This window comes from Thiothrix litoralis, assembly GCF_017901135.1.
GTDB classification, from domain to species: Bacteria; Pseudomonadota; Gammaproteobacteria; order Thiotrichales; family Thiotrichaceae; genus Thiothrix; species Thiothrix litoralis.
The window spans coordinates 1,552,299-1,666,287 of sequence record NZ_CP072801.1 but is presented as its reverse complement, the minus strand read 5'-3'; the positions used below and the strand labels follow the sequence as shown (position 1 = coordinate 1,666,287).

The following is a 113,989-nucleotide window of genomic DNA, read 5'->3' as shown; positions in this document are numbered from 1 at the left end:
CTGGATGAAGCGGCGGTAGGAATCGTAGCCAAAGCGTTCGTTGCGGGTATGGGCGATTAGCCCCAGCAGGGTTTGCGAATTCAGCCCGAGGTTGAGGATGGTATCCATCATGCCGGGCATGGACATTGCCGAGCCGGAACGCACGGATACCAGCAGCGGGTCGGTAGCGCTGCCGAAGCGTTTGCCGGTGGCGCTTTCCAGCGTCGCCATCTGCTCGCGGGTTTGTGCCATGACGCCTTCGGGCAACTGGTGTTCAGGTTGGGCGAGGTAGCTCAGGCAGGCGTCGGTGCTAATGACAAAGCCGGGCGGAACATTGAGGCCGATCTGCGTAATTTCGCACAGGTTTGCGCCCTTGCCGCCCAGTAGTTGTTTGTTTTTGCCGTCACCTTCGTGGTAGGAATATACCCATTTATTTTTCATATGATGTCACCCTGTAATCGTTATCAAGTGGTAGTAAAAATGTTGTGATCAACTCGATTACCCTAACAACTTTGACAGGTGCTTACCTTGCTGTAAGGCAAGAAAACCGTAGTCTGTGCTTTATCAGTTCAACGGGGCTTGTACCATGCCGGTTCCTACGTCGTCTTCTGCGCTACCCGGCACTAATGGGGTGTAAGTGCCGCTGGCAACCAGTTGTGCCATCAGGCTGGCGTTTTCTACCCGCCCGTGCATTTCCAGTTGGCGTTGCGCCCAGAGTGCGGCGATGCCTGCGACATGCGGGGTCGCCATGCTGGTTCCATCCATCATGATCAGGTTACTGGTGCCTGCTTCGGCGGAAAGGATATTCATGCCGGGGGCAGCAATGTCCACCTGGCTGTTGGAGAATTTGGCGACCGTGCAGCCCTGATCAGATTCGCCGACTGCCCCGACAGCGATAATGCCTTCGCCCGCCGCCGGGGGCGCTACGGCAATTTCATACGCAGGTCGTCTGCTTTCGTTACCGGAGGCGGCAACAATGATGGCACCTTGCCCTATCGCGCTGTAAGCCTGCACCAGCCGTGCCAGTTCGGTAAACAGGTTGATATTGGCGCGGTATTCTTCCAGCGCCATCGAGGTGGCGGGGTTGATGTTCATGCGTTTTTGTTTGACCAGCGAGTCTACATAGCCGGGGAAATCAATGCCGAGCGACATCGAGATGACATGCGCCCCTTCCTGTAGCGCCCATTGGATGGCTTTGGCCAGCGTGGCAGATGTGCCAGCACTTTTGCCCAGCACTTTGCCTATCAGGGCGCGGTCGAGGTTGCGGGCAATGCCGATGCGGGTTCCGTTGACATCTCCGCCGAAAATGGTGCCTGCACAGTGTGTGCCGTGCCCTTCGATGTCATTCGGGTCTTCATCGGTGAAATTTTGCTGTACCAGCTTGATGCCCGCGAATGCCGGGTGATTGGGGTCAATGCCGCTATCCAGTAGCGCGACGGTAATGCCAGAGCCGTCAAACCGCGACTCGGGCGCACGGACTGCCTTGATACCCCAAGTTTCCGGGGTGGAGGGTGTCGTTGCATCGGCAGCCATGCGCCGGATAGGGGCAATCAGTTTGAGCGGCATAGGCTGGGCAACGGCGCGGGTACGGGGGTCGCGCCGCAGGTCATGGCTTTCCCGTTTGGTCAAGTCGGCCTCTTCCAGACGTATGTCAGAGCCGGGTTGTGCGAATGTGGTCACGCCAGCACCGCTGCGTGTCAGGTTTGCGCCGCGAGTGGCTGATACCGCCTCCCGGCTTTGCAGTACAATGTATTTTTCGGTATTCAAGTCAGTTTCCCCAATGCTGTATAGCGTCTACTATAACCACGTGAGCGGTGTTGTGCAGGGAATTTTTAAGCATGTTCGGCAACTTCAGACGCAACTTCAACCGCGCTGTGGCAAAATACCCACTATGCAAACCGACTTGCCCCCATTCGACCCCAAAGATTTCCTGAAGACCGTCCCGCACAAGCCGGGCGTGTACCGTATGCTGAGTAAAGACGGCAAAATTCTCTATGTCGGCAAGGCTAAAGACCTGAAAAACCGGCTATCGAGCTATTTTCGGGGGACACCGACCCATTCGCGTATCTTTGCGATGGTCAAGCAAATCTGCAATGTCGAAATCGCTATCACCAACACCGAAGCTGAAGCTTTGTTGCTGGAAAGCAACTTGATCAAGCAGCATTCACCACGCTACAACATTTTGCTGAAAGACGGCAAAGGCTACCCCTACATCCATGTCACAGCCGGGGAATTTCCGCGTATCGAATTTTACCGAGGGTCACGCAAGCAGCCGGGGCAGTATTTCGGCCCTTACCCCAGCGTGGGGGCGGTGCGCCAGACCATGCATTTGATGAAAAAGCTGTTCAAGGCGCGGCAATGCGAAGACAGTTATTTCGCCAACCGTTCGCGCCCTTGTCTGGAATACCAGATCAAGCGTTGCAGCGGCCCTTGCGTAGGGTTGATTGAGAAACAGGATTATGACCAAAGCATCCGTCATGCCGTGCAATTTTTGCAAGGTCGTACCCAAGAGGCGATTGATGAGCTGGTGCAAAAAATGGGTAATGCTGCCGACACCCTGAACTTCGAGAAGGCGGCGGAATACCGCGACCTGATTGAGAGTTTGCGGCATATTTCTCAGCAACAATACGTCAGTGGCAGTAACGGCAATGTCGATGTGGTGGCGATTTGCGTCGGTTCCGGGCTGGCCTGCGTGCAGGTGTTTACGGTGCGCAATGGCAATAATCTCGGTAACCGGAACTTCTTTCCCAAGCTGCCAGACGAAGAAGTGAGCACCCCGGACATTCTTGGCTCATTTTTGGCGCAATATTATTTGAACCATGATGTGCCGGGGGAGATTCTGGTATCGGAAACACCCGATGAGCCAGAAGTGTTGGCAGACATGCTTACCCTGAAACAGGGGCGTAAGGTGGTGATCCGTCAGCCGCAGCGTGGTGAGCGCAGTAAATGGGTGGAGCTCGCCCAGCGTAATGCCGAGCAAGCCTTGCAAATGCAGGTACTGTCCCGCGCTGGGGTGCAGCAACGCATGTTTGCCTTGCAGGAAGCGCTGTCGCTGGATGGTTTACCCGCCCGGATGGAGTGTTTCGACATCAGTCATACAATGGGTGAGGCAACAGTGGCTTCCTGTGTAGTATTTGATCTGAATGGCCCGGTAAAAGCCGAATACCGGCGGTATAATATCGAGGGTATCCAGCCCGGTGACGATTACGCCGCGATGCATCAAGCCCTGACGCGGCGATTTCGTCGTGCCGTCGAACAAGATGGCAAACTCCCTGATATTCTATTTATCGACGGCGGCAAAGGGCAAGTAACGCAAGCGCTGGATGTATTGCGTGAGTTGCAGGTAGTCGGCGTCAACGTCATCGGTGTAGCGAAAGGTGAAGGGCGCAAGCCGGGTCTGGAAACGTTGATCATCGAACAGGGCACTGGGCGTTTGGCTTTGCCGGAACATTCCGCCGCCTTGCATTTGATCCAGCAAATCCGTGATGAGGCGCATCGTTTCGCGATTACCGGGCATCGCGCCCGCCGCCAGAAAGCACGTACCCAATCGCCCCTGGAACAGATTGAGGGTTTGGGTGCGAAGCGGCGGCAGGTATTACTGCAACAGTTTGGTGGCTTGAAAGCGATTGAACGCGCGAGTGTGGAAGAGTTGGCGAAAGTGCCTAGTGTGAGCCAGGCTTTGGCTCGCAAGATTTATGATTTCTTTAATGGAGATGAGAGTTGATATGATTTTCAACCTGCCAGTGTTGCTGACATGGCTGCGGATTGCGTTTATTCCGCTGTTGGTGTTTCTGTTTTATCTGGATCGCCCTTGGGCTCCACTGGCGGCTGCAACCTTGTTTGGGATCGCAGGGATAACCGATTGGGCGGATGGTTATTTGGCGCGGTTATGGCAGCAGGAATCGCGTTTCGGCGCATTCCTTGACCCGGTGGCGGACAAGCTGATCGTAGCAGTGGCATTGATTTTGCTGGTAGAACGCGAAGCCAATATCTGGATTACTTCGGCGACGATCATCATCATTGGGCGTGAAATTGTGATTTCAGCGTTGCGTGAATGGATGGCGGAATCTGGTAGCCGTTCCAAAGTGGCGGTGGCGTTTATTGGTAAGCTAAAAACCACCGCGCAAATTATCGCGTTGATCTTCCTGCTCTATAACCAGACCTTGTTGGGTATGTTCCCGTTGCGGGAATGGGGCATGGTGGCGTTGGCGATTGCGACGGTACTGACCCTCTGGTCGATGGTGCAGTACCTGCGCAGTGCTTTTAAAGCCTAGGCGTTTAGGAGACTGTCTTGGTAAGCCTTGAGTTGTTCCCACTCTTCATAGGCTGCCAGAGCAGCTTGTCTCGGCCAGCTTGAGGTGTCGTGCTTACTGAATTGTTCGTCTTCCACAATCAGCAATGCCTGAAGTTTCTGCGGGGAGGTTTCCGCCAGTTGCTTGTAGGTGTAGATGCCTGCCCGGTGCAATACCGAAGCAAACGTGGGGCCAATGCCGACCAGTTTTTGCAGGTCATCTTGCTTGCTCGACAGATTGCTGGCGAGCTTTTCGGTAAGTTCCTTGGCACTGGCGGCGAGTGCTGCTAGGGTGGAGCTGCCCTTGCTCAGGGCTTCGGATGAGCCGATGGTGCTGCCTTTAGCGGCGATACCATTGCCGATTTCCTTGGCCTTGTTGAGCCATTCGTTAGCTGCTGGTGTGGCTTTTTCAGTGAGGTGTTCCACGCTGTCTTTGGCTTTGTGCAGCCAGTCATTGGTGGCTGGCGTGGCTTTTTCAGTGAGGTGTTCCACGCTGTCTTTGGCTTTGTGCAGCCAGTCATTGAACAGGTTGCCGCTTGTGCCCGGGCTTGGGTGGGATTCCATGTCGGGTGGGTCGATAATGGGTTTGTGCGGGTCGATTGCTGTTAGCAGTGGGTCAATAGTGAGCAGTTCGATACGGTTACTTGATGGCGCACTATGCTGCGGCTCTACCTGTGGTGATTCCATTTCAATATCCTTGTCAGGCGGGTCGATGATGGGTTTGCGTAACTCAATGTCCGGGAGGCTAACGGTGGTCTCAGCGGCTGGAATATCAGTCAGTCTGTATTGGACTTTGACCTTGGGTATGTATGCCTCTGATTTAGCAAGTGTGGGCGTTGGCTGGGGCAAGTTCATATTGAGGTTGTGCAACTTGCTTGTTGTCGTTTTTTTGTGGGTGCAGCACAATCCCATTTGGCGTAGCAACCAGCACAGTAGCATACCCAAGAAAAACGTCAGCAGTAGCAGGATAATAATTTCCCCTGTTGCCATGCCGAAAGTGTACGGGGTATTGGCAGTATCCATGATTGTCATTCCTTATGCATATAGTGACGGCTGCTAGCGTCCTGCTAGCAAAAAAACCGGCAATATCTGCCGGTTTTTAGGGGAATAAGCGTTAAATACTTCCGCCGATCAACAGGCTCTGGTATTCCTTGAGGCGTTCCCACTCACCCTTGTTGGCTAATTCTGCTTGGTAGGGCCAGCTTTTAGGGTCGTGCATCTTGAATTGATTACCCGCTTCTTCCAGCACAGGTTTGATCTCGTCAGGTGCCATGCTGGCCAGTTGCGCAAAATTATAGATACCTGCTGCATTGAGTACCTGCTCAATTTTAGGACCAATGCCTTCCAGCTTTTTCAGGTCATCCTTGTGACCTATTGTCCCACCCATGCCAGCTCTCGAAGTTACCGACGCTGTTACTGCTGCGGTTGTGATGCCAGCGGCTGAGGTGTCTGGCGTGCGGGATGCTGGTGGGGTTACGGGGTCACGGGTACGCAACAGACTGTTGATGTCTGCCGTGTAACCGCCACCCTTGAGTTCTTCCCCTGGAAATTTGCGTGGGGTACGTCCACCTTCTTGTGTGGTGGATGGCGTGCTTAGCGAGGCGCGTCTGTACTCTGGTTCTGTTTTTCGCACTGCACAGCAAATTCCCAGTTTGCGTAACAGCCAGCACAGCAACATGCCGAGTAAAAAGGAACCCAGCAATAGCAGGACGATTTCCAAACTGGCAATACCAAAGGTGTAGTCAGCACTTGTCTGCTTCATTGCTTACTCCCCGTCGTTTGAGCGGTTGCGGAAATAACAGAACAGGAACCCTAGCAGAAAGGCACCGGCGAGCAGAATGGTGACATCCAGACTGGCGCTGGTCATGTCAGGGTGACGGCTTGTAATGTCTGTAAACATGGTGACAACTCCAATTCAGTTTATTTTGCAGGGGTAATAACAACGCGACGGTTCTTTTTGCGGCCTTCCTCGGTATTGTTGTCCGCAATCGGCTGGTCAGCGCCTTGGGAAGAGGCTGTCACACGGTCTTTGGGTGCACCAAGATCAACCAGTGTTTTCTGGAGCATTTCAGCACGTTTCAAACCCAGCGCCTTGTTTCTGGCAGGATTACCCTGACTGTCGGTGTGCCCGACAATCGTGACAGTGGCACTGCTGTTGTCTTTCAGGAATTGGGCAACTTTTTCAAAGTAGGCTTGGGTTGAATCAGCCAGTTTTGGGTTGGCAGATCCGGTAGGGAATGTCAGTGTGGCTGGGCCAATATCACTGCCTTGCGTGGTACTGTCGGTTTCCATGGTAACTTTATCGGCGTCGGCTTTGGCTTGTTCAACGGCAGCTTTGTCAGCATCTGCCTTAGCCTGTTCAGCCGCAGCGTTATCGGCATCGGCTTTGGCTTGTTCGGCGGCAGCATTATCAGCATCTGCTTTGGCTTGTTCGGCGGCAGCATTATCAGCATCCGCTTTAGCTTGTTCAGTGGCAGCTTTATCCGCATCACCAGTTTGTGTTTGCTCAGTCGCTGCTTTGTCGGCGTCGGCTTTAGCTTGTTCAGCGGCAGCATTATCCGCATCGGTTTTAGCTTGTTCAGCGGCAGCATTATCAGCATCGGTTTTAGCTTGTTCAGCGTCCACTTTGTCGGCGTCGGCTTTAGCTTGTTCAGCGTCCGCTTTATCGGCATCGGCTTTAGCTTGTTCAGCGTCCGCTTTATCGGCCTCATCAGCGCCTGTTTGAGCACCACCTTGGTTAGTCTGGTCAGCGTCAGCACTTGCCAATGCTGTTACACCTGTTGCCGCCGTGCCGCTCGCCATTTGTGCAGCAGTGGTGTCGACTTCGCAGAAGCCTTTGACTTTGCAGGTATACCACCACCAACTACCAACCCCCCAGATACCGGCCAGTAATAGCACGATTAATGATTTTGCTTTCATGCGGTCGAAACTCCTTTTCTTGAGTCATTATCAGATTACGTCACAGGACACACTTTTTATAGTATGCCACATAGTGAATTACAACCTGATAATAAGCTGACTGAAATTAGCATGAACGGCATGAGCTTGATCAGGTTGCGCGGCAAACCCCGTCCTTCAGGTCGGGGAGGATAGCGCGGGTGGCGAAGCCGCCCTATGTTCGGAGTGTTTAGTGTGGTGTCTGCTGCTGCTCAATGTATTGGTGAATGAGAGAAATAGGGGCACCGTCACAGCTACCCGCAAAATAACTGGGCGACCATAAAGCGTCGTTGTCATTAACTCATAGACCAAACTACAATATGAGGATGCAACGACTACAAGCCTTCAAATACGAACTCATGCCCAATGGTGAAACACAGCGTCAACTACGCCGTTTTGCTGGGTCATGCCGCTTCGTTTACAACAAGGCATTAGCGTTGCAGCAAGCCAACCATGAAGCGGGCGAAAAATTCATCGGTTACGTGGCAATGGCAAAACACCTTGATTTCCCCCGCTTCAAGCGTAAAGGCAGCGGTGACAGCTTCCGTTATCCTGACCCCAAACAAATCAAGCTCGACCCAGGCAATAGCCGACTTTTCTTGCCGAAACTGGGCTGGATACGCTACCGCAACAGCCGCGATGTGCTGGGAGAACTGCGCAATGTTACGGTTTCCAGCAAGGGCAGCAAATGGTTTGTCAGCATCCAAACTCAGCGGGAAGTGGAGAAAATCGCCTCTCAAGCCACGACAGCCATCGGCATCGACCTTGGTATAGCCCGTTTTGCCACGTTCTCCGACGGTACGTACCTCGAACCGCGCAACAGCTTCAAAACCAAAGCCGCCAAACTCGCCAAATACCAACGGCGCATGGCGCACAAACAAAAGTTCAGCAACAACTGGAAAAAAGCCCAAGTTAAAGTTCAAAAAATTCACACGCAAATCGCCAACGCCCGCCGCGATTTCCTGCACAAGGCGACGACCACGCTCAGCCAAAACCACGCGTTCGTGTTCATCGAAGATTTACAGGTACGGAATATGTCCAAGTCAGCGGCAGGCACAGCAGAAAACCCCGGTAAAAACGTTGCCCAGAAATCCGGCTTAAACAAAGCCATTCTCGACCAAGGCTGGGGTAAATTTCGACGGCAACTTGACTACAAGCTGGCATGGAAGGGCGGGATGTTGTTTGCCGTGCCGCCGCATTATACCAGTCAAGAATGCCCAGAATGCCATCATGTATCGGCAGATAACCGCCAGACGCAAGCACGGTTTGTGTGCGTGCAATGCCACTACGAAAATCATGCCGATCATGTCGGCGCGATCAATGTTTTAGAGCGGGGATACCGCTTGTTAGCCTGTGGAGATGCGGCCTTAAGCCGCTCGATGAAGCAGGAACCCGCCGAAGTCAGTCAGCTATCTAGTGTCTGACCGGAAACCCTAAAACCCTTTTCCGATCAAGATGCTACGCCCGTTTTCCTTGCCCTAAGATTTCCCGGAAGCAGGCCAGAAAGCTGCAAAAGCGCCCAAAATAGGGCAAAATAGGGCATCCATCCGCCAAACTTCGCAGGAGACACACGATGCGTGAAGTGATCGCCCGCCAACTTCGCCTGGGTCACGCTGACATCGGCAGGCTGACCTTCAACCCACGTTCGCGGGACGACATCCCGCAGGTGTTGCAAGGGCTGCAATACATTTATGTGACAGACGAACTGCGTGAGGCGGTGTTTGCGGTGCTGGAAAAGCGGGTTCCGGCGGAGGTGGACGCCAGCCGTGGACGCCCCGGCATGGATCTGTGGAATGCGCTGGTGCTGGCGACATTGCGGGTGAACCTGAACTGGGACTATGACCGGCTGCTGGAGATGGCGAACCAGCACCGCAGCATCCGTCAGATGCTGGGGCATGGTTTCTGGGATGATGACGATGAGTACAAGCTGCAAACGGTCAAGGACAACGCCGCTCTGGTGGACGAAGCCAGCCTGCAACGCATCAACCAGTTGGTGGTGGAGGCCGGTCACAAGCTGCTGAAAAAAAAGCCGCGCCGCTGAGCGCCCGTTGTGACTCCTTCGTGGTGGAAAGCAACATCCACTACCCGACCGACATCAACCTGTTGTACGACGCGGTGCGTTGTTCGGTGCGCACGGTGGCCGATTGGTGTGAAGGGCACGGCGACAGCCGCTGGCGGCAATGGCAGTACAATCTCCGCCAGGTGAAGAAAGCCTGCCGTCATGCGCAGAAGCTCAAGCACTCCAGCTCCCAAGACCCGGACAAGCAGGCCACCCGGCAACAGGCCATCCGTGACGCCCACCACACCTACCTGGGCCTGTGCGCCGCGCTGTTGTCGAAAGTGGAGGAAACGGTGGCTGACCTGCCCCTCAGCCTGCTGGACAGCCGGTCGGGCAACGACCTCCAGCGCTGGCTGGGGTACGGGTGGCATCAGGTTGACCTGGTGCGGCGGCGGGTGCTGGACGGGGAAACCATCCCCCACGGCGACAAGATCTTCTCCCTCTTCGAGGATTACAGCGAATGGCTCAGCAAGGGCAAAGCCGGTGTGCCGGTGGAGCTGGGCCTGAACGTGTGCGTGATGGAATCGGCTGACGGCTTCATCCTCCACCACCAAGTGATGCAACACTGCCCCGACAGTGAGATTGCCGTGACCATGGTTAAGCAAGCCAAAGCGCTGTTCCCCTCCCTGAGCGCGTGCAGCTTTGACAAGGGGTTCCACTCACCGGCAAACCAGCGCGAACTGGCCGAACTGCTCGACCGGGTGGTGTTGCCGAAAAAGGGCCGCTGGAGCCAGGCGGACACTGCCCGTGAAACCGACCCGGCGTTTGTCCAGGCCAGACGCCAGCACTCAGCGGTGGAATCCGGCATCAACGCACTGGAAGTCCATGGGCTGGACTATTGCCCCGACCGGGGGCTGGAACGCTTCAAGCGCTATGTGGCACTGGCGGTGGTGGGCAGGAACCTGCAAAAGGTCGGGGCCATTTTACAGGCCAGGGCGTTGGAGGCCTTGCAGAAGGATGAACGCCGACGACAGCGCCAAGCCGCCTGAACCACCCCACAACGCCGACCGATGAGGGAAAATGCCGGGAAGGCAGGGCAGCCCCTGCACCGAAGGCAAGCCTGCGCTGCCAGCCATGCCTTGAAACCCAGCGTTTTACCCTCGTGCTTGCCAGAAGGTGGCGGGGAAAACGGCTGCATGGACTAAAATTGGGCACTCGTGGCGGCAGGAAGGCTTTTTCGGTCAGACACTATCTAGCTGAATGCAGTAGGAATCCCCTTCCTTCAGGGAGGGGAGGATGTCAAGACTATCGACAGAATAAACCCCGGTTAAGGGGTATCAGCACTGTTCCCAAGGTAAGCCATGAAAACGCCATCCGCCTAATGTGCCTCGGTGATGGTTGTCATCGCGCTCGCCTTCAAAGCCTTCGTCGATGTGCATGACTTGTTGGAAACCTGCTGCCAGCAACGCTGTTGCGGCTTCACGCGAGCGTTTGCCACTGCGACAAATCAGGATGACGGCTGCATCCTGCGGAGGTGTACCGTCTTTGAAACGGTTTTGGAGTAAACTTTGCACGTCTTTGGCGAAATGGGGGTTTTCTTCCCAGTCCGGCTCATCAATCCACGGAATATGCACGGAACCGACCGGGTGCCCGACAAACAAGTATTCCATCGAAGAACGGATATCAATCAGTACGCTACGTGGGGTGTTTTGTAACAAGGTATAAGCAGCGCTAGGGGACAGGTCGTGCAAGTCAGGCATGGGTTACTCTCCGGCGGTCAGATCATTGTGTTGGCGTATTTTCCCGATAATAGCGCAAATGCCGGCATCTCTGGGCTGGCGATTGCCAATTAACCAGTCGAGAATTTCCTGATCCCTGGATTTCAATAAACGCTCGAACGCGAATTGTTCGCCCATATCCAGATCCTGAAAGCATTCGCGCAGGAATTCACCCAAGGGCTGATCCAGTACCTGTAAGGTGCGCCGACAGGCCCATCGCAAGCGTACTAACCGTTCCGCTTGGTGGGCGTCAGTCATGCGCCTGCCTCAGCGTGTTGATCAACGCTGTGTAAGCCTCTGGCACGGGATCCATCCCCAGCAGCATTCCGAACAGCAAGGGGTCTTGCAGATCCAGCAATTCATCCAGCCGCTGGATGTCTGTCGGGCTGGCGCTTGGGTAGTGGTGTTCCAGATAATGCTGGAGCACCACATCCAATTCCTTCAGACCGCGCCGGGAGCGCATTTTCAGTCGGGAAAGTTCACTCATATCATCTACGTTCGATCATCTTTTTCTTGAGTTCGGCAATGGACTTCGCCGGGTTCAAACCCTTCGGGCAAGTGTTGGTGCAGTTCATGATAGTGTGGCAACGGTACAAACGGAACGGGTCTTCCAGATTGTCGAGCCGTTCGCCCGTGGCTTCATCACGGCTGTCCACCACCCAGCGGTTGGCTTGCAACAGCACCGCAGGCCCCAGATAACGGTCACTGTTCCACCAATAGCTTGGGCAAGAGGTGGAGCAACAAGCACACAGGATGCACTCGTAGTGCCCATCCAGTTTCTTGCGGTCTTCCGGCGATTGCAGGCGTTCACGATCCGGTGGGGCAGGAGTTTGCGTCTGTAGCCACGGTTTGATCGAGGCGTATTGCGCATAGAAATGCGTCAGGTCAGGCACCAGATCTTTCACCACTTCCATGTGCGGCAGTGGGCTGATGGTGACATCGCCGTCGAAAGCGTCAATCGCCTTGACGCACGCCAGTGTGTTGGTACCGCCGATATTCATCGAGCACGAACCACAAATCCCTTCACGGCACGAGCGGCGGAAGGTCAGGGATGGGTCAATCTCGTTTTTGATCTTCAGCAGCACGTCCAGCACCATCGGCCCGCATTGGTCGAGGTCGATCTGGTAAGTGTCCCAACGCGGGTTTTCGCCGCTATCCGGGTCATAACGGTAGACTCGGAAATTTTTCACGCGGGTTGCACCAGTAGGCGCAGGCCACGTTTTGCCCGGTTTCACGACCGAGTTGGCAGGTAAGGTAAATTCAGCCATAACGATGCTCCTTTAGTAGACCCGTTTCTTCGGCGCGATGTATTCGATTTCATCCGTCAACGTGTACGTGTGGACGGGGCGATAGTCGATGGAGACTTTGCCAGCTTCATCCACCCAAGAGATGGAGTGTTTCATCCAGCCAGCATCATCGCGTTCCGGGAAGTCTTCACGGGCATGAGCACCACGGCTTTCTTCGCGGTTGAGGGCGCAATTGATGGAGGTCTGGGCGCAATCCAACAGGTTGGCAAGCTCGAAGGTTTCCATCAGGTCGGAATTCCACACCAGACCACGATCCTTGACGGCAACATCGTTGAAGCTGGCGTAAATCTCATTCATTTTCGCGACACCTTCTTGCATGGACTCGCCGGTACGGAAGACCGCTGCGTGTTTTTGCATGGTGCGCTGCATAGCATCGCGGATGTCGGCGGTGGATTTGCTGCCGTCAGCAGTGTGGATGCGCTTGAAACGGTCGAGGGCTTTTTGTACGCCAGATTCAGGCAATTCTTGCTGAGTTGCGCCTGCGGTCAAGGTTTCAGCGCAACGGTTGGCTGCTGCACGCCCGAAGACCACGATGTCCAGCAAGGAGTTGGAACCCAGACGGTTCGCGCCGTGAACCGATACGCAAGCACATTCACCAATCGCCATCAGGCCGGGAACCACAGAATCCGGTTCGCCATCTTTCAGGGTCACGACTTCGCCGTGATAATTGGTGGGGATGCCGCCCATATTGTAATGCACTGTCGGCAATACTGGGATTGGCTCTTTGGTGACATCAACGCCAGCAAAGATACGCGCACTTTCGGCGATACCCGGCAGGCGTTCGTGGATAACTTCCGGCCCTAAATGTTCCAGGTGCAAGTGGATGTGGTCGGTTTCCTTGCCCACGCCCCGGCCTTCGTTGATTTCGATGGTCATGGCGCGGCTTACTACGTCACGTGAGGCAAGGTCTTTGGCATTCGGTGCGTAACGTTCCATGAAACGTTCGCCTTGGGAATTGGTCAGGTAGCCACCTTCACCGCGCACGCCTTCAGTGATCAAACAACCGGAGCCGTAGATACCGGTTGGGTGGAACTGGGTGAATTCCATGTCCTGTAAGGGCAGGCCAGCGCGGGTTACCATGCCGTTACCGTCACCCGTACAGGTGTGTGCTGAGGTAGCAGAGAAGTAGGCACGACCGTAACCGCCGGTTGCCAGTACGACTTTTTGCGCACGGAAGATACGCAGGACACCATTCGCCAGATCCCACGCCAGTACCCCACGGCAGACGCCTTCCTCATCCATGATCAGGTCGGTCGCGAAATGCTCGATGAAGAATACCGCATCGTGACGCAGCGATTGCTGGTACAGGGTATGCAAAATCGCGTGCCCGGTACGGTCAGCCGCCGCGCAAGTACGGTGAGCAATGCCTTTGCCGAATTCAGTGGTCATGCCGCCAAACGGACGTTGGTAAATACGGCCTTCCTCAGTACGCGAAAACGGCACGCCCTGATGTTCCAGTTCGATGACCGCCGGAATCGCTTCGCGGCACATGTATTCGATGGCATCTTGGTCGCCCAGCCAGTCCGAGCCTTTTACGGTGTCGTACATATGCCATTGCCATTTATCCGGCCCCATATTGCCGAGCGCGGCGGACATGCCGCCTTGTGCTGCGACGGTATGGCTACGCGTTGGGAATACTTTGGTAATACAGGCTGTTGATAAGCCTTTTACCGCCATCCCGAAGGTGGCACGCAAGCCCGCACCACCCGCACCCACGACCACGACATCGTAGGTGTGATGTTCAATTTTGTACTCAGTCATTGTGTAATCAACCTCTTCTGTCATCAGCCTGCGAAAGCGACGCGTAAAATACTCAAAACACTACTGGTTCCCAACAACACCAGCACCAGTTTCATTCCGATCATGGCAGCAATCTTGTAGCCTTCATGATGGATATAATCTTCAATGATCACCGTCAGCCCCTGAATGGCATGAAGGAACGTGGTAAACACGAACAGGGTGAGCATGGTGGTGGTGAATGGTTGGGCGAACCACGCCGCGACAGTGGCGTAATCATCGCCAGAATGCGCGGCGACGGCAAATACGACCCACAGGGTCAGGGGAACCAGCGCCACCGCTGTTACCCGTTGCATCCACCAATGTTTTACCCCGTCACTGGTTGTACCCAGGCCGCTGGCGCGTTTGAAAGGTGTCAATAAACTCATGTGTAGCAATTCCTCAACAGGGTTCAGGCAACAAGCCAAAGCAGGATAGTGAGTACGAAGGATGCCGCAACGGTAATTTTACCGCCAAGGTAAACCGTGGGTAGTTCAAAGCCAAAGCCAGCATCCCAGACTAGGTGGCGGATGCCGTTGGCAAGGTGATAAAACAGCGCCCATGACCAGCCAAACAACATCAACTGCCCCAACCACGAGCCGAAGATCGCATTGGCAGTGTTAAAAGATTCTTCGCCCCCGGCAATCGCAGCAAGCCAGTACACCACCAGCAACGTGCCGACAGCCAGTGCCGCACCCGTTACCCGGTGCAGGATGGATAGCACCGAGGTGATTTGTGGTTTGTACACCTGCAAATGGGGTGAAAGTGGTCGTTTGTTCGCGGTCTTCATGAATAATCCCCGTTGATAGAAATGTCGTGGGCGGTCAGCCTTCCGAATGTGGCATCTGTTCCAGTAGCTTGCAGGCATAGTCCCGCGAAGCACGGATGTGATGACGCATCAAAGTTTCCGCCATTTCCCCGTCGCGCCGTTCAATGGCGGACACGATCAGGTTGTGTTCCTGAAATGCCTGTTCGCTGCGGCTAAAGCCGGACTGGATACGGAAGCGGTAAAACCGCACCAAATCATACAAATCCTGACATAACATGCGGATCAGACGTTTGTTCTTGCTGCCTTGAATGATGGAAAAGTGAAAATCCAGATCCACATCGTGCTGTGAGTAGCTTTGATGTTGGGCGATTTCCGCTTTGTGTTGCTCCAGAATCTTACGCAGGCGCACCACTTCTTCTTCCGTCATGTTCTCCGCTGCCAGTCGCGCAGCCATACCTTCCGCTGCTTCACGTATTTGGTAAATTTCCACCAGTTGTTCTGTGGAAAAACCAATGATGCGTGCACCAATATTGGGCTTGCGCGTCACTAAATTGCAATTTTCCAGTTTGCCGATGGCTTCCCGCAGGGAACCTCGACTCACGCCATACGCTGCTGCCAGCTCTGGCTCACTAATCTTTTTTCCGGCGGGAATCTCTCCCTCCAGAATGGCACGTCGCAGATCTATGAATAACTTGTCTGCAATCGTTACCGGATCCTGCAATTTGCAGGCTGTCAGAAAGGCCATGGTGCTACCTCAAGTTGTCGACATCTTATGCGTTATGTTGACAATAATACCTTGAAATAGCGCTTTTTCAAGAAAAACATCCTGACATTGTTGACACTTTGAAGTTATAATGTCGACACTATAACCAAGAAATGACTGTTTTTGACCTGAAATAGTGGGTGATAAGCCCACTTGCGACACCAATGTGTCGACAATGCACTACTTTGCTGCGGTGCGTCAAGTCATGAATGTTTGATATTTACCATCAATGTAGGTTTATCACATGAACAAAGGAGCAGGGCAGGTTACGGCCTGGAATGTCGATACGCAATTGGACGGTAACAGCGTGTTGTACCTCGAAGAAATGTACGAACGCTATTTGCAGGAGCCAGACTCCATCCCCGCCAGTTGGCAGCACTATTTTGATGCATTGCCACAGGTCAACGGGCAAGACCGTGACGCTCGCCACTCACTGGTGAAAGATTATTTCCGCGCTTACGCCGCCAAGCCGCAAGCCCATGCTGCTCCGGCGGCGAATAATAGCGCTGATCTGGAACACGAGCGCAAGCAAGTCAAAGTATTGCAGCTCATCAACGCTTACCGCTTCCTCGGTCACTTCCACGCCAAAACCAATCCGCTGGATGAAAATACCCCGGCATTCGTCAAAGAACTGACGCTGGCGTATCACTCATTGAGCGAAGCTGATCTGGGGACGACCTTTAATACCGGTTCCCTGTTTTCCTCTGACCAAATGACGTTGCGCGACATTCTGGCGCAACTGGAACAGACCTATTGCGGGCATGTTGGGGTGCAATACATGCACATTACCAACACCGAACAGAAACGCTGGATTCAGCAACGTCTGGAAACGGTGCGTTCCACGACTGCTTACACCCATGATGAGAAGCTCGAAATCCTCGACCGCCTCACCGCTGCCGAAGGTCTGGAACGTTACCTGCACACCAATTACGTCGGGCAGAAACGTTTCTCACTGGAAGGCGGCGAAAGCCTGATCCCCATGTTGAACACCCTGATCCAGCACGGTGGCACGCTGGGGGCGCAGGAAATGGTCATCGGCATGGCACACCGTGGGCGTCTGAATGTGCTGGTCAATGTATTGGGCAAAGCGCCAGGCATGTTGTTTGGCGAGTTTGAAGGCAAATATTCCTACACCGGGCGCACAGGTGATGTGAAATACCACATGGGTTACGCCTCCGATATGATGACGCCGGGCGGCGCAGTTCATGTGGCGATGGCCTTCAACCCTTCACATCTGGAAATTGTTGGCCCGGTGGTGCAAGGTGCTGTACGCGCCCGCCAAGACCGTTGGGACGACGCGGGTGGTGACAAGATTATCCCGGTGGTGTTGCACGGCGATGCGGCGTTCGCAGGGCAGGGTGTCAACATGGAAATGCTACAAATGGTGGAAACCCGTGGCTACCGCACCTATGGCACGATTCACATCGTCATCAATAATCAGGTCGGTTTTACCACCAGTGCAGCCTCCGATGCACGTTCCACCTTCTACTGTACCGACATTGCCAAAATGGTCGACTCCCCGGTTTTCCACGTCAACGGCGATGACCCGGAAGCGGTGGTGTTAGTGACCAAACTGGCCTTCGATTACCGCGCCAAGTTCGACAAGGATGTGGTGATTGATCTGGTGTGCTACCGCCGCCACGGTCACAACGAAGCCGATGAGCCATCCGCCACCCAGCCGGTGATGTACCGCAAAATTCGTTCCATGCCAACCACCCGCGAACGCTACGCCCAGCAACTGATTGCTGAGGGCGTTATCAGTGCGGAAGCCTCGCAGGAACGTGTGCAACGTTGCCGCCAGCAACTGACTGAAGGCGCACCCACCGTGCCGCATTTGCTGGAAAAAGGCAAAGTGGAAAACCCCCACCCGGTCAAATGGAAACGCTTTGTCGGCGGTGCGTGGGATATGCCTGCGGATACTAGCGTTAGTGCTGAGACAGTGCGCGAACTGGGTGAAAAGCTGACCATCGTACCGGAAGGTTTCCAACTCAATTCCCGCGTGGCGCGTATCGTTGCTGACCGTAAAAAAATGGCAGCAGGCGAACAGCCTATGGATTGGGGCTTCTGCGAAAACCTAGCTTACGCAACCCTGATCAAGGAAGGCTACCCCATTCGTTTGTCGGGTGAAGACTGCGGGCGTGGTACGTTCTTCCATCGCCACGCGGTATTCCATGAGCAGGAAACCGGTGAAACTTACGTGCCCTTGCAAAACCTTTCCCCAGCGCAACTGCCGTTTGTGGTGATCGACTCGTTGCTGTCAGAAGAGGCGGTACTGGCATTTGAATACGGTTATGCCACCACCGAAGCCAATATGATGACCATTTGGGAAGCGCAATTCGGTGACTTCGCCAACTGTGCGCAAGTGGTTATCGACCAGTTCATCAGCTCCGGCGAACAGAAATGGGGCTTGTTGTGCGGCTTGGTTATGTTGCTGCCACACGGTTATGAAGGTCAGGGGCCAGAGCACTCCTCCGCGCGTTTGGAACGTTACTTACAGCTGTGTGCTCAAGATAACATGCAGGTGTGTGTGCCTAGTACGCCAGCGCAGGCGTTCCACATGCTGCGTCGTCAGATGGTGCGTGATTACCGCACCCCGTTGATCGTGATGACACCGAAAAGCCTGTTGCGCCACCCCTTGGCGGTGAACAGCATGGAAGACCTGACCGAGCGTGGCTTCCAGAATGTTATCGACGAAATTGACGCGCTTGACCCCTTGGCGGTAACACGTCTGGTGATGTGCAGTGGTAAGGTTTATTACGATTTGCTGGAAAAGCGTCGCAATGCTGGCCTTGAGGATGTGGCGATTGTGCGTATCGAACAGTTGTACCCCTTCCCCGAAGCGGATATGAACGCGCTGCTCGACCGTTACCCGAATATTGCGGTGAATGTCTGGTGTCAGGAAGAGCCATTGAATCAGGGCGCATGGTTAAGCATTCAGCCATCCTTGCGTCTTGTATTGGGTGGTTTGGCACGCTTGGATGTATCCAGTCGCCCAGCATCTGCTTCACCAGCGGTAGGGAGCGCTAAAGTACATGCTGCACAGCAACAAGAATTAGTGAATACTGCATTAGGAATTGTTGAATCATGAAGGAAGGAAACGTTATGCCATTACTGAAGCATTATCACGATGCCATTAAGGAGGGTGCGATCCAGAAAGATCCAGCCCAACTGGAAGGCATTCAGGTATTGCAGGAAGTCTGGAACGGACTGCTTAAACCACGTGAAAAAGCGCCTGTTGCGCGCTCACGCGGTTTTTTAGCGGTTTTTTCCAAGCAGCGGCATGACGTTTCGATTGATCCAGTGCGCGGCGCTTACCTGTGGGGTGGCGTCGGGCGCGGCAAGACTTGGCTGATGGATATGTTTTACGCCCGCATTCCGCTGGTGGAAAAACGTCGGATGCATTACCACCATTTCATGTTCTTCATTCACGAAGAGCTGAAAAAATTGTCACGTCACCGTAATCCGTTGGAAGCGGTGGCCGTGGAATTGGCAAAGGATGTGCGTTTACTGTGTATCGACGAATTCCATGTCATGGATATTGTCGATGCAATGTTGCTGCACGGCTTGCTGGATGCAATGTGCAAGCACGGTATTACCATCGTGACGACTTCCAATCGTCCACCTGATGATTTGTATTTGAATGGCTTGCAGCGCGAACGCTTCCTGCCTGCCATTGCCTTGTTGAAAAAGCACACCCATGTGGTGGAGCTGGACAACAATATTGACTACCGCATGTTGAAACAGGCTAGTCACGACAGTTTCCTCGAAGACGATGACGCCGTACTGGTGGAGCACGAGCTGGAAAAATGTTTCGCTGAATTGGCGACAGGCGCTATCGAAATCGGTCAAGACATTGAGGTGCAGGGGCGTACCTTGCCTACCCATCGCTTGTCTGAAAACATTGTGTGGTTTGATTTCCAGACCTTGTGTGAAACTGCCCGCTCTACCCGCGATTACATCGAGTTGGCGGAACGCTTTGATTACATTGTGCTGTCAGGTTTGCATGTGCTGACTGAGGACAATGAATCAGCAGCGCGGCGTTTTCTCAATCTGATTGATGAGCTGTACGACCGCAATGTGCAGTTTATTTTCTCTACCACGATTTCACTGGAAAACCTGTATCAGGGGCACAAGTTGCGTTTTGAGTTCCAGCGGGCGCTGAGTCGGCTGAATGAGATGCAGGGTGATGATTACCAGCAGGTAAGGCTGGGCGAAGCGATGTGAACTTTGAGTTCTGCGAATCCCGGTTTTGACGAGTATTTTTGTGCCATAATCCTTGCTATTCCTATGGGCTTGGAGATCGGGCATGAGTACAACCCCGCCGAACGCACAAATTTTCCTCAGTTATAGCCGCACCAATCTGGAAGCGGCGATTGCTTTGCGTACCGAACTGGAAAAAGCTGGATTCACGGTTTTTCGTGACGAAGACTCCATCCGTGCGGGCGATAACTGGATGGAGTGCCTGCAAACCGCGTTGAAAGATTGTTCTGCTTTCGTGCTGCTCTATGGTCATGAAGGTGTGCGGCGTTGGGTGGGGGCGGAAGTGCAGTATGCCTTGGGTCGCAACCTTTCCCCGCACGATGATGCTTTGCGCCTGCCGATTTTCCCCATCTTGTTGCCGGAAGGTGACTTGCACAACCTGCCACCGTTTTTAAGCCTGTTCCAGATCCAGCGTTGGCAAGCAGACCAAGCCTTGCCTGACACGCTCATTCAGGCTATCCGTGACAAGGCCGAACTGCTGGATGACAGCAATAGCTTCGATGGTTGCCCATACCTTGGTTTGGGTGCGTTCCAGCAACAAGATGCCAGGCTGTTTTTCGGGCGGCGCAAGGAGACACTGGAAGCCCTCAAATTCCTCGGCACGCAACGCGACAGCAACCCAAACAATATCCATATCGACACCCAATACTGCCGCTGGCTGCAAATCGAAGGCAACAGCGGCGCAGGCAAGTCGTCGCTGGTGAATGCTGGGATGTTGCCGCTGATTCAGCAAGGCGCATTGTGGGCGCGGACTGGCTACGAAAAGTGGCAAATCATTGGCCCGATGATGCCGGGTAAGCAACCGCTCAGACAGTTGGCGGAGGCTCTGGTACATGCTTTCCCTGATATTGATAAGGATGGTTCGCTGGGGTTGCAAACCAAAATGGAAGCTGACCAGCGTGTTCTAGCTTACAGGTTAGGTGACCGCAAACAGGCGGATACTGCTTTCCTGCTGGTGGTTGATCAGTTCGAGGAATTGTTTACCTTTGCCGAAGAAACCGAGAAGCGCCAGTTTGATGCCCAGCTTGCCTACGCGCTGGCGGATAGCACTTGCCCGCTATTTTTGATCAGCACCGTGCGTATCGACTTTCTGGATGGCTTTGAGCGTTTGGGCAAATTGTCAGAACGCTACAACGACCAGTGCAAACGCTACCTGCTGAAAACCCTGTCACAAGACGGTATCCGCCAGGTCATCGAACAACCCGCCCGCTTGGCGGGGCTGGATGCCAGCGAAATCACCAGCGCCATTTTAAGCGACACCGAAAACGAACCCGGCGCATTGCCACTGGTGGAAAATGCGCTGTATTACTTGTGGAAACACCGCAAAGGCAATCGTCTCAGCTACGAGTTGTACCGCAGCCAAGGCAAACTGATTGGTTTATTGGGGATGCAAGCCGATGCCCTGCTGGAACGGCTGGACAAGGAAAAAGACATTCCCAAAGGCCGCGAAGGGGCGTTGGAACTGTTGTTGCACCTGACCCGCATCAACCCGCAGGGCAACCACACCCGCGAACGTATCCCGCTGTTGAAAGCGCGGCAGATTGCGGGTGAGGAGGACGAGGCACGCGGGCAGAAAATCATCGACTATTTGGCGGGCAAGCGGGTTGAAGGCGGCAATGGCAGTTCGCGCTTGATCACTACCGTTGGTGAGAAAAAGGACGATGAGGCGGGTACGTGGGATGTCACCACGGGTGCTTACCGTGAACCCAAATACGAAGGCAAATACGTTGACCTGATCCACGAAACCCTGATCCGCGCCCGCCCGGTAGACAAAACGGACAAGGGCGGCAAACTGGTTGGCTATTGGGAAACGCTCTACAACTACATCGACAAAAACCGTGACAGGCTATTTTACCGCGACCAATTGAAGGAACAGGCTGCGACATGGCAAGCCAGCGGCTGGTTCGGGCGGTGGTGGCATTTGGCGGGTTGGTCTGACATCAGGCACTACCGCAAGGTGCGTCCCGGCAAGGCCACATTGGAAGGGCGTTTCCTGCGCCAAAGCGAACGCATGGCATGGCTGCAAGGCGGGGTAATGGCGTTGCTGCTGGGCTTCGTCGGGCAATCCTACCTGTGGACGCTGGATAACAGCTTACCGCCATCCTACCTGCTGACCTTGCAGAAATTTCGCCTGATGAACTTGGGCTGGTTAGATGAGCCGTTGCCTGAAATGCTGGAAAAAGAAATCCAGCCGCCCGCTGGTGAATTCCGGGTAGGAGAGTACGACAAAGAGTTTGGTGAAATGGCAAATAAAGTGCTGAAAGACTCAGGGCAGTATGTACAACAAAATTTTGGCTATCCCGCAACCAATGCCACGATTCCACAGCCTTTTTTCATTGGCAAGTATGAAGTGACTTATGAACAGTATGATTACTACGTCTGGCAGCAGCAAAGTACACAAAAAGACCTGAAATACCCGAACGGTGAACCCAGCAAGAACGAACGCGGGCAACGTGCCGTTACTTATGTGTCGTGGAACGATGCCAATGCCTACTTGCAATGGTTGGGTACAAAAACGGAAGGCAAGTACCAGTACCGCCTGCCAACGGAAGCTGAATGGGAATATGTTGCCCGTGCCGGAACGGATACGCCTTACTGGTGGGGTGATCAATATGCTGCAAAAGGCAAAGCGAACTGTGATGGTTGCGATGAGCAATGGGGTGGCAAGTATGTAGCACCAATAGGCAGTTTTGCCCCTAATGCTTTCGGGCTGTATGACACGGCGGGCAATATCTGGGAATGGACATGTTCGGAATGGAAAACAGATTTTGATGGCAGTGAAAGCCGTTGTATAGAGCCTAAAAATGAGGAGGGTATGCGGGTGTTGCGCGGTGGTTCGTGGAGCTCCAAACCTGTGTGGTTGCGTTCCTCCGCGCGTCTCAGGAGCTTCACTGCCAACCGTAACATCACTGTGGGTTTTCGTGTATTGCGTTCAGCCAGGACTAATTAACCCTTTTCCCTTTACCGTCGGGGAGAAAATCCTCCCCCAGCCCCTCCTTTTTCAAAGGAGGGGGTAAGAGGTAGCATTGGTTGGTTTTACGAAGTGACTCCGGCCTCCCCCTTTGAAAAAGGGGGATCGAGGGGGATTTTCTTCGTGGTTTTTGCGACACCCTCCCAGCGGGTTAGGGAGGCGCGTTGTGCTATAGTTCTGGGGAATCCATCGGTTACGAGGCAGCGGCATGAACCAGAAACTCCCCTACGGCGAGAGCAATTTCAAAAAAGTCATCAGCGGCGGCTACGTCTACATTGACAAGACGGCATACATCGCGCAATTGGAAAACACTGGCAGCTACCACTTCCTGCTGCGCCCGCGCCGTTTCGGCAAAAGCCTGTTTGTGTCGATGCTGGCGCATTACTACGATGTTAGCCGTGCCGATGAATTTGATGCGCTGTTTGGCAAGCTCTACATCGGGCAACAGCCTACCTCACTGAAAAATGCTTATCAGGTGTTGCTGATGGATTTCAGCGGGATTGCCACTGCTACCGCTGAGCGGGTACATAACGGTTTTACAGCTTCAGTCAATGCCAGCATAGGGAGTTTTTTACACCGTTATGGCTACGCGCCTGAGGTGTTTGCCCATATCACACAAAAAACCACTTCTGAAGAAAAAATCCGTATTTTCTTTGAAGCAGTGAAAATAGCGGATCAAAAAATCCTGCTGCTGATCGACGAATATGACCATTTTGCCAATACCTTACTGGCAGAAGACCGTGCACTGTTTCAAACCATTATGGGCAAAGGCGGTTTTGTACGCAGCTTTTATGAAGTGCTAAAAAGTGCCACCATGACCGGTGTATTAGATCGCCTGTTCATCACCGGGGTTACGCCCTTGATGTTGGATAGCCTCACCAGTGGTTTCAATATCGCGGAAAACCTTTCCATCAAGGCTGATTTTAACGCCGCGATGGGCTTTACCCATGCTGAGACACAGGGGTTGCTGCAACCTTTGGCAGAGCAGTGCAAGCTGGAAACGGCAGTGATAATGGTGGATGTTACGGATTGGTATAACGGCTACCGTTTCCACCCGGATGGAACCGAAACCGTATTTAACTCGGATATGGTGCTGTATTTCGCCAAGAACTTTGATCGCGACAAATGCGCCTACCCCAAGCGAATGCTGGACGATAATATCGCCTCCGATTACCGCAAAATCATGGCCTTGTTCCAGATTGGCGACCGCGAAGCCAATTATCAGGTGCTGGATGACCTGATCAACAGTGACGAAGTGCTGGCAGTGCAGCAACGCAAATTTGAGCTGGATAAACATTTTGACCGTAACGATTTCATCAGCCTGTTGGCCTACATGGGGTTTGTGACGATCAGTGGCGAAACCATGACCCAGACCCGTTTTGCCATCCCCAACCATGTTATCCGCGAGCTGTATTTCCAATATTTCAAAGTGGAGCTGGAACAGCGCAACCAACTGACCTTACCCAACCAGACGTTGGCTGTCGCCATTGAAACGCTGGCTTTACAAGGTGATTTGCAGCCCTTGGCGGTGGAAATGCAGCGGGTGTTGGAAGGGCTTTCCAACCGCGACCTGATCAAGCTGGATGAAAAGCACATCAAAACCCTGCTATTGACGTTGCTGTACCAGTTTCCGATTTACTTCATCCAGAGCGAACGCGAAATGGGCAGGAAATACCCCGATGTCATGTTATTGGAGCGCAGCCCGTTTGCGGTCAAGCACCAGCATTTGATCGAGCTGAAATACGCCAAAAAAGGCGACGGTGAAGCGGGCTGGGCAGCCAAAAAGCAGGAAGGTATCGAGCAGGTACAAGGTTATTTACAACTGCCTGCCATTGCTGCGTTGCCCAAGCTCCGCGCGTGGCTGATGCTGACGGATAGCGAGCGGGTCGAAGTTGTTGCGTTGTCATCGGGGTTAGGCAATTAATCCGGTTTGTATGACGTAAATCCGTATTCCATCGTTGAGTTGGGTTAGAATGGCGGCGTTTGCCGGGTTCTAGCCGGTCTTGTTGCGATGGTGTTGCATGGATTTTTCAAGCATAAACCTGCCGTTGGCAGTGCTGTTGCCTTTGATGGGTGCGGGATTGACAGTATGGGCAGCACATTTTCACCGGGTGGCTTCCGCATGGCTCGCCGGGTTGGTGACGTTGTTGGCGTTGTTGGCGCTGTTGCCTTCTCTGGTGGCGGTTTTTGCGGGCGAGACCCTTATTCAATCATGGGCATGGCTACCGGCTATGGGGCTGGATCTGGCTTTCCGACTGGATGGTTTGGGTGCTTTATTCGCGCTGATGATTCTGGTCATTGGTCTGTTGGTTATTCTCTACGCTCGTTATTACCTTTCCGCGAAAGATTCGATGGGGCGCTTTTTCGCCTATCTGTTGCTGTTCATGGGGTCGATGCTGGGCGTGGTGCTCTCTGAAAACCTGTTGCAATTGATGGTGTTTTGGGAAATGACTTCCCTGAGTTCTTTCCTGTTGATCAGCTATTGGACACATCGCTCGGATGCGCGGCAAGGGGCGCGGATGGCGTTGGCGGTAACGGGTGGCGGCGGTCTGGCCTTGCTGGCGGGTATTTTGTTGCTGGGGCAAATGGCGGGTAGTTATAACCTGTCTGATGTGCTGCTGGCGGGGGATCAAATCCGCGCACATTCTTGGTATTTGCCGACGCTGGTGCTGATTGCGCTGGGGGTCTTTACTAAATCGGCACAATTTCCCTTCCATTTCTGGCTGCCAAATGCGATGGCAGCACCCACTCCTGTTTCTGCTTATTTGCACTCTGCCACGATGGTCAAGGCGGGGATTTTCCTGTTGGCGCGGTTTTTCCCGGTGTTGTCGGGTACGCCGGAATGGTCTTGGCTGATCGGTTCGGTGGGGATGTTGACATTGCTGATCGGGGCGTATACAGCGTTGTTCCAGCACGATTTGAAGGGTTTGCTGGCGTATTCCACCATCAGCCATCTGGGTTTGATTACCTTGCTGTTTGGCTTGGGGACGGAGTTGGCAGCGGTGGCGGCGCTCTTCCATATCATTAACCACGCGACGTTTAAAGCATCACTGTTCATGGTGGCGGGGATTATTGACCATGAAACCGGCTCGCGGGATATGCGGCGTATCAATGGCTTGCTCAAATACATGCCGCATACGGCGGTGCTGGCGATGATTGCATCGGCGGCGATGGCGGGTGTGCCTCTGTTGAACGGTTTCCTGAGTAAGGAAATGTTTTTTGATCAAGCCGTAGTGGCATCGAATACGTCTATGTGGGCGTGGGTGATTCCGGCATTGGCGACGTTGGCTGGGGTGTTTTCGGTGGCATATTCGCTGCGTTTCATCCATGACGTGTTTTTCAACGGTGAGCCGATCAATTTGCCGAAAACACCACACGAGCCGCCGCGTTTTATGCGTATTCCGGTCGATGTATTGGTGGTGTTGTGCTTGGCGGTGGGGATGTTGCCAATGTTCACGGTCGCGCCGTTGTTGGCAGTTGCCGTGCAAGGAACGTTGCAAGCACCGCCCCCTGAATACAGTTTGGCTGTTTGGCATGGGCTGAATGTGCCGTTATTGATGAGTGTCATCGCTTTATTGGGTGGCGTGGCGGTGTATGTGGTACGTCAGCCGTTGTTTACTTTGTATGAAGAGCGGGTGAAAGGTCAGCAGTTGCGGCATGTGTATGATTGGATGCTGGAAAATCTGCAAGCCTTCGCCCGTTTTGTGACCCAGTGGTTTGACCGGGGAAGTTTGCAGGATGTGCTGTTCTGGGTATTGGGATTTACCTTGCTGGCGGGGTTGGCGGGTTTCTTGTCCAGCACCGCACCTTTGCTGGGTGGGCGCGAATTGTTGCCGTTGGATGGGGTAAGCCTTGCCGTGGGGTCGACCCTGATACTGGCAAGCCTGTTGAGCGTGGTATTGCATCGCGAACGTTTGGTTGCGCTTGTGGTACTGGGGGCGGTGGGTTTAGTGGTGTCGTTGGCTTTTGTGAAATTTTCCGCGCCGGATTTGGCGTTGACGCAATTGTCAGTGGAAATCGTCACAGTGGTATTGCTGATGCTGGCGCTGTATTTTTTGCCGCAATACACCCCCAGGATTAGCTCGGTATGGCGCAAGTGGCGCGATGGTTTGCTGGCGGGGGCGTTGGGGCTGGGCGCTGCGCTGCTGGCGTTGGCGGTAATGACGCGCGACACCGCAACACCGCTGGCAGATTATTTCCTTGCCAATAGCGTGCCGGGCGGTGGCGGCAAGAATGTGGTGAACGTGATTCTGGTGGACTTCCGGGGCTTTGATACCTTGGGTGAAATCGCGGTGTTGGCTTTGGCAGGGCTGGGGATTTTTGCCTTATTGCAACAGATTAAGCTGTATGTGCCCACAGAAGATAGTGGCGGGCGGGCGTGGTCTGCTGAGGCTAATCCGTTCATTTTGCAGATGTTTAGCCGCATTTTATTCCCGTTGATGTTGATGGTGGCGGTGTATGTGTTCTTGCGCGGGCATAACTTGCCGGGCGGGGGCTTTATTGCCGGGTTGATCGCGGCGTTGGCGATTGTGTTGCAAAATCTGGCGAACGGCATTGCTTGGACGGCGCAACGCTTGCGTTTCGATATGCATCAGTGGTTGGCAGGCGGTTTGCTGGTGGCAGCAGGAACCGGCTTGGTGGCAATGGCGCTGGGTTATCCGTTTTTAACATCGGCCTTTACGCATGTGCATTGGCCGCTGGTGGGTGATTTTGAGCTGGCGAGTGCGATGTTCTTTGATACCGGGGTGTTTCTGGTGGTCGTTGGGGCAACCGTGATGATTCTGGTGGAACTGGGCAAGTTGAGCCGTGTGGGTGCGTCAATCCCGAAGGAAGGTGCATGATGGAATTGTTGATTGCCTTGAGTATCGGGGTTTTGGTGGCTTGCGGGGTGTATCTGGTGTTACGTGCCAGTACGTTTCCGGTGGTGATGGGGCTGACCTTGTTGTCGTATGCGACTAACCTGTTTTTGTTTGCGATGGGGCGTTTGGCGATTGGTGTGCCTGCGGTGATCCGCCCGGATGCAACGGTTTACGCTGACCCGTTGCCGCAAGCCTTGGTGCTGACCGCGATTGTGATTGCGTTTGGGATGACGGCGTTTGCAATTGTACTGGCGCTGAAAGCACGCGGGGAAACTGGCAGTGACCATGTGGATGGCGAGGTGGATTCATGATGCATTTACCCATTTTGCCGATCTTGTTGCCATTGCTGGCGGGGATCGTATTGTTGTTGCTGCGCCCGCTGGGGGTGAAAGTGCAGCGCATGGTGAGTTTCGGTGCCGGGTTTGCCTTGCTGATGCTGGCGGTGTTGCTGTTTGATGCGTCATTGTCGGGGCAACGGCAGGTGTATGTACTGGGGAATTGGTCTGCACCTTTCGGGATAGTGCTGGTATTCGACCAGCTCGCTGCGTTGATGTTGCTGGTGACGGCAGTGTTGGCAGTCGGGGCGCTGTGGTATGCGATTGTTACGGAAACCGATGCGCAAGGCCGCCATTTTCATGTGCTGTTTCAGATGCAATTGTTCGGCTTGAACGGGGCATTTCTGACCGGTGATGCGTTTAACCTGTTCGTGTTTTTTGAGGTGTTGCTGCTGGCGTCCTATAGCCTGTTGTTGCATGGCGGTGGGGCAAAACGCACGGTGGCGGGGCTGCATTACGTGGTGGTGAATCTGGTGGGTTCGACGGTGTTCCTGTTTGCACTAGGGGCATTGTACGGGGCGCTGGGGACGCTGAATATCGCGGATATGGCGGTCAAAGTGGCGGCATTACCAGCAAAACGTGAAGGCTTGGTGATGGCGGCGGGCTTGCTGTTGTTGGTGGTGTTCGGGCTGAAGGCGGCGCTGTTCCCGCTGTATTTGTGGTTGCCTGCGGCGTATGCAAATACTTCAGCACCGGTGGCGGCGTTGTTTGCGGTGATGACCAAGGTCGGGGTGTACGCGATTATCCGTGTGCATGGCACGGTGTTTGGAGCGGAGGCGGGTAATCTGGCGTATTTCTATGCGCCGTGGTTGCTGGGGCTGGGTCTGGTGACGCTGTTGCTGGCAGCATTGGGCGTGATGGCGGCTTTCCAATTGCGGGTGCAGGTGGCCTATCTGGTATTGGCGTCGGTGGCGACTTTGCTGATTGCGGTGGGTTTGCAGTCGCAGGCGGCACTGGCGGCGGGGCTGTATTACTTGGTGCATTCTACCTTGCTGGCGGGGGGTATGTTCCTGTTGGCTGATTTGATCGTGCGCGGGCGTGGCGATTATGCCGACCGCTTTGACCCCGGAATGCAGATGCCGCATTACCAGCTCTTGGGTGGGGTGTTCTTGTTGGCGGCAATGGCAGCAGTGGGTTTGCCGCCGTTATCTGGCTTCTTTGGTAAGGTGTGGATTTTGCAGGCAGCTTTGCCGCATCCGTGGCATTGGGTTGTGTTGGCAACGGTGTTGCTGGGCAGTATGCTGTTGCTGATTGCCTTGGCGCGGAGTGGTTCGGTGTTGTTTTACAAGGTCAAGGCTAAGCCAGATGCGGCTGACCCGGTGATAACGGAGACGATTCCGGCCTTTGGGCTGAGCATGGTGGCGGTGTTGTGGTTGCTGGCAGCCGTGCCCTTGCTGGTGGTGTTGGCAAACCCGGTCAGTGCGGTCATGGAGCGGGTGGCGGCGCAAGTGCTGGATGTTTCCGGCTACCAATCGGCTGTATTTGCCCCAGCAGTGGGAGGTAAGTGAAAATGTGGAATAAAGTATTACCACACCCGTTATTGAGCGTGTTCCTGTTGTTGGTCTGGTTATTGCTGAACAATACCGTGGCCATGGGGCATGTGGTGTTGGGCGCGGTATTGGCGTTGCTGATCCCGTTGTTGACGTTGGGGTTTTGGCCGGAACGGGTGGTGGTGCGGCATCCGTGGGTATTGCTTAAGTTCCTGCTGGTGGTGTTGTGGGATATTGTGGTGGCAAACCTGCATGTGGCCGCGTTGATTCTGGGTTCTGCCCGCACGCTGCAACCGGCTTTTATGGTGATGGAGCTGGATATACGTTCGCCGTTGGGGGCGAGTATTTTGGCGAATACGATTTCATTGACACCGGGGACGGTTTCCTGCGAATTGTCGGCTGACCGTCGCCAGTTGTTGATTCACGCGCTGCATGTGGATGATGTGGATGCGAGTTTGCGCGAGATGAAGCAGCGTTACGAACGGCCTTTGATGGAGGTGTTACAGGTATGTTAAGCATGGTATTGCCGCTGGCATTTGGCATGGTGTCGCTGGCCTTGTTGTTGAGCTTGTACCGCTTGTTGGTGGGGCCGAGTGTGCCTGACCGGATATTGGCGTTGGATACGCTTTACTTGAACACGATTGCTTTGCTGATTTTGTTTGGGTTGATGCAGGGTAGCCCTTTGTATTTTGAAGCGGCGCTGCTGATTGCGGTGATGGGTTTTGTGGGTACGATCGCGCTGAGCAAGTATTTGTTGCGCGGCGATATTATGGAGTAGCGTGATGTTGGATGCAGCATTGGCGGTGTTGGTTTTGGTCGGGGCGTTTTTTACGTTGGTAGGGTCGTGGGGTTTGGCAAAAATGCCGGACTTTTTCATGCGCCTGCACGGGCCAACCAAGGCGAGTACCTTGGGTGTGGGGGCGGTGTTGGTGGCTTCGGCGCTGTATTTTTCGTTCAACGCCGATGGGGTGAGCTTGCACGAAGTGTTGGTGACGCTGTTTTTGTTCATGACCGCGCCAGTGAGTGCGCACATGATGGCGAAGGCCGCTTTGCACTTGAAATTGAAACAGGTGGAGCGGACACGTTCAGCCGTGGTTGAATCAGGGGTGGCGAATTCGTATGATGGAACCCCATTCAGCAGGAAAGAATAATTATGCAATCCATCAGCACCGAACAGCCGTTCACTGAGTACCCCGTGCGTCAGGTCGAATTGGCCGATATTCCCAAGTGGTTACGGCAGGGGGCGCAGGATATTAAGGCCAACCCGTGGTCCAGCCTGTTGTATGGCATCATCTTTGCGCTGGTGGGGGTGGGCATGAGCCTGTTGTCTGCCAATAATCCCGGTTTTTTTATGGCGACAGCAGCGGGTTTCATGTTGTGGGGGCCGTTCCTTGCGCTGGGTTTATACGATTTAAGCCTGCGGCGTGAACACGGCGATCCGGTCAATTTTTTGAAGTCTACGCTGGCGTTAAAGCGTAACCCGGTCAATTTACTGCTGTACTCTGCGTTGCTGGGGGTGCTGGTGTTGTTGTGGTTACGGATGTCGTCCATCGTGCTGGATGTGTTCCTGCAAGATACGGCAGCAGCGGAGCAGCATAGTTATATTGGTTTTATGGCGGCACTGCTGGGGTCAAAAATGGGTTGGCTGTTCACGCTGTCGTTTATGTCGGTCGGGTTGATGTTTGCACTCGTGTCATTCGTGACGGGTGTGGCTACTGTGCCGATGTTGCTGGAACGCAAGGTGAGTCTGGTGACGGCCTTGAATACCAGTATCCGCGCTATCCTGACCAACTGGAAAGTGATGCTGGCGTGGGGGGCAACCATTGCGCTGATTATTGGCGCGGGTTTGTTGCCTTTTAGCCTTGGCTTGATCATTGCCATGCCTTTGATTTCTTATGCCAGTTGGCACGCTTACCGCGATATGGTGGCAACGGTCTGAGGTCAGTTGCATGTTTGTTGTGTTAATGAAGAATTTCGAGAAATTCATCACGCTTGCCCTGATTGTGATGATGCTTATTGTTGTTGCCTTGTCTACCATGGAATTGGGTTGGTTACTGTATAAGGATGTTTTCAATCCTCCTTTGTTTGTACTTGATACGGCGGAGTTGTTGGAAATTTTTGGTTTCTTCCTGATGATCCTGATCGGTCTGGAATTACTGGAAACCATGAAGGAGTACTACCTTCATGGCAAAATTGGCCTGCATGTCATTATTGCCATTGCGCTGATTGCCTTGGGACGAAAAATTATCACGCTGGATATTGACAAGTACCAGCCACTAGCACTTATCGGCGTTGGGGTGATTATTGCCTCGTTAGTGGGTGGCTACTGGGTTATTAAGTGTGCTGATAGCTCAAAGTAGCGTTCGGTAATCATAAAACCTGTGTTTTCAAGGTTTCATTCTGGGGCTAGTGCAGGGGTATATTATACTTCCCCAGTCAGCCACTTGCCGGAACCTTGTTTATGCCGAGAATTACATTCTCCTTGTCCCGATCGTTATCTGTTTTAGCCATACTGACGGTGTTTTGGTGGTTGTTGGTAGCCGGTGATGTTGGTTCGTGGATACTGGGTGTGCCGACGGTATTGCTGGCATGGCTGGCTTATCGTCAATTGTATCTGGCTAAATCATCATCTGTGTCACAGGTGGGAACAGCCGTTTCATGGTTTGGTGTGTTGCGCTTCGTCTCCTTTTTTTTATTGGAGTCCATCCGTGGTGGTGTGGATGTGGCGTGGCGTGTGTGGTTGCCGCGCATTCCGATACACCCTGAGTTCCTCGTTTATCCTATCCATTTGCCAGCGGGTACAGCGCGTACCTTGTTCATTTATTCTATCGGCCTGTTGCCAGGAACCCTGAGTGCGGAATTGGGTGAGGATGGGCAGTTACATATACACGCACTGATAGTGGATGCGTCAACGCAGGAAGGTTTGGTACGCGTGGAACAGCGGATTGCTGATGTATTTGGTTTGGACGTGGGGAAGGTTGGATGATGCAAGTCTTTTGGGGATTGGTAATACTGGCCTTGCTGCTGGCTTTGCTGACAGGGTTGGTGGCGATTTTATCGCGCAATTCCACCGTCGAGTGGGTAATGGCAGCGCAATTGCTGGGAACATCGGGTGTTGGTATTCTGCTGGTGTTGGGGGTGAGTTTGCCGCTGCCCGTCTTGGTGGATGTAGCCTTGGTGCTGGTGGTATTGGCGGTGTTGGTGACAGCCGTGTTTACCCGTCGGCAGGCGCAGCGGGGGCAGCATGATTGATTGGCTGACCGTGATATTGGTGAGTGCTGGTGTGTTTTTCTACTGGTCGGGTAGCGTGGGCTTATTGCGTTTGCCAGACACATACTCGCGGCTACATGCCTTAACCAAGGTGGATAATTTGGGGCTGGGTTTATTGGTGGCAGGTTTGCTGTTGCAAGCCCCGGACGGCTGGTGGGCAGGCAAAGTGCTGCTGGTCTGGGTGCTGGCTTTGCTTGCCAGTGCGGTGAATGCCTATCTGATTGCCAATAGCTTGCGGCGGAGAGAACGAGATGCCGATTGATACTGTATGGCAATGGCAGGATCTGCTGTTGGCGAGTTTGGTGGTATTGCTGGGAATGGTGTCTACCCTGACCCGTGATCGGCGGCTCGCTATCCTGTTATTTGTGGTGTTGGGTCTGGTGCTGGCTTTGCTGTGGGCGCGGCTGTATGCCCCAGATGTGGCTTTAGCAGAAGCCGCGATTGGCGCTGGGGTTAGCGGTGCATTGCTGGTGTCTACTTTACGTGGGCGACGCAAATCACCCGATGCGCTGTTGTTCACTGCCCCGCTACAGTGGTTGGCAGGTGTGGCGGTGATGTTGCTGGGTGTCGCGGTGGCGTGGGGTTTACTGTCGGTGCTGGTCACCGGTAATGGCTGGCGCTTGGGTGAACAGGTGTATGCGCATCTGCCTGAGAGCGGTGTTAGTAATCCGGTGACGGCGGTGCTGTTGAATTTTCGGGCTTACGATACCTTGCTGGAGCTGGCGGTATTGCTGGTGGCAGTGCTGGGGATTCGCGCTTTGGGTAAGCCGCAGCCAGCGTATGTGGCGGAAGCGACTTTAACTGATTTGGCGGTGTGGCTGGTGCCGGTGCTGATCGTGATGGCGGGATATGTGTTGTGGGCTGGGGCGCACGCCCCCGGTGGCGCATTTCAGGCGGGCGCATTGCTGGGTGGTGCGGGTATTGTATTGGTGCTGGCGGGTAAGCGCTGGGGTGGTTTGCCGTTACGTCCGTTGTATTTGCACGGCGGGTTGGTGGTCGGTACGGGGATATTCCTGTTGGTCGGGGTGGGTTTGGCATGGTGGGGTGAGGGTTTTCTGCGTTATCCCGAGGGGCAGGCTGGGGTGTGGATTTTGTTGATTGAAGGGGCGGCAACGCTGTCGATTGGCATGACCTTGGTACTGGCTTTCATGGGAGGAATTCCACCACGGCAAGAGGATAAAATATGACGCTTTCCAGTCATGAATTGTATGTGTTCGCTGGCGTATGCCTATTGGCAGTGGGCTTGTGGGGGGCATGGTTGCACGCTGAACCGTTGCGCAAGGTCATTAGTGTGAATGTGATGGGCGCGGGGGTATTTCTGTTGCTGATTACCTTGGCGTATCGGGGCGAAAATGTGTCGCCCGACCCGTTGTTGCACGCTTTGGTGCTGACCGGCATTGTGGTGGCGATCAGTGCAACGGCGTTGGCGGTGGCGTTGATCCGCCGTCTGGAGGACACGGATGATGAGTGAGGCGCTGTTAGGCGTGATTGCCGTGCCGTTGTTGGCGAGTTTGCTGGCGGTGTTGTGGGGAAAACGCGCTCATCAAGTGGGTGTAGTCGCTTTGGCGGTGAGTGTCACGATGGCAGTGATGCTGGCGTTGCAAGTTAGTCAGTACGGGGTGCAAACCCTTGCAGCGGGAGGCTGGGGTGCTGGGTTGGGCATCGTATTGTATGCTGATGGGCTGGCCGTGTTGATGGTGTTGATGGCAAGCATGGTGATGTTAGGCGCGGGGGTGTATGCGTGGCAGTATTTTCCTGATGTCGCGAGCCGCGCCCATTTCTGGCCGTTGTGGTTGTTATTGGCAACTGCCTTGAATGCGCTGTTTGTCGCCGGGGATTTGTTCAATATTTACGTGACGTTGGAATTGCTGGGTTTGTCGGCAGCAACACTGGCGGGCTTGGGTGGCGGGCGTGAGGCATTGGTGTCGGCATTGCGTTACCTGCTGGTGGGGTTGGTGGGGTCGATGCTGTATCTGGTGGGCATTGGCTTGCTGTATGCGGGGTATGGCAGTCTGGATATGCGTCAGGTCGCAGCCGTGATGCAGCCTGAGCCGCTGGCATGGGTGGCCGTATTGCTACTGTGCGCTGGGCTGATGCTGAAAATGGCCTTGTTCCCGCTGCATTTCTGGTTGCCTCCGGCGCATTCCAACGCGCCTGCGCCGGTGAGTGCGGTGTTATCTGCTTTGGTCGTGAAGGCGGCTTTCTATCTGTTGTTGCGTTTCTGGCTGGAGTTGTTCCCACCCGTGATACGTGATGGCTGGTTGGCCGATGCGCTCGGGGTGTTGGGGGCAATAGCAGTGTTGTGGGGGGCGTGGTCAGCCTTGCGGGCGGAGCGCTTGAAATTGCTGGCGGCGTATTCAACGGTGGCGCAATTGGGGTATCTCATGCTGTTTTTGCCCTTGCTGGCGGTGGCTGATGCGGCGAGTCGTGAAGTATTGCTGGGGGCGTTGGTGGTGTTTGCCCTGACCCATGCGTTTGCCAAGTCTGCGCTGTTTTTGGTGGCGGGGACATTGTTGCACCATGCGGGGCATGACCGTATCCGTGAACTGGGGGGGATGGCGCAACAGTTACCCGTAGCAACCTTCGTGATGGCTTTGGCGGGGATTGCGCTGATTGGTTTGCCGCCGAGTGGCACGTTTATTGGCAAGTGGCAGTTACTGGTGGCAGCATTTGCCAGCGGGCAATGGTGGTGGGCGGTGGTGATCGCCGTGGGTACATTGTTGGCAAGTGCTTATGTGTTCCGTTTGCTGGGGCATGTGTTCGGGCATTTGCCTGCGGTGCGGGTGTCGGTGGTGTCGTTGTTGCGGGAAGCACCGGCGTTACTGTTGGTGTTGGTGGCAACGTTTGGGTTGGGCTTGGGTGCATCAGGCATTTGGCATTGGCTGGGTATTCGGGTGATGGAGGCAGGCTTATGAGCTGGGTGGAACAATGGTTGCCATTGCTGATTGTCCTCAGTTCGTTTGGGGTGGGGATGGTGATTTTTTTCCTCAAAGAGGAGAGTCGCTGGTTGCGTACCACCTTGAACCTGTCGGGGGCGTTGCTGGGGTTGGCGTTTGTCGGGATGATGATTTGGGGCGTATTCCACGAGCAGACATACCGGGTGGCATGGGAACTCGCGCCGGGCATGGAGCTGGTGCTGAATGCGGATGCTTTGTCGGTGCTGTTTGTCACGCTTTCCTCGCTACTGTGGTTGGTGACAACGGTGTATGCGATTGGCTATCTGGAAGGTGCGCCACACCGTAGCCGCTTCTTTGGATTTTTTAGCTGGTGTGTGTCAGCAACAGTCGGCTTGGCGTTGGCGGGTAATTTGTTGACGTTTGTGTTGTTTTACGAGTTTTTAACCTTGGCGACTTACCCCTTGGTGGCGCACAAAGGCAGTGAGGCAGCGCGTAAAGCGGCACGTTTGTATCTGGTGTATACGCTGGGTGGTGGGGTGTTGCTGCTGGTGGGGACGGTGTGGCTGACCGCGTTGGCGGGGACGCTGGATTTCACGCAGGGCGGTATTCTGGACGCTTTGCCTGCGGTGCTGCATCCGCAACTGGAATGGATTTTTCTGTTGCTGATTATTGGCCTAGGGGTGAAGGCCGCGTTATTTCCCCTGCATGGCTGGTTGCCGAGGGCGATGGTTGCCCCTGCGCCGGTAAGTGCTTTGTTGCACGCGGTGGCGGTGGTCAAGGCGGGCGCATTCGGCATTGTTCGCGTGGTTTACGACATTTACGGGATTGAGTTTGCGGCTTCCTTGGGGCTGCTGGTTCCCTTGGGAATCGCAGCGGCGTTTACCATTGTGTATGGCTCAGTGTTGGCATTATTCCAAAATGATTTGAAAAAGCGGCTGGCATTTTCGACAGTGAGTCAGGTGTCTTACATTGCGCTGGGCGTATCCATCTTGGGGCCGATTGCGACGATGGGTGGCATCGTGCATCTGGTGCATCAGGGGTTTATGAAAATTACCCTGTTTTTTGCCGCCGGGAATTATGCGGAAACACTAGGGGTGCATAAAGTCAGCGAAATGAACGGGATTGGCAGGCGGATGCCGTTGACGACACTGGCGTTTACGCTGGCGGCCTTGGGGATGATTGGTGTGCCGCCGCTGGCAGGGTTCATTTCCAAGTGGTATCTGGGCTGGGGTGCGGTGGAAGCAGGGCAGGCGTTTTGGGTATTGCCGATCCTGATTGCTAGCAGTTTGCTGAATGCGGCGTATTTTTTGCCGATTTTGCATCGGGCGTGGTTTGTGCCTGCCACCGAGCCGTGGCCGCATGAGCGTGTGCCGTTCCGGCGGCTGGAAACTCATGCTTTGTTGTTGTGGCCACCCGTCATAACGGCCTCGTTTGCCTTGTTGGTGGGTTTGCTGGCATCCATGCCGTTTAGCCCGCTGGAATGGGTGCAACTGATTGTGGAGCGGGAGTACAAGTGATGGATGAACTCAAGTGGTTGCTGCTGAGTGTACCGCTGCTGCCGTGGTTGCTGGTATTGGTGAAAGCGGATGGGCTGGGGCGGTGGTTGTTACCGTTGGCGGCAGTGCCTGCCTTGCTGGCGGCAGGCTTCGCGAGTGGTGTGACGCAAGATTTGCCGTGGGTGTTGCTGGGGTTACGCTGGGGGCTGACTGATTTTGTAGCGCAAGTATGGTTGGGTGTAAGCGCTTGGCTGTGGTTGTGCGCGGGTTTGTATAGCGTTGCGAGTGTACCGCCGGGCAGCCGTCATGCTTGGCGTTTTCGAGTGTTTTTCCTGTTGGCGATGGGGGGCAACTTCCTGCTGATTGTGGCACAGGATATGAGCAGTTTTTTCCTTGGGTTTGCAGCGATGGGGTTGGCTTCCTACGGTTTGGTGGTGCAGCAGCGTTCAGTAACAACCTCACGGGCAGGGCGGGTGTATATGGTCTGGACAGTGCTGGGTGAGGTGGCATTGTTCGCGGGGATGATGCTGGCAATGGGCGTTACTGGCAGCCATTACTTCAGCCAAGCCGCTGGGGTAGCATTGCCGTTGGAGGCGGTGGTATTACTGACCTTGGGGTTTGGCATCAAGCTGGCGTTGCCGGGGCTGCATGTATGGTTGCCATTGGCGCATGGGGCTGCTCCGCCCGCAGTGTCGGCGTTGTTGAGTGGGGTGATGGTCAAGGCAGGGATTCTGGGTTTGTTGCGCTTTTTGCCAACAGGGGCAGAAACCACGGTATGGGTGGCTGAAATATTGATAGGGCTGGGGTTGTTTGGGGCGTTTTATGCGGTGCTGCTTGGGTTGCTGCAACAGGCACCAAAGGTGATTTTGGCGTATTCAACCATGAGCCAATTGGGCTTGATGAGTGCCTTTACGGGGTTAGTGCTGCTTCAGACTGAGGTGAATGCCGCGTTGGTGCTGGCGTTGCTGTGGTATATGGTGCATCACGCGCTGGTGAAGGGGGCGTTGTTTCTCGGGGTGGGGGTGTTCAAGCGTAATCTGGCGGGGTGGGCGTTGGGTTTGCTGGCGGTGTTGGCTCTGGTGCTGGCAGGCTTGCCGTTCACCAGTGGAGCGTTGGCAAAGGCGGAGATTAAGGCGGTGTTGCCTGCTGACTATGAGTGGTTGGGGGCTGTGCTGTTGGTGAGTACGGTGGCAACCAGTTTGCTGATGGGACGGTTTGTGTTATCACTCCAGCGTTATCGGGAACAGCACCGGGCGCATGGGCATCATGAGGCAGCGGCAGTGGAGTTGCTGGCTTGGGGGCTGTTGCTGGAGGGAGTGTTTGGCTGGTACTGGTGGGTGGATATGCCGCGTGGTGAATGGGTGGATTTCTTGCCGATCATCTTGGGGGTATTGCTGAGCGTGCCGCTATGGTGGGTGGCAAGGTTGCCGCGTGTGGCAGCGGGGGATGTGCCCGTATGGCTGGCTAAGTTGGGGTATCGGGCGCGGCAGCGTGTACAGATGACACGCTGTCGCGTTGAATAGCGTGGATATTGACGTTTATTTTGTGGGCAATACGCCTTCCAGCACTGCCCACACATTGTCGAGCACCTTGGGTTCTGCTTCCGCTGTCGGGTGCAGGCCGTCTGCTTGCATCAAATCCCAGTCTTCCGCCACACCTGCCAGCAAGAAGGGTACGAGCGGCAATTCGTACTCTTTCGCCAGATCGGTATACACCGCGTCGAATTTGTCGGTAAAGGTTGTGCCGTAATTCGGCGGCAGTTTGATGCCAATCAGCACGACTTTGGCCTTGGCTGCTTGTGCCAGTTTCACCATTTGTTCCAGGTTGCTGCGCATGGTGGGTAGGTCGATGCCGCGTAGCCCGTCATTTGCCCCGAGTTCCAGCAGGACGTAAGCAGGTTGGTGGGTTTTCAGGGCTTCGGGCAAACGGGTCAAGCCTCCGGCGGAGGTTTCGCCGCTGATGCTGCCGTTGACGACTTTGTAGTCATCCCCCAGCTTTTCTTGCAACAGGTTGACCCAGCCCTTATCCACAGCGATGCCATACGCAGCACTCAAACTGTCGCCCCATACCAGCAAAGTCGGGGTTTCGGGCGTGGTTGTAACGGGTGTTTCCGCCGCCATCACCACAGTCGTAGACGGTAACAAGCCCATGAGGCACAAGATCAAATAAAGTACGCGCAACATCCAATGGATTCCTTCATAAATGAACAAGACCGCTATTCAGACCAACGATCGGGTGAAAACTATCCCCCAGACGGGGCGTGAATTGCAAATTCTCCCTGTATACTGCTCTGATTACCGCTGCCGCCGTCACCGGCAAGAGAGACAACCGTCATGACTGAACGCAAACGCCTTCCCATCGGTATCCAGACCTTCCGTGAAATCCGTGAGGATAACCACTATTACGTGGATAAAACTGGCCTGATCCAGCAAATTGTCGAGAGCGGCAAACATTACTTTCTGTCGCGCCCGCGCCGTTTCGGCAAAAGTCTGTTGCTGGATACCATTAAGGAACTGTTTGAAGGCAACGAGCCGTTGTTTCAGGGGCTGGCTATCCATGATCAGTGGGATTGGTCGGTGAAATACCCGGTGCTGCGCTTCAGTTTTGGCTCGGGGAACTTCCGGCAAGCCGACTATCTGCCGCAAAATCTCATGGCGCAACTGGATCGACTTGAAGAACAATTCCAGTATCGCTCAGGTTACACCACCTGTCCTGAACGCTTTCAGTCACTGCTTCTCCATGCCCACAAACAAACAGGCTTACCCGTCGTGGTGCTAATCGACGAATACGACAAACCCATTCTGGATGCGCTGGAATACCCCGACATTGCCAAAGCCAACCGCGATTTCCTGCGCGGCTTCTACGGTACGATCAAGGATTTTGACGGGCATATCCGCTTCAGCTTCCTGACTGGCGTGAGCAAGTTTTCCAAAGTCAGCCTGTTTTCCGGTTTGAATAATCTGGAAGATATTACCCTGATCCCGCGCTATTCCAGCCTGTGTGGTTACACCGATGAGGATATCGACACCGTATTCGCGCCTGAACTACCGGGGCTGGATCGTGCTGAAATCCGGGCGTGGTACAACGGTTACAACTGGTTGGGGACGGGCGTCTATAACCCGTTTGATATTCTGCAACTGTTTAAAAACCATCTGTTCAGGAATTACTGGTTTGAAACAGGTACACCGACTTTTCTGGTGGAGCAGCTTCTTAAGCGCCAGATACCGACCCTGACACTCGATAGTATGCTCAGTAGCAGCGATATGCTATCCAGTTTTGAAGTGGGTAATATCACCACCGAAGCGTTATTGTTTCAGACCGGCTACCTGACCATTAAACAGGAAGAAAATCTGGGCGGGCAGTATTTTTATACGCTGGGCTATCCCAATCGTGAGGTCTATCAAAGCCTGAACGAAACGTTGCTCTCCGCACTGGTGCTGGACAAATCCAAACAGGTCGTGCATAGCAATCAGTTGTACCGCTTGTTGCTCAACAATGATTTTGCTGGCCTCAAACAATTGTTCCACAGCTTTTTCGCCAGCATTCCACACCAGTGGTACAACAATAACGAGATCCAGCATTACGAAGGCTATTACGCCAGCGTGTTTTATTCCTATTTCGCCTCACTGGGCTTGAATGTCACGCTGGAAGATACCAGCAATTTAGGGCGCATTGACATGACCCTGAAGTTTAACCAGCAAGTGTACATTTTTGAGTTCAAGGTGGTGGAACTGATTCCGCAAGGTAAGGCATTACAGCAAATCAAAGACCGTGCGTATGCTGACAAATACCGGGGGCTAAACCAGCCGATATATTTGATCGGCGTCGAGTTCAGCAAAACTGACCGTAATATTGTGGGCTTTGAGTGGGAACAGGGATAAAACGCATAGATAACCATATTCCTAGCCGGTGAAAAGCTCAGGGCGGCGCAAGATCAGGTAAAGTATGCGCAACATCCCATGGATTTCTTAGTAAATGAACAAAATAGCTATTCAAACCAACGATCTGGTGAAAACCATCCCTCAAGCGGGGCGTGAATTACACATTCTCCGTGGCATTAGCCTGACGATTGACAGCGGCGAGTCGGTGGCGATTACCGGCCTGTCCGGTTCGGGGAAAAGTACCTTGCTGGGTTTACTGGCAGGTTTGGACTTGCCCAGCCATGGTTCGGTCAAGCTCTTCGGGCAGCCGCTGGATGGTTTGGATGAAGACCAGCGTGCCGCCTTGCGTTTGGGGCGGGTCGGCTTCGTGTTCCAATCGTTTCATTTGCTGGAGAACCTCACGGCCTTGGAAAACGTCATGCTGCCGCTGGAATTGGGCACGCAAGCCGGTGATCGTACCGCTTTAGCCACGCAAGCTCTGCAACAAGTTGGGCTGGCGGAACGCATGGGGCATTTCCCCAACCAGCTTTCCGGCGGTGAACAACAGCGGGTTGCTTTGGCGCGAGCTTTTGTGACTCGCCCGCAAATCCTGTTCGCGGATGAGCCAACCGGCAACCTTGACCGTACCACTGGTCATGAAATCACCGAGTTGCTGTTTGCCTTGCAGGAACAATTCCACACCACGCTGGTATTGGTTACGCACGATGAAACACTGGCGGCGCGTTGCCAAACCCATTACCGCTTGGTGGAAGGGGCGCTGGCATGAGTTTGCTGTTTAAACACTGGCAGCAACGCTGGCGGATGCCGGAGCTGCGTTTGCTGCTGTTGGCGCTGATTGTGTCCGTCACCGTGGTCACAGCCGTGGGTTTTTTCACCAGCCGGGTGGAAAACGCCATGCAAGCGCAAGCCCGCCAATTACTGGGGGGTGATTTGGTGCTGACTTCGGCGCGTCCGCTGGATGCGGCTTATGTGCAACGCGCCAAAACCGTGGGACTGGAAACGGCGGAAACGGTCAGTTTTCCGAGCATGGCTTCCGCTGGCGACAAGTTGCAATTGGCGCAATTGAAAGCAGTGTCTAGCGGCTACCCGCTGCGAGGCGATTTGAAAACCGCGCCCGCGCCGGATGCGCCAGAAGTCGCTTCCAACGGGCAACTACCCGCAAAAGGTGAAATCTGGGCAGAAGCCCGCTTGTTTGCGGAACTGGCGGTGCAACCGGGCGCAAGTGTTACCTTGGGGCGCAGCACCTTCACCCTGACGCGGGTCTTGACCCAAGAACCTGACCGTAGCAGCAACCTGTTCCAGCTTGCCCCCGTGGTGCTGATGAATCTGGATGATTTGAAGGCGACGGAATTACTCTCGCCTGCTAGCCGCGCCCGTTTCAACCAGTTGTTTGCAGGCAAGGCGGCGGTGATCAAAACATTCCAGCAAGCGTTGGAGCCGCAGCTTAAACCGACCGAACGCATCCGCACGTTGGAGGATGATTTGTCGTCGGTGCAGCAGACGTTGCAGCGTTCCGGGCGTTTTCTGGGGCTGGCGGCTTTGTTGAGTGTGGTGCTGGCAGGGGCGGCGGTGGTGCTGACTTCCGCGAGTTTGATGCGGCGTGAACTGCCAGCGGTGGCAGTGTTGAAAGCAATGGGGATGTCGCGGCGGCAAGTGCTGTTTGACCATGCGTTTTCCTTGTTGCTGACGGCGTTGTTGGCGGCTGTTATCGGCGTGTTGCTGGGGCTGGTGTTGCAGTTTGCGCTGGCGGAATGGTTAAGCCGCTTTGTGGGTAAGGATTTGCCTGCGCCGAGCTTGATGCCGATTGTCACCGGAGTGCTGACGGCGGTGGTGCTGTTGCTGGGGTTTGCCTTGCCGCAGTTGTTGCGTTTGGTGAATACCTCGCCGATGCAGATTTTGCAAGGGGCATTGCAACGCCCGCAGCAGTCGCTGTGGTGGGTGGTCGGCTGCTTGTTGCTGGCCGTTTTCGGGTTGCTGTGGTTGCAATCGCGGGATTTGCCGTTGGCGGGAATGCTGTTGCTGGGCTTGTTGGCGGGCACGGGGTTGTTCTGGTTATTGGCAAGCGGCGCATTGCGGTTGGTGCAAGCATTTGGCAAACGGATCGGCGCGGGCTGGATTCCGGCGCTGGGGCGTTCCCGTCGGGCGGTGTTACTGGTGGTGGTATTTGCGACCGGGTTGTTTGCGTTGCTGCTGCTGACCACGGTGCGTACCGATTTGCTGGATCGTTGGGCGGAAACCTTACCGGCGGATGCGCCTGACCATTTCCTGATTAATATCCAGCCTGCGGAGGCGGAGCCGTTGACGCGCTTTTTTGATGCACACGCGGTGAAGCTGAATCTGTATCCGATGATTCGGGGGCGCTTGGTGGAAGTTAATGATAAGCCCGTGAAGCCTGATGATTACGAAAACCAGCGGGCGCAGAATTTGTTGGAACGTGAGTTTAATTTGTCGTCCTTTGCGGAATTTCCGGCAAGTAATGCCTTGCTGGAAGGCAAGTGGTTTGCTAAAGGGGAAAAGGGCTTGTCGATTGAGCAGGGTATCGGTGAAATGTTGCGGTTTGGCATAGGTGACAAGCTGACTTTCGATATTGCCGGGCAGCGTTTCAGCGATACCGTGACCAGCGTGCGTGAAGTCCGTTGGGACAGTATGCAGCCGAATTTCTTTGTGATTGCAGCACCCGGTAGTGTGACGGATATGCCGCAAACCCTGATTACCAGCATTCATCTGGGTGATAAAAAGCCGCTGATTACGGAAATGATTCACCAATTCCCTAGCGTGACGGCGATTGATGTGGGGGCGATTTTGACGCAGGTGCGTTCCTTGGTGACGCAGGCTGGCCTCGCGGTGCAGGGCATTTTCGTGTTTACCCTGATTGCCGGGGTGGTGGTATTAATTGCGGCGTTGCAATCGCAAAAGGCTGAGCGGCGGCGTGAGATTGCCATCCTCAAATCGTTGGGGGCAGGGCGTGCGCTGCTGCGGCAGCGTATCTGGGGGGAATTTTTGTTGCTGGGGGCGTTGGCGGGGGTATTGGCCGGGCTGCTGGCGTTGACGGCAGGGAATTTACTGGCTTACTACCTGTTTGATCTGGATATTAACCTGAATCTGTGGCCGTTAGTGGTCAGCAGTGTGATTGGCAGCGTATTGGTGGGCATTGCAGGTTACTGGAATTTAAGGGGGTTGCTGACAGTATTGCCGTTGTCCTTGTTGAAAAGCTGAGTGCTATCGCGTGATTTAAGCGCGATTATCGCGTGGTGTTCGTTTGTTGGGTGGGATGCTGCTACACTCGCACGCATACCCTAAATAAAAAATAATAACGGATGCACTGACCATGGCGACAGACGAAGCGCAAATTAGCAACCATCGTTTTATCCCCCTTTCCAGCGGCAAAGCGCGTGAATGGATTTCCGCTTTGCCACTGACTGACCCCGGTGAAACCACCCGGCGAATTTTCCACGGGCTGGTGGATTTGAATCGGCGTGCCTTGCCCGCCATGACCCGCTTGCAGATCAGCGAAATGTTGCGCCCAGCGGTGGATGTTGCGCTGGAAGCCTTGCAACGCCATTTGGAAGCCCGCGCTTTTCCTTTAACCCCTAAAAGTCAGAAGATTTTTGAGCTGACCCAATCGTTGATGCTGGAGTTCGCGGGTTCTTATCAGGTGGCAACGCTGGATATGATGACCAAGAAGGAGGGCAATAAAAAATCCCTGCAATTGGCGATTTATCGGGCGATGGACTGGATGGGAAGGGTGCTGTTGCTGACGTATTCGGTGTACGTGCGTACCCGCGAAACCTTGTGGCATGACATTAACCATCTGTATTTGTTGGCAGTGGAAAACGGCGTCGAAAAGGTGGTGTTGCGGGATACTTCGCCCGGTGCGCCAACCATTGAGGCGCGTTACATCCAGATAAACCTGCTGGCTTTGGTAAAGCCTTATTGTTTGCGGCAAGGGGAAGTCGCCCGTTTGATGCATTATTTCGTGCAAAATACCGCCTTGGTGACGTTGGCGCGGGATGCGGAGGGTCAGCAAACCGGGGAATACGCCCATGCGATAGTCCTCAATAGCGATGAACCCGCCGCGATGATGCTGTTAAGCGATTTACCGCATTCCCCCACGGTCAGGGTGTTGAATTTGAATGCACTGTTGGCGCGTATGGATGGGCATATCCGGGAGCTGGAAGCGAAGGGTGTTCCCGCGATGATCCTTCAGGAAGGCTTGAGCCGTAACCTCGCCAAGCGGGTCATTTATCACCTGTCGGCAGTGCGTAACCGCAGTTACAACCGCTTCCCCAAAAAGGAACAGATTGGCATGGTCACACGTTTTCCTGACGTGTTAACCGTGATCCGGGATGCACAAAAAACCGATGCCGTCGAGGATGCGGAGGCGGAAGACATGTTGTTCAATGTGTTTATGGAAAGCGATTATGAGGATGAAGGCCGTTCCAAAAAAACGGTGATTCACCAGGTGGCGGAAGAGGAGGAAGGTGCACGTATCCAGTCATGGAAAGTGATCAATACCAGCGTGGGTGGTTACGGTTTGTGCTGGGAAGGCAAGGAGGCATCCGGTGCTCGTGTAGGTGAAATCGTGGCTTTGCGTGACATAGCGGACGAGAGCGCCGTGTGGATGATCGGGGTGATCAAGTGGATGGAATTTGTGGCAGGCAGTGGTTTATGTTGCGGTGTTGAACTGCTTTCCACCAAAATCATGGTGGTGTCGGTGAAGCATGTGCTCAACCGGGTGTTGAGCCAGAAACTGCCAGTAGATGGTCTGATGCTGCCGAGCATTGAAGGGATTCGGCCTGACCCAGCGTTGATCTTGCCCGCCTACATTTTTCAGGCCGGGGATGAAATCCGCTTAGAGTTTGCCGAACGCGAGGAACGGGTACGGCTAGTGTTGCTGGATGAATGTTTGGGGGCGTTTGCCTATTTCCGCTTTACCGCGCTGGCTGAAAATGCCAATGAAGAGGATGAGGACGATTTCACCTCACTGTGGCAATCGTTATAAGAGCTTGCGCACAATAAACCAACACCGCTTATCAGTCCAAAATTGACCAAGTGATGATGTGTAGTAAAATCCTCCTCAGTAAATGAACCCTTGCAACTTGAACAGTGGATCGCTGTTCGCGTATAGAGCCTTTCAAAGCGACATCAGCTTGCTCTTTACTAGGGCGGGGACTGGACTACTGTGCGAATTGCATTGCGTTTCTAAGGAAACCAATATCGCACAGTAGTCCGTCCCCGCATCGAGTGTAGCAAGCTGATCTTCTGGATGAACGAAGGTAATTTACTACCGATAGCCGACTCAAGGGTCGGCTATTTATTTTAAAAACAATAACGAATAATCAGGGACTTGCATGAGCCAACTCACCCGCCAGCAACTCTATGACAAGATCAAAGAAACCTCCAAGGATGAAGTTATCCTCAGCGAGATGAAACGGCTGGGTTACTGGAAGGAAGACGCACAGCCAACGCTGGCCGAATCCCTGATCAAACGCCGTGGCGATTTGCAACGCCAGATCAACGCCTTATCCGCCCAGATTACCGACCCTAAAGCTGCCCTCAAAGCGATTCACCAAGAACGCATGGCCGCCGCCCGCCAGCAACGCATTGATACCAAAGTCAAACGCGAAGTCACCCGCTTCCATCGCGCACAGGCTTGGCATGAAAAGCAGCAAAACCACATCCACTACCTTGGCGATGCTGCCGGGTTCAAACCCTCTGCCGCCGCTGACGTGTCAGACGCGGAACGCCTGCACAGCCTTGGCCTACCCGTCTATTCCAATGCTGCCGAACTCGCGGAAGGCATGGGCATTACCCTCAACGAATTGCGCTTTCTGACCTACAGCAATCAAGTTTCGCGGGTTTGCCACTACCAGCATTTCGCGATGCAGAAAAAATCCGGCGGTACACGCCTGATTTCCGCCCCCATGCCGCGTTTGAAACGCCTGCAATACTGGGTGCTGGATAATATCCTGCAACCGCTGGAACTCACCGAACAGGCGCACGGTTTCGTCAAAGGCCGCAGCATTGTCAGCAATGCCCAGCCGCATCTGGCGCAAAAAGTCGTGATCAATCTCGATCTGAAAGACTTTTTCCCCACCGTTACCTACCCGCGTATCAAAGGCACTTTCGCGCAACTCGGCTATAACCACGAAGTCGCCTCCCTGCTGGCGCTGCTGTGTTCCGAAGCCGATACCCAAACCGTGGAAATGGATGGGCAACGCTATTACCTGAACAGCACCAGCCGCCGCCTGCCGCAAGGCGCACCCACCAGCCCTGCCCTGAGCAACGTGATTTGCCGCACGCTGGACAAACGCCTGCAAGGTCTGGCGAGCAAACATGGCTTTGCCTACACCCGTTACGCCGACGATTTGACCTTTTCTGGCACACAGGCTGATGCTATCCCCGCCCTGCTCTATTCAACCAAGGCTACCGTGACCGCAGAAGGTTTCCACCTGCACCCAGACAAAACCCGCATCATGAAACAGGGTAGCAAACAGGAAGTCACCGGCATCGTCGTCAACCAGCACCTCTCGCTGGATAACAAAAAGCTCAAGCAATTCCGCGCCCTGCTGTTCCAGATCGACAAGGATGGTTACGCCGGTAAAAGCTGGGGCAACGGTTACAACCTGCTCTCCAATATCAAAAGCTATGCCCATTACGTGCGCATGGTGAACCCAGCAAAAGGCAGCCAGTTTTTAGAACAGATTAGCGCCATCCAGCAAAAGCACGGCAAACCCGAACAAGCAACGAAGTTCAGCAACACCCAATTCCGCGAACGTGCCGCGCAAGGCAAACTGCCGCTGGACACCATGCGCGTTGCCCCCATCAAGCCACCACCAACGCTGGATGAGCTGATCCAGCACCGCGATGTATTGCCGCAAGTCCAAGAAATAATCGGAGGTAAGTCATGAATCTGATCCGACGTACTACCCTGCGCTTTCAGGATGGCGCTTCCGACAAAGTGTACGAAGTGGACATTGTGGAAGTTTCTGAGGGCAACCTGCTGGTTAATTTCCGCTACGGACGTTCCGGCAAGCCACGCACCGAAGGCAGTAAAACCGCCGCCCCCGTCGATGCCGCCAAAGCCAAAAAAGTCGCCGATAGCTTGCTGGTCAGCAAGATGAACAAAGGCTATGAAGTGCTGATCGGCTACAACCCGGTCACGGGCGAAACCATCGGTGCCAGCACCGCCGCCCCAACCGAAGCCGCCCCACGCAAAGGCAAAAAAGCCCAAAGCCGCGACCAGCAAATTCTGGAACGTCTCTACAAATTTGCGGAAGGCGACCAGCACCTCGACAGCGCCGGTCTGATTGATGGCTACTCCCTAAGCCGCAGCGTGTGGAAAGCTGGGGAACTACGCATCCCGGAACTGATTCCTGCCCTGCAAGCGCTGCTCAATAACTTGCCCAGTAAAGCCAAAGACGACCCGATGTGTTATTACGCCATCGCTTGGGCAGCCGGACGCACCCGTGACAGTGCCGCCCTGCCCATCTTGCAACAGCTTCAGGACAAAGTGCCCGCGCACCTGTACCAGTTCGCCTGCCTGCACCTCGGGCAAGCACCAGAAAACTGCCTACCAGCATTTGACCAAACGCTGGATGCGCTGCAAGCGATTGAAGCCATCCAGGCATTTGACCATTACGCCACCATGTCTTTCGACCGCTTGAATGAGGAAGATCGGGCATACATCCAGCAAGTACTGCATTGGCAAGGGCTGACCGACGCCATCCAACAGGCACTCAGCCAAACCGTATTGACAGATGCAGATCAGGATTTCATGCAGCAACGCATTGATGCTGTCAGCTATACCAAAATTCAGGCAAGCAAGGCCGCCGTGCCCAAACTCGAACCTGCCATTACCGATGTCCTGAGTTACCACTATAACGCCTTGCTGGCTCAGAAACAGCGCGAATACCAAGCCGACTTCGAGCTGTATCAGCAACTGCTGGCAGGCATGAATCTGCAAACCGTGCTGGCACATGATACCTACGACATTGCCCGCGCCAACGAAGGCAATGTGCAATACCTGTGGGGTGAGGCCAAACGCAACCTGCAAAACGCCCTGAAAGCCACGGGTAAAGTGAAAAATATCAGCAGCTTGTGGCAGCGTGTCATCAACTACTACGAGCAGCAAAGCAAACGTCAGTCAGCCGTGTTCGCCGAACGTTTGCAGCAATGCTATGCCATCCTGCACACCCACGAGGCTTACGATGATGTGGTCAAGCGGGTTGTGCCGACCATCAGGGCTAATCGCTGGTTCTATGGCTACCAGCATCAGGTCAGCGATGCCATCCGCAGTAAATATGACACTGCACTCAATTACCACGTCCGCCGCTTGTTCATGGATCGCTTTGCCGATTTGCGCAAAGATGCCCTGCAACCCAAAGAGCAGTTGCTGGAACATTACAGCCAGCATGTGGTGGGCTTATACGCGCTGGCCAGCATCCAGCCGGACAAACGGGCGCTGGCTTTCCGCGCCATCCAGAATGCCCCGGTGAACCAATCGTTTACCGCCTCGTTCCGCAAGCTTTACAAAATGGCCGAGTTTCTGGATGACCACGCAGCACTTGCCGTGCTGAATCATCGGCTGGAAACCACCCCGGATGAAGGGCGGCGGCAAGCATGGCGCGACGAAAACACGGCATTCACCCGCCAAAGCAAGCTGTATTTGCGTCGCCGTACCGTGCGCCATTTGCGCAACTTGGGTAAATTCGCCCCCAACGATTATCTGCGGCTAGCGCGGGAAATATTAGTGCTGGCGGATGATGCCTCGCCAATGGCACAACATACCCCGAAAAAGCACCTGCTTTACTTCCCCGAACTGGTGGCGCTGAATTTCATCCTGCACCGTCACAGCCAACGCTACGGACAAAACTACATAGGCACTTGGTTTTTGCAGGAAAACCGCCAGAACGAAGCCAACCAGCCGGAAGCTTTCCCAACCTTGTGGGCGTATGCGGGGCAGGATTTGCTCTACATCTTGCGTCATTGCAAGGCAGCGATGGTGAATGATTTCGCCTACCGTCGCCTCCAGCCGCAAACGGCGTTTTTGCAGGAACAAACCCAAGCCACTTGGCTGGAACTGGTGGTGCGCCCCTATGAAAATACTGCGACGCTGGCGCTGGAACACTTGCGTGACGCTTTGCAGCAGACCGAGGTGGTCTACACACTGCTGAATGCCCAGTTTGCCAGCATCCGCCATCACGCGTTGGCAAACCTGACGCCAGAACACTTCGCAGAAAGCCCTGATTTATTGCTGAACCTGTTGCTCTCGCCCCATGCTGATGTGCAACTGTTCGCGAAAAATTATGTGTACGCCATGCCCGGCAATCATGTGTTGCTGCCGCTGTTACTGGCACGCCCAGAACCTGAATTGCAAGCCCTGGGTATCGCCCTGATCAGCAAGCTCAGTGATGCCGAGAAACAGCAATACCGGGTACTGCTGTTCAATGCACTCACATCTGACAATGCTGAATTGCGCCGTGGAGCGCGGACGGTGGCGCTGTCCATCAACGATGCCGCCTTCCAGAAAGACATTTTCGCACATATTTTGCCGCTGCTATTCAAGGCTGAACCTGTGGATGGTTACAGCGATGACATGCTGGCGCTGGTGCAAGCGGTTGCAGCGATCCACGCCGAGATTGACCAAAATCTGTTATGGCGCTTGCTGACCGCGAAAAGCAAGTTGGCGGAACGTGCCGGGGCGTTGATTTTGCCTGCACACCCTGCCAGTGCGTTTTCGGTCAAGCAGTTGGCGATGTTGAGCAAAATCCCGACCTTGCAAGTGCGCGAGTGGGCAATCACAGCTTTACAGGCTGATCCGGCACGGGTTGCCGCACAGTTCGCAGAAGCGGTGCGGATTCTGGATAACCGCTGGGAGGATACCCGCGCCCAAGCCATCCAGTTCTTCAGCGGCTTTGCAGACGATTTCTGGACGAGTGAACGGGTCGTGGCGGTGTGTGATCAGGTCTATCACGACGTGCAACAATTCGGGCGCGAACTAGTGTTACGTGGCTTCCAGCAAGGTGAGGGGGAAACCTACTTGCTGCAATTGAGCCAGCACCCCGCCAATAACGTGCAGTTGTTTGTATCGAACTTTTTGCAGGCATACGCCGCCAATAAGCCGGACACGATCCTCAAGCTGCAAGGCTATTTCAATACCGTGCTGTCGCAGGTGAATCGCGGGCGTTTGGTAAAAGACCGGGTGATTGCCTTCCTGTTTACCGAATCCGGCAAGGATGAGCAAGTGGCGCGGATGGTAGCGGCCTTGTTCAGCGACCAATCGTTGAGCCGAGTGATTGCCGACAAATCGCGTTACATCAAAACCTTGTTTGAATTGCAAAACCGCTACGGCATCCAGCAAACCCCGGTACAGATAATCGCACCAGCGGTGAGGGCTTACTGATGGAATTTTCCAGAAAATACCACGGTCATTCGCAAGTCGCCAATAACGGCCGTGAAACCAACATGTCATTCGTGCCGGATGCGTTGCGCAACCCGACATTTTTTGCCGCTGACCTTGGGCAACATATCCCGTTCCGCGAGGCGATGTCCGCGCTGCATCAGGTCGTGGTGTCGGATATGGCTTTCCAGCCCAAGGATAAATCCGATTACAAGGCATGGCTCAAAGAGCAGGAAGACGTGTTTCTGGCGCAAGCCATGGCGCAACAGGGCAAGGTCAAAGCGCAACTGGATGAGTTACGCCAGCAAATGCGCGAAGTGCAACACGCCGAAAGTGCCGCGTTATCACCGTTCTACAATGCCCGCTCCAAGTATTTCCAGTATTTGTACAAAAATGACAGGGATGCGTGGTTTGTACTCGACCCGGTGATTACGGTACACCCCGACAGCCTCTTTTTTGAATGCTTCTCGCAGGATGAGTCGAGTTACGGCAAATTAAGCTGCCGTTACGAGGTGTTCGATAAGGTGCGTGAACACGCTTATGGCACGACCAATATCGACTATTCGCACGAGTTGTATCAGGAATTCCAGAAAATCCGTGATTACAAACGCACCCAGTTTGTGATCGACCCCTCCGGCTTTGAAGTGCAGACCGCGTTGAGCGACGACTTCAAGGAAGAAAAGATTGACCTGCCCGACAGTTGGGTGCGCGGTTTCCTGCAAGTCAGCTCGGCCATGAGTTTGCCGTTTACCGAATTCACGCTGCACCCGATGGATATGTATAATATCCTGCTGTTTTTAAAGCGCCACAAGGAAAAAAGTGGGCCACGCTCCTTGCGTTTCTGCCTGACGCCTGACCAACCGATTCAGGTGAAGTTTGACCCGTGGGGCGAAACCCTGACCTGTCCGCGCAGTCTTTACAGCGGCAATACCGCGCAGGAAATCCGTATTTGGGGGCGGCGACGCTTGTTCATTCTGGAACGCTTGTTGCCGATCGTGAAACATTTCCGCGTGAGTTTGATGGGTTCCGGCCTGCCGAGCTTTTGGGTGGCGGAAATGGAACACATGACCTTCACGCTGGGTTTGTCGGGCTGGAGCGCCAATGACTTTTCACGCATGGGCAATTTCGACCTGATGGCGCCACGCGGCGAAGTCGATAGCGTCACGGCGGAACGCGTCTTTGCAGCTTTGCAAACCACTTGGCAGGAAAGTGCTACTTCGCTGGCGCTACGCTTGGGGCTGGATCTACTGACCGTCAAATCAGCCTTGGGGATTTATTCGCAATACGGGCGGGTGTTGTATGACATGGATAGCGATGTGTACCGCATCCGTGAACTCAGCAAAGACCCGCTGCCGATGGATAAGCTGCGTTTCAGCAATGAGCGTGAAGCCAAAGCAGACAATTTCCGGCTAGCCAATTTGGTGACGGTACTGGCGCGGGAAGCGCAGCAGAATGACCGGGTATTGATACGCGGGGAAGTGCTGGATAATGCACAAACCTACCAGCCCGAAATCACTCTGGATGCGGATATGCGCCTGGTGGCGGCAAGCTGCCATTGCCACTTTTACATCCAGAACAAGCTGAACCAAGGGCCCTGCGAACACATGCTGGCGTTACGGTTGGCGGGGAGCTGAAGCCACGCGCTGGCGCAACGCATCCAACTGTTGCAGCGTGGCGTAACCGTCAGCCGGGAAACCGGCTTCGACTTGCCAGCGCCGCAAAGCCGAACGGGTATTTGGCCCCAGCTTGCCATCTACCCCGTCAGTATTAAAACCCGCTGACGTGAGCAAGGCTTGTAACTCGGATTTTTGATCATGGCTCAGCGAGGTATCTTGCGTCGGCCAAGCTGCTGTTAGCGGTGGCTTGCCTTGGATACGATCGCCCAAATAGCCCACTGCCAGCGCATAATTCTGGGCATTGTTGTATTTGAGAATTGCCTGAAAATTCCGTAAGGCCAAAAAAGCTGGGCCGCGATAACCGGCGGGCAGCAACACGAAACCTTCGCCCGTGCCATCCAGCACTTGCCCTTGTGCTGTGGTCAAGCCACCGACCATGCCCCAGATATTCATGGGCAACCAATAATCCGGGTCAGCTTTCGACCAATCGAAATTAGCAGGCAAACGCACTTCAAAGCCCCACGGCTGGTCACGTTCCCAACCGGAACTGGCCAGATAATTGGCGGTGGAAGCCAGCGCATCCGGGATGCTGTTCACCAAATCACGATGCCCGTCGCCATCAAAATCGACAGCATAGGCTTCAAATGTTGTTGGGATAAATTGGGTATGACCAATTGCGCCAGCCCACGAACCCTGCATGGCAACCGGCGACATATCACCCTGTTGCAGGATGCGTAACGCTGACACAAGCTGTTTTTGCCAGAAATCACGCCGCTCAACAGCCCCCGCATACGCCAGCGTCGCTAGGGAGCGCACAATGCTGTAACGCCCGGTATGGTTGCCGAAATTGCTTTCCAGCCCCCAAATCGCTAACAAATATTCAGGCTGCACACCGTATTGGGTGTGGATGCGTTGTAACAAGTCAGCGTAATCGCGCAGCATAGCTTGCCCAGTGGCAATGCGTTCGGGTGACGCTGCCGTTTCTAGGTATTCCCACACGGTTTTGGTAAATTCGGGTTGGTGAGCTTCCAGACGCAGTACCTTGCTGTCAGGCAGCAAGCCGCTTAAAGCCCTATCCACGGTTTCAGCGTGAATGCCTTCCGACAGGGCAACCTGACGGAATTGCTGCTTCCATACCTCAAAGGCACTGTCAACCACGCTGCTATATCCAAATAGCACCGCAGCCAGCAACAACACTATCGGCAACCAATGTAACCATCTACGGTTCATTCAGCCGTTCCACACACTCGACAAATCATCGCAATATAATAGCAGAGTTGTACGAAAACACTTGAGGAAAGCAAAATTTTAGTCTTTTTTCTTACCCGCAGGACGGGCAAATGGGCTGACATTACCTGCTACACTCCCGGCTTCCAGCGAATGGATCTTGCTAATGCCGGGGTGTTCCACTTCGTCGATACGGATCACGGAGTGAATCGGGATGAAACTGCGCTTGACCGCCTCAAACTCGGTCTTGAGGCGCTCTTCAGCGGGGTCAATCACCAGCGCACTTTGGGTACCAAAGACGATTTCTTCGACCACCACAAAACCGTAAAGGTCTGATTCATAGACCTGACGGGCAAAGATTTCGTAGATCTTATCCTGATTTACGAAAGAGATGCGGTAGATGCTGCGGTCGCTGCTCAACTGATTTGCCTCAAGGGAAATGATTGGAAAAATGGGCTAGTTGTAGCAGAAATCCGGGGGGAAGTCACTTGCTCTCAAAAACTGCTAGCCCCCAACCTAAATCTGAAACGGTTTGAGCCGGTCATATTCGGGATCCCGTACACCGATAACGGAATGCTCCGGCGGCTGATATAAGTACATCACGTCATAAAGCGCCGCAAAGAACGCATCGTAATCCCCCACAAATGCCCCCTTTGCCCAGACCTGCTTGAGACATTTGGTAAAGAAACCATTGGGAAGGCCATCATATACACCGTCATAGGCTAGTTCCCCCTCGGTACTGGCGGCAAGCAAGCGCACGCTGGCCTGCAAGGGCTTGTCCTGTGGTGCATTGGCAATCAGACAGGTATAAAAATCCCGGTGCTGTTGCCAAGTTCCCAAGGCTGTTCGACGGGGCATAGCACGGGGCTTGCCAGCCGCGCCACGGGTTACTGTCCCGCTATGGCAACTGTCGGAAACCACCAGAATACGCACCCCGGCAGCAAAATAGCCCCACCATGCGCCTAACTCATCGTCGAGCAAATGCCCATCATACAGGCACCAAGTTTCGTCGACACCATCACATTCATCCCCAGAGATGTCGGGGAGCATTCCACCATGCCCGCCATACGTGACTAGCAGGAAATCCCCAGCCACCAATGCTTCACTGGCTTCCCCGATTGCGGTTATCACTGCATCGCGGGTAGCTACTTCCGCCAATAACTTGACGGACTGAAAGCCCTGCTGCTGGGCAATGGCATACATGTCTTTAGCATCCTGCTCAGCGCCGTCCAGTTTCCCGTCCCACACGCCATCGTAACAAGCGGGATTAACCGCATTCAGACCAATATGGATTGACACACCTTGAGCCATTACCCACTCCTTCAGCTTTTTGGCATGACGACCACTTTGCCCATCATGCCTGCATCTTCATGTTCGAGGATATGGCAGTGGAACACGTATTCGCCAACCTGTTCGGGCTTGTTGAGCAAGACATCAATGTCGATATAACCCATCGGCGGAACCGGGAAGGTGTCATGCATACCGTAGTCCACCGCTTTTTTGACAGCAAGTGGCGCGATAGCACTCGGTGCCGCTGCCGTACCAGTAGTCCCCGTTGGCACTAGCCGTTCTACTTGCGTAAAACTGGCGGGAAGATCCGCAAACAGATCGGCGTAGGATTTGGAACACTGGTCATCCAACACATTTTTCAGCACGCTCTCCTCTGGATTTTCAGGCAAATACCCATCAGCATCCACAAAATCGTAGGCATGTAGCGGCTTGTTGTCCGAAGTTCGCTGCACTTTCTGACCATCTGCTTTTGCCTCACAGACAGCACCCCGCACCCCGACGACATGGAACTTCATCTGGTGAATGTGGAAGTTGTGAATCTGGGCAGAAAGGTTATGTATGCGCCAATGTTCTGCTTGATTACCGATCTGGGTACAGATATTGGTTTTGATAAACCCACCTTTCTCAATACGGAACTTGTGATCAACCAAGCCTTTCAAAGCGGTTTCTTCCAGGGTTGGAACGCCGTATTCCTGAAATGCCTTTTTCCCTTCCTGATAAGAAGTATCGAAGGCATTGTGGGCAAACTGGCTTTGATAATCCTTACGCCAATCATCAATGGTTTTTGCCGTCACTTTGACGCCATCATTGTCTTCGCCAGAGGCAACCAGACCAAAATGCTCCGTAGCAGCATCACCATTAGCATCGAAATTTGTGCCACCGTAGAACAATGCCACATGACGACGGTTGTCAGTATCCACGGCGCTCACATCACACTTTTCTGGTGGCAGCACATCGGTACGTGCCGCATGGGTAGCGGACGGTTTCGCTGCCTTGACAGCCAACTGATAGCCATCGAAATCAGCGCCGGGCATGTTGGCGTCTGGAACAAGTGTTGCGAGACTGACAGAAGGCCAGTCATCTTCCCCGGTATCAATGCCTTCCTGAATCAAATGGTAGGCAGCGGCTTGAGGTTTCTTTGCCATCTCCTCTTCAACAGCTTGAGTAAACGCCACCTTTTCCACGTTATAGTCTTTCGTTATCCTGCCCTGTCCATCTTTGGACTTTGTGACAGTCAGCTTGCAGACAAAACCAGCACTCCCTGGCTTGGCGAAGTCCAGCGCAACCCCTACACGTGTGGCGGTCATCATTGGCAGCGTACAAGACTGGTGTGCAACCGTGGTAGCCTTGTCGACTGTCGTCATACCGTCTTTCTCCATCACCCGGAAGGGCGAAGTGTAATAATCCACGCCCTTGCCATCTTCAGGTTGGCCTGTCACCGCTTCTGGCTCCAGCACCAGACGGTAGGTAGCATTAGCGCTACTATTAGAAATTCTCAAGTAGGCGGCGTTGGGTACTTTGACTGTCGGGAACAGTTGCCCGTTCACAAAAAATAACCACGAATATGCCTGCTTACTGTTTTGCGCATGATAATCACAACGCCCCGGCGCATCACCATCGAACCCCCATTCTTCGTCGCTAACTTTGTCGTGGCAAATGGTCGACACCGCCGGAACAAACTTTTCAAACTGGTAGGTATCTGCCGCCTGCAACCTGCTGGCCTGCATATCTTTCAACTGCACGTATATCGGATTCAGGCGTTTCTCGGCTTTGGCATCGGCAACCATCAGCAACCCTGACATGCCACCTTCCACCTGAAAACCACTTGTGCCATGAGGATGGGGATGATACCAGTTCAAGCCAATGGCATGGTCATCAGCAATGGGATAACGGTAAGCAGCGCCATTGCCAGTAGAAGAACAGATGTCCTCTGGCTTCACGCCTTCCGGCAAGCCTTGCTTTATAGAATTGAACAGGATGCCCAACACATTATCACCACGTCCCTGACTGCTGTCCTTGAAATCCCAAGGCGTCACCAAACCGTGTGTATGCAGGTTGGTAAACTGTGGCTGCATATCCGGCAAATCTTTTTCCGGTGACTGTTGGGAATGATCATGGGTTCCGATACTGTTGAAACGACCGTCACTCGGCATCGTCAGTTCATTCCTGAAATCAATGCGCAATTCATCACCACGGCCTAACTCCAGACGTTCCGGCAGGAGAGTTCCGTTGTAAACCAGCGCATCGTTCAGGTTAATGTCGGGCTTGGCTCCATTTTCAACCTTGACCTTGATGTTCTGGCGGCTGGCAACCATTGAATACTGGAGAGTGCTTGAACCATCTGCCGCGCTTTCCAACTTACAGTTGGGGGTGATGGAATGGGTGAGGGTTGAACAGACTGGCGGACTTTGCGTCACTGGACGTTTATCTGCATGATCCGTATCTGATTTCTGGCAATTGATCAGTAATGTGGTGGTAAGCCCAGACAAACCGAACACTACTAACAGTCTCGCATTCTGCAATAGTTTCATCTCGTACCTCCTTAGCGCTACACTGGATATTTATTTTTCTTGTTCCTTAAAGAATAGACGCAAACGCAGCAGATTGCCTTTTTAAAGTGGCAGATATAGTGAAACAGTAGAATTGGCAAAATGGCTATTTTGGTGCGGGATTAAGGGCGCGAAAAGTCGCGCCCTTCTGTATGTTGAGATTTAGGCAGTATGAATGCGTGCGTCGATGATCTTTTTCCATTGCGCGGGGCCGGTGTTATGCACCGATTCACCGTTGCTGTCGACCGCGACCGTGACCGGCATATCCTTGACCTCGAACTCGTAGATCGCTTCCATGCCCAGTTCCGGGAAAGCCAGCACTTTCGCGCCAACAATCGCTTTGGACACCAGATAGGCCGCGCCGCCGACCGCCATGAGATACACCGCGCCGAATTCCTTAATGGCTTCAATCGCCATCGGACCGCGTTCGGATTTGCCGATCATGCCCAGCAAGCCGGTTTGATCCAGAATCTGGCGGGTGAACTTGTCCATACGGGTGGAAGTAGTGGGGCCTGCGGGGCCGACGACTTCTTCACGTACCGGGTCGACGGGGCCAACGTAGTAAATGAAGCGGCCTTTCAGGTCTACCGGCAATTGCTCGCCCTTGTTGAGCATGTCGATCATGCGCTTGTGCGCAGCGTCGCGCCCGGTGAGCATTTTGCCAGAAAGCAGCACGGTTTCGCCGGGCTTCAGCTTGCGCACGTCTTCAGGGGTGATGGTGTCGAGGTTGACGCGGGTGGCTTGATCACCGCCAGCCAGCGAGATTTGCGGCCAGGTAGCGAGGTCAGGTGGGGTTTGCAGCGCAGGGCCAGAACCATCCAGTACGAAATGGGTGTGGCGGGTCGCGGCACAGTTGGGGATCATGCACACTGGCAAGGAGGCCGCGTGGGTGGGGTAATCCTTGATTTTGACATCCAGCACGGTGGTGAGGCCGCCCAGACCTTGTGCGCCAATGCCGAGCTGGTTGACCTTTTCGTAGAGTTCCAGACGTAACTCTTCGACACGGTTTTGTGGGCCACGAGCGATGAGATCCTGAATGTCGATGGGTTCCATCAGCACTTCTTTAGCCAATACTGCCGCTTTTTCAGCCGTACCACCGATGCCGATGCCGAGCATTCCCGGTGGACACCAGCCTGCACCCATGGTTGGCACGGTTTTCAGCACCCAGTCGACAATGCTGTCGGAGGGGTTGAGCATGACCATTTTGGATTTGTTTTCAGAACCGCCGCCTTTGGCAGCCACGTCAAACGATACTTTGTCGCCGGGAACGATCTCGTAATGGATTACCGCTGGGGTATTGTCTTTGGTGTTTTTCCGCGCTCCGGCTGGGTCAGCGAGGATCGAGGCACGCAGCACGTTATCCGGGTTCATGTAAGCACGACGCACGCCTTCGTTGATCATGTCGGAGAGGCTCAGGTCGCCTTCCCACTGCACGTTCATACCGACCTTGACGAAGACGGTGACGATGCCGGTGTCTTGACAGATCGGGCGGTGGCCTTCGGCACACATGCGCGAGTTGACGAGGATTTGTGCGATGGAATCTTTCGCAGCAGGGGATTCTTCCCGTTCCCACGCCTTGTGCATGGCTTCGATGAAGTCAGCCGGGTGGTAATAGGATATGAATTGCAACGCATCCGCCACGCTGGCGATAACGTCGTTCTGTTTGATGATAGTCATGGACTCTACTCTCCCTTGGTGGTTATCGACTGCGTGCAGAGTATATTATTGTTGTGGCGCACAATCGTATGTGAAATCGGGGAGGGAATCCATTACTTCTAGGGTCACTGCCATTAAGTTAAGCCGCCGCTGCCCTACTTGAGTGATAATACGCCCTTTGGATTTGGGATTTGATATGCCGCCACCGCAAAGCAGACAGGGATTTCAGCCGTGGTCGCAGCCTACTTTTTTCACGAGTCGTGACGATGATTTGCTGTCGAGGGGGTGTCGACTATTATTCCGGGGAGGATGTCAACAAGCCAGTATGTGCTTTTTCAACCAAAATTCTCCACGGCATTGACGGCAGAAACACCGTTGGCGGTTAGGGTGTAGCAGACCTTTCCACCAGTTACACGAGCGTTTGACCCAAACGAACCCACCGCAGTAGGGGCAGGGGGCTTTGTGCCGATGTGTTGATGACAGAGGATTAAAGTGTCTACTATGCTTATTGGCTGTGCTATTCACGGCGACTCCCTCACTAAAAACTAACGATCCCTGTTGTTTTTATCTTTCGTAAGCATAGTTCAGATTCTGCTATTGTGTTCTTTTATTGTGCTATTTCCATTGAAATTTGTCACAAATAGTGAAAAATTACCCCAATCTATTTAACAAGACCCACAAGGAACAAATGACTACCTTGCGCCTGCCTAAAAAAACAAACTACTTATCATAAAAAATTATACAATATTATATTTGTGCATAATGGGTCAGCATCAAAAGCAGCAAGCTGACTGATCTATAAGAAAAATAAGGTGTAATCCCATGAGTTCACAGCTCAGTAGAATGATAGCAGAGGAAATCTATGCAGAGCGCGTTAGTCTTCTCTACAAGAATGGCAAGTCTTCAAGCCTCACCGTGATACTGGTCAGCATACTGCTGTCAGGCATCATGTACGGGGACGTATCCAATCAGATGAACCTCTCCTGGCTTGGCGGAATCGTTTGTGCGGCGTTAGCCCGAATCATCTTGATCCGTTGGTATTTTCGGTCTCCGGTAGTCGCCACATCCCGGAGCTGGGCACAACGTTATGCGCTGTTCACTGGCATAATTGGCCTGTTCTGGGTCTGGTTCGTGCTCATCGCTTACGGGCACAATGAATGGCTGAATATCATCATCCTGTTAATCGCCCTTGGCTTGTCCGCTCTGGCAGTGCCAGTGCTGGTGTCTTTCCCCTCCATACTTCTCCTGTACTTTGCGCCTACAACACTGACGGCCATCGTGCTGTTTTTTGCGGAGCTGAAGCTTGATTATATCCTGATTGCACTGGCATCGGTTGTCTACGCAGTGGTCATTATACGCACGACTGGCAACTTCTTTGACACCTTGATGACCTCGCTACAGTTTCGTTTTGAAAAAGAGGCGCTTGCGAAGGATTTAAGCCAACAGAAGGAAAATGCCGAGCAGCTCAATGAACAGTTGAAACAGGAAATCCAAAGACGCCATGATGCCCAGTGGGCACTCGAAGAACACCAGCGGGATCTCGAAAATCAGGTTGCCCAGCGAACCTCCGAGTTGCTGGAGGCCAAGGAGGCAGCCGAGGCGGGCAGCATGGCGAAAAGCGAATTTTTAGCCAATATGAGTCACGAAATACGCACGCCGATGAATGGCGTACTCGGGGCAACCCAGTTGCTGCTGGCTGATAAGCTGGAAGCGAAGCACTATCACTATGTACAGATTGCCCATGATTCAGCCACGCACCTGTTACGCCTGATCGAAGACATTCTGGATTTTTCCAGGATCGAGAGCGGTCATATCGTACTTCAGAACGAGGATTTCGATCTGATCGGGGTATGTGAGGATACGTTGAGCACCGTCGAACCGCTGCTGAGTGACAAGGGGCTGAAACGGGTGTTTGATCCGCCGTCCGGGTTGCCGACTACACTCCACGGCGATGCCTTCCGTCTACGCCAGATTCTGCTCAACCTGTTGGGCAATGCGATCAAATTTACCGAACACGGGCAGGTTGAACTGCTGCTTGAAGAGAGCCAGCAGACGGGCAATCGTTGCGACATCCATTTCACGGTGCGCGACTCGGGCATTGGCATTCATGCCACGGCGCTGGAGAACATTTTCAACGAATTCACTCAGGAAGACGGCTCGATTACGCGGCGTTTTGGTGGCAGTGGGCTGGGGCTGTCGATTACGCGCGGCTTGGTGAAGGCGATGGGCGGAACCATCCATGTCGAAAGCACCAAAGGGGTGGGGTCTGTTTTCCATTGCATCCTGCCCTTTGCTCTACAAGGGCAAGACGATACACCCGTTATCGACAATCAGCAGCAGAACGTCATCAAGCCAGCTAGGCATTTTACGGGCCGCATCCTGCTGGCGGAGGATAACGAAATCAACCAGCTTATTGCCCGCGACCATCTTGAAACGCTAGGGTTCGAGGTCGACACCGTAGACAACGGCGTTCAAGCCAAGGCTGCCTATGAGCGTGCCTCCTATCACCTGATTCTGATGGATTGCCACATGCCCGAAATGGATGGTTTCGAGGCAACCAGCGCGATTCGCCAGTACGAACAATTGCAAGAGCTTGCCCGAACCCCGATCATTGCCCTGACGGCAGATGCACAAGATGCAACCCAAGCTCGCTGCAAAGCGGTGGGGATGGATGACTACATGACCAAGCCGTTCAACATTGACGTACTGGCGGAGAAAATCGACCATGCACTGAAGCTAGGGGGGGCGGCCTAAGCCCAGTGCCCCACAAACAGCTTGCCACCCGCCTTTTGCTCCATCAGCGTCGTGCGGGCGCTGTAACGGGTTTTGACGATGTAATCCGGTTCGGATGACCAGCTCACCACCGAGTTGCTGATGCGCCCATTGGCATCCAGCTCTACCGTGACTTCTTCCGCATAGGTATTGATCAACCCAAGGCTGGTCGGCTCAGTGTCGGAGATGTTGTCGCGTACATCATCAAACGAACCCACCGCCATCACGAGCTTGCGGGTACGGTTGGCGCTATCGCGTTCGACCTTGATGATATTGACGGTATGGTCAAAGCTGCCGTTGCCAGTGTGATCAATGAAGATCAGGTTGCCGGGTTGCAACTGGTTGACGGGCACTTCCGGCCTGCTGGTGTCACCGCTATTATTGGAGGCGGGGTTCCAGTCCCATACCCGCGCACAGGCTCGTGCCACCTGATGGGCGCTGATTTCGGGGTAATGCACCGCGACGCCATACAGCATGGACTGTTGTGGATCGAGCTTTTCCACCGCTTTCACCGCTTCATAGCCCGCGCGATTGGCGGGAACTCCACTGTGGGAACGGCTGAAAAAACCGCGTGTTTTGTCGCGAGTTGCCACAATCCAGCGCTTTTCCGGCGCACCACGCAGCACAGGATGCGTCAGGGTAATGAAACGGTCTTGCTTGATCTGTTTACGGAATTGATCCATCAGGAACAAGGCCATGCCCTTGCAATCGGCTTCGACGCGGTTCTGCTTGAGCACTTCCCAGTAAGCACCGATCCAGTTGCCGTAAGCCACCTGGATTTCAGGGCTTGCCCAGTTGTAGATTTCGCGTGTACCAACGATACGGATTTCCGGCATCCGTAAGCCGCGAAAATCAGACAGGTAAGCCAGCGGGTCAGCAGCTTGCATGGCAGGGGTGCGCAAATCCACTCTGCCGACCGCAATATCCAGCAGCGTCAGCAGGATAGCCGTCACTTTGCCGGTCTCCGCTATGCCGACAGCCGTTTGAAACGCTTTGACGGCATTTTCGGTATTGTTGCCAAACTTGCCATCGCACAGATCGTGCAAATGACCCAAGCGCCCCAAGGCATATTGCACCGCTACTACGCTCGTACCATTTGCACCACGGACAAGCTCGCCTTGTAAACCATTCGGAAACGCCTTGCGTAATGCCGAGTCCTGAAACGCCATATCTTTAATCCTTTCTTTACGCTAATGTCGATAGTTTATGCGGAACATCGGCAATTTGCAGGAATACTGGTAAGGGCAGCAATAGCATTTCAGCCCCAAGCCTGTGTAAGGTTTCTGTTATTGCCCGCAAAACAAGTACGATTCTCCCCGCATGAATCCCCACTTTCGCTACCTTGGAGTTAATTGATGAGCACCCCTATTCTTGGTTACGCCGTACAGTCCGCGCAGGACAGCCTGGCTCCCTATCGTTTTGAGCGACGCGAGCCACGTGCTGACGATGTGGTCATCGACATCCTGTTTTGCGGGGTATGCCACTCTGACTTGCATCAAGCCCGCAATGATTGGGCTAACAGCGTTTACCCCGTCGTGCCCGGTCACGAAATCATTGGTCGCGTCATCAGTGTCGGTGCCGCTGTTACCCGCTTTAAAGCAGGCGATCAGGTCGGGGTCGGCTGCATGGTCGATTCCTGCCAACATTGCGAGCCTTGCGATCATGGGCTGGAACAGTATTGTGAGGAATTTCCGACCATGACCTACAACGGCACTGACCGGCACGACCACACGGTCACTTACGGCGGGTATTCCGAAAAGATCGTCGTTTCTGACAAGTTTGTGCTGAAAGTGCCGGATGGTTTGGATCTGGCAGGTGCTGCGCCGTTACTGTGTGCCGGTATCACCACTTACTCGCCGCTGCGCCACTGGAAAGTCGGCAACGGCAGTAAAGTCGCGGTTGTCGGTCTGGGTGGCCTCGGTCACATGGCACTGAAACTCGCCAAGGCACTCGGCGCTGAAGTCACCCTGTTTACCCGTTCGCCGGGCAAGGAGCAGGATGCCCGCCGTCTGGGGGCAGACAATATCGTGATCTCCACCGATGAAGCCCAGATGGCAGCGGTCAAAAGTCGCTTCGACCTGATCATCGACACTGTGCCTTACGTGCATGACATCAACCCCTATATGCCGACCCTGAACATCAGCGGCACACTGGTGCTGGTTGGTTATCTGGGGCCATTGGAACCCTTCCTGAATTCCGCACCGCTGGTGTTGGGGCGCAAGTCAGTGGCCGGTTCCCTCATCGGTGGCATTGCCGAAACCCAGGAAATGCTGGATTTTTGCGGTGAACACGGCATTACTTCCGACATCGAAGTCATCAAGATTCAGGAGATCAATGCCGCCTACGAGCGCATGTTGAAGAGCGATGTGAAATACCGCTTTGTGATCGACATGGCGTCGCTGCACGCCTGATGCGTGTGCTGGTTGCTTTCAGCTCTGTTGCTCAATGATTTTTCTGAAACGTTGCAACTGCTTTTCGCGCACTTGCGTCATATCCAGCCGGTAAATCTCGTAAGGGAACAGGAATTCGGTCACGCCGGAATCAAACAGCCGCCGCACCTCGTATTCATCGTGCGAAGTGCCGCGCTGGTATCGGTAGTTGAGGTAACTCTGGTTGGTGTGGATGATGAATTCCACCCGCATCCCGCCCATCCGCGCAAAGAATTTCAACATCCGGGTGCTGCTACTGCTACCGACGGAGTGCGAGTTGTACTGGTTGCCTGCCATGGTGTCGGAAATGTCTTCCAGAATCATGAAGGAATCGGCGCTGACCGCTGCACGGGTCAAATGCCGCACGAAGCGTTTCACATGACTGACGTTATCCAGCACCGCCATCAGCCCCAACTCGTCGTCGACGGCAACAGCGGGGTTTTTCTCGTTCTTGCGCAATAATTTCAGCACTTTGGCGGCTGAATTCTTTTTGCGTACTGTCACATACACCGGAATTTCCTGACCATTGTGGTGGAACAGACGGCGCTTGATCAGGGTCAGTTTTTCGTTTTCAGCAAATGCGTGCAGATGTTGCGCGGCTTCTGCGTCGATAACCTCAACCTGAGTGCAACTGAAGTCAATGGCATCGTGGTGGCTGGACAGGTAGGCGGTTTCCAGCTCGCCGATTTTGAGTTGCGGGCTCCAGACGTACTGATTGAGGAAATTCAGGAAAGCGGAAAACTTGTGCTCGATCTCGGTTTCCCGTTCGCGCTGGTCGATAGAGCCAGCCAGCCCCATCAGCACCAGTTTGCGCTTGGCCTCGAAGCGGATTTTCTTGTGGTAGCGGTCATCAAACAGGATCAGCAACAGGTCGACCGGGTTTTGCGAGGTTTCGATTTCATTGCTGATCTCGATGTGGGAACTGTATGCCGCCAGCACCTTGCCTTTGAGGTAGTCGATCACAGCATCGGCGGTATTCATGTATTCGTGAATTTTACTGCGGATTTCCGACAGTTCACCGCTAATGCCGAACAGGTTGCCCAGTAATAGGTACGCGCGGGTGCTGCGTTGGGCGCGTAATGCCGGGTTCTGGAGCAGGGCAGGAATCTCGTCGAAGCATTCGATCTGCAACAGGTCGAAGATCTGGTCACGCACCGCACGGTACTTGGTCGCCATCTGCCGATCTTCGCGGAAGGAATGCACCCATCGCCGGGTTTGCTGAGAAAATGGGTGACCGAAGGATAGCTGATCCTCAACGGCAAACGGCCCATCTTGTTGCATGGCGGTAAAGATTGATTTTTCGTCTACGACACTCATGGATGACCTGCCTTGTTCTATGTCTTATGGAAGGTAACGAGATAGCAATATTTATGCCATATTGCCTGTTAGTATCTGTCTTAGTAATCTTGATTGGGAAACAGTGTATGAAATTATGGTCTTGTTGTTTGCTTACGGTGCTTTCTATCAGCATAACCAATGTTTGGGCTGGCGAGGTGCAGGTTGCGGTGGCTTCTAATTTTTCCAAACCGTTGGAGGATATTGCCGCCAGTTTCAAAAAGGCGACAGGTCACGACGTTAAAATCTCTGCGGGAGCCACCGGCAAGTTGTATGCACAAATCGTTAACGGCGCACCCTTTGAGGTTTTTATTTCCGCCGACAGCAAAACCCCGCACAAACTGGTCGAAGGCAAACAAGGCATCGTTGGTAGCCAGTTTACCTACGCGCTGGGTAAACTGGTACTGTGGAGCAGCAAAGCCGATTATGTGGATGCGCAGGGTGAAGTGCTGAAACAGGATAGTTTCCAGCATCTGGCGGTTGCCAACCCCAAAACAGCCCCTTACGGCACGGCGGGGCTGGAAGTGCTGACAAAACTCGGCCTGAGCACCGCGCTTACTCCCAAATTGGTGCAGGGCGAAAATATTAGCCAGACCTTCGATTTCGTTTCCACCGGCAATGCCGAACTCGGTTTAGTGGCTTTAGCGCAGGTACAAAAGGATGGCAAGCTCAAGGCGGGTTCCGCTTGGAATGTGCCAGATGATCTGTACGCACCGATTACCCAAGACGCAGTTTTGCTCGACAAGGGCAAGGATAATGCTGCCGCCAAAGCTTTGCTGGACTACCTGAAAGGTGACGAGGCCAAGGCGATTATCAGCGCTTACGGTTACGGGATTCCTTAAATCATGTTGACCGCGAGTGACTGGTCGGCGATTTGGCTGACCTTGCAACTGGCCACCGTCACGACTGCGATCCTGCTGCTGATCGGCACACCGCTGGCGTGGCATTTGGCGCATACCCGTCGCTGGTGGAAAACGCCGCTAAGCACACTGGTGGCTTTGCCGATTGTGCTGCCGCCCAGCGTGATCGGCTTTTACCTGTTGGTGCTGATGGGGCCGCAGGGCATGGTCGGTCAACTGACGCAAGCGCTTGGCATCGGCACGCTGCCGTTCACCTTCGCCGGGTTGGTGGTGGCGTCGGTATTCTATTCGCTGCCCTTTGTGGTGCAGCCGATCCAGAATGCGTTTGAAGCCATCGACATGCGTTTGCTGGAAGCCGCCAGTACCTTGCGGGCGAAACCGCTGGATGCCTTTTTCAGCGTGGCGATACCACTGGCACGCCCCGGTTTTTTCACCGCTGGAATCCTCGGCTTTGCGCATACGGTGGGGGAATTTGGCGTAGTGCTGATGATCGGCGGCAATATTCCCGACAAAACCCGCGTGGTGTCGGTACAGATTTACGATCACGTCGAAGCGATGGAATACGCCGAAGCGCACTGGCTGGCGGGCGGCATGGTGGTGTTTTCCTTTGTGGTACTGCTGCTGATGTACTCCCTCAACCGTCAGCCGGGAGCCGCAAAACCATGAGTAGTACAAGTGCCATCGACATCCGTTTCCACCTGCCGCTGAGCGGGTTTACTCTGGAAACGGATTTGCAACTGCCGGGCAAGGGTGTGACCGCGCTGTTCGGGCATTCCGGTTCCGGCAAGACCACGTTGTTGCGTTGCATTGCTGGCTTGGAACGGCCTCGCGAAGGTTTCCTGCGAGTACGCGGCAAGCTCTGGCAGGACAGCAAGCAGGCTGTATTCTTACCGACGTGGAAACGCCCACTGGGCTATGTGTTTCAGGAAGCCAACCTGTTCCCGCATCTGAATGTGCGCAAAAATCTGGAATACGGGCGTAAACGCGCCTTTTTCATCCGCCAGCCCGACGGTCTGGAACAGGCGGTGGAATTACTCGGTATCAGCCACTTACTGGAGCGGCTACCGGAACGCCTCTCCGGTGGCGAACGCCAGCGGGTTGCCATTGCTCGTGCCTTGGCGGTTTGCCCACAAGTGCTGCTGATGGATGAACCACTGGCGGCACTCGATTTACAACGCAAGCAGGAAATTCTGCCGTTTCTGACCCGTCTCAATAATGAGCTTGATATTCCCATCCTTTACGTCACCCATTCCCCGCAGGAAGTGACCCGGCTGGCGGATTATCTGGTGGTGCTGGAAAAAGGCAAGGTGCTGCGTTCCGGCACGCTGGAGGAAACCATGACCGCGCTGGATTCACCCCTGGCGCAAGGCCAGCAGGCGTCCACCATTCTGGTCGGAACCGTGAGTGCGTATGAGGCGGAATTTCACCTCACCCGTATGGCCTTTCCCGGTGGTGAGATCAGCTTGCCGACCGGGCAGGCGTTTGCTGTTGGGGAGCCGTTGCGGCTGCGGGTTTATGCCAGCGATGTGGCGATTGCGCTGCATCCGGTGCAGGATTCCAGCATTCTCAATGTGTTACCCGCGACGATTACTGGGCTAGCGAATGACCAGCAGGGGAGAACCATGCTACGGCTGAACGTGGGGGGGACAGCCTTGCTGGCGGGTATCACCCACAAATCTGCCGCCGTGCTGGGTTTGTATAAGGGAATGCAGGTGTTTGCGCAAATCAAGGCCACCGCGATTTTGTAACCGGTTGCTGGACAGACACAGAGGTCTGCCCTGCCTGCAAGTTACAGCCGTTGCAACAACTCGGCCTTTTTCGTCGCGAATTCTTCGTCGCTGAGAATACCCTTCTGTTTCAGGTCAGCCAGCTTTTCAATCAGGGCGAAAATATCGCTTTCTGAGACATTGGTATTGTTTAAGTTTTGCGCTGGCGCAGGTGTGGAAACCGGGGGCGGGGTAAATGGGTTGTTCTGCACCGGAGCCTGATTTTTCGGCTGTTGGGCGACGCCATCAATGGAAATAATCGGCAGGTTTTCGACTTGCACTAACCCGTACTGGCTAGTGAAGGTAAGCGATGCGCTACCGCTTTGTTGCTGGGAAACACCGCCAATCTGGTTATCCAGCGTGTCATAGATGGTGACATGACCGTTGATTTCCAACGCCAGCCGCTGGGTAGACGGGAAGTAGGCGTAGCGGATGTTGTTTTGTGCGCCGGAGGAAGAAGCCTGACCGAGATCTGCCTGCCACCAGTTGCCGTAGCCTGACGGGTTGGCAACAAACAGGCTATTCTGCCCGTTGTTGCTGTTTTGCTGCTGACCATTGCCCTGATATTGCGACTGGCTGCTGACGGGCGGTTGGAACATAGCCGGGTTCTGGCTGGAAAGCAGGTTGGAAAGCTCTGCGCACAGGTTGTTCACGGTTGTTTTCAAGCCGTAATTAAACATGTCACCGACCATGGTCATGCCGCCCTGCATCCACTGGCCGCCGCCGCCCAGTTCGGGGATATTAAATTGCGCCATCGTGCCGTTGCCGTTCATAACGGCGTAGAGCATGTTGGTAACAGCGTCCTTGGAAAGGCCATAACGTTGAGCCAAGTCATTGATGACGTTTTGGCCATGATTGGTAAATGCTTGCACGGTGTAATCTCCAGTGGTGGGGTGAGTGGTGTGCTTCTCGATGAATAGTTGGTAATTGTGCTTTGCACCATTTCGTCGATACCTTCATTATCAGGGCTGAATGTTTAATTGCAATGTTTTGCTGAAAAGGTAGCGATAATGAATCTGAATGCCGCCAACGCCAGGATGCCTAGCAGTGGCCTTGCCCGTGGTGCTGTGCTTATCCTTGCGTCGGAATTTTTTCTGGTGTGTTCGGGGATGGTGATTAAGCATTTGCACGGGGTGGCTTCTACCGAACAGACGGTGTTTTTCCGCAACCTGTTTGGGTTGGTGTTGTTGTTACCGTGGTTGTGGCATCGCGGTGGGGTGCAGGCGCTGAAAACCACCTGCCTGCATTTGCATTTTATGCGGGCGCTGACCGGGGTGATCGCCATGACGTGCCTCTATTACGCTTGGGCGCGTTTGCCGTTGGCGGAGGCGGCGCTGCTGAAACAGACCATGCCGTTTTTCGTACCCATCGTGGCGTTTTTTTGGATGCAGGAACGCCTGTCGTGGCATACCGTTGCGGCTATCGCGCTCGGTTTCGTTGGTGTGATGTTGGTGCTGAATCCGATGCAGGAGGCAAGCGTGTTTAACCTTGCGGTGCTGGCAGGGTTGGCGGGTGCGGTGCTGGGTGGGGGAACCAAGGTCAGTATCCGGCGGATGCGTTCCCGCGAGGAACCGGCGCGGCGGGTGGTGTTTTATTTCGCGCTGTTTGCCAGTGTGTTGTCGGTGATTCCGGCGGTGCTTTACTGGCAGCCGTTAGATGCGGCGGCGTATGGCTGGTTGATGCTGTTGGGGGCGTTCGCTACGTTGGCGCAATTGTTGCTGACGGCGGCTTACGGGCACGCGTCTGCGGGGCAGTTGGGGGCGTTTACCTATGCGTCAGTGGTGTTTGCTGCGCTGCTGGGGTGGTTGTTGTGGAATGAGTCGCTGAGTTGGTTGGCGTTGCTGGGCATGAGTGTGATTATTGCCGCTGGGATGCTGGTGATGTGGGGACAAAGGAGCCGCGCCTGAACGACAAGGGTTTTAACTGGCTGATTAATCTCCGCCGCTATCTGGAGGCAACCTTACGCCGGGTCATCCGTGAAGAAACAAAGGTTGAACAGCAGCAGGTAGCTGCCTGAAATTCGCCGGGTGATTGGTGGGGTATTTGCTGGCAGCAACGGCTTTAAGTGGCTATCATGCCGCGCATGAAAACGCCATTGACCGAACAAGCGCTTCCCATTGAAGCTGTTATCGACGATCTTAAGCAAGCGCTGCGTGAACGCCACGAAGTCGTGTTGGAAGCGCCACCCGGCGCAGGCAAAACCACCCGTGTGCCGCTCGCATTGCTCAATGAGCCGTGGCTTGCCGGTAAAAAAATTCTCATGCTCGAACCGCGCCGCATTGCCGCTAAAAATGCCGCGCACCGCATGGCCAGCCTACTGAACGAAAGTGCAGGCCAAACCGTGGGCTACCGAATGCGGCTCGACAACAAAACCAGCCGCCAGACCCGCATTGAAGTCATTACCGAAGGCGTCCTCACCCGTTTTGTGCAGCAAGACCCGTCGCTGGACGGCGTTGGCTTGGTGATTTTCGACGAATTCCACGAACGCAATCTGGATTCTGACCTCGCCCTCAGCCTGTGTTTGAAAGGGCGTGAACTGTTCCGTGACGCCAGCCATCCGCTGAAACTGTTGGTGATGTCCGCCACGCTGGATAGCGTTGCCATCGCCAGTCTGCTGGATGACGCGCCGGTGGTGCGCAGTGAAGGCCGTACTTACCCGGTAGACATTCGCTATGGGCAAGCCGCCAAACCCGGCGAACGCATTGTCGAACGTATGCTTGTCACCCTGCGGCAAGCCTTGAGCGACAACCCCGCCAGCAGCATCCTCGCCTTTCTGCCCGGACAGGGGGAAATTCACCGCACCACCGAAGCACTCGGCGAATGGCTGGTGGGACGCCGGATGCGTGGCGTGCATTTGCGCCCGATGTACGGCAACCTCACGCTGGAGGAACAGCAACAGGCCATCGCGCCCCTTGCCAACGCCGACGAACGCAAAATCGTGCTGGCAACCAATATCGCCGAAACCAGCCTGACCATCGAAGGTGTGGATGTGGTCGTGGATTCTGGGCTGGTGCGCGAAGCCCGTTTTGACCCCGGCACCGGCATGACGGGTTTGCATACCACGCGTATTTCCCGCGCCTCCAGCACCCAACGAGCCGGGCGGGCAGGCCGACTTGCCCCCGGTGTGTGCTATCGACTTTGGACGGAAAATCAGCAAGAACAACTGGCAGCGCACAATACCCCGGAAATTTTGCGTGCCGATCTCGCCCCACTGGCCTTGCAATTGCTGCAATGGGGTGTTGATGACCCAGCGGAATTACGCTGGTTGGATGTGCCGCCTGCTGGCCTTTGGCAACAGGCGCTGGATTTGCTGGAAACACTGGGTGCGATTCAACGCAAGGGCAAAGCCACGGTACTGACTGCACACGGGCAAGTGATGTGCAATCTGCCGGTGCATCCTCGCCTTGCCCACCTGCTGATTTGTGGCGCACAAGCCGGACACTTGAGCGCCGCCGCCAACCTTGCCAGCCTGCTTTCCGAACGTAACCCGTTCAGCCAAGACAATCCCGACATTAGCCAGCCGCTGGAAATACTGGCAGGCACAGCCAAGTGCCCGTACCCACAGCAAGGCTGGCTGCAACGTACCCGCCAACTGGCAAATCAGTTTGTTGAGCAAGTTCGCGCCCAGACATTGCCAGAAAGCGGTGTGAGCTTTTTGCTCCTCGCCCCGCAAATTCACGGCTATTTGCTGGCCTGCGCCTACCCGGATCGTATTGCTAGACGGCGGCATTCCGGCGGCTACCAGCTCGCTAATGGACGTAGTGCCGACTTGCCCGGCAAACACGCGCTTGGCAATCAGGCGTGGCTGGCGATTGCCGAAGTCAGCAGCACGGGCGGTGCGAAAAGCGACACGATCCGTGCCGCTGCCGCACTGGATGACAAGCTGTTTGCCAGCGCTTTGGCAGATCAGGTACGCACACAAACCGTGGTGGAATGGGATACCAAAGCCGGGCGCTTCATCGCCGAAGCACAGCACAAAATTGGCGCACTGGTCTTGCAACGTAAAGCCCTGCAAGCCGTGCCAGCCGAGGCGAAAAGCACCGCCCTGATCGGATTCATCCGCAAGCAAGGGTTGGATGTGTTGCCGTGGCAGGCGGAACACGAACAATGGTGCGCAAGGGTCAATTTGTTGCACCGCGTCGAGCCTGAGCAGCATTGGCCTGATGTGAGCCGCACTAACCTGTTGGCAACACTGGAAAACTGGCTTGCTCCGTATTTGGATACGGTCAATGTGCTGGGTGATTTCAGAAAGCTGGATTTAAGCGCGATTCTCAGCACCTTGTTGCCGTGGGACAGGCAACAGCGCCTTGAACAGCTTGCCCCCAAACGGCTGGAAGTTCCCTCCGGGAGTTCCATTGCCATCGACTACAGCCAAGCGCCGCCGGTACTCGCGGTGAAATTGCAGGAAATGTTTGGGTGCGAACAAACCCCGACGATTGCCAATGGCAGAGTGGCGCTGCTGGTGCACCTGCTTTCCCCAGCGGGCAGGCCGTTGCAGATTACGCAGGATTTGGCGGGATTTTGGCGCACGTCTTACCATGATGTGAAAAAGGATATGAAGGGGCGTTACCCCAAGCATCCGTGGCCGGATGACCCGTTGCAGGCGCTGGCGACGCGTAAGGTTAAGCGATTGCTATAGTGGCTTGCGTTGTTCGCTCACCCTACGGAATCCCCAGCAATTTATGGGTTTGCACACTCAGCTTCCACTGCGGGTGTTGCATACAATAGGCAATCGCCGCTTTGGTATTTTTTGCCTGTTCTGCCCCATCCAACGCTTGCAGGTAGAAATGCTGGAAATCCAGCCCGGCGAAACGTTCGGGCATAGCCAAGGGTTGCGGGTACACCAGTTTCAGTTCATTGCCGTGTGTGAGCACTAATTCGCTGTCGGCTTTGGGGCTGACGCATAGCCAGTCGATGCCTGCGGGGGCGGGTTTGGTGCCGTTGGTTTCTACTGCAATCTCGAAGTTTTCTTTGTGTAATGCGTCGATCAGGGCTTGATCCAGTTGCAGCAAGGGTTCGCCGCCAGTGAAGACGATGAAGCGATTCATATCCTGTTTCACGCCGATCCACCATTCGCGGGTGATGACTTCCACCAAGGCTTGCGCGGTGCGGAATTTGCCGCCGTTGATGCCATCCACCCCGACGAAATCGGTGTCGCAGAAATGGCAGACGGCTTTGGCGCGGTCGGCTTCCAATCCCGACCATAAATTGCAGCCTGCAAAGCGGCAGAACAGGGCAGGGCGACCGGCGTGGAAGCCTTCGCCTTGCAGGGTGTAGAAGATTTCTTTGACGGAATAGGTCATACAGGCAACCCCGGTTCGTGTTCGCCCCATGAGAGCACTACGCCGCAGCCCGGCGTTTCGTATAGGTCGATGCGGTCAAGTTGTGGCAAGCCGGGTTCGGCTTGAGCGCGTATCCAGCGGGCAATGCTGGCGGCGTCGGGTTCGTCCAGCCCCGGCAATTCGTTGAGGTTGTGGTGGTCGAGCTGTTGGTAAATCGGCTTGAATTGCGACTTTACGTCACCGTAATCGACTGTCCAGCCCATCACGGTGTCGAGCGCGGCGGTGAGGTGCAGGCGTAGCAGGTAGCTGTGCCCGTGCAGGCGACGCACGCTATCATTGGGGGCGGCACGGGTCAGCGTCAGGGCACTTTCAAAGCGTTGGTCTTTCCAGATGCGGTAATGTTGCCCGTCGTAGTGACAGCCTGCGGTGACGGTTTCGTACACACTGACCCAGGAGAGCGCGTCGAGTTCGGGCTTGAGGCGTTCCCACAGCCATGCGGCGAGCATTTCACTGGTGGGGTTTTCCAGACCGGGAATGTCGTTGAGGCAGTGGTGGTGCAATTGCTCATGCAACGGTTGCCAGACGGCTTCGAGACGGTCGAAGTCCACGCCCATGTCTTGCGCTTGCAGGTTTTGGTTGGCGTGCAGGATGACTTCAAAGCCGTGGCCGTGCATCCGCCCACATTGATGGCCGGGGGCGACATTGGGCAAGCGGTGCGCGGCTTCAAAGCGGAAACGTCGCCAGATGTGGGCGTTGTCAGCAAGGTCGAGGTCTGCGCCTTGGTGCAAGGTGCTTTGCACGCCGACCGAGGCAACGCTGGGCAGGGCGAGGCGGGCGCGAATCCAGCGGGCGAGGTTTTCATCCGTGGGCATTGGCAGGAATTGGTTGAGGTCGTTGTAGTCGAGTGGCGCGACGCAATCCGCCAGTTGTTGGCGCAAATCAGCGTTCGCCCCGGTGTTGAGGGTGCGGACTTTGGCGAGGAAGCTGTGTCCGTGCAGGCGACGGGCGGGGTGTCCGGCGGAAAGCGGTGATTGCCCTAAGGCATTTTCGACGCGGCAGGCGGCTTCAAAGGGGGCGGCGGCGACGTAAAACAGGGTTTCGTTCATGGGATAGCGTGGGCTTGCTGGGAATCAAGCGGGAATTATGGCGTAGGTGGGGGCGTTGCGCTATGTTTTCGGTATACTCGATGGGCTTGCAAAGCTGATCTATCGGCACGGGTGCGCCTGTATGCTGTAAGAAACCACGCAATGATTTTGCTGGAAGTTTGCGCTTGTGCGGTATCTTAGTCTGTAGCATGACCCCATATTCTGTCGTCACCAATGTCAACTCAACACCTATACCCCAGTGCAAAGAGTCCCGCACCTCTTTAGGTATGACAATTTGCCCTTTGCTGGACGGTCTAACAGTTGCCGTCATCATAATCTTGACTCTCGGTAAGACGATAGGTAAGAACCTTGGTTATGAGGCGGATGGTGTTGAATAACAAGCGTAACGTCAAATCTGACGGGCGCGGCGGGTAGTAGATTGGACGAAGACGCGGGCTATCACTGCGTCCGTCGTCGAGCAACTTGTTGGCGCATTAATTGGAGTTATTTTTGTCGTACTTGACGCTCATGGATTAACCGAAGCATCTCTAAATGCTTTTAAAACGCTGTTGATACGTGTTTGATAACCTGCGCCTTGAGCTTTGAACCACTCCAGCACGTCCTGGTCTATGCGCAAAGAAACGGATGCTTTGGCTGGTAAAGGTTTTAAACCTTGGCGAACAATGCCACGGACGACATGACGGACTTCAGCTTCAGGATGTTCTTCAGTTGGATCACCTTGAGTGCCTGACGCAAGGCGCTCCCAATCAGTATTGGATTGAGTCATAATAAATCACCTCTTCTCGTTTGGTTGCTTTGCGGAAGGAAATGATGCGAATCTCATGGTCATTCTCTGTGTGGACAATGGAAACCAACACTCCGGCAAGTAACCCAAGCGTGATAAACCGCTGCTCACTGTAGTCAAACCTGTCATCTTCAAAGGTGAAGGTGATGCCCTCAAACACACGCGGCGCATCAACAAAATCAAGCCCATGCGATTTTGTATTGATTGCACGTTTTGTCTCAGACCATGTAAATCTCATGGTTTAAGTGTATATACATTTTGTAGTGTCATCAAGGTCAAAATTTATTCGGACTTTGTACTCGGCACATACTTTCCCGCGCATTGATCTACCCCACCAAAAATGTAGTCAAGATTTTTTTAAACTTTTTCAGGGGGGAGTAGTTACAAAAAAAGTATATGATCTATCGGGACTTGACATCAAACCAGCCATTTGACTCTGAAGCAACACATAATGTACGCTGAGTGCTCTAATTCTAATCGCTGGAGATAAATGAAATGGATTCTCTACAACGAATTATAAAAGACGGGGAAGATTTACAAACGAGTTCTGGTTACAACATATCGGCTGCCCCAGTTGATGAGACAAAGACTATGTTTCTTTGGGGTGCGACGATGATAGGCCCAGACGGATCACCTTATCAAGGCGGTGTCTTCTTTTTGAAGATCCAATTCCCCCCAAATTATCCATCCGCCCCTCCCGAAGTCCGCTTTGAAACAAAGATATATCATCCCAATATCGACAGCAACGGCGCTATTAGCCTTGATATCTTACGTGGCAATACTCCCATATACAAAAGCGATGGTTCTATTGACCGAGATGCTATGCGTTTGCAGGCGCAGCGGCCGCAGTGGAAACCAGCCCTTAAGCTTCATAATGTTTTGAACGCCATTGCTAGCCTATTGAAAAATCCTAATCCTGATGACCCCTTGGATTCCGAAATTGCACAAATCTATAAAACAGATCGAGCGGAATATAACAAGTTGGCTCAAGAGTGGACAAAAAAGTATGCTAAGTAACTGATAATATTTCGTCGTCCACGGCAAGATTACGAAAATCCCTTAGCCATCAATAACTCAGAAAGATAGTCTGTGTTCATGGCGGCCTTTTTCTGTTTGCGTTTCATGCATGCCTTAAAGGTTTTGTGGCTGTTCAATACGTTAAAGGCGATATGGCGTATCCCTGCAAGGTTCTCGGCGGCTTTGTCGCGGCGAATTCGGCAATCATCTTCACGCATGGCGACATCCAACCGCCAGTGTAACTGATTTTCAATCATCCAATGGTTGCGGATAGCATCCGCGAATTGTTTGGCGGTGAGCGTTGCAGAGCTGATGTAATAGCGAACTGTAGACTTAACGCCACGAAATCCCCGATGACATCGCTCACGATATGGAAACGGGTTTCTTCTCTGCCGTGCGCCTTTTCAATAGTGCTGAAGTAATCACCTTGATACTGGGCTACGTGACTCAGCGGAAAATGTTTCGCAAAGGCTTCTTCAAGACGTTTCTGATTGCCCTTGACTGCCAACAGGTAATTAGCCTCCTTATCAAGAATGGCTTGGGCAATGGCTTTCTGGCAACCCATCGCGTCCAACGTGACGAGACAGCCACACACCGATAACAGTTTCAACAATTCAGGAATAGCAGTGATTTCATTGGATTTTTCATCGGTTTTGACTTGTCCTAACACTACGCCATTCGCCGTTGAGAAAGCACTGACCATGTGGATAGCCCCTGTTCTACGGCGCTTGTCATAAGAGCCGCGTAAGGTTTTACCATCAATGGCAATGACTTCACCGTTAGTGAGTGTGTGGCAACTTTGCATCCAGTCAGCGAAACAGCGTTGGAATTGTTGTGGGTTAATCAAGCTCATCACGCGAGCAAGGGTGTCGTGGCTGGGGATGCCGTTATCAAAATCAGCGTATTCTTGTAACCAAGTGAGTCGATCATGTCCAAAGTCTTCAATTTCTTCCCAGCCATCGGCACCCGCAATGACCGCACAGATAACCAAGAGCAAAATATCAGTGAGTTTGTGTTCAATTTTTCCCGTTTGGCGGTAGTCTTGAATGATGGAGAAGTGGCTAAGCAGGTCATGATCTTGCATGGGTGCATCCCTTCGATGAAAAGGGGATAGCTTATCAGGTGACGTCGTTTGGGCGTTAATCGTTCGCTATTGATTTTACTGGCTTATTCATGCGTTTGCCCTGAGTTGCCGCCATCATAATCTTGACTCTCGGTAAGACGATAGGTAAGAACCTTGGTTATGAGGCGGATGGTGTTGAATAACAAGCGTAACGAAGGTGTAGAAAAACCCGAATCTGATCATCCCATCCAGACCGGTCAGTCATTTTTTTGCCCCCCCAAGCGGGTGACGGATTTTTTCACCGCTGCCAACTTCCTGCTTCCCCATAACGCCCTGAATGCCACCTGATACGCTCAATACGGTGCATTTTTGCGTGTTTGGCAGCATCATTTCCCCCTTCATGCGGCATACCCGTAATGAGCCAGCTTTTCGAGGTTGTGCATCAGGCAAAACAGTTTCCATTGCCCGTCCACTTTGGCTTTGCTGCGCAAGGTGAAGCGGTGCAGACGTTTGTTGCCGCGCAAGTTCCCAAACACCGGTTCGACGGTGGCGAAACGTTGGGTGATCATGCGTTTGCCGAGGTCGGAGTCGATTTTGGGCTTCATCAAATCGGTGTGGCTGGGGGTGTCATCACGCTTGCCTTGCAGGAACGTCACTTGCCGAGCGCGGGTTTTTGCCGGGTCTTTCAGGCATTGGGGACGCTGTGTACAGGGTTCACAGTCACGGAACGCGCCTTGGAAACGTACCGAAGCATAGCCATTCAGGGTGCAATTCTTGCCAGTACGGTAAAGGCGTTTTCCCGCCGGGCAAAGACAATGGCTAAGGTCAGCGGCTAATTGGAAGTCGGCAGGTTTATAGGTTTTGGCTTTGCTGGGCTTGGGGCATTTGTTCGATAAGGGGTCAGGTTTTTGCTGATGCACCGTCTGATCGGCATAGCGGTCATCGCGTTTGCGGTAATCCTTGTCAGGGATGTAGGCATCAATTCCAGCATCCGCCAAGGCTTTGAGGTTGGCTTCACTGTGGTAGCCGTTGTCGGCGGTGATCACCGTTTCGGGAGTGCGCATTGAAGCGGTGGCATTGACCACGGGCATCAGCAGTTCCTGTTCCGACCCTGTGCCGTGAGCTTGGGCTTCGACAATGATTTGGTAATGGCAATCCACGGCTGCGACGCCGGTATAACCTTGCACCACGCCTTTGCTGGTCGCCATTTTGGCAGATTCGTTGTCGGTGCGGTTGGACAGGCGGATACTGCCTTTGGAGCCTTGGCGGTCTTTGGGGTTGTCTGCCAACCAGTCACGTAACTGCTTGGCTTCGTGTTGCAGGCGTTTCAGTTGTTTGGCTTCGCGCTGGGCTGCCGCCGCATCCGTTTTACTGGCATCGGCTTGTTGGTGTGTGTCGATGATTTTGGCGGCGGCTTTTTCCATGCGTTCGGCTTGGCGCAGGAAGTCAGCGCGGGTGCCAGACTTTTCTTTACTGGCATTGGAGGGCAACTTCACCCCGTCAATGGCAAACATCTCCTTCCCGATCAAGCCTTGGCGGTCACAAATCAGCAGCACTTGGGTAAACAGTTTGGTGATCAGCTCCCCGGCATTGGCGATAAACGCCGCCAGCGTGGTGAAATGCGGCTGGCTATCACCGGAAATCGCTATGAACAGCATATTCTCGCGACACGCCGCTTCGATTTTGCGGCTACTGATAATGCCACGGCTGTAAGCCAACAGGATAATTTTGAGTAAAACCGCCGGGTTAAATGCTGCCGCTCCCTGCACATCATTCTTATAACGCTGGTGGAAACCTTCAAGGTCGAGTTCGTGGTCAACCAAATGGCGCAACGCATGTTCAAACGTGCCGGGGAGAATTTGGCGGTCAAAGTCCACTGCCAACAGTTTTACGCCTTGATGAATCGGTTTGTAGCGTGCCATGCCTGCCTACTCGTTCGGGTGCTTGCGATGCCTAATTATCCCACAAAATGGCGAAAAAGAGGGTTTTTCTACAGCCTCAACGTCTCGTGTGACGGGCGCGGCGGGGAGTAAATTGTGCGAAGTCGCGGGCTGTCACCGCGTCCGTCGTCGACACACTCGTTATCCTAATATTAATTATTTTGTTCTTTAAATGCTTCTTCAATAAAAATAGACATTTCATCGGTTAGGCTTTTTACAAAAGCATTTCTGAAATCTTGATTAAGCATTGACACTGTATCTTCATCATCAAAGCTATAAAATCTTAATGGTATTCGTTTTGTTGAAGTGATCCAGTATTGATTTGGTGAATAAAGATTGGCTTTTCTCATTTTTTCGATAATATCTTCAAATTGATTTTCTTTTCTATTGACTCTTATTGTCTTGTCTTCAACTATACCAAGTCCATAATATAAGTCATCATTGTGGCCAATTTCAGTATATAAACAAATGTCGTATTTGTTGTCAATATTTTTAATGCCAGCGAAAAAGCCATAATGAATCTTTCTGCTTCTTTGTCTGTGGACATATCCATCAATATAGTTGCTAGAATAAGTAAATTTAGGAACTATTAATTCATAATAACCTTTGTTAGCAGTAAGATGCTGTTTTAGTTCTTCCCAAAAGTACTTTTGTGCATACCATTTTGCATGTATCCAATTTTTTTGTATTTGTAAAGCGTTTTTTGCATTATCTCCTGTTTTTAATAAACTAATAATGTCTTTTCTATTCTCTGCGCTCATTGATTGACCTGTTAAATATTTGATTAAATCAAGATACTGGTAAGTCGCTTCTCTAAGTGATGGGTTTAACGCTGCTTCTTTGATGCAAGCTGTGATCCAGTTAAGAACTTCATATTTATAGGAAATTAATGTAACAACATCAATCGACAAGTTGCCAAGGCTATCGCTGGATGGTTCTTTGCCATCTAATGTTAAATACATTAAATATATAGGTTTGTTCTTGAGTTTTGCATATTCATAATATCTTTCTAATTGTCTATACTGATCCTGAGCATGAATTTTGTTTTCGATTACGATGATCGTTTTGTCAAACTCAATGTATATATCAATATTTTGATGTTCAGGTCTAACTAAGAGACAGTTACCTAAACTCTCATATGTTATGTCTAGTGTTTGTTCAATAAATAGCCTAAGAAAAATATCTTCTTTGCCATGACTACCCTTTGGGTTTAATAGCTCAGAAATAAAATTTGAGTGAACATTTACCTCGTCATCACCTTTTTTGAGAACCTGAAAAATATTGAAAGAGTTTTTCTTGTAAAATAAAGAGTACTTTAATCTAAGAAGCTCAGTTTTATCTAGGATTTTTTGCAATTCTCTATAATCTGTCATATTTGATAATTTGTTGTGTTGGCTCGGTTTGCAAGGGATAACGTCCAGCATGACGGGCGCGGCGGGGAGTAAATCGCCCGGAGTTGCGGGCTGTCACCGCGTCCGTCGTCGAATGATTTGTTGGCGCAAAATCATTATCACCAAATAATCTGGACAGGATAATGCTTGAAAACACCGTCACCGCTCAGGAACACCATCTTCTCAACATTGGCTTGGGCAATCAGAAGACGGTCAAACGGGTCTTTATGAACATCAGGTAAAGCAGCAACCCCCAACACATGGGCTGTCTGTATCGGTAAAATCTGGATGGCATTTTTGTGCACTTGTTCGGAGACCAGCCTATCCAACGGCAGATGAAGCTCCAATTTGCCTAATTGATGCTTTATCTGCATCTCCCAAATGCTGGCAACGCTCAAAAATATCTCATTTTGAGTATCTTCACACAGTGCCAACACCTTGGCTGGAAGTTTGTTTGGTTGGCTGTCCCACCATAAAAATGTGTGGGTATCTAACAGCAGCCTCATTCTGTACCCAGCCAGAAATCGTCTGATAATGGCGCATCGAAATCAGCAGCCATCACCGCACAACCAGCGTGTAAGCCAGCCTGACGTGTTGTTGGTACAACAGATCGTGTAAGGGGTGAACTGTATTTATTGAACAGATACTCAACAAAATTAAGTATTTCTCGTTGGACACTCTCCGGCAAACGGCGGGTGTGTTCAGTGATTAGCTCTACTGTACCCATGATGGTATTACTCCAGTTGTTTCTCTTGGGTCAGTATAGCCAAGGATGCCGCTGTTGACTATTTTCGGTGTAGCATGACCTTTCCCGCGCATCAGCGCGGCGCACCAATGCTTTAAATTCAGGCTTTGACGCTGGCATAATTTTTACACGCATCAACGCGGTAGAGAAAGCTATTCATTACTTGTCTTGCGCTGTTTTTCAACAGTAACATCGTAGTCATCTGTTTCAAAATTCAACCTCAACCCATTAAACCAATAGCAGCTCCCCCACTTGTACATTTTATTGAGGATAACGTAGCCTTTACTAGAGGTAGGGAAAAGGATGTCGATCAAGAGAAACGCGACCAGCCCTAATACGAAAAATGGTAGCCCAATAGTTAAAGACCACGCAAATCGGACGATAACAGCCACTAAATATCTAAATCGACTACCAAGAGGTTGCTTAAAAGCAAGCACCAATAAAATGGTAGCGAGTCCAATAAAAATCAACATATTTGAATTTTCCTAAGAAGTCTATTTTTAGGGGGGCAGTACGCCAACGTTAAAGCATTTTATGCCGTGTGCGGCAGCACTGGGCATAAATGCCTTGTTGGACGGAACCGCGTGCTACGGAGTCCGACACCTTATCTATAAGGGGATTGCTTTTTCTGCCCATCGCCCCGCCAGCCCCTGTTGCCTGATGATTCCCCACCAACCGTTGCCAACCCATTGCCGTCCTGCCTGTTTCCGCCCTGATTGTGGTCAAACATAGCACAGGATTATGGGTGTTTCGAGCCATTTGTCCAGCAGGTACAACAGCGGTGTGTGGCAGTCCGGGGCTGCCGGTTTTTTCCCTGTTTCAACCTAAACCCATCAACCTATTGCGCCGTCAGCCATACTCCAACCGTTGGGGCGGCAGCGGGTAACGCACCCGCATCATGCCAATTTTGCAGCAAGGGCAAGGGATGCCGTCAAAGCGGGCAATGGCTTCCAGCGGCTTGTCTGCCACCGTTGGCAGCGTGGGTGCGTAACGGGCAATGGCCTCGCGCACTTGTGGCAAGCGGGTTTGGCGGCAGGCATTCGCCAACCAGCCGTAATGGCGGATGCGCATAAAGCCCGCTGGCAACACGTGTTGCAGGAAGCGGCGCAGGAACTCATCACCCGCCAAGGTCATCACTTTCTGCTGCCCATCGCGGTAATCGTGGTAGCGGAAGCTGACCGTTTCGTCCGTGATGCCCAGCAGGCGGGACTCACTGATAGCAATCTTGCGGGTGTAACGTGCTAAGTACTGCACCACCGTTTCAGCCTTGTGCAGGCAGGGTTTGGCATACACCACCCAGTCTTTGCGCATCAATTGCCCCAGCAATTGTTTGACCTCGCCGGGGTGGGTGACACGCGGCAATTGCCCATCCTCGGCAGCCTCCCGCAACCGGCTGACCAGCTTGCCCCGGAACAGGCGCGACAGCACCCGGATCGGGAACAGGTAGGTGCTTTTTGCCGGATGCCACTGTTGCGCAGCATCCAATGCCCCGCCGAGGATCAGGCAGTGCAGGTGAACGTGCTGGCTGAGGTTCTGCCCCCAGGTGTGCAGCACCGCTGTCATCCCCAGTTGCCCGTTGAGGCGTTTGCGCTCATGCCCCAAGGTATTGAGCGTGTCCCACACGCTGCGGAACAGGGCATGGTAAACCACCGCCGGGTGCAGCCTGACCCAACCGTTCAGCTCATGCGGCAGGGTGAACACCAGATGGAAGTACGGTGCAGGGACGACATTCGCCAACTCACGTTGCTGCCACTGCTCACTGGCCTGCTGCTGGCAGCGCGGGCAATGGCGGTTGCGGCAGGCATGGTACAGCGGGACTTCCTCGCCGCATTCCCCACAGCGCAGTTGGAAACCACCCAAGGCAGGTGTCCGGCACGCCAGCAGTTGTTGGCACACCTTGTTCACTGGCGCTGGCAACGGTGGCAAATGGGGCCGGAACCGCTGCACCACCTCGGCTAGGCGTAACATACGGCGGCGGCATCCAGCCCCGCCAGCAGGTCAATGGTTTGCCCACCCTGTTGGGTTTCCGGCAACCAATGCGCATAGCGCATCGTGGTGCTGACATGCTCATGCCCCAACACCTGCTGCAACTGGTGGATCGGCATTCCCGCCTGCAACGCATGGGTGGCAAACGCATGGCGCAGGCTATGGATGCCGCCTTCCTTGCGGATGCCCACTTGCCGCTTGGCACGCAGGTAGATCTTCTGGGGTGTGGTCATCGACTGCTGGTAGCCGTGGTATTTCCCCGGAAACAGCCATTCTTTGGGGTGACAACGCTGCCAGTAAGCCCGCCATTGTGCCAGCAAGGTGTCGGATACCGGCACGTAACGGTCTTTTTGCCCCTTGCCCTGCACCACATGCAAGATACGGCGGCTGCCGTCAATGTCCTGCACCCGGATATTCACCAACTCACTGACCCGCAGCCCACAGGCATAACAGCTCAGCAACAGCAGCCGGTGGGTCGGGTTGTCAGGAGCTGCCACCAGTTGGCTAACCTCTGCCCGTGACAGCAAATCAGGTAAGCGTTGCTGGCGTTTGGGCAAGGCAAAGCGGTAAGCCATAAAATCCGCATCCTCCAGCACCGTCACAAACAGGAAGCGCACCCCGTTGAAATACAAGTGGCAGGTGGAGGACGAAACCTGGCGTTCTTTTAACAGCCACAGCAACCATTGCTGCACCTCATCCGCCGAAATCTTGTCCGGTGGTCGATGGTAATGGTGGCTTAGGTCAAGGACAGCTTGCACATAACTGTCATGGGTTCTGGGGGAGTAGCCACGCATCTGCATGGCATCCAGCATCCGCTGGCGTAACGGGCTGACTTTCATGATGGGTTCTCCTTTAAATGTCCATCTATCGGACACTTAAAGTGTGGCTCATCATGGGAAAATCTTTGGGAATCAGTGGGCTACCGCGTTAGCGGTTTAGTTCAACTTCGATTGGGAATACTGGTCAGCGTCCGCGAAAAAGTTGGAAGCCGATCATGCCACCGTTGCGCGTGATTACACCGATGCGCTGGAAGCCCTCGAAGGTTTGGAACCGAAAAAATCTACCGTGGTTGGATTGCTCGCTTTTTCTATTTCCACAAACCCAACGAGTTGCATGATGTAGCTAAAGACGCTACCGCCCTGATCTGTACTGACCCAAAAGACTACAATTTATACTTGATTGAAACGAATGCGCCGATTGTCAATGATTGACGCATTGCCCGAAACTCTATCATAAGCTGACAAAAAATACCCACTTATAATGCGCCAATTTAATCACGATGGCATCTGCCTCAAGAAAGCCTTTGGTGCATTCTAGTGGGCGTTACGCATCAGGCTCAGCGGGTTGGGTGAAATCAACGCCTTCGTAGATGTCCGCGAGGCTTAGGGTGCATTCGGGGCAGGGCAGCGTTAACGTTTGTTCCAGGTCATCAAACCGTGTCACATCCCAAGCGCCTTCTGCATCACGGTAAAACAGCGTCACTTGTGGCTGATCTTGTGCCACGATCAGGTAAACCTGCAACGATGCCAGCCTTTGGTAAGCGATCAGTTTTTCGGTGAAATCTTTCCATTCGGTGGATTTGGAGGTCACTTCGACGATCAAACACGGCTTTTCCAAAAAATGGCTATCGGTACTATCCCGCTGACACCCGACGATGACATCAGGGTAATAATACGCCTTAGAACGCTGGGCGCGGACTTTGACATCAGAGGCATTAACCTTGCAAGGTGTGCCGCGCGTGAGCGGGCGCAACAGTGAGGTGATATTAATGGCAATATCGTTATGCCGTAGCGAAGTACCCGCCATCGCATACACTACGCCATCCACGTATTCATGGCGTACTTCCGCGATTTTCTCACCCTCCAGATAAGCCTGTTCGGTGATGTACGCGGTATTTTCGGACGTATTTTTTATTGCCAGCATGGTGTCGTTCCGCTTGCTACCTTAGGCTTGATCATAGTGCAGCAATAACGGATCAGCAACACCAGCTTCCGCAAAGCCTTTGGCGCGAAGCAGGCAGGAATCGCATTGCCCGCACGGTTTGCCGTCAGCGGCGGGGTCGTAGCAACTGCTGGAGCGCATGACCAAGCTATTCCTGCCAAGCCCTAACACGGACAGAAAAGGGAGAAACCCACCCCGAAAATCATCCTCCGCACATCGGCTAGTGAACGTCCATAAGCGGCAGAAAAAGCATTGCTTTTAGGGTATCGGCGGCTTAACTTAATGGCAGTGTCCCTTCAGATCGGGGCTTTACACGAATATTGGTAATATTCCCCAATCCATTCGGTGGCTTCCACTGAAAACATCATAAAGCAATGATTTAAAATCAATTAATTTAGTTGGAACGGTATTTGCATTACTCCTTGTATTTAAGCCACGAGCAAGGAATTTCCCCATGGCAATCGCAAAACCCGTCCCGGCAGGTACAGCTAGCCCCAACGGTTCCAACCCGCCGCCGCAAATTATCCTGTGGTGGACAGGAGACAACCATGTTTGAGCATTACCTCACCATCGCCAAACCTTGGTTGGAGCATTACGGCTATTTCGCCCTGTTCGGCGGGGTGTTTGTGGAAGGTTTTGGCCTGCCAGCACCCGGTGAAACCCTGATCATTGCTGCCGCATTGCTGGCGGGGCAGGGCGACATGCAGCTTGCTGCCGTACTACTGACGGCGTGGCTGGCGGCGGTGCTGGGCGACAACTTTGGCTACCTGCTGGGGCGCTGGGGCGGGCGTCGCCTGTTCCTAAAAATCGGCGTGAAAGAGGATCATCTGGCGCGAGTGGAAGGTTTCTTCAAGCGTTATGGTGGCGGGCTAGTGGTTGCCGCCCGCTTCTTTGAAATCCTGCGCCAGCTCAACGGTGTGGTGGCGGGCAGTATGCGGATGCCGTGGTGGCGGTTTGTCACTTTCAACGCGCTGGGGGCGGCCTTGTGGGTCGGTTTCTGGGGCGGCGGTGTGTTTCTGTTAGGCAAACATTTTGAGCAGGTTGAAAGCGTATTACGCAGTCTTGCGCCTTACGTGATCGGTCTGGGATTGATGGCGCTGGCGGCGCTGGGCTGGTATTTGCTGGCTTCAGGGCGTGGCAGGGCTGGTACACAACACTCGACGGAGGATAAATCATGAATACGTCTACTTCCATGGAAAAAACGCCTGCTGCAACATCGCAGCAAGACTTGCATCTCAGTGATCGGCTGGCGATGGCCAAACATGTCCTGAAAATTGATGCAATGCTGTTTGTCGGCATTATGTTTCTCGCCTTGTTGGGGGTGGGGATTACCGATTACCGAGGGGAAAATGCCCACGGTTACTGGCGTTACATGCTGATTCTGATGTCAGTGGGGACAACGCTGTGGGGGGCGTGGCGTGCCCGGCGGCTGGGGCTGGCGGAAAGCAGCAAGCTGCTGTACCAGCAGGTTATTCTGTGGGGGACGGCGATGGTGGCCATGGCGGTTATTTATCTGCTGTTAGGTACGGGGCGGCTCAATTATGAAACCACTGGCCTGTTGATTCTGTTGGTGCTGGCGTTTACCACGTTCATTGATGGGATGTTGGTGTCGTGGAAGCTGTATGTGGTCGGCTTGCTGCTGTTGCTCACCCTGCTGCTGGCGACTTATGTGGAATCCTTCCTGTGGATGATCGTGCTGGCAGCGGTGGTGATGATAGCGTTGGTGCTGGTGTTTGTGGTGTGGAAACTGCGCAGTTTAGCGGGTTGATAGTAACGCACGCCCTGAACCTACACCGCGAGGTAAAAGAAAATAAAGCGTCCCTTCTCAATATCAATCTTCAGGGTTGCACCATGACTCAGTGCATAGTCGATATACGCGGGTATCGGGCTGCCTGCGTGGCATTCATCGCCATGTTGCGGGGAGTCAAAACCTTTGTCGCCATCATGAAAAGACAGCAGCATGGCGCTTTCCAGCAGCGTTTCGGCTTTATTGTCAGCCAGTTGTTTGGCCGCGTTGAAATCCGCAACTTGTGCTTCCGGCTCAAGCTCGATAATGGTCACACCACTGTAATCTGGCTCGGTCGGGAGATTACAGACGGATCCAGAACGCTGGTTTTCAGTTGTTTTCATCAGGTAATTCCTCTTGGAGTTTTTGCCATGCTTGTTGGGTAACAGTATCCGATATTGTGTTACCCAGTACTAACAATTACTACCAGTTGAATCCGTGACTCAGGTAAACGAGCAGCGAACCGGCGAGTAAGGCGACGGCGCTATTAATCAGATAACTGTGCCAGAAAATGTATTTATTCGGGATTTCTTCCGCGTTTAATCCCCGGATAAAACGGTGAAACTGCACGGTGGCGACAAGGCTAACAACAATGGCGAGCGAGATCATGCCTATACCGATGTAGAACGAGTAAACACGTTGGCCTGCAACCAGATCAAGCTTGAGCGTTTTGACGAATAAACCAAAACGTTCGATCACAAATCCGAGGGTAATCAGGGCAATCGCTGTACGGTTCCAAGCGAGCAGGGTACGTTCGGCGGCGAACAGCACGCGGGGATCATTCAGGTAGGACATTTTCTGCTTTCCATGATAAAGGTTCCGCCGGGGTAAGCCCGGCGGATGGTTGAATTATAGGTTATGGATAACGGTTTGCAGTGCCTGCCTGATTTGGTGTAGCTGCGTGCTGCTACTCGCCAATTGTTCAGGTTGTCCCTGCAAGAGTTTATCGACTTGGGCTTGCATGTCCGTGACCTGCTGTTTGTAGGAGGCGTCTGCCCACAGGTCATCGGTTTGTTGCAAGGCTTGCTTGAGGAAGGTTTGCGCCTGTTCCAGTTCCTGTTTGGCAGCCGCTGGTTCCTGTGCCGTGCCCAACTCAATGCTGGCGTTGGTCAGGTGGAAGCGTGCCTCGATCAGCTCATCTTTCAGGGCATTGCCGGTGGCTTCCGCTGTCTTGGTATAGGCGTAGTTGATGGCGCGTTCTGCCCAAGCTTCGGTATGCAGGCCAAAACGTTCCAGTTTGCTGTTGATACCTGCGGTATCCGTACTGGTTTGGTCTGCGCTCTGCTTGTCCAGTTCAGCTTGCAGCGCCTTGCCTTCCGTCAGCAGTTTTTCACCGGCTTCTTTGGTGGTTTTGTCGGTAGACTGGGCTGCCGTTTCCAGAAAGCCGATGGCATCCTTCAGGTAACGCTTGGCATCGTTGACGCTACCCTTTTTCAGGTTAGCCAGTGATTGCCAGAGGGACAGGTGCGCTTGGGACAAGGGTTCTTCCACAACACCTTGCAAGACGACAATATTGTTTTCGGCTTCTTGCAATGCCTTGCCTGCTGCTGGCAGGTTGTCTTTTTTCAGTGCTTGCTGGGATTTTTCCACGGCACTGATGGCGGATTTTACCGGCAGGTCGATTTCGGTGTATTGCAAGGCGACCAGCACAGCATCCAAGGATTCTGCGGAAGGGGCGGGAGTGGTGTCTTTGGAGGCGCTGCTATCTTTGGCAGTATCCACCGTGGCGGGTTTTCCCGCAGCCTGTTTAGCGACCGCGCTGGGTAGGAAGACCCTGATTTGGTCAAGCTGTTGGTAGATGCTGGTCCAATCAGCCGTGTCAGGGGTAGCTTTGGCGGCTTCCAGCGTCTGCTTGATTTTGGCGGTGGGCAGGGAGTCTTTGATAGATTTGAGCAGCTTATCGGCTTCGCCCAAGGCTTCCTGTGCGGCCTTGATGTCTTTCTTTTCAATCGCGACGTGGGCGACGTTGATGTGAGTCAGGGCTTGCATGGCCTGTTCATTGGTGACAGCCGTACCTTCATCCACCGTGATGGGGGGTTGTGCTGGCGCTGCATCCGGTTTTGCCGCGTCGGTCGTAGGTGCGATTGTGACGGCAGCGGGAGCTGTCGCTGTGGCAGGTTTGGCGGTTTCAGCCAGCAGGTTGCCGGAAGATGCCACCAGCAAGGCTGCCAACACGGCAACGCTAAGGGGTTTGGGTTTGTTCAGTTTCATGAGGGATAATCTCCTTTCTAGAAAATCAGGAAGCAGTCAGATTCAGGCAGAAGCAGAACCTGCTGTATCGGTTGGGGTGCTATCAAGGGCTTCTTGGACGGCGGAACGGATGGCCAGCAGGGCGATGCCGTCAAACATCAGGCTGATGCTGACGTAAACGCCGACGATCCAGAGTGAAATACCTGGCCAGTTGCCGAGGATCATGACCGCCAGCAGCAGTGAGACCATACCGTTAAACATCATCCAGCCCCAGCCGGAAGCCGGGCGGGAACGGATGGCGATAATGAAGCTGCTGGTCATGTCGAGCAGCAGGTAAGCCGCCAGCCACAACGCCAGTGCTTCAATGCTGGTTGCCGGAAACAGCAACATGATCACGCCAGCGCCAACCAGCAGGATGGGCTTCAGCCAGTTGAACAGGTTTTTGGGGTTATCACTGATGCCGTGGAAACCCCAGAAGACGCCGCCGACAATCAGCAATGAGGCGATTATCACGTCGGTAGCCAGTGAAATAGCGCCGGGCAGGAAAAATCCGGCAAAGCCCAGCAGTAACAGCAATACACCGATCATCAGGGTGTAGCGTCCGAAGATTTTTTTGGCTTCAGCGATAACGGGGGGTGTCGGTGTAGCAACAGATTGAGTAGACATGGTGTCTCTCCTTGTATTGGGTTAAAAACAATGACGATCAGGCAGGGTTACTGCTTTAAGTGGCGACGCCACAGACCCTGTTCCATCATCGGCGCAAAGGCCATGTAGTAAGGGCCACGATCCAGATGACGTAGCACGCCCTCGTTGTGAATTTGGCGCAGTTCATAATCCACCATGACGTGCCCCAGCCCCATGTGGGCGTGGTCGGGGCTTTCCCATTCCATATGCACCAGATATTGCGTGGGGGTTTGTGGCGGAATCGGTGGGGTGGAATGCACCTTGTCACCGTAGTTGGTGTTGTATTTGGGTGGGTTCGCGCCAAGGGTGGCTTTCAACATGCCTTCCGGGTCAAGCTGGAAAGAACCGATGGCGGAAACGCCAAACTGTTTCAGCAGCATCCAGCCAATCATGCCGGGTACATTGGCTTTCATCCATTTCAGGGTTGCTTGTGCGCCTTGCTCGAAATCTTGCTCATGGCCATGCATGATCCCATGGTCGCCGACTACGATGCTGCGTTGCCCGGCCAGCGCGACCTTGGGCACGGGGCGTTGGGCAGCAAACGCATCACCCAGCACGGCGGGCACATCGGTCATGCCCATCAGTTGCGGCAGGTCGGAGGCGACGATCTCGAAATACGGTTCCCACGGACCTTCCACCACCATGTCGAGGCAGTGACCGCATAGTTCGTAGATGGTATCGAAGTTGTCATGATGCATTTCCTCATGCGAATGCACATCCTTCCACACGGTGTATTGGTACATGCCCATCGGGTTGAGGGGTGGTGTGCTGTTGCGCATGTCCATTGCGCCGCCGCCGTAGCGCCCCGCCATTGGGTGGATGCCAGTTTGCAGCAGTTGTTCAAAGCCGAGAAAGCCGGGGTGAGAGGCAGTGGTGATGCAGACTTTGGGGCCGACTTTCATCATGGTCTCGTAGCTGTCAGGGCGGTTGGCTATCTTCGCCATGTTGATGGCGATGATGGGGTTTCCATTATTTGACATGATTTCATTCCTTTTACTGAGTTACAGCCACTTCGGTTAAGAAGGCTAGTAACGCTATTGCAGAAATCATGCCAGTTTTTAAAATATTGATTTTTATATGCAAAATGTTAAAGGTTTGCCGATTGGGGGTAAGTAACCATGATGTTGGGGAATATTCCTCGATGGTGTAGTACGGGTGGGGAAAGTTTTAACGTGCGCCCGTTGCGTAGGCTGCCATGCTGGAAATCCGGGCGCGGAACACCCACAGTTGATACCCGTTATAAACCAGTATGACCGGGATAAACCCCCCCATGGCGAGCGTGAAACTGATCAGTGACAATGACGGATCAGCCGCATCGAAAATTGTCCAGCTTCCCGGCACCAGCCAAGGGTAAAGCGTTGCCCCCAGTGTGCCCAGCACCGAGGCGATGGCGACGGCAAACCACACCATCGCGGTCATGTCGCGGTCTTCGTGGGCGGCGGTACGCAGGCTGTACAGGGTAAACGCAATCCACAGCCCCATCAGCCCCCAGACCCAGGCGTATGACCCGCCCCATTTGGCTGCCACCCACGGGAACCGGAAATAGCACCAGACCGCCGTGATGGCCAGCGCCACCAGTAACAGGTAAAAACTGGCTGTCGCCCAGCGTTTGACATGGTGGCGGATCGGGCAAGCCTTTTCAAAGCGGGCACGCAGGTACAGTGAACCCGCCAGCAATGCAGTCAGCACCCCAACCACCCCCGTCCACAGACTGAAAGCGCTCGCAAAGTCAAACAGCCCGCCGGTAAAAACCTGTGTCATACCGCCGCCCGCATACGTGACCTTGACGGGTGTCAGCGGTACGCCCTCCAGTACTGCGCCACCGACCGTACCCATGCTAAAGGCTACCGTTAGGCTACCAATACCGAAGCCCCAACCCCACCAACGGCGGCTACGATCGGCATGGTGGCGAAATTCCAGCGAAATGGCTCGCAGGATAATCGCCAATAAAATCAGCATCAGCGGAAACATCAGGTAGTGGAGCACCGACCCGTACACAAACGGAAAACCGCCAAACAGGATACCGCCCGCCACCACCAGCCAAGTTTCATTGGCATCCCAAGTACCCGCCATCGAAGCCATGATCGCGCCGCGCGTTGGCGTGTCGTGATAAAACAGCGAGAGGATGCCCGCACCCAAATCAGCGCCGTCGAGGATCAGGTAAATCCCCACACTCAGCCCCAGCGCGATAGCCCAAGCCAGCGCTAGCATATCGTGTTCGCGTTGGGAATTGCCCAGCAAGGTTCTGATTTGCGGGGTCGACAAATGCGGCTGCGCCTGCTGGAGAAAATGGTTGATTTCGGGGTAGGTCAGTAGCGCTGTTTGGGTTTGTGTTTCTAGCGGTGGTGCTACGAATGCGGGTTGCACCGGGCTGTTTGTTAGCGCGGGTGTTGTGTCTGTGGAACGGGTCGGGCTGGGGGGTGTTTCAGGCCGGGTGGAAGCACATTTCAATGGCTGGCCGCTATGGCGGGCAGCCTGCCAGTCGCGTAATTGCCGGGCATATTCCTGATGCGCGGCAGCGGCATCTTGCACCTGCACAGCCATCACGGCGGGCAGTTGCAGCAGGGAACCGCGCTTGAGGGTGGCATTGACGTTGCAGGGGGCACTGAATGCACCGGGGTTTGCGGTGAGGATAGCCAGCATGGCTTGCTCGGTACTCACGCCTTGCCCGTGGTAGCTATCGGCGGCGATGTTCCACAAAGTGTCGCCGGGTCGGATGGGGCCATAGGTTTCGGCCGCGCGGGCGGCCTGCATGACAACAGCCAGCAGTAAAGTCACCAGCAAGGCAATGATGGTAGAGCGTGAATTCCGTCGTTGCATGGCTATTTCTCCCCGGCTATATCGGTTGTAATTGGGTTGTCCATATCCGGCCCCTGGCGAATCACTTTGGCGATGAAATACCACGCGCCGACCAACACCAGCAGCCCAAACGCCATGAATCCGGCAAACCAGAGGATTTCAGCGGGCAAGCTCATCGGGCTGCGGCCTTCGGCAGTGCGCATCAGGCCGTAAACCATCCACGGCTGCCGGGCGACTTCCCGCGTCCACCAGCCTGTCCAGATGGCGAGGTAGGGTAAAAAGGCGCTGAAGACGACCGTGCGCAGGAACCAGCGCTGCTGCTCCAGCCGTTCCACCCGGAAGCGACCGATTACCCACAGAAACAGCCCCCACAGCGAGACAAAAAACAGGAAAAAGCCAATCGCCGCCATCACCCGGAAGGAATAAAACGGGATAACGACGGGTGGGCGTTCATTCGCCGGGAATTGATCCAGCCCCGTTACCGGACTGTCCCAAGTACGGGTTTCCAGCAGGCTCAACAGGTGGGGAATTTCCACCGACCACTGGGCATCTGAGTTGTCCGCATTGGGCCACATCAACATACTCCAAGCTGTGTTAGGCGTGCCGTCGGGGTTATTGGTGTGGAAATGGCCTTCCATCGCCGCCAGTGCAGCAGGTTGTTTGTCGGCTACGGTCAGCCCGAGGCTGTCGCCCACGTAAATTTGCACGGCGCTGACTACTACTAGCGCTAACAGGGCGCATTTGAGCGCACAGGCGAACATCGTGGCATGACGACTTTTGAGCACTTGCCAAGCGGATACCCCGGCAACAAAAAACAGGCTCAATTCCAGACAGGCCAGCAACATGTGCGGGGTAGCCGTGAGGACATCCGGGTTGAAAATGACCTTCATCCAGTCAGTCGCGATGAAAACGCCATTGGTCATGCTGATGCCGGTCGGGGTCTGCATCCAGGCATTGGCTCCCATGATCCAGAAAGCCGACAGGGAGGAGGCCACCACCACGTTGAAGGTTGCGAACAGGTGAATGCCCCGGCCTATTTTGTGCCAGCCGAACACCATCAGGCCGACAAATCCGGCTTCGTACATAAAGGCGGTGATGGTTTCAAAGCCGAGCAAGTGCCCTAACACGGGGCCAGCAGCGGTGGCAAAGGGAGCATAGAGGATGCCGAACGCCAGTTCCATCGTGACGCCGGTTGCCACCCCCGCGCCGAAGTTGATAATGAACAGTTTCTCGAAAAAGCGCGTCAGGCGATACCAGAAGTCTGCATCCGTGCGCAGCCAGCGCCATTCGCCGAAAAACAACAGCAACGACAGGCCGATGGTCAGCGGCGGGTAAATTATGTGCATACTGGTGATCAGGGCAAAATCAACCCTCGCCAGCAGATCGGTGAGTGGGTGTTCCAGCATGGCAATATGTCCCTTAGTGAGGTGATGGACGGCGGATCAGTAACAGCAGCGGTGCTAGCGCCACGAAACTGAGCATCACCACCCAGAAGGTATCGTTAAAGGCCACCATCAGCGCTTGCTGTTGCAGGGCACTTGCCAACGTGCTGATGGCTTGTGGGCTGTTTAGCGTCAGGTGTTGCGTCGCCAGCCATTGCGTGACCGCCGGATTGCTGGCGGTGATGTGGGCGCTCAGCCCGCTCTGGCTCATCTTGTCGGCGTGGCTGAGGATGGCGGTTGCCACTGAAATGCCCACCGAACTGCCGATGGTGCGTGATAGGTTATAGATGCCTGCTGCCTGACTGGTTTGCGCCGCTTGCAGGGTTTCGTAAGCGAGGGTCGAGAGCGGTACAAAAATCATGCCCAGCCCTAAACCCTGTACCACGCCGTTCCAGATGAAATCGACTTCGGCGGCTTGCAGGCTTTTCTGTGTCAGCATCCAAGTGCCGGTGGCGGATAACACAAAGCCAGTGAAAATGATCAGGCGCAAATCTACCCGGTTGATCAGGCGCGACACCAGAAACATGCCGAGCATCGACGCCAGCCCGCGTGGCGCCATGACCAGCCCGGTGGTTTGCGCGTTATAGTTGAGCAGGTTTTCCAGCATGATCGGTTGCAACGCAATGGTGCCGAACATGCCCAGCCCGAACACGAACATCATGAAACAGGAGGTGGCCAGATTGCGGTCTTTCAGCAAATCGAGTTTGACGATGCTGTCAGGCCGCTGCCACGAGCGGATCACGAAATAGGTCAACGTCATGATGCTGATGGCGGCCAGTATCTGGATCAGGCCGGAATCAAACCAGTTTTTCTGGTTGCCCTGATCGAGCATGAGTTGCAGGCTGCCGATGCCGACTGCCATGAACAGCGCACCCAGCCAGTCGGCTCGTACCTTGCGCCCGGCTTCCGCTTGCAACAGTGTCCACACCATCAGCAGGTTGAGGATACCCACCGGCAGGTTGATGTAAAACACCCAGCGCCAGCCCAAATGCTCAGTAATATAACCGCCCAGCGTCGGCCCCAAGATCGGCCCCAACATAATGCCGATGCCCCAGAACGCCATTGCCTTGCCGCGTTCTTCCTTGGGGAAAACATCCACCATCACCGATTGCGACAGGGGGATGACCGATGCGCCGCATATCCCCTGCATCAGGCGGAACACAATCATTTCCGCCAGATTGTCCGCTTGCCCGCACAGCGCTGAGGCGATGATAAACCCCGCTACGCTCACCAGCATCAGGCGCTTGCGCCCGAACAGCGTGACCAGAAAGCCGGTCAACAGAATCATGATGGCCTCGGCGACGATATAGCTGGTTAGCACCCAAGTAATCTGGTCGGAAGTTGCCCCGAGTGCGCCCATCATGTCCGGCAATGCCACGTTCACGATGGTCATGTCGAGGATCACCATAATGGTGGTCAGCATGACTGTGATGGAAATCAGGCCACGGGAAACACCGGGTTTGGCGATGCTGGTTGCATAGGCGACAGGCTCATTCATGAGGGGGAGTCCTGCACCGCCGTTTTGTTTGCTGCGGCAGTGGTGTCAATGGTGACGGATGCACTGGAACCAAGCCGCAGCGGCAGGGTGTGATCCTTATCCATAACCTTGATGCGTACCGGGAAGCGCTGCGTGACCTTGACCCAGTTGCCGGTGGCGTTCTGTGCGGGGATCAGCGAGAACGCTGCGCCGCTCGCCGGGCTGACGGATTCCACTTCGCCGCGATAGCTTTGCTTGGGGTACATGTCTAGATCAATGCTGACCGACTGGCCGGGGTGGATGCGTTCCAGATCGGTTTCCTTGAAATTGGCGGCGACCCAGACGCTGCTGCTGTCGACCATGGGGAACAGGTCTTCGCCAGTCATGATGTAATCGCCGGGCTGGATGCTGACTTCGCCAAGAATGCCGTCAGCAGGCGCAGTAATGACGCTATGCGACAAATCCAGTTGCGCCTGCGCCAGTTTCAGCCGTGCTGTCTGGATTTGGGTGGAAGCTTGTGCGCCTTCGGCTTGCACCGAGTCAATGGTAGCGTTGGCGGCGGCTAAGGCAGCCTGTGCTTCCTTCAGCTTGAAGCGGGTGTCGTCGGCGTCTGCGCGGGCAATGAGACCTTTGTCGATCAGCGTTTGGTTGCGCTGGTTGTCAAGGGCAGCGTTAACCTGTTCCTGACGGCTGGCGTCGGCCAGAGCTTTGCTGGCGCGGGTTTGGGCTTGGGTGGATTGCGCTTGCTCTTGTGCCACCGTCACCGCTGCTTGCGCTTGCTGTACGCTCAGGCGGTAATTGCTGTCATCCAGACGTAGCAATACATCGCCTTTTTTGACAGGCTGGAAGGATTTGACCATCACTTCGGCGACCTGCCCAGCCACCTGTGGGCTGATGTAGACGCTGTTGGCTTCCACGTAAGCATCGTCGGTATTGGGGTGCAGGTTGCGGTAATTCGACCAGAACCAAGCTCCGCCCAGCAGAGCCAGCACGGCAATGAGTAACAGGCTGATTCTCAGGGCTTTCATACCATATCTTCCGTGAAAGTTTGTTCGAGCAGTTGGCTGATCTGCTGGTCGGTCGCTTGACTGGTGGAGTGGACGATCACTACCCAGTGACCGTTTTTCAGGGCTTCATCCAGCGCTTGCAGAAAGGCGTCGCTTTTCAGCTTGCCGTAGATAGTTCCGCCCGCGCCGCCCAGCAAGGTTCCGTAACCGACTGCCGCCAGCCCAGCCAGAAAGGGGTGAATGGCGAACACGGCAATTTTAAGGGAGACTGCGCCGAGCGAGGCGACTGCTGCGCCAATGGCGCCGCCCGCGCTACCAGAAACGCCGTCTTGGATGATTTTGCGGCGGATAACGGGATCGGTATGCTCAGAGCCGGGTTGCAGGATCACCACGTGGATGTCGGGGTGATCGGCCTGCTGGATGCGGTCGGTCACGTTTTTGACAGCGACTTCATTGGCGAAGATGGCGGCGTGTTTGTAGGGGAAGTGTTCCATGATGATGTCCTCCGGCGGGCAACCGGGGTGGTTGCCCGCTTTGCCAGGGTTAGAATTTTTCGGCGAGGAATTCGGCGACTTCGTTGCCCCACGGCGGGGTTTTGCCCTTGGTGGTCATGAACAGGGTCTTGTATTGCATTTTCAGCAGGTAAGGGATACGCCCCATTTTCAGAATCTGGGTGTCGCCGCCAAACCATGCATTGGAGCGGATGTAGAAACCCTTGCCGCCACCCATGTCTCCGATACAGAAAACCACGGGTTGCAAGGCTTGGTTGGCTGCTTCGACGGTGAGCAGTCCCCGGTCGAGGGCGATCTGGCGTCCGATGATTTCGCATTCCTGATGGCCGATAGCGCCCAACTTGGGAACCGTGACAGCGGCGCAGTCACCCGCTGCAAAAATTTCCGGGTATTTGGGGTTGCGCATCAGTAGGTCGGTGATGATAAAACCTTGGTCATCGCTAATCGGTAGACCCTTCAGGAAGTCATGGGCTACCCAGTCGGGGAACAGGATTTTTAGTTCGGCTTCGACCTTTTGACCGTTCTCGAATTCGATGCTGTCAGCGGTCAGGCGCACGATGTCGCCGGTATTGTTGAGGTAGTTGAACCCCATGCTGCTGGCAGCGTCCAGTAACTGGCCAACCACTTTTTCACCGGCGTCTTCGGCGATCATTTTGCCCGGTGTGGTAATGGTGACGTTGCTGGCGTCGCCTTTGCCGTGTTCCTGCAACCAGTTGGCAACCGTCAGGGCGACTTCGACGGGCGGGCCTTCGCAAGCGGCCATGGCACGGGGGATGCTGCCACCGGGGTAAGGTTCCAGACCGTCAGCGCCGTTGCCCTGATGGAATTTGGCGGAACCGACTACGATCGGGCCACCCTTGTAGCTGCCGTCGTGCAGTTTTTTGCGCAAGCGGTTGCCGTAGTAGAAATCGGAGACGGTATCGCCGTATTCGGCAAAACCTTCAATTTTGTCGAAGGCCAAGCGTGCGCCCACCGCAATCACCAGATAGTCGTAGCGCAGGCTTTGGGTGGCTGAACCGGGGCGTTCGCTGGGGACGTAAGCGACAGTATGGTTGTCGACATCAATGCCGGTCACATCCCCCTGGATGAAGTTGATGTCGTCGTGTTTGAGGACGGGGTACAAATCCAGGGTGAGGTGTTCTGCGGGATCTTTGTTTTCAAAGACTTCAGCGGGGATATTGGGGATGTAAAGCAGGTAGTTCTTGCGATCAATAACGGTGATGTCAACGCTGTCATCGGCGTATTCACGGATTTTCTGAGCGCTGCCCAGACCGGCAAAATTGCCGCCGAGGATAACGACGTGTGGCTTGTTCATGACTAACTCCTTGTAACTTGCTTATGAGGTGAGCTGCTTGCGCAGTTCCTGCAAGTTTAAGAGCATGTTTTGTGCCAACTTTTTATGCTATTGAAATATAAGGAATTTATTTTTATTATTGAGAGGATTGGTGAATATTACCCACGCTATGCTGGTAATATTCACCGATGTTTTTAGTCGTCACGTAGACGTTCTTTATCTACATCGGACGCCCTGCCACGTCGTTATGATGATCACCATCGCGATGATCTCTGTCCGACGGCACATCCTGCGGTGGTTGAAATACCGGCGGCTGGTTTTGCCCCAAATCCACACCGTCACCCACTAAATCCTTGGTAATGTCACTGCCAGTCACCCCCGCCAACGTTCCGATCAGGCGAGCACGAGTGTAATCCTTGAGCTTGCCGCCAAGGCTTTCACACAGGCTGTTGGCGAGCAGGAAACGTTGAGTAGCTTCCAGCTTCCCGTGGAACAGCTCAAGCTGGGTCTGGGTCTTGCCGTATAACAGGAAATTGACCCCACCAATAAACCCGGACACTGCCCCACCCAGCCCGCAGACTAGTGCCTGATCAACAGCACTGCCATTGGTAAAGATCAGAAATCCAATCGCCAACAGGAAAAACACCAGCCCGATTACACTCGCAATCAAGGCCCAGCGGAAACTACGGTTCGCCTGCGAAAGGGATAGCTGATAGTAGCTGGACAGTAAATCCAACTGGCTGATGGCGATTTCCTTAACATCATCCTTGTCGGCATCGGACAAGCGCTTCAGTATCTGCTCCTGCTTGACACTGATGACGCTCTCATTGATGACGTTATCGTTGGAAGTGTTCATACGACGGTAGCCTCTAGATTATCATGCTTATTATTATAGCCTAATCAAGGATAAGCATTCATTTATTAGCTGATGTTACGCAGCCCTATTGACTAATCAATGGGTTACGGGAGCGGCAAACCAATCCATATTAGCTATGACCCGGAACAGAAGGGTGAGTTTGTTGAAATGCGGTTGAAATGCGTATGGGTGCGTCGGGTAAGCTGGTTCCGTTTGCGCGACGAAAAATATGATTAGCTATGTTTTCCTTGACGTTGAGACCAACCGCAATCCCGTTGTATGGAAAAAAATCGCAGGATTCAAATTGAACCGCAAGGACAAGGCTTGGATATGTTCACGGGTCATGTTGCGTGAGCCATTCAAGATCATGGAAACCAAACTCTTGCTACCAATTTCATTTTTAAGGTCTTCGGCTTTCAGTTGGTATTGATCTATTAACGTTCTTAGCACTGCCACCCCATCATCCAGTTGCGCCACCCGTTGGTTAAATTCGGCAAACTCAGGCGCAACATTCTCCCATTCCTCAATCGCATTAGCGAGAATGCCGATCAGGGTACGGTGTTCGTCATAATCCTCCAGCAACTCTTCCATCAATGCCAGTGCATTTTCATAGTCAGCCTCATGCTTGATCTCACTAATGAAGCTGGCTTGTGCGAACAGCTCTTTCGCCTTGGTTTTCACAGCCGCAAAGTCCATCAATCTGCCTCCCGTGCGTATTTCTTGCAGAGCTTGTCATAGTCGGCGTGGGTAACAATATGCTTCACATACATACGGTTATCGCGGAACTCAATGAAAGCCAGTAAGCGCAGGTTATTACCACCAATGTCGATAACCCACCACTTGTCCTTGTAACAACAAACCCATTAATTCACAATATGTGAACAAAAGCTACCCCACCACCACATTCCCGAACGGCGGGTCAGAGCGTAGCCCCCACATTGGTTAAAAAACTGTCAGGGAAATCCGTCGGGCTTTGGCTGGCACACCATAGCCCAATCCCAAACTTACGCGCTTCCCGTGCAATCACATTGATAATGTCATCGTCATCCTTGCTGAAGAACTTGTGTGCCTCATCCAGAAAAATGACGTGGCGCAATGCCGTACCGCTGCGGGTTGCCCCGCCGAATTCAGCAGTTCCAGCCGTTGCAACACGCTGGCTAAGGCATCATTCAGAGGCATGGGCTAACAATGAAATGCGCGTGCTGAGGTGCATCTTCAACTATGCCGCTGAAGAATATCTGGATAAAGACGGTAAACCGATCATCACCACCAATCCAGTCAAACGACTCTCACACAGTCGGGCATGGAATAGGGTAGACCGCAAAGGCGCAGCGAGTGCAGCGGCCTGCTGTGGGAAAATGTCGACCTGAAAACCCGCGTGGCACGGCTCGAAGACACCAAGAACCACCTCAGTCATGAACTACCGCTAACCATCTTCACCCATCACTTGCTGGCAGAGTGGCAAACATGGACGGGGCAGGGCAGCGGGCTGGTGTTCCGGGCAACCGACAACCAGTCGCCACTATCCAGCGTGGAGGCCGTGATTCACGCCATCCGCGAAAAAACCGGGATACAATGGGCAATGCACGACCTGAGACGAACTTTCACCACCACGGCGGAAAATATCGGCGTGCGGGGCTACACCCTGAAACGCTTGATCAACCACAAGACCGGGGCGGCGGACGTGACCGGCGGTTACATCGTCACCGACCTCGAAAGCCTCAGAGAACCGATGCAAACCATCACCGATAGGCTGTTGACCCTGACATCGGGTAAACTGCCCACATCCAAGACCGCACCAGCGGCAAGCAATACCTGATACAGGGAGTTTGGACACATGAACGACACACCCAAGAAAACCTTAAGCATTACCCGCAAACCTGCCAACACTGGCCCGGTAAATTCACCCGTTGGCACAATCCAACGCACCGGGAAGCGCATCATCAGGCGTGACGAACTGCCCCAAGTGCAGCGCGTGCCAGCACCCAAGCCACCCAAACCCAAAGCCAAAAAACCACCGCGCAAACCCGCCGCACCCAAAAAGCAGGTCATGCCACCCTCAGACCTGAAAGCCCGCGAATTGAACGACCGCCTGAACACCTTCCACATCTGGATAATGTTTCAACCGCTCGCTGTCGGCATTGAAAAGGAACTGTTCAAACTGGTGAATGATGAACACTTTCCCGGCGCGTCGAAAAAGGTCGTGCAGAAAGTGCTAAGGATGCACACCAACCATGCTTTATACCTGCAAGCCATCCAACGCGGCGGCGCTCGCTACACCCTCGACGGGGCAGAGGCGGGCGACGTGACCGAGTACCAGCAACAGTATGCAGGTGAAGTGCTGGCAAAAAGGCAAGCAGCGGCAACGTAGACGGCCTGTAGTTCACAGGCTACAATGGAAAACTATGGAGTAACCAAATATCAAACGCCAGATGGCAAAATTCCGCTTGATGAATGGCTGGCAGATTTGCGGGATAAACGGGCGCGTTCACGTATCGCCATCAGAATAGACCGTCTTTCGATTGGTCTGTTTGGAGACTGGAAGCCAGTAGGTGAGGGCGTTTGTGAATTGCGGGTAGACGTTGGCGCAGGCTACCGCGTTTATTACGGGCGGCATGGTCAAGAGCTTGTGATTCTGCTTTGTGGTGGCGACAAAAGCAGCCAACAAGCTGACATCAGGCAAGCAATCCAATACTGGAAAAAATTTAAGGTGGAGCAAAATGGCAACAGTACCCTACAGTAGCAGCGACTATCTGAAGACGGATGAAGACATCGTTGATTATCTTGATGCAGCAATGGAAGACGGAGACAGCCGCGTATTACTGTTGGCCTTGCGTAATGCCGCGATAGCTAAAGGCGGCATTGCAAAACTGGCAGAAATTACAGGGCTAAACCGGGAAAGCCTCTATAAAACCTTGTCAGAACAGGGCAACCCACAATACGACACCGTGGCAGCCATTGTTCATGGGCTAGGTTTCCGCTTTTCTATCCAGCGGGATAGCAGCGACTTGCAAGCGGCATAGTGGGCAATCAGCCATGAAAGAACAGTATGATTTTAGCGGCGGCACACGCGGCGCGGTAATGAAAACCAGCAAAGAGAAAATCACCATACGGCTCGACCCGGATGTTATCCAATGGTTCAGAGATCAAGTGCAGGGTGGAGGCAACTATCAAAGCCTGATTAATGACACCCTGAAAGCACACATCAAGCAACAAGGTGAACCACTGGAAGACATCCTGCGGCGCATCATCAGAGAAGAAATGCAGGCGGGCAAGTTGCAACACGCAGCCTAGCCACCACCCACACACCAGCCGCACCCGTTGCGGCTTTTTTGTGCCGATGGGGTAGGGCGATAGTCCCTTGAACTTTGACCCCGAAAACAGGGCAAGCATGACCCCAACATGACCCCGACCGAAACGGGCAAAAAACAGGGCAGGGCGAAAAGTGCCAAGTGCTTGAAAAATTTGGTGCCCGGAGCCGGAATCGAACCGGCACGGTGTCGCCACCGAGGGATTTTAAGAGCCGGGGATTGATAGACCCAAGCCACCGCGCAAAACCGCACGAAAGACCACCTGCACGCACCCACAAACCGCCAAACCCTAGCAGACCTTAGCAGACCCTTGATTTCAGTCATGACCCCGAAAACAGCGCCAACATGACCCCGCCCGAACGTTCTGCTATGCTCAAAACCGAACACAGACCGAACCACCAAGGGGCAAGCCATGCCGGAAAAAATCAATTTCACCAAAGCCGTGTTAGAAGCACTTGAGCCACCCAACACCGGGCGGCGCTACGTGTACGACACCAAAATCAGCGGCCTGCTGATCATGGTCACACCACCCGGCGCACGTTCGTTTCAGGTGCGCAAGCATATTGACGGCAAGGCGGCGCGGGTCACGTTGGGAAGGTTTCCTGCTATGACCATCGTGCAGGCGCGTGAAAAAGCACTGGCGGAACTCTCGCAGATTGCCAGCACGCACCAGACCAGCAACCAGAAAAGGGCAGAGGTTCGCCAGTTCGATAACCTGACATTGGGGAAAGCCTTTCAGGACTACACCCGATCACACAAGAATCTGAAGCAGACCACCATCAAGGATTACGAACGCTCAGTCAGGGTAGGGTTCCCCGACTGGCAAGAGCTGCCACTTTCCAAAATCACCCGCGAAATGGTGGAAACTCGCCACCGGGAACGCAGCGAACATTCAGAAGCGCGGGCTAACAATGAAATGCGCGTGCTGAGGTGCATATTCAACTATGCCGCTGAGGAATATCTGGATAAGGCAGGCAAGCCGATCATTACCACCAACCCGGTCAAGCGACTCTCACACAGTCGGGCATGGAACCGGGTAGACCGCAAAAAGACGATTATCAGCAATGAAGACTTGCCAGCATGGTTTCAGGCAGTCGACACCCTGCCGGAATGGTACGGCGGCGGTCTGGCACACAAAGCCCGTGTATATTTCCTGCTGACCCTCTTCAACGGCTACCGGCGCAGCGAGTGCAGCGGCCTGCTGTGGGAAAATGTCGACCTGAAAACCCGCGTGGCTCGCCTCGAAGACACCAAGAACCACCTCAGTCATGAACTACCGCTAACCACCTTCACCCATCACTTGCTGGCAGAGTGGCAAACATGGACGGGGCAGGGCAGCGGGCTGGTATTCCGGGCAACCGACAACCAGTCGCCACTATCCAGCGTGGAGGCCGTGATACACGCCATCCGCGAAAAAACCGGGATACAGTGGGCAATGCACGATCTGAGGCGAACATTCACCACCACGGCGGAAAATATCGGCGTGCGTGGCTACACCCTGAAACGCTTGATCAACCACAAAACAGGCGCGGCGGACGTGACCGGCGGTTACATCGTCACCGACCTCGAAAGCCTCAGAGAACCGATGCAAACCATCACCGATAGGCTGTTGACCCTGACATCGGGTAAACTGCCCACATCCAAGACCGCACCAGCGGCAAGCAATACCTGATACAGGGAGTTTGGACACATGAACGACACACCCAAGAAAACCTTAAGCATTACCCGCAAGCCTGCCAACAGTGGCTCGGTAAATTCACCCGCTGGCACAATCCAACGCACCGGGAAACGCATCATCAGGCGTGACGAACTGCCCCAAGTGCAGCGCGTGCCAGCACCCAAGCCACCGAAACCCAAAGCCAAAAAGCCACCGCGCAAACCCGCCGCACCCAAAAAGCAGGTAACGCCACCCTCAGACCTGAAAGCCCGCGCATTGAGCGACCGCCTAAACGCCTTCCACATCTGGATAATGTTTCAGCCGCTCGCAGTCGGGATAGAAAAGGAACTGTTCAAACTGGTGAATGATGAACACTTTCCCGGCGCATCGAAAAAGGTAGTGCAAAAAGTGCTGAGGATGCACACCAACCACGGCCTATACCTGCAAGCCATCCAGCGCGGCGGCGCTCGCTACACCCTCGACGGGGCAGAGCAGGGCGACGTGACCGAGTACCAGCAACAGTATGCAGGCGAAGTGCTGGCAAAACGCTTGCAGGGTAAGGGCTGAAAATAGAGTTTTCTTTATGGAAAACTTCACTATAATGGAAGCGACCAATACAGAAAGGAGTAACTCGAATGACCACCGCAACACTACGCACCGTCGGTAATTCCGTCGCTGTGGTAATCCCTAGACAATGGTTGTCTATGCTGGGGCTGGAAGCAGGCGCGAAAGTAGAGCTAAGTGTCGAAGGCGGCAAACTCACCCTACAGCCAAAAGCAGCGGCTAGGCGCAAAAAATACAAACTAGCCGACCTGTTAGCTAAGTGTGACCCATCCGCACCGATACCAACAGCAGTAACCGAATGGGACAACATGCCAGCGGCAGGGAATGAAGTATGGTAAAGCGTGGCGGATTTGAACGCGGCGACATTGTGAGAGTCAGCTTTAACCCGACAGTGGGGCGTGAGATGCAAGGCGACATGCGCCCTGCACTGGTACTTTCCACCCGTGAATTCAATAATACTGTCGGCACTGCATTGGTAGCACCGATTACCCAAGGCGGCAACCTTGCGCGGGTGGCGGGTTTCGCCGTGCCATTGATGGGCAGCGGCACAGAAACGCAGGGCGTTGTTCTGGTTAGTGCAGTGCGGACACTTGACCTAGTGGGCAGGGGGGCAAGGCGCATAGAAACCGCCCCTGATAGCATTGTCGATGAAGTCCTAGAAATACTCGCGGGCATCATTGAATAACCCCTGCAATAAACACCGAATCGACCACCAGCCGGGCAAGTTCCCGGCTTTTTTGTGCCTGCCATTCCTGAGCATTTCCCCAACCTGAACGCCAGCAAAACGCTATTTTTGAAAAATGCGGTTACATGTAACGTTACATGTAATGCAGTGAAACCCCACAAGCCAACGGCGGGGCGGGTTGTTGTCATAGTTGTAATGTTTTTACTTTTTAAAGCGGGTCGGTGGGAGTTTTTTTGTGTGTAGCATTGCCAGCCGTTAACCGCTGAACCGAATATGAACAGTAGCACTCGCCCCGGCGGGTTTTTTTTCGCCTATCCGTTACCCATTCTCCAGCAGCGTGCCTGCTGGAGACGCGCCAGATGAAACGATCTAAAAAAATGCAGACCATGAAGCCATCGAAAACCACGACGAAGGAGTCGTAACGATGGACAAACTAAAAACCGACTGGATACGCGCAGCCGTATCAGGTGAGACGCTCGACGGGCGGCAAATCACCGACCAGCAAGTTAAAGACATGGCGGACACTTACGACCCTGAGGTCTATGTGGCGCACATCTGGCTTGAGCATATACGCGGGGTAGTACCTGAAGCCGTGTTCAAATCGTTGGGCGACGTGGTGCAGGTCAAGGCCGAACTGATCAAGGCCGGGGCATTGGCGGGGCGCATGGGCTTGTATGTCATGTTGGAGCCATCGGCGGAACTTGTTGCAATGGTGAGAGCAGGGCAGAAAGTACACCTCAGTATTGAAATGGATACCGACTTTTCTGGCACGGGCAAAGCCTACCTGATGGGCGTGGGCGTGACCGATTCCCCCGCAAGCCTTGGCACGGGCTTAATGAAATTCAGCACCACAGCGCGTGCTACCAACATTTTTTCAGAACCATTGATCTGTGATATGGGCAAATGCCAACCCACCAGCGGCGGCGAACTTGCCCATATTCGCGCCATGCTGGAACAACTCACCAACGCCAGCCAAACCCGCCAAACCTACGCCACCAAAAAAGACTTTCAGCAGTTGGTTGACGTAGTGAACGGCTTGCGTGACGAAATCATTAAATTCGGCAATCAGGAAATCAAGGTGGATGAACCGCGCGGCGAACATGCAGGCGGCAACCCTGATGACTATCACTACACCCGCCAACCAGTTGGCTACTAAGGACTACTCACCATGAAAAACGAAACCAGAATTTTATTCAACCGATTGAAAAATGAAACTGCACAAGCCAACGGGGTGCAAGACGTAACGGAAAAATTCAGCCTAGCGCCATCTGTCGAACAACGTTTGGTGGAGCAACAAGGCGAAAGTGCTGATTTCCTGAAGCGTATCAATATGATCGGTGTATCCGAACAGAAGGGGCAAAAATTGGGGTTAGGCGTGGGCGCACCCATTGCCAGTCGCACCGATACCAACACCACCGAACGCAACACGGCCTTCGTGGGCGCATTGGCGGCGGATGAATACGAATGCAAGCAAACCAACTTCGACACCCATCTAGACTATCGCTCGATGGATGCATGGGCAGTTTTCCCAGATTTTGCAGCGCGTTACCGTCGCCAAGTCGTGAAGCGTGTAGCACTTGACCGCATCATGATTGGCTGGAATGGCACAAGCGCAGCGACTACCACCGACCCTGCCACTAACCCACTGTTGCAAGACGTGAATGTGGGCTGGGTGGAAAAAGTCCGCCAGAATGCCCCGGCTCGCCTGATGGGGTACGACTCTGACGGCGTATCGAATGATGCTAGTTACAAAGTGGGTGAGGGCGGCGATTATGGCACGCTGGACGCGCTTGCTTTTGATGCAATGAGTAACTTGCTCGACCCGTGGCACATGGGCGGCGACGATCTGGTATTGATCATCGGGCGCGAACTGTGGGTAAGTCACGGGCTGACCCTGTACAACGACAACCGCGTGGCCTCAGAGCGCAATGCTCTACAGGTCTGGTTTGCCAACGAAGCCGTAGCGGGGCTAAAAACGGTCACACTGCCATTTTTCCCGGCGCGGGGTCTGGTGATTACGTCCTACGATAATTTGAGCCTGTATTTCCAAGCGGGCAAAGTTCGCCGCGCCATCATCGACAACCCCAAGCGCGACCGCGTGGAAGAATATCTTTCCTCGAACGACGCTTATGTCGTGGAAGATTACGGCAAGTTTGCCGGGGTGCGTGCAGGTGCATTGCAGCTCAAAAACGCGCAAGGCAATTGGGCATAACTTCATGGTATCCCTAGCGCAACAGCACCGGGAACAGCACGCAACCAGCCACGGCACACCCGCCGTGGCTGGCACTGCCTGCACATCCGGCACGCTCGATAATCACCACCGGGCAATGCTGGCAAAACTGCAAGCCGATGTAATCAGAATACGCAGCATCCGCAGCCGTGAGCGGCGTAACGACGTGAAAGGTGGCCTGCTGGGTGAATATGCCGATTACCTGTCTATCGTCATGAACAGCGGCGACACCAGCACAAACACCGTGTTGGTGCAGTGCTGCATATGGGCGCTGGACGCTGGCAATTATGGCCTATGCCTCAAATTGGCAGAACACGCCATCAGCAACGGCATGGAATCACCGGATAAATTCACCCGCACCTTGCCCGAAATCTTGCTGGAAGAGTTGGCCTCTCAGGTCAACCACTCAGACCAACCCGACCACTACACCCCGTATTTGCTGACACTCGCAGAGCTGACAGTGGGGCAGGACGTAACCGATGAAATCAAAGCGAAATTCTCTAAGGCGCTGGGTAAGGCACAGTACAGCCACAACCCGTCAGCAGCTTTACAAGCCTACCGACACGCAGCGCATTACGGCGCAAAAGTACAAACCATTATTCGCAAACTCGAACAAGGGGTAATCGACCATGAGTAAGCCAACGACCAACACCCAACCCAAGAACAAGAAAAAAGCACCAGCCTGGCTAAGTGGCAGCGGTGCAGCGCGTTTTCTGGGGTTCGACAATCATGCAGCCATCAAGCACATGAACATTCCGCACCAGCAATACAGGGGCAAGCGTGGTGAAACCTTGATGCGCTATCGGCTCGAAGATCTGGAAGCCTTTCAAGCGTCACATACCTATGGTGGGAAATAAGGGGCTATCAGGCGCAATACTTCGGAAAAACCGAAGATAAAAAACACGGAAAACACGCAAAAAACGATACAAGTTATTGAAAAATCTGATTTTAATGGTTTTTGTTTGCGGGTAGTCTAGTAATCACTCAGACATAAAAAAAGCCGCCTAGCTGGAAGAGCAAACGGCGGCTTTAAAGGTAAATCAATCATGATTAGAATATCATCCCAAAAAACAGAAAACAACTTATGCGCCCATAAGTTGACCTTGCCCGCGATTCATGGGCATACTGAATCCGTTGGTGCAAATCACCAACAAACAGCAAAATTCTGGGACTCTAATCCCGACACTTGGCGGCAAAACCGCCCATACGATGCAGGCGGTTTTTTAACGTCTGTAGGATGCGCAAGCGGCTTTATGTCGGGTATGCGTGGACTACAAGACGGTGTAACACCGAAACAAGCGCGTCGTGTTCCAAGTGAGCGATTAGAGTACCCGGCAACTTTGCCACATCTAAAAACTCAATTTGGAGCAGTCATCATGACAGCAATCACTATGGGCAACACTGCCCGCACTCCCTTGGCACGTATGCCACACATCCCGTTTGCACCTGCACACCCCAAAAGAAAAACCCCCGACACCCTTGTGTTCAAGGCGTCCAGAACCGGGTTAATCGCCTACCGTTACGCCTCACCCGTCGCGTGGATTGTGGAAGGACACCACGTCGGCAAGATAGGCAATGAACCTGCACACATCCGCTTTGTGGACGTTGCCTACCACCGCAAAACCCGCCACGGCATCAACCTAGAAACCTTCGATTGTGACACCCTCGAACAAGCACAACATGCCCTACGTGCCATTTTTGAGCGTACAGATGACGCAGGTGGTTTTTCCACTGAGTTAGGCTATGCAGCATCCACTAACGGAGGTGCAGCATGATCAACGATCACGATTATCGGAGCCAACCGACCTATTCACAGGCTGAAACAGTGCTGGACGGCTTAGAGGATGTGCGCATGATTGTCATGCTATGTGTCGACGCGCTCGACCATGCCAGCCTTCCAGAGTTAAGCCACGTCAGCCGCGCAATCGACACCGTATCAGAAAATCTGTGGAACCTCTGTCACGTTTCCAAAGACCTGCAAGACCGTCTTTATCAGGAATTTCTGAAATCAAAGCAAGGGGGTGCAAAATGAGCCTCACCACCACCAAGCATCAGCGCAAGTTCCGCCGTAACCGCGACGCCATCCGTCGGGCGCAAATCGTGCAGGCCATCCCCGCCTACACCATCAACGGCGACCCACTGCTAAACGAAGCAGAGGCAGCGGCCTATCTGTCGCTCTCCCCTGCCACCTTGAGCCGTTGGAGATCCACACACCCCGACCGTCTGGCATTCGTGAAAGTGGGCGGTTCCCGCATCCGCTACCGTCGTTCTGTACTCGACGCCTTCATTGTCGCCCACACCGTCACCGACGGGCGCGGGGTGCGCAAATGAGCCATCCCAACACCAACACAAAAGCCGTGCTCGACCTGCCACCTCACATGTTTGATCTGGTAGACGAAGAGTTCCTTGAACGTCTGGTGCTGACCGCCTCAGAAATCCAGCGGCGCAAGCAATCCGCCAATCCCGCCAAACCCGGCGAATTCACAACAAGTCAGTGGAAACGCTGGTTAGATCAGAGGGTATGTGTATGAACGCACAAGTTGAAAACATCCTGAAACAAATCAAGGCCAGCGCATCCAGCCTTGAAATATTTGCAGATACAGCAATCGGCGCTCGATTTGGTGAACGCTATACCCGTGAGTCAGTGGAGATTATGTTAGTGGTGTTAGAGCACCTGCAAGAGCAACACGACCAACTGAAACAGGCAATGGAGGGCGGGAAATGAATCAATCTATCCTCACTCTGGCAACCGCACCCGTGGAAATCATCCACGACGTGACTGACGGCGGCTTCATTGCAGACCAACTGGAAAATATTCCAGACCACCTGCAAGCAGCCGTTAAGAAAGGCTATAACGACCGCTACACAGCACCCGGCCTGCACTCGGAGGCCGTGCGCAACGCCAACACCTACTTGAGGGAAACAGCGGATAACATCCTATCCACCACCTCGCCGCTCGGCATCACGGCGGATGATGACGACGATACCATCATGCTGAAAGCGCAAAAACTCGCCGCAAAGTTTGCCAACATGATCAACGGCGGCGGCGGTCTGTCCGCTGCCTTAGGTCACGCTGACGACATCGGCATCAGTCCCCCACAAGTCCCCCATAAGGCTATCCGCCTAGATGATGGTGAGGTGGTGACTGACCGCGAAACCATCCGCCATATCGGGCAAGCCAAACGCCTCACCTCACCCCGTTGGTTGTATGGCCTGATGCGTCGCGAAAAAGAGCGTCTCGCCGAACTGCAAGGTATCCGCCTGCACATGATTGGAAAAGGACGTAGTGCCTACATCACCCGTCGCGGCCTCGCGGTGCAAGCTGCCAAGAGCGTTATAGCGCGTGAATACATGGCATCCCGTGAAGCCGTCTCGACCACCGACGGGCGTGTGATGAGCATGGGCGACGTGATGGATGCGGGCGTATCCAACCCCGCCAACCTACGCAATGAAATGATGATGCGCATCAGTGACGGAGAACGCTACATTCAGCAGCACCACCCTGATCATGTTTGTCTGTTCTTTACCTTCACATCGCCCAGTGCCTTCCATGCCATGCGCATGACGGGCGGCTATCGCTCCACCGACAAACACGGCGTGACCCGTACCATTGGCGCGACCGCTACCCCAAACCCAAAATATGAGCAGCAAATTCCTGTGCATAAAGGGCGCGGAAAAAACATCGTCACCACCTTGCGCGACAACACCCCGCGTCTGTCTCACCACTGGTTAACTGACAAGTTCGCGGATTTTCGGACGTGGGCGAAAGACAATGACATCGGGATGTACTATGTCCGCACCACCGAACCCAACCACGACGCAACAGCCCACTGGCACGGCCTGCTGTGGGTAGCATCCAGCGTGCTGAAAGAAGTCAAAAGCGCTCTACGTGATGCGTTCCTTGCTGAATTCGGCGACGAAGACGGCGCATGGAAACACCGTGTGCAAATCAAGATGATTGACACCACCAAAGGCAGCGCGGCGGGCTATATCACCAAATACATTTCCAAAAATATCGACGGGTTTGCTATCGGCAAAGATTTTGAATCTGGACTTGATGCAGCCACCGGAGCGGAGGCCGTGAGTGCATGGCGGAAAACGTGGGGCATTCGTGCCTTTCAATTTTCTGGCAACTTTGCCCCCGTCACCCACTGGCGCGAATTGCGTCGCATCACCCCGCAGCAAGTCGCAGAGCGTCCCCTGCTAGCCGCCATGCGCAACGCGGCGGATTTATCCGACTGGTACGGCTTCATGGTACACAGCAAGCGCAGCCCAACAGTGCTGCACACGGGCGTTATTGACCTGAAAGACGGTAGCGGCATCACTGCCCCGCTCGACTGGCTGGAATTGTGTGCAGGCAAGGACAACATGCCAGACATGGAACGTCAGGAAGCCGCTAGGGAACGCGCCAAGCTCGCCAAACCCAACGCCTATGGGGAGGTCGTTCCTCGTGCCATTGGCATCAAAGCAGACGCAGAAACCCCGCTGTATACCCGTGATACCGTTTGGGAAATCCAAGCCAAACGCAACAGCGGTTCATGGCTCGACAAACTGCGTGAAATGGGCGAACACGGCACAAGCTGGCACATCAGCAACGCGATCGACAGCGCGTCCGACGCTTTTTCTTCCTCTTCTATCCCCTCTTCTTCCCCCCTTGGACTAGTGGAAAATAACTGTGGAACTCCACTAACACCCGACGAAAAGGAAGAGGTTTATCAGCAGATGAGGCGTGAATATCGCCGGAGTCGCCTCAATCCACACAACAAAATTTACAAAACACTCAGAGAAAAATACCCCTTGTGGGATTCCTACGAAAACGCAGCCATCGACATGGTGAATCACCGGGCAATGTCACCCGACGAATGGGCAGCGCATCAAGAGCGCGTGGCGGTCATAGTGGAGGATTTGTTATGAAAATCATCAAGGAATTCAGACTTGTTGGATTAACTTCCCACGACAAAAACCAAGGGGTAACAGCATGAACATGCAAGCCGAAAAAGTAGCTGTTTTGTTTGCAAGGAATGACAGTGTTTATAAGCAACTTCCAGACGTGGACGTTTACGACGAAAGCCGAGACGCCAGAACCTACGCCGGGGTGTATCCGGTAGTAGCACACCCGCCCTGCCGTGCGTGGGGACGTTTACGCCACATGGCAAAACCCCAACCACATGAAAAGGCGCTGGCATTTTTTGCCGTTGAACAAGTGCGCAAATGTGGCGGCGTGCTGGAACACCCGGCGGGTTCCACTTTGTGGCAAGCGGCGGGATTACCCGAACCAGG

Annotated in this window: 115 protein-coding genes and 3 pseudogenes (2 of these 118 only partly in view); 64 read left to right on the top strand and 54 right to left on the bottom strand. The window is 54.0% G+C overall.

Annotated features, from left to right (window positions below; translation table 11 throughout):
• Positions 1-420, bottom strand: the beginning of a protein-coding gene (gene ppdK / locus J9253_RS08095) for a pyruvate, phosphate dikinase (RefSeq protein ID WP_210224101.1). 2,367 nt of this gene lie to the left of the window's left edge; the window shows 420 of its 2,787 coding nt (coding positions 1-420); its start codon is at positions 418-420; its stop codon lies beyond the left edge, outside the window.
• 123 nt (positions 421-543) lie between these two features.
• The gene (locus tag J9253_RS08090; protein ID WP_210224100.1) at positions 544-1,746 is read right to left on the bottom strand and encodes a S8 family peptidase; all 1,203 of its coding nucleotides are present in this window, start codon (positions 1,744-1,746) and stop codon (positions 544-546) included.
• Positions 1,747-1,870: 124 nt separating this feature from the next.
• Between J9253_RS08090 and uvrC the strand changes: the two genes are divergently transcribed.
• Together uvrC and pgsA are read left to right on the top strand one after the other, a co-directional pair.
• Positions 1,871-3,703, top strand: coding sequence for an excinuclease ABC subunit UvrC (gene uvrC / locus J9253_RS08085; RefSeq protein WP_210224099.1), 1,833 nt, complete (start codon positions 1,871-1,873; stop codon positions 3,701-3,703).
• A 1-nt stretch (position 3,704) separates the two neighbouring features.
• Positions 3,705-4,253 carry a CDP-diacylglycerol--glycerol-3-phosphate 3-phosphatidyltransferase gene (gene pgsA, locus J9253_RS08080; protein WP_210224098.1) on the top strand — a complete coding sequence of 183 codons (549 nt, stop codon included), beginning with the start codon at positions 3,705-3,707 and terminating at the stop codon, positions 4,251-4,253.
• Here the strand turns inward: pgsA and J9253_RS08075 are convergent.
• The 5 genes and pseudogenes from J9253_RS08075 to J9253_RS08060 form a co-directional block, all read right to left on the bottom strand.
• Positions 4,250-5,293 carry a hypothetical protein gene (locus J9253_RS08075; protein WP_210224097.1) on the bottom strand — a complete coding sequence of 348 codons (1,044 nt, stop codon included), beginning with the start codon at positions 5,291-5,293 and terminating at the stop codon, positions 4,250-4,252. The genes pgsA and J9253_RS08075 overlap by 4 nt on opposite strands.
• Before the next feature lie 91 nt (positions 5,294-5,384).
• Entirely contained in the window at positions 5,385-6,032 is a 648-nt protein-coding gene (locus J9253_RS08070; protein ID WP_210224096.1) for a hypothetical protein, read from the bottom strand.
• Between the two features lie 3 nt (positions 6,033-6,035).
• Complete coding sequence (locus tag J9253_RS21125; protein ID WP_266097378.1) at positions 6,036-6,170, bottom strand: hypothetical protein; 135 nt, start codon at positions 6,168-6,170, stop codon at positions 6,036-6,038.
• Between the two features lie 20 nt (positions 6,171-6,190).
• The gene (locus J9253_RS08065; protein ID WP_210224095.1) at positions 6,191-7,189 is read right to left on the bottom strand and encodes an OmpA family protein; all 999 of its coding nucleotides are present in this window, start codon (positions 7,187-7,189) and stop codon (positions 6,191-6,193) included.
• Between the two features lie 208 nt (positions 7,190-7,397).
• Positions 7,398-7,490, bottom strand: a pseudogene (locus J9253_RS08060) (transposase); the annotation flags it as partial.
• A gap of 43 nt (positions 7,491-7,533) precedes the next feature.
• Between J9253_RS08060 and J9253_RS08055 the strand changes: the two are divergent.
• Together J9253_RS08055 and J9253_RS08050 are read left to right on the top strand one after the other, a co-directional pair.
• Positions 7,534-8,631 carry an RNA-guided endonuclease InsQ/TnpB family protein gene (locus tag J9253_RS08055; protein WP_228291539.1) on the top strand — a complete coding sequence of 366 codons (1,098 nt, stop codon included), beginning with the start codon at positions 7,534-7,536 and terminating at the stop codon, positions 8,629-8,631.
• A gap of 149 nt (positions 8,632-8,780) precedes the next feature.
• Positions 8,781-10,255, top strand: a protein-coding gene (locus tag J9253_RS08050) for an ISNCY family transposase (protein ID WP_228291448.1) whose coding sequence is annotated in 2 segments (ribosomal slippage) — positions 8,781-9,234 and positions 9,234-10,255 — 1,476 coding nt in all. Because the reading frame shifts where the segments join, the coding sequence is not laid out codon by codon here.
• Positions 10,256-10,543: 288 nt separating this feature from the next.
• Here the strand turns inward: J9253_RS08050 and J9253_RS08045 are convergent.
• The 8 genes from J9253_RS08045 to J9253_RS08010 are packed head-to-tail and all read right to left on the bottom strand — an operon-like array spanning position 10,544 to position 15,581.
• On the bottom strand, positions 10,544-10,966 hold the full coding sequence (locus J9253_RS08045) for a rhodanese-like domain-containing protein (RefSeq protein WP_210224093.1): 423 nt from the start codon (positions 10,964-10,966) through the stop codon (positions 10,544-10,546).
• Positions 10,967-10,969: 3 nt separating this feature from the next.
• A complete protein-coding gene (locus tag J9253_RS08040) occupies positions 10,970-11,242 on the bottom strand; it encodes an FAD assembly factor SdhE (RefSeq protein ID WP_210224092.1) in 273 nt (90 codons plus the stop codon).
• Positions 11,235-11,471, bottom strand: coding sequence for an FAD assembly factor SdhE (locus tag J9253_RS08035; RefSeq protein ID WP_210224091.1), 237 nt, complete (start codon positions 11,469-11,471; stop codon positions 11,235-11,237). Before J9253_RS08035 ends, J9253_RS08040 begins: the two co-directional genes overlap by 8 nt.
• 1 nt (position 11,472) lies before the next feature.
• A complete protein-coding gene (locus tag J9253_RS08030) occupies positions 11,473-12,252 on the bottom strand; it encodes a succinate dehydrogenase iron-sulfur subunit (protein WP_210224090.1) in 780 nt (259 codons plus the stop codon).
• A gap of 12 nt (positions 12,253-12,264) precedes the next feature.
• Positions 12,265-14,052, bottom strand: coding sequence for a succinate dehydrogenase flavoprotein subunit (sdhA, locus tag J9253_RS08025; RefSeq protein ID WP_210224089.1), 1,788 nt, complete (start codon positions 14,050-14,052; stop codon positions 12,265-12,267).
• A 23-nt stretch (positions 14,053-14,075) separates the two neighbouring features.
• Positions 14,076-14,456, bottom strand: a complete 381-nt coding sequence (gene sdhD, locus J9253_RS08020; protein ID WP_210224088.1) for a succinate dehydrogenase, hydrophobic membrane anchor protein — start codon at positions 14,454-14,456, stop codon at positions 14,076-14,078.
• 23 nt (positions 14,457-14,479) lie between these two features.
• A complete protein-coding gene (sdhC, locus tag J9253_RS08015) occupies positions 14,480-14,857 on the bottom strand; it encodes a succinate dehydrogenase, cytochrome b556 subunit (RefSeq protein WP_210224087.1) in 378 nt (125 codons plus the stop codon).
• A gap of 34 nt (positions 14,858-14,891) precedes the next feature.
• The gene (locus tag J9253_RS08010; RefSeq protein WP_210224086.1) at positions 14,892-15,581 is read right to left on the bottom strand and encodes a GntR family transcriptional regulator; all 690 of its coding nucleotides are present in this window, start codon (positions 15,579-15,581) and stop codon (positions 14,892-14,894) included.
• Between the two features lie 262 nt (positions 15,582-15,843).
• On the opposite strand from J9253_RS08010, the gene J9253_RS08005 reads away from it, so the two are divergent.
• From J9253_RS08005 to J9253_RS07910, 20 genes are all read left to right on the top strand, one after another.
• On the top strand, positions 15,844-18,687 hold the full coding sequence (locus J9253_RS08005; RefSeq protein ID WP_210224085.1) for a 2-oxoglutarate dehydrogenase E1 component: 2,844 nt from the start codon (positions 15,844-15,846) through the stop codon (positions 18,685-18,687).
• A 14-nt stretch (positions 18,688-18,701) separates the two neighbouring features.
• On the top strand, positions 18,702-19,823 hold the full coding sequence (gene zapE / locus J9253_RS08000) for a cell division protein ZapE (RefSeq protein WP_210224084.1): 1,122 nt from the start codon (positions 18,702-18,704) through the stop codon (positions 19,821-19,823).
• An 82-nt stretch (positions 19,824-19,905) separates the two neighbouring features.
• Positions 19,906-22,809, top strand: coding sequence for an nSTAND1 domain-containing NTPase (locus J9253_RS07995; protein ID WP_210224083.1), 2,904 nt, complete (start codon positions 19,906-19,908; stop codon positions 22,807-22,809).
• Between the two features lie 229 nt (positions 22,810-23,038).
• Positions 23,039-24,754, top strand: coding sequence for an AAA family ATPase (locus J9253_RS07990; protein WP_210224082.1), 1,716 nt, complete (start codon positions 23,039-23,041; stop codon positions 24,752-24,754).
• Positions 24,755-24,851: 97 nt separating this feature from the next.
• Positions 24,852-27,671, top strand: a complete 2,820-nt coding sequence (locus J9253_RS07985; RefSeq protein WP_210224081.1) for a monovalent cation/H+ antiporter subunit A — start codon at positions 24,852-24,854, stop codon at positions 27,669-27,671.
• Positions 27,671-28,000, top strand: coding sequence for a Na+/H+ antiporter subunit C (locus J9253_RS07980; RefSeq protein WP_028487803.1), 330 nt, complete (start codon positions 27,671-27,673; stop codon positions 27,998-28,000). The genes J9253_RS07985 and J9253_RS07980 overlap by 1 nt, the downstream gene beginning before the upstream one ends.
• Positions 27,997-29,532 (top strand): monovalent cation/H+ antiporter subunit D, encoded by a 1,536-nt coding sequence (locus J9253_RS07975; protein ID WP_210224080.1) that lies wholly within the window; start codon positions 27,997-27,999, stop codon positions 29,530-29,532. The genes J9253_RS07980 and J9253_RS07975 overlap by 4 nt, the downstream gene beginning before the upstream one ends.
• Positions 29,533-29,534: 2 nt before the next feature.
• Complete coding sequence (locus J9253_RS07970) at positions 29,535-30,029, top strand: Na+/H+ antiporter subunit E (RefSeq protein ID WP_210224079.1); 495 nt, start codon at positions 29,535-29,537, stop codon at positions 30,027-30,029.
• A complete protein-coding gene (locus tag J9253_RS07965; RefSeq protein WP_028487806.1) occupies positions 30,023-30,292 on the top strand; it encodes a K+/H+ antiporter subunit F in 270 nt (89 codons plus the stop codon). Before J9253_RS07970 ends, J9253_RS07965 begins: the two co-directional genes overlap by 7 nt.
• Before the next feature lie 4 nt (positions 30,293-30,296).
• Positions 30,297-30,665, top strand: a complete 369-nt coding sequence (locus tag J9253_RS07960) for a Na+/H+ antiporter subunit G (RefSeq protein WP_210224078.1) — start codon at positions 30,297-30,299, stop codon at positions 30,663-30,665.
• 2 nt (positions 30,666-30,667) lie between these two features.
• Positions 30,668-31,453, top strand: a complete 786-nt coding sequence (locus J9253_RS07955) for a DUF2189 domain-containing protein (RefSeq protein WP_210224077.1) — start codon at positions 30,668-30,670, stop codon at positions 31,451-31,453.
• Positions 31,454-31,463: 10 nt separating this feature from the next.
• Positions 31,464-31,874 (top strand): phosphate-starvation-inducible PsiE family protein, encoded by a 411-nt coding sequence (locus J9253_RS07950; protein ID WP_210224076.1) that lies wholly within the window; start codon positions 31,464-31,466, stop codon positions 31,872-31,874.
• A gap of 101 nt (positions 31,875-31,975) precedes the next feature.
• Positions 31,976-32,500, top strand: a complete 525-nt coding sequence (locus J9253_RS07945) for a Na+/H+ antiporter subunit E (protein ID WP_210224075.1) — start codon at positions 31,976-31,978, stop codon at positions 32,498-32,500.
• Positions 32,497-32,766: a monovalent cation/H+ antiporter complex subunit F gene (locus J9253_RS07940; RefSeq protein WP_210224074.1), complete on the top strand. Its 270-nt coding sequence runs from the start codon at positions 32,497-32,499 to the stop codon at positions 32,764-32,766. The genes J9253_RS07945 and J9253_RS07940 overlap by 4 nt, the downstream gene beginning before the upstream one ends.
• Entirely contained in the window at positions 32,759-33,046 is a 288-nt protein-coding gene (locus tag J9253_RS07935) for a monovalent cation/H(+) antiporter subunit G (protein WP_210224073.1), read from the top strand. Before J9253_RS07940 ends, J9253_RS07935 begins: the two co-directional genes overlap by 8 nt.
• On the top strand, positions 33,036-33,971 hold the full coding sequence (locus J9253_RS07930) for a hydrogenase subunit MbhD domain-containing protein (protein WP_210224072.1): 936 nt from the start codon (positions 33,036-33,038) through the stop codon (positions 33,969-33,971). Before J9253_RS07935 ends, J9253_RS07930 begins: the two co-directional genes overlap by 11 nt.
• Positions 33,968-34,255: an NADH-quinone oxidoreductase subunit K gene (locus tag J9253_RS07925; protein ID WP_210224071.1), complete on the top strand. Its 288-nt coding sequence runs from the start codon at positions 33,968-33,970 to the stop codon at positions 34,253-34,255. The genes J9253_RS07930 and J9253_RS07925 overlap by 4 nt, the downstream gene beginning before the upstream one ends.
• Positions 34,245-35,699 carry a complex I subunit 5 family protein gene (locus J9253_RS07920; RefSeq protein ID WP_210224070.1) on the top strand — a complete coding sequence of 485 codons (1,455 nt, stop codon included), beginning with the start codon at positions 34,245-34,247 and terminating at the stop codon, positions 35,697-35,699. Before J9253_RS07925 ends, J9253_RS07920 begins: the two co-directional genes overlap by 11 nt.
• Complete coding sequence (locus J9253_RS07915) at positions 35,696-37,198, top strand: complex I subunit 5 family protein (protein WP_210224069.1); 1,503 nt, start codon at positions 35,696-35,698, stop codon at positions 37,196-37,198. The genes J9253_RS07920 and J9253_RS07915 overlap by 4 nt, the downstream gene beginning before the upstream one ends.
• Positions 37,198-38,700 (top strand): complex I subunit 5 family protein, encoded by a 1,503-nt coding sequence (locus tag J9253_RS07910; RefSeq protein WP_210224068.1) that lies wholly within the window; start codon positions 37,198-37,200, stop codon positions 38,698-38,700. The genes J9253_RS07915 and J9253_RS07910 overlap by 1 nt, the downstream gene beginning before the upstream one ends.
• A gap of 15 nt (positions 38,701-38,715) precedes the next feature.
• Here J9253_RS07910 and J9253_RS07905 read toward each other — a convergent pair whose 3' ends face one another.
• Positions 38,716-39,360, bottom strand: a complete 645-nt coding sequence (locus tag J9253_RS07905) for an arylesterase (protein ID WP_210224067.1) — start codon at positions 39,358-39,360, stop codon at positions 38,716-38,718.
• A gap of 150 nt (positions 39,361-39,510) precedes the next feature.
• Here J9253_RS07905 and J9253_RS07900 point away from each other — a divergent pair, with 150 nt between their 5' ends.
• From J9253_RS07900 to J9253_RS07870, 7 genes are all read left to right on the top strand, one after another.
• On the top strand, positions 39,511-41,058 hold the full coding sequence (locus J9253_RS07900; RefSeq protein WP_210224066.1) for an ATP-binding protein: 1,548 nt from the start codon (positions 39,511-39,513) through the stop codon (positions 41,056-41,058).
• Between the two features lie 94 nt (positions 41,059-41,152).
• A complete protein-coding gene (locus J9253_RS07895; RefSeq protein ID WP_210224065.1) occupies positions 41,153-41,824 on the top strand; it encodes an ABC transporter ATP-binding protein in 672 nt (223 codons plus the stop codon).
• Complete coding sequence (locus tag J9253_RS07890) at positions 41,821-44,274, top strand: ABC transporter permease (RefSeq protein WP_210224064.1); 2,454 nt, start codon at positions 41,821-41,823, stop codon at positions 44,272-44,274. The genes J9253_RS07895 and J9253_RS07890 overlap by 4 nt, the downstream gene beginning before the upstream one ends.
• A gap of 112 nt (positions 44,275-44,386) precedes the next feature.
• Complete coding sequence (locus J9253_RS07885; protein ID WP_210224063.1) at positions 44,387-46,060, top strand: hypothetical protein; 1,674 nt, start codon at positions 44,387-44,389, stop codon at positions 46,058-46,060.
• A gap of 349 nt (positions 46,061-46,409) precedes the next feature.
• Positions 46,410-47,969 carry a reverse transcriptase family protein gene (locus J9253_RS07880; protein WP_210224062.1) on the top strand — a complete coding sequence of 520 codons (1,560 nt, stop codon included), beginning with the start codon at positions 46,410-46,412 and terminating at the stop codon, positions 47,967-47,969.
• On the top strand, positions 47,966-51,463 hold the full coding sequence (locus tag J9253_RS07875) for a hypothetical protein (protein WP_210224061.1): 3,498 nt from the start codon (positions 47,966-47,968) through the stop codon (positions 51,461-51,463). The genes J9253_RS07880 and J9253_RS07875 overlap by 4 nt, the downstream gene beginning before the upstream one ends.
• Positions 51,463-53,094, top strand: a complete 1,632-nt coding sequence (locus tag J9253_RS07870; protein WP_210224060.1) for a hypothetical protein — start codon at positions 51,463-51,465, stop codon at positions 53,092-53,094. The genes J9253_RS07875 and J9253_RS07870 overlap by 1 nt, the downstream gene beginning before the upstream one ends.
• On the opposite strand, the gene J9253_RS07865 is transcribed toward J9253_RS07870, so the two are convergent.
• The 5 genes from J9253_RS07865 to J9253_RS07845 form a co-directional block, all read right to left on the bottom strand.
• Entirely contained in the window at positions 53,074-54,306 is a 1,233-nt protein-coding gene (locus J9253_RS07865) for a lytic murein transglycosylase (protein WP_210224059.1), read from the bottom strand. The two genes, J9253_RS07870 and J9253_RS07865, sit on opposite strands and share 21 nt — an antisense overlap.
• Before the next feature lie 78 nt (positions 54,307-54,384).
• Entirely contained in the window at positions 54,385-54,723 is a 339-nt protein-coding gene (locus J9253_RS07860; RefSeq protein WP_210224058.1) for a DUF1820 family protein, read from the bottom strand.
• Between the two features lie 96 nt (positions 54,724-54,819).
• On the bottom strand, positions 54,820-55,614 hold the full coding sequence (locus tag J9253_RS07855; RefSeq protein WP_210224057.1) for a caspase family protein: 795 nt from the start codon (positions 55,612-55,614) through the stop codon (positions 54,820-54,822).
• An 11-nt stretch (positions 55,615-55,625) separates the two neighbouring features.
• The gene (locus tag J9253_RS07850) at positions 55,626-58,124 is read right to left on the bottom strand and encodes a multicopper oxidase domain-containing protein (RefSeq protein WP_210224056.1); all 2,499 of its coding nucleotides are present in this window, start codon (positions 58,122-58,124) and stop codon (positions 55,626-55,628) included.
• 180 nt (positions 58,125-58,304) lie between these two features.
• On the bottom strand, positions 58,305-59,819 hold the full coding sequence (locus J9253_RS07845; RefSeq protein WP_210224055.1) for a fumarate hydratase: 1,515 nt from the start codon (positions 59,817-59,819) through the stop codon (positions 58,305-58,307).
• An 801-nt stretch (positions 59,820-60,620) separates the two neighbouring features.
• On the opposite strand from J9253_RS07845, the gene J9253_RS07840 reads away from it, so the two are divergent.
• A complete protein-coding gene (locus J9253_RS07840; RefSeq protein WP_210224054.1) occupies positions 60,621-62,552 on the top strand; it encodes an ATP-binding protein in 1,932 nt (643 codons plus the stop codon).
• Here the strand turns inward: J9253_RS07840 and J9253_RS07835 are convergent.
• The gene (locus J9253_RS07835; protein WP_210224053.1) at positions 62,549-63,739 is read right to left on the bottom strand and encodes a peptidoglycan-binding domain-containing protein; all 1,191 of its coding nucleotides are present in this window, start codon (positions 63,737-63,739) and stop codon (positions 62,549-62,551) included. The genes J9253_RS07840 and J9253_RS07835 overlap by 4 nt on opposite strands.
• Before the next feature lie 186 nt (positions 63,740-63,925).
• Between J9253_RS07835 and J9253_RS07830 the strand changes: the two genes are divergently transcribed.
• Positions 63,926-64,981 carry an NAD(P)-dependent alcohol dehydrogenase gene (locus J9253_RS07830; protein ID WP_210224052.1) on the top strand — a complete coding sequence of 352 codons (1,056 nt, stop codon included), beginning with the start codon at positions 63,926-63,928 and terminating at the stop codon, positions 64,979-64,981.
• 18 nt (positions 64,982-64,999) lie between these two features.
• On the opposite strand, the gene J9253_RS07825 is transcribed toward J9253_RS07830, so the two are convergent.
• Positions 65,000-66,316: a hypothetical protein gene (locus J9253_RS07825; RefSeq protein ID WP_210224051.1), complete on the bottom strand. Its 1,317-nt coding sequence runs from the start codon at positions 66,314-66,316 to the stop codon at positions 65,000-65,002.
• 107 nt (positions 66,317-66,423) lie between these two features.
• Between J9253_RS07825 and modA the strand changes: the two genes are divergently transcribed.
• Genes modA through modC form a run of 3 tightly spaced genes read left to right on the top strand, consistent with a single transcriptional unit; the run spans position 66,424 to position 68,942 of the window.
• Positions 66,424-67,176 carry a molybdate ABC transporter substrate-binding protein gene (gene modA / locus J9253_RS07820; RefSeq protein ID WP_210224050.1) on the top strand — a complete coding sequence of 251 codons (753 nt, stop codon included), beginning with the start codon at positions 66,424-66,426 and terminating at the stop codon, positions 67,174-67,176.
• Between the two features lie 3 nt (positions 67,177-67,179).
• Positions 67,180-67,860 carry a molybdate ABC transporter permease subunit gene (modB, locus tag J9253_RS07815; protein WP_210224049.1) on the top strand — a complete coding sequence of 227 codons (681 nt, stop codon included), beginning with the start codon at positions 67,180-67,182 and terminating at the stop codon, positions 67,858-67,860.
• A complete protein-coding gene (gene modC / locus J9253_RS07810; protein WP_210224048.1) occupies positions 67,857-68,942 on the top strand; it encodes a molybdenum ABC transporter ATP-binding protein in 1,086 nt (361 codons plus the stop codon). Before modB ends, modC begins: the two co-directional genes overlap by 4 nt.
• A gap of 41 nt (positions 68,943-68,983) precedes the next feature.
• Here the strand turns inward: modC and J9253_RS07805 are convergent, their stop codons facing one another.
• Positions 68,984-69,832, bottom strand: coding sequence for an SHOCT domain-containing protein (locus J9253_RS07805; protein ID WP_210224047.1), 849 nt, complete (start codon positions 69,830-69,832; stop codon positions 68,984-68,986).
• 138 nt (positions 69,833-69,970) lie between these two features.
• On the opposite strand from J9253_RS07805, the gene J9253_RS07800 reads away from it, so the two are divergent.
• The 3 genes from J9253_RS07800 to hrpB are packed head-to-tail and all read left to right on the top strand — an operon-like array spanning position 69,971 to position 73,599.
• Positions 69,971-70,867 (top strand): DMT family transporter, encoded by an 897-nt coding sequence (locus J9253_RS07800; RefSeq protein ID WP_210224046.1) that lies wholly within the window; start codon positions 69,971-69,973, stop codon positions 70,865-70,867.
• Entirely contained in the window at positions 70,843-70,977 is a 135-nt protein-coding gene (locus J9253_RS21120; protein WP_266097377.1) for a hypothetical protein, read from the top strand. The genes J9253_RS07800 and J9253_RS21120 overlap by 25 nt, the downstream gene beginning before the upstream one ends.
• A 57-nt stretch (positions 70,978-71,034) precedes the next feature.
• Positions 71,035-73,599: an ATP-dependent helicase HrpB gene (hrpB, locus tag J9253_RS07795; protein ID WP_228291538.1), complete on the top strand. Its 2,565-nt coding sequence runs from the start codon at positions 71,035-71,037 to the stop codon at positions 73,597-73,599.
• Positions 73,600-73,621: 22 nt separating this feature from the next.
• On the opposite strand, the gene queE is transcribed toward hrpB, so the two are convergent.
• From queE to J9253_RS07770, 5 genes are all read right to left on the bottom strand, one after another.
• Positions 73,622-74,263, bottom strand: coding sequence for a 7-carboxy-7-deazaguanine synthase (gene queE, locus J9253_RS07790; RefSeq protein WP_210224045.1), 642 nt, complete (start codon positions 74,261-74,263; stop codon positions 73,622-73,624).
• Positions 74,260-75,348 carry a 6-carboxytetrahydropterin synthase gene (locus J9253_RS21115; protein ID WP_210224044.1) on the bottom strand — a complete coding sequence of 363 codons (1,089 nt, stop codon included), beginning with the start codon at positions 75,346-75,348 and terminating at the stop codon, positions 74,260-74,262. The genes queE and J9253_RS21115 overlap by 4 nt, the downstream gene beginning before the upstream one ends.
• Complete coding sequence (locus tag J9253_RS07780; protein WP_228291572.1) at positions 75,308-75,658, bottom strand: AbrB/MazE/SpoVT family DNA-binding domain-containing protein; 351 nt, start codon at positions 75,656-75,658, stop codon at positions 75,308-75,310. The genes J9253_RS21115 and J9253_RS07780 overlap by 41 nt, the downstream gene beginning before the upstream one ends.
• Before the next feature lie 195 nt (positions 75,659-75,853).
• Positions 75,854-76,114, bottom strand: a complete 261-nt coding sequence (locus tag J9253_RS21110) for a BrnA antitoxin family protein (protein ID WP_210224042.1) — start codon at positions 76,112-76,114, stop codon at positions 75,854-75,856.
• A complete protein-coding gene (locus J9253_RS07770; protein WP_028490245.1) occupies positions 76,095-76,370 on the bottom strand; it encodes a BrnT family toxin in 276 nt (91 codons plus the stop codon). The genes J9253_RS21110 and J9253_RS07770 overlap by 20 nt, the downstream gene beginning before the upstream one ends.
• 257 nt (positions 76,371-76,627) lie before the next feature.
• On the opposite strand from J9253_RS07770, the gene J9253_RS07765 reads away from it, so the two are divergent.
• Complete coding sequence (locus tag J9253_RS07765) at positions 76,628-77,149, top strand: ubiquitin-conjugating enzyme E2 (protein WP_028490246.1); 522 nt, start codon at positions 76,628-76,630, stop codon at positions 77,147-77,149.
• A 29-nt stretch (positions 77,150-77,178) separates the two neighbouring features.
• On the opposite strand, the pseudogene J9253_RS07760 reads toward J9253_RS07765, so the two are convergent.
• A pseudogene (locus J9253_RS07760) lies at positions 77,179-78,233 on the bottom strand (ISAs1 family transposase).
• A 174-nt stretch (positions 78,234-78,407) separates the two neighbouring features.
• On the opposite strand from J9253_RS07760, the gene J9253_RS07755 reads away from it, so the two are divergent.
• On the top strand, positions 78,408-78,560 hold the full coding sequence (locus tag J9253_RS07755) for a hypothetical protein (RefSeq protein ID WP_210224041.1): 153 nt from the start codon (positions 78,408-78,410) through the stop codon (positions 78,558-78,560).
• A 50-nt stretch (positions 78,561-78,610) separates the two neighbouring features.
• On the opposite strand, the gene J9253_RS07750 is transcribed toward J9253_RS07755, so the two are convergent.
• The 9 genes from J9253_RS07750 to J9253_RS07710 form a co-directional block, all read right to left on the bottom strand.
• Positions 78,611-80,134, bottom strand: coding sequence for a transposase (locus J9253_RS07750; protein WP_210224040.1), 1,524 nt, complete (start codon positions 80,132-80,134; stop codon positions 78,611-78,613).
• A 170-nt stretch (positions 80,135-80,304) separates the two neighbouring features.
• On the bottom strand, positions 80,305-81,576 hold the full coding sequence (locus J9253_RS07745) for a PDDEXK-like family protein (RefSeq protein ID WP_210224039.1): 1,272 nt from the start codon (positions 81,574-81,576) through the stop codon (positions 80,305-80,307).
• Positions 81,577-81,662: 86 nt separating this feature from the next.
• Entirely contained in the window at positions 81,663-82,049 is a 387-nt protein-coding gene (locus J9253_RS07740) for a type II toxin-antitoxin system VapC family toxin (RefSeq protein WP_210224038.1), read from the bottom strand.
• Positions 82,046-82,270: a DUF2281 domain-containing protein gene (locus J9253_RS07735; RefSeq protein ID WP_210224037.1), complete on the bottom strand. Its 225-nt coding sequence runs from the start codon at positions 82,268-82,270 to the stop codon at positions 82,046-82,048. Before J9253_RS07735 ends, J9253_RS07740 begins: the two co-directional genes overlap by 4 nt.
• 170 nt (positions 82,271-82,440) lie before the next feature.
• Positions 82,441-82,761 (bottom strand): hypothetical protein, encoded by a 321-nt coding sequence (locus J9253_RS07730; protein ID WP_002710858.1) that lies wholly within the window; start codon positions 82,759-82,761, stop codon positions 82,441-82,443.
• 376 nt (positions 82,762-83,137) lie between these two features.
• Positions 83,138-84,256, bottom strand: a complete 1,119-nt coding sequence (locus tag J9253_RS07725) for an IS91 family transposase (protein WP_210224036.1) — start codon at positions 84,254-84,256, stop codon at positions 83,138-83,140.
• Positions 84,244-85,113 carry a tyrosine-type recombinase/integrase gene (locus J9253_RS07720; RefSeq protein ID WP_210224035.1) on the bottom strand — a complete coding sequence of 290 codons (870 nt, stop codon included), beginning with the start codon at positions 85,111-85,113 and terminating at the stop codon, positions 84,244-84,246. Before J9253_RS07720 ends, J9253_RS07725 begins: the two co-directional genes overlap by 13 nt.
• Positions 85,114-85,597: 484 nt before the next feature.
• Positions 85,598-86,197, bottom strand: coding sequence for a Uma2 family endonuclease (locus tag J9253_RS07715; protein ID WP_210224034.1), 600 nt, complete (start codon positions 86,195-86,197; stop codon positions 85,598-85,600).
• A gap of 21 nt (positions 86,198-86,218) precedes the next feature.
• On the bottom strand, positions 86,219-86,356 hold the full coding sequence (locus J9253_RS07710; protein ID WP_228291537.1) for a 7-cyano-7-deazaguanine synthase: 138 nt from the start codon (positions 86,354-86,356) through the stop codon (positions 86,219-86,221).
• A 407-nt stretch (positions 86,357-86,763) separates the two neighbouring features.
• On the opposite strand from J9253_RS07710, the gene J9253_RS07705 reads away from it, so the two are divergent.
• On the top strand, positions 86,764-87,393 hold the full coding sequence (locus J9253_RS07705) for a DedA family protein (RefSeq protein WP_210224033.1): 630 nt from the start codon (positions 86,764-86,766) through the stop codon (positions 87,391-87,393).
• A complete protein-coding gene (locus J9253_RS07700; protein WP_210224032.1) occupies positions 87,390-87,983 on the top strand; it encodes a hypothetical protein in 594 nt (197 codons plus the stop codon). Before J9253_RS07705 ends, J9253_RS07700 begins: the two co-directional genes overlap by 4 nt.
• Positions 87,984-88,003: 20 nt before the next feature.
• Here the strand turns inward: J9253_RS07700 and J9253_RS07695 are convergent, their stop codons facing one another.
• The 15 genes and pseudogenes from J9253_RS07695 to J9253_RS07625 form a co-directional block, all read right to left on the bottom strand.
• Positions 88,004-88,345 carry an AF1514 family protein gene (locus tag J9253_RS07695; RefSeq protein WP_210224031.1) on the bottom strand — a complete coding sequence of 114 codons (342 nt, stop codon included), beginning with the start codon at positions 88,343-88,345 and terminating at the stop codon, positions 88,004-88,006.
• Between the two features lie 79 nt (positions 88,346-88,424).
• Positions 88,425-88,796, bottom strand: coding sequence for a YidH family protein (locus tag J9253_RS07690; RefSeq protein ID WP_210224030.1), 372 nt, complete (start codon positions 88,794-88,796; stop codon positions 88,425-88,427).
• Between the two features lie 54 nt (positions 88,797-88,850).
• Positions 88,851-90,212 (bottom strand): YfdX family protein, encoded by a 1,362-nt coding sequence (locus J9253_RS07685; protein WP_210224029.1) that lies wholly within the window; start codon positions 90,210-90,212, stop codon positions 88,851-88,853.
• 42 nt (positions 90,213-90,254) lie between these two features.
• Positions 90,255-90,857: an HdeD family acid-resistance protein gene (locus J9253_RS07680; protein ID WP_210224028.1), complete on the bottom strand. Its 603-nt coding sequence runs from the start codon at positions 90,855-90,857 to the stop codon at positions 90,255-90,257.
• A gap of 47 nt (positions 90,858-90,904) precedes the next feature.
• Entirely contained in the window at positions 90,905-91,855 is a 951-nt protein-coding gene (locus J9253_RS07675; protein ID WP_210224027.1) for a sulfur oxygenase reductase family protein, read from the bottom strand.
• A gap of 187 nt (positions 91,856-92,042) precedes the next feature.
• Positions 92,043-93,695: a cytochrome d ubiquinol oxidase subunit II gene (locus J9253_RS07670; RefSeq protein WP_210224026.1), complete on the bottom strand. Its 1,653-nt coding sequence runs from the start codon at positions 93,693-93,695 to the stop codon at positions 92,043-92,045.
• Positions 93,696-93,697: 2 nt separating this feature from the next.
• On the bottom strand, positions 93,698-95,080 hold the full coding sequence (locus J9253_RS07665; protein ID WP_210224025.1) for a cytochrome ubiquinol oxidase subunit I: 1,383 nt from the start codon (positions 95,078-95,080) through the stop codon (positions 93,698-93,700).
• Between the two features lie 13 nt (positions 95,081-95,093).
• The gene (locus J9253_RS07660; RefSeq protein WP_210224024.1) at positions 95,094-96,614 is read right to left on the bottom strand and encodes a DHA2 family efflux MFS transporter permease subunit; all 1,521 of its coding nucleotides are present in this window, start codon (positions 96,612-96,614) and stop codon (positions 95,094-95,096) included.
• Positions 96,611-97,621, bottom strand: a complete 1,011-nt coding sequence (locus tag J9253_RS07655; protein WP_210224023.1) for an HlyD family secretion protein — start codon at positions 97,619-97,621, stop codon at positions 96,611-96,613. The genes J9253_RS07660 and J9253_RS07655 overlap by 4 nt, the downstream gene beginning before the upstream one ends.
• The gene (locus J9253_RS07650; protein WP_210224022.1) at positions 97,618-98,094 is read right to left on the bottom strand and encodes a hypothetical protein; all 477 of its coding nucleotides are present in this window, start codon (positions 98,092-98,094) and stop codon (positions 97,618-97,620) included. The genes J9253_RS07655 and J9253_RS07650 overlap by 4 nt, the downstream gene beginning before the upstream one ends.
• A gap of 49 nt (positions 98,095-98,143) precedes the next feature.
• A complete protein-coding gene (locus J9253_RS07645; protein WP_210224021.1) occupies positions 98,144-99,427 on the bottom strand; it encodes an NAD(P)/FAD-dependent oxidoreductase in 1,284 nt (427 codons plus the stop codon).
• Between the two features lie 199 nt (positions 99,428-99,626).
• Positions 99,627-100,262, bottom strand: coding sequence for a TRADD-N-associated membrane domain-containing protein (locus tag J9253_RS07640; RefSeq protein WP_210224020.1), 636 nt, complete (start codon positions 100,260-100,262; stop codon positions 99,627-99,629).
• A 237-nt stretch (positions 100,263-100,499) separates the two neighbouring features.
• Complete coding sequence (locus J9253_RS07635; RefSeq protein ID WP_210224019.1) at positions 100,500-100,958, bottom strand: helix-turn-helix domain-containing protein; 459 nt, start codon at positions 100,956-100,958, stop codon at positions 100,500-100,502.
• Positions 100,958-101,098: pseudogene (locus J9253_RS07630) on the bottom strand (type II toxin-antitoxin system HigB family toxin); the annotation flags it as partial. The gene J9253_RS07635 and the pseudogene J9253_RS07630, both read right to left, overlap by 1 nt.
• A gap of 83 nt (positions 101,099-101,181) precedes the next feature.
• A complete protein-coding gene (locus J9253_RS07625) occupies positions 101,182-101,358 on the bottom strand; it encodes a helicase HerA-like domain-containing protein (RefSeq protein ID WP_210224018.1) in 177 nt (58 codons plus the stop codon).
• A gap of 103 nt (positions 101,359-101,461) precedes the next feature.
• On the opposite strand from J9253_RS07625, the gene J9253_RS07620 reads away from it, so the two are divergent.
• From J9253_RS07620 to J9253_RS07520, 21 genes are all read left to right on the top strand, one after another.
• A complete protein-coding gene (locus J9253_RS07620) occupies positions 101,462-101,632 on the top strand; it encodes a hypothetical protein (protein WP_210224017.1) in 171 nt (56 codons plus the stop codon).
• Positions 101,633-101,640: 8 nt separating this feature from the next.
• Positions 101,641-102,081: a site-specific integrase gene (locus tag J9253_RS07615; protein WP_266097376.1), complete on the top strand. Its 441-nt coding sequence runs from the start codon at positions 101,641-101,643 to the stop codon at positions 102,079-102,081.
• Positions 102,082-102,099: 18 nt separating this feature from the next.
• The gene (locus tag J9253_RS07610; RefSeq protein ID WP_210224016.1) at positions 102,100-102,633 is read left to right on the top strand and encodes a ProQ/FINO family protein; all 534 of its coding nucleotides are present in this window, start codon (positions 102,100-102,102) and stop codon (positions 102,631-102,633) included.
• Between the two features lie 24 nt (positions 102,634-102,657).
• Entirely contained in the window at positions 102,658-103,005 is a 348-nt protein-coding gene (locus J9253_RS07605) for a type II toxin-antitoxin system RelE/ParE family toxin (protein WP_210224015.1), read from the top strand.
• On the top strand, positions 102,983-103,285 hold the full coding sequence (locus J9253_RS07600; protein WP_210224014.1) for an addiction module antidote protein: 303 nt from the start codon (positions 102,983-102,985) through the stop codon (positions 103,283-103,285). The genes J9253_RS07605 and J9253_RS07600 overlap by 23 nt, the downstream gene beginning before the upstream one ends.
• Before the next feature lie 13 nt (positions 103,286-103,298).
• Positions 103,299-103,556: a BrnA antitoxin family protein gene (locus tag J9253_RS07595; RefSeq protein ID WP_210224013.1), complete on the top strand. Its 258-nt coding sequence runs from the start codon at positions 103,299-103,301 to the stop codon at positions 103,554-103,556.
• 429 nt (positions 103,557-103,985) lie between these two features.
• On the top strand, positions 103,986-105,245 hold the full coding sequence (locus J9253_RS07590; protein WP_210224012.1) for a tyrosine-type recombinase/integrase: 1,260 nt from the start codon (positions 103,986-103,988) through the stop codon (positions 105,243-105,245).
• 18 nt (positions 105,246-105,263) lie between these two features.
• Complete coding sequence (locus J9253_RS07585) at positions 105,264-105,797, top strand: ProQ/FINO family protein (protein ID WP_210224011.1); 534 nt, start codon at positions 105,264-105,266, stop codon at positions 105,795-105,797.
• A 68-nt stretch (positions 105,798-105,865) separates the two neighbouring features.
• Complete coding sequence (locus tag J9253_RS07580) at positions 105,866-106,132, top strand: AbrB/MazE/SpoVT family DNA-binding domain-containing protein (protein WP_028487525.1); 267 nt, start codon at positions 105,866-105,868, stop codon at positions 106,130-106,132.
• Entirely contained in the window at positions 106,126-106,479 is a 354-nt protein-coding gene (locus tag J9253_RS07575; RefSeq protein ID WP_028487524.1) for a type II toxin-antitoxin system ChpB family toxin, read from the top strand. Before J9253_RS07580 ends, J9253_RS07575 begins: the two co-directional genes overlap by 7 nt.
• Before the next feature lie 424 nt (positions 106,480-106,903).
• Entirely contained in the window at positions 106,904-107,635 is a 732-nt protein-coding gene (locus J9253_RS07570) for a GPO family capsid scaffolding protein (protein WP_210224010.1), read from the top strand.
• 12 nt (positions 107,636-107,647) lie between these two features.
• A complete protein-coding gene (locus J9253_RS07565) occupies positions 107,648-108,691 on the top strand; it encodes a phage major capsid protein, P2 family (protein WP_210224009.1) in 1,044 nt (347 codons plus the stop codon).
• Positions 108,692-108,695: 4 nt separating this feature from the next.
• Positions 108,696-109,346, top strand: a complete 651-nt coding sequence (gene gpM, locus J9253_RS07560; protein WP_210224008.1) for a phage terminase small subunit — start codon at positions 108,696-108,698, stop codon at positions 109,344-109,346.
• Positions 109,339-109,566: a hypothetical protein gene (locus J9253_RS07555; RefSeq protein ID WP_210224007.1), complete on the top strand. Its 228-nt coding sequence runs from the start codon at positions 109,339-109,341 to the stop codon at positions 109,564-109,566. Before gpM ends, J9253_RS07555 begins: the two co-directional genes overlap by 8 nt.
• A gap of 519 nt (positions 109,567-110,085) precedes the next feature.
• The gene (locus J9253_RS07550) at positions 110,086-110,484 is read left to right on the top strand and encodes a hypothetical protein (RefSeq protein ID WP_210224006.1); all 399 of its coding nucleotides are present in this window, start codon (positions 110,086-110,088) and stop codon (positions 110,482-110,484) included.
• Positions 110,481-110,741, top strand: coding sequence for a hypothetical protein (locus tag J9253_RS07545; RefSeq protein WP_210224005.1), 261 nt, complete (start codon positions 110,481-110,483; stop codon positions 110,739-110,741). Before J9253_RS07550 ends, J9253_RS07545 begins: the two co-directional genes overlap by 4 nt.
• Positions 110,738-111,040, top strand: coding sequence for a helix-turn-helix domain-containing protein (locus J9253_RS07540; RefSeq protein WP_210224004.1), 303 nt, complete (start codon positions 110,738-110,740; stop codon positions 111,038-111,040). Before J9253_RS07545 ends, J9253_RS07540 begins: the two co-directional genes overlap by 4 nt.
• Complete coding sequence (locus tag J9253_RS07535; RefSeq protein WP_210224003.1) at positions 111,037-111,240, top strand: hypothetical protein; 204 nt, start codon at positions 111,037-111,039, stop codon at positions 111,238-111,240. Before J9253_RS07540 ends, J9253_RS07535 begins: the two co-directional genes overlap by 4 nt.
• Positions 111,237-111,434, top strand: coding sequence for a hypothetical protein (locus J9253_RS07530; protein ID WP_210224002.1), 198 nt, complete (start codon positions 111,237-111,239; stop codon positions 111,432-111,434). The genes J9253_RS07535 and J9253_RS07530 overlap by 4 nt, the downstream gene beginning before the upstream one ends.
• Positions 111,431-113,623 carry a replication endonuclease gene (locus tag J9253_RS07525; protein ID WP_210224001.1) on the top strand — a complete coding sequence of 731 codons (2,193 nt, stop codon included), beginning with the start codon at positions 111,431-111,433 and terminating at the stop codon, positions 113,621-113,623. Before J9253_RS07530 ends, J9253_RS07525 begins: the two co-directional genes overlap by 4 nt.
• A 64-nt stretch (positions 113,624-113,687) precedes the next feature.
• Positions 113,688-113,989, top strand: the beginning of a protein-coding gene (locus tag J9253_RS07520; protein WP_210224000.1) for a hypothetical protein. Its footprint extends 304 nt past the window's final position; only the first 302 of its 606 coding nucleotides appear in the window; its start codon is at positions 113,688-113,690; the stop codon falls past the right edge of the window.

Excerpts from the sequence above, each read along its gene's own strand:
- J9253_RS07845 (WP_210224055.1), bottom strand. The coding sequence starts at position 59,819 with ATGACTATCATCAAACAGAACGACGTTATCGCCAGCGTGGCGGATGCG.
- J9253_RS07850 (WP_210224056.1), bottom strand. The coding sequence starts at position 58,124 with ATGAAACTATTGCAGAATGCGAGACTGTTAGTAGTGTTCGGTTTGTCT.
- J9253_RS07585 (WP_210224011.1), top strand. The coding sequence starts at position 105,264 with ATGAACGACACACCCAAGAAAACCTTAAGCATTACCCGCAAGCCTGCC.
- J9253_RS07640 (WP_210224020.1), bottom strand. The coding sequence starts at position 100,262 with ATGAACACTTCCAACGATAACGTCATCAATGAGAGCGTCATCAGTGTC.
- J9253_RS07595 (WP_210224013.1), top strand. The coding sequence starts at position 103,299 with ATGAAAGAACAGTATGATTTTAGCGGCGGCACACGCGGCGCGGTAATG.
- J9253_RS21110 (WP_210224042.1), bottom strand. The coding sequence starts at position 76,114 with ATGACTCAATCCAATACTGATTGGGAGCGCCTTGCGTCAGGCACTCAA.
- J9253_RS07890 (WP_210224064.1), top strand. The coding sequence starts at position 41,821 with ATGAGTTTGCTGTTTAAACACTGGCAGCAACGCTGGCGGATGCCGGAG.
- J9253_RS07770 (WP_028490245.1), bottom strand. The coding sequence starts at position 76,370 with ATGAGATTTACATGGTCTGAGACAAAACGTGCAATCAATACAAAATCG.
- zapE (WP_210224084.1), top strand. The coding sequence starts at position 18,702 with ATGCCATTACTGAAGCATTATCACGATGCCATTAAGGAGGGTGCGATC.
- J9253_RS07580 (WP_028487525.1), top strand. The coding sequence starts at position 105,866 with ATGACCACCGCAACACTACGCACCGTCGGTAATTCCGTCGCTGTGGTA.
- J9253_RS08070 (WP_210224096.1), bottom strand. The coding sequence starts at position 6,032 with ATGAAGCAGACAAGTGCTGACTACACCTTTGGTATTGCCAGTTTGGAA.
- gpM (WP_210224008.1), top strand. The coding sequence starts at position 108,696 with ATGGTATCCCTAGCGCAACAGCACCGGGAACAGCACGCAACCAGCCAC.
- J9253_RS07600 (WP_210224014.1), top strand. The coding sequence starts at position 102,983 with ATGGCAACAGTACCCTACAGTAGCAGCGACTATCTGAAGACGGATGAA.
- J9253_RS07855 (WP_210224057.1), bottom strand. The coding sequence starts at position 55,614 with ATGGCTCAAGGTGTGTCAATCCATATTGGTCTGAATGCGGTTAATCCC.
- J9253_RS07655 (WP_210224023.1), bottom strand. The coding sequence starts at position 97,621 with ATGAAAGCCCTGAGAATCAGCCTGTTACTCATTGCCGTGCTGGCTCTG.
- J9253_RS07685 (WP_210224029.1), bottom strand. The coding sequence starts at position 90,212 with ATGAAACTGAACAAACCCAAACCCCTTAGCGTTGCCGTGTTGGCAGCC.
- J9253_RS07590 (WP_210224012.1), top strand. The coding sequence starts at position 103,986 with ATGCCGGAAAAAATCAATTTCACCAAAGCCGTGTTAGAAGCACTTGAG.
- J9253_RS07875 (WP_210224061.1), top strand. The coding sequence starts at position 47,966 with ATGAATCTGATCCGACGTACTACCCTGCGCTTTCAGGATGGCGCTTCC.
- J9253_RS07800 (WP_210224046.1), top strand. The coding sequence starts at position 69,971 with ATGAATCTGAATGCCGCCAACGCCAGGATGCCTAGCAGTGGCCTTGCC.
- J9253_RS07675 (WP_210224027.1), bottom strand. The coding sequence starts at position 91,855 with ATGTCAAATAATGGAAACCCCATCATCGCCATCAACATGGCGAAGATA.
- J9253_RS07525 (WP_210224001.1), top strand. The coding sequence starts at position 111,431 with ATGAATCAATCTATCCTCACTCTGGCAACCGCACCCGTGGAAATCATC.
- J9253_RS07750 (WP_210224040.1), bottom strand. The coding sequence starts at position 80,134 with ATGGCACGCTACAAACCGATTCATCAAGGCGTAAAACTGTTGGCAGTG.
- J9253_RS08035 (WP_210224091.1), bottom strand. The coding sequence starts at position 11,471 with ATGAGTGAACTTTCCCGACTGAAAATGCGCTCCCGGCGCGGTCTGAAG.
- J9253_RS07880 (WP_210224062.1), top strand. The coding sequence starts at position 46,410 with ATGAGCCAACTCACCCGCCAGCAACTCTATGACAAGATCAAAGAAACC.
- J9253_RS07745 (WP_210224039.1), bottom strand. The coding sequence starts at position 81,576 with ATGCTGGACGTTATCCCTTGCAAACCGAGCCAACACAACAAATTATCA.
- J9253_RS07725 (WP_210224036.1), bottom strand. The coding sequence starts at position 84,256 with ATGTTACGCCTAGCCGAGGTGGTGCAGCGGTTCCGGCCCCATTTGCCA.
- sdhD (WP_210224088.1), bottom strand. The coding sequence starts at position 14,456 with ATGAGTTTATTGACACCTTTCAAACGCGCCAGCGGCCTGGGTACAACC.
- J9253_RS07610 (WP_210224016.1), top strand. The coding sequence starts at position 102,100 with ATGAACGACACACCCAAGAAAACCTTAAGCATTACCCGCAAACCTGCC.
- J9253_RS07715 (WP_210224034.1), bottom strand. The coding sequence starts at position 86,197 with ATGCTGGCAATAAAAAATACGTCCGAAAATACCGCGTACATCACCGAA.
- J9253_RS07695 (WP_210224031.1), bottom strand. The coding sequence starts at position 88,345 with ATGAAAACAACTGAAAACCAGCGTTCTGGATCCGTCTGTAATCTCCCG.
- J9253_RS07740 (WP_210224038.1), bottom strand. The coding sequence starts at position 82,049 with ATGAGGCTGCTGTTAGATACCCACACATTTTTATGGTGGGACAGCCAA.
- J9253_RS07865 (WP_210224059.1), bottom strand. The coding sequence starts at position 54,306 with ATGAACCGTAGATGGTTACATTGGTTGCCGATAGTGTTGTTGCTGGCT.
- J9253_RS07945 (WP_210224075.1), top strand. The coding sequence starts at position 31,976 with ATGCCGAGAATTACATTCTCCTTGTCCCGATCGTTATCTGTTTTAGCC.
- J9253_RS07540 (WP_210224004.1), top strand. The coding sequence starts at position 110,738 with ATGAGCCTCACCACCACCAAGCATCAGCGCAAGTTCCGCCGTAACCGC.
- J9253_RS07995 (WP_210224083.1), top strand. The coding sequence starts at position 19,906 with ATGAGTACAACCCCGCCGAACGCACAAATTTTCCTCAGTTATAGCCGC.
- J9253_RS07955 (WP_210224077.1), top strand. The coding sequence starts at position 30,668 with ATGCAATCCATCAGCACCGAACAGCCGTTCACTGAGTACCCCGTGCGT.
- J9253_RS08040 (WP_210224092.1), bottom strand. The coding sequence starts at position 11,242 with ATGACTGACGCCCACCAAGCGGAACGGTTAGTACGCTTGCGATGGGCC.
- J9253_RS07825 (WP_210224051.1), bottom strand. The coding sequence starts at position 66,316 with ATGAGTGTCGTAGACGAAAAATCAATCTTTACCGCCATGCAACAAGAT.
- J9253_RS07735 (WP_210224037.1), bottom strand. The coding sequence starts at position 82,270 with ATGGGTACAGTAGAGCTAATCACTGAACACACCCGCCGTTTGCCGGAG.
- J9253_RS07960 (WP_210224078.1), top strand. The coding sequence starts at position 30,297 with ATGTTGGATGCAGCATTGGCGGTGTTGGTTTTGGTCGGGGCGTTTTTT.
- J9253_RS07935 (WP_210224073.1), top strand. The coding sequence starts at position 32,759 with ATGATTGATTGGCTGACCGTGATATTGGTGAGTGCTGGTGTGTTTTTC.
- J9253_RS07975 (WP_210224080.1), top strand. The coding sequence starts at position 27,997 with ATGATGCATTTACCCATTTTGCCGATCTTGTTGCCATTGCTGGCGGGG.
- J9253_RS07930 (WP_210224072.1), top strand. The coding sequence starts at position 33,036 with ATGCCGATTGATACTGTATGGCAATGGCAGGATCTGCTGTTGGCGAGT.
- J9253_RS07720 (WP_210224035.1), bottom strand. The coding sequence starts at position 85,113 with ATGAAAGTCAGCCCGTTACGCCAGCGGATGCTGGATGCCATGCAGATG.
- J9253_RS07665 (WP_210224025.1), bottom strand. The coding sequence starts at position 95,080 with ATGCTGGAACACCCACTCACCGATCTGCTGGCGAGGGTTGATTTTGCC.
- J9253_RS07680 (WP_210224028.1), bottom strand. The coding sequence starts at position 90,857 with ATGTCTACTCAATCTGTTGCTACACCGACACCCCCCGTTATCGCTGAA.
- J9253_RS07895 (WP_210224065.1), top strand. The coding sequence starts at position 41,153 with ATGAACAAAATAGCTATTCAAACCAACGATCTGGTGAAAACCATCCCT.
- J9253_RS08005 (WP_210224085.1), top strand. The coding sequence starts at position 15,844 with ATGAACAAAGGAGCAGGGCAGGTTACGGCCTGGAATGTCGATACGCAA.
- pgsA (WP_210224098.1), top strand. The coding sequence starts at position 3,705 with ATGATTTTCAACCTGCCAGTGTTGCTGACATGGCTGCGGATTGCGTTT.
- J9253_RS07550 (WP_210224006.1), top strand. The coding sequence starts at position 110,086 with ATGACAGCAATCACTATGGGCAACACTGCCCGCACTCCCTTGGCACGT.
- J9253_RS07710 (WP_228291537.1), bottom strand. The coding sequence starts at position 86,356 with ATGCGCTCCAGCAGTTGCTACGACCCCGCCGCTGACGGCAAACCGTGC.
- J9253_RS07985 (WP_210224081.1), top strand. The coding sequence starts at position 24,852 with ATGGATTTTTCAAGCATAAACCTGCCGTTGGCAGTGCTGTTGCCTTTG.
- J9253_RS08065 (WP_210224095.1), bottom strand. The coding sequence starts at position 7,189 with ATGAAAGCAAAATCATTAATCGTGCTATTACTGGCCGGTATCTGGGGG.
- J9253_RS07965 (WP_028487806.1), top strand. The coding sequence starts at position 30,023 with ATGTTAAGCATGGTATTGCCGCTGGCATTTGGCATGGTGTCGCTGGCC.
- J9253_RS07835 (WP_210224053.1), bottom strand. The coding sequence starts at position 63,739 with ATGGCGTTTCAGGACTCGGCATTACGCAAGGCGTTTCCGAATGGTTTA.
- J9253_RS07980 (WP_028487803.1), top strand. The coding sequence starts at position 27,671 with ATGGAATTGTTGATTGCCTTGAGTATCGGGGTTTTGGTGGCTTGCGGG.
- J9253_RS07530 (WP_210224002.1), top strand. The coding sequence starts at position 111,237 with ATGAACGCACAAGTTGAAAACATCCTGAAACAAATCAAGGCCAGCGCA.
- J9253_RS07565 (WP_210224009.1), top strand. The coding sequence starts at position 107,648 with ATGAAAAACGAAACCAGAATTTTATTCAACCGATTGAAAAATGAAACT.
- J9253_RS07900 (WP_210224066.1), top strand. The coding sequence starts at position 39,511 with ATGACTGAACGCAAACGCCTTCCCATCGGTATCCAGACCTTCCGTGAA.
- J9253_RS07885 (WP_210224063.1), top strand. The coding sequence starts at position 44,387 with ATGGCGACAGACGAAGCGCAAATTAGCAACCATCGTTTTATCCCCCTT.
- sdhA (WP_210224089.1), bottom strand. The coding sequence starts at position 14,052 with ATGACTGAGTACAAAATTGAACATCACACCTACGATGTCGTGGTCGTG.
- hrpB (WP_228291538.1), top strand. The coding sequence starts at position 71,035 with ATGCCGCGCATGAAAACGCCATTGACCGAACAAGCGCTTCCCATTGAA.
- J9253_RS21125 (WP_266097378.1), bottom strand. The coding sequence starts at position 6,170 with ATGTTTACAGACATTACAAGCCGTCACCCTGACATGACCAGCGCCAGT.
- J9253_RS07910 (WP_210224068.1), top strand. The coding sequence starts at position 37,198 with ATGGATGAACTCAAGTGGTTGCTGCTGAGTGTACCGCTGCTGCCGTGG.
- J9253_RS07605 (WP_210224015.1), top strand. The coding sequence starts at position 102,658 with ATGGAAAACTATGGAGTAACCAAATATCAAACGCCAGATGGCAAAATT.
- J9253_RS07690 (WP_210224030.1), bottom strand. The coding sequence starts at position 88,796 with ATGTCCTACCTGAATGATCCCCGCGTGCTGTTCGCCGCCGAACGTACC.
- modC (WP_210224048.1), top strand. The coding sequence starts at position 67,857 with ATGAGTAGTACAAGTGCCATCGACATCCGTTTCCACCTGCCGCTGAGC.
- J9253_RS08045 (WP_210224093.1), bottom strand. The coding sequence starts at position 10,966 with ATGCCTGACTTGCACGACCTGTCCCCTAGCGCTGCTTATACCTTGTTA.
- queE (WP_210224045.1), bottom strand. The coding sequence starts at position 74,263 with ATGACCTATTCCGTCAAAGAAATCTTCTACACCCTGCAAGGCGAAGGC.
- J9253_RS07570 (WP_210224010.1), top strand. The coding sequence starts at position 106,904 with ATGGACAAACTAAAAACCGACTGGATACGCGCAGCCGTATCAGGTGAG.
- modA (WP_210224050.1), top strand. The coding sequence starts at position 66,424 with ATGAAATTATGGTCTTGTTGTTTGCTTACGGTGCTTTCTATCAGCATA.
- J9253_RS07545 (WP_210224005.1), top strand. The coding sequence starts at position 110,481 with ATGATCAACGATCACGATTATCGGAGCCAACCGACCTATTCACAGGCT.
- J9253_RS07650 (WP_210224022.1), bottom strand. The coding sequence starts at position 98,094 with ATGGAACACTTCCCCTACAAACACGCCGCCATCTTCGCCAATGAAGTC.
- J9253_RS07575 (WP_028487524.1), top strand. The coding sequence starts at position 106,126 with ATGGTAAAGCGTGGCGGATTTGAACGCGGCGACATTGTGAGAGTCAGC.
- J9253_RS07535 (WP_210224003.1), top strand. The coding sequence starts at position 111,037 with ATGAGCCATCCCAACACCAACACAAAAGCCGTGCTCGACCTGCCACCT.
- J9253_RS07870 (WP_210224060.1), top strand. The coding sequence starts at position 51,463 with ATGGAATTTTCCAGAAAATACCACGGTCATTCGCAAGTCGCCAATAAC.
- J9253_RS07765 (WP_028490246.1), top strand. The coding sequence starts at position 76,628 with ATGGATTCTCTACAACGAATTATAAAAGACGGGGAAGATTTACAAACG.
- J9253_RS07780 (WP_228291572.1), bottom strand. The coding sequence starts at position 75,658 with ATGACGGCAACTGTTAGACCGTCCAGCAAAGGGCAAATTGTCATACCT.
- J9253_RS07915 (WP_210224069.1), top strand. The coding sequence starts at position 35,696 with ATGAGCTGGGTGGAACAATGGTTGCCATTGCTGATTGTCCTCAGTTCG.
- J9253_RS07840 (WP_210224054.1), top strand. The coding sequence starts at position 60,621 with ATGAGTTCACAGCTCAGTAGAATGATAGCAGAGGAAATCTATGCAGAG.
- J9253_RS07990 (WP_210224082.1), top strand. The coding sequence starts at position 23,039 with ATGAACCAGAAACTCCCCTACGGCGAGAGCAATTTCAAAAAAGTCATC.
- J9253_RS07940 (WP_210224074.1), top strand. The coding sequence starts at position 32,497 with ATGATGCAAGTCTTTTGGGGATTGGTAATACTGGCCTTGCTGCTGGCT.
- J9253_RS08030 (WP_210224090.1), bottom strand. The coding sequence starts at position 12,252 with ATGGCTGAATTTACCTTACCTGCCAACTCGGTCGTGAAACCGGGCAAA.
- J9253_RS07555 (WP_210224007.1), top strand. The coding sequence starts at position 109,339 with ATGAGTAAGCCAACGACCAACACCCAACCCAAGAACAAGAAAAAAGCA.
- uvrC (WP_210224099.1), top strand. The coding sequence starts at position 1,871 with ATGCAAACCGACTTGCCCCCATTCGACCCCAAAGATTTCCTGAAGACC.
- modB (WP_210224049.1), top strand. The coding sequence starts at position 67,180 with ATGTTGACCGCGAGTGACTGGTCGGCGATTTGGCTGACCTTGCAACTG.
- J9253_RS08010 (WP_210224086.1), bottom strand. The coding sequence starts at position 15,581 with ATGGCCTTTCTGACAGCCTGCAAATTGCAGGATCCGGTAACGATTGCA.
- J9253_RS07660 (WP_210224024.1), bottom strand. The coding sequence starts at position 96,614 with ATGAATGAGCCTGTCGCCTATGCAACCAGCATCGCCAAACCCGGTGTT.
- J9253_RS07730 (WP_002710858.1), bottom strand. The coding sequence starts at position 82,761 with ATGTTGATTTTTATTGGACTCGCTACCATTTTATTGGTGCTTGCTTTT.
- J9253_RS08055 (WP_228291539.1), top strand. The coding sequence starts at position 7,534 with ATGCAACGACTACAAGCCTTCAAATACGAACTCATGCCCAATGGTGAA.
- J9253_RS07645 (WP_210224021.1), bottom strand. The coding sequence starts at position 99,427 with ATGAACAAGCCACACGTCGTTATCCTCGGCGGCAATTTTGCCGGTCTG.
- J9253_RS07635 (WP_210224019.1), bottom strand. The coding sequence starts at position 100,958 with ATGGACTTTGCGGCTGTGAAAACCAAGGCGAAAGAGCTGTTCGCACAA.
- J9253_RS07970 (WP_210224079.1), top strand. The coding sequence starts at position 29,535 with ATGTGGAATAAAGTATTACCACACCCGTTATTGAGCGTGTTCCTGTTG.
- sdhC (WP_210224087.1), bottom strand. The coding sequence starts at position 14,857 with ATGAAGACCGCGAACAAACGACCACTTTCACCCCATTTGCAGGTGTAC.
- J9253_RS21115 (WP_210224044.1), bottom strand. The coding sequence starts at position 75,348 with ATGAACGAAACCCTGTTTTACGTCGCCGCCGCCCCCTTTGAAGCCGCC.
- J9253_RS07920 (WP_210224070.1), top strand. The coding sequence starts at position 34,245 with ATGATGAGTGAGGCGCTGTTAGGCGTGATTGCCGTGCCGTTGTTGGCG.
- J9253_RS07950 (WP_210224076.1), top strand. The coding sequence starts at position 31,464 with ATGTTTGTTGTGTTAATGAAGAATTTCGAGAAATTCATCACGCTTGCC.
- J9253_RS07830 (WP_210224052.1), top strand. The coding sequence starts at position 63,926 with ATGAGCACCCCTATTCTTGGTTACGCCGTACAGTCCGCGCAGGACAGC.
- J9253_RS07905 (WP_210224067.1), bottom strand. The coding sequence starts at position 39,360 with ATGTTGCGCGTACTTTATTTGATCTTGTGCCTCATGGGCTTGTTACCG.
- J9253_RS07705 (WP_210224033.1), top strand. The coding sequence starts at position 86,764 with ATGTTTGAGCATTACCTCACCATCGCCAAACCTTGGTTGGAGCATTAC.
- J9253_RS07670 (WP_210224026.1), bottom strand. The coding sequence starts at position 93,695 with ATGCAACGACGGAATTCACGCTCTACCATCATTGCCTTGCTGGTGACT.
- J9253_RS08075 (WP_210224097.1), bottom strand. The coding sequence starts at position 5,293 with ATGGATACTGCCAATACCCCGTACACTTTCGGCATGGCAACAGGGGAA.
- J9253_RS07700 (WP_210224032.1), top strand. The coding sequence starts at position 87,390 with ATGAATACGTCTACTTCCATGGAAAAAACGCCTGCTGCAACATCGCAG.
- J9253_RS07925 (WP_210224071.1), top strand. The coding sequence starts at position 33,968 with ATGACGCTTTCCAGTCATGAATTGTATGTGTTCGCTGGCGTATGCCTA.